Annotated in this window: 92 protein-coding genes and 2 tRNA genes (2 of these 94 running past the window's edge); 49 read left to right on the top strand and 45 right to left on the bottom strand. The window is 41.9% G+C overall.

The genetic code is table 11. The features are described 5' to 3' along the window. Positions 1 to 1,434: the 3' portion of a M56 family metallopeptidase gene (locus tag WFY05_RS02565; RefSeq protein WP_340111155.1), read on the top strand. Its footprint begins 855 nt before the window's first position; only the last 1,434 of its 2,289 coding nucleotides appear in the window; its start codon lies off the left edge, out of view; the stop codon is at positions 1,432 to 1,434. Between the two features lie 104 nt (positions 1,435 to 1,538). On the opposite strand, the gene WFY05_RS02560 is transcribed toward WFY05_RS02565, so the two are convergent. The 6 genes from WFY05_RS02560 to gdhA form a co-directional block, all read right to left on the bottom strand. Beyond that, positions 1,539 to 4,154 carry a TonB-dependent receptor gene (locus tag WFY05_RS02560; RefSeq protein ID WP_340111154.1) on the bottom strand — a complete coding sequence of 872 codons (2,616 nt, stop codon included), beginning with the start codon at positions 4,152 to 4,154 and terminating at the stop codon, positions 1,539 to 1,541. A 79-nt stretch (positions 4,155 to 4,233) separates the two neighbouring features. Further along, entirely contained in the window at positions 4,234 to 4,713 is a 480-nt protein-coding gene (locus WFY05_RS02555) for a hypothetical protein (protein ID WP_340111153.1), read from the bottom strand. Beyond that, complete coding sequence (locus WFY05_RS02550; RefSeq protein WP_340111152.1) at positions 4,710 to 5,531, bottom strand: peptidylprolyl isomerase; 822 nt, start codon at positions 5,529 to 5,531, stop codon at positions 4,710 to 4,712. Before WFY05_RS02550 ends, WFY05_RS02555 begins: the two co-directional genes overlap by 4 nt. Before the next feature lie 54 nt (positions 5,532 to 5,585). Further along, positions 5,586 to 6,221 carry a DNA-3-methyladenine glycosylase family protein gene (locus tag WFY05_RS02545; RefSeq protein WP_340111151.1) on the bottom strand — a complete coding sequence of 212 codons (636 nt, stop codon included), beginning with the start codon at positions 6,219 to 6,221 and terminating at the stop codon, positions 5,586 to 5,588. Between the two features lie 422 nt (positions 6,222 to 6,643). Next, complete coding sequence (locus WFY05_RS02540; protein WP_340111150.1) at positions 6,644 to 9,043, bottom strand: TonB-dependent receptor; 2,400 nt, start codon at positions 9,041 to 9,043, stop codon at positions 6,644 to 6,646. Between the two features lie 137 nt (positions 9,044 to 9,180). Continuing rightward, positions 9,181 to 10,536 carry an NADP-specific glutamate dehydrogenase gene (gene gdhA / locus WFY05_RS02535; protein ID WP_340111149.1) on the bottom strand — a complete coding sequence of 452 codons (1,356 nt, stop codon included), beginning with the start codon at positions 10,534 to 10,536 and terminating at the stop codon, positions 9,181 to 9,183. Between the two features lie 234 nt (positions 10,537 to 10,770). Here gdhA and leuS point away from each other — a divergent pair, with 234 nt between their 5' ends. Continuing rightward, a complete protein-coding gene (gene leuS / locus WFY05_RS02530; RefSeq protein WP_340111148.1) occupies positions 10,771 to 13,422 on the top strand; it encodes a leucine--tRNA ligase in 2,652 nt (883 codons plus the stop codon). Positions 13,423 to 13,494: 72 nt separating this feature from the next. Here the strand turns inward: leuS and WFY05_RS02525 are convergent, their stop codons facing one another. The 3 genes from WFY05_RS02525 to WFY05_RS02515 all read right to left on the bottom strand — a co-directional run bounded on the left by WFY05_RS02525 (position 13,495) and on the right by WFY05_RS02515 (position 15,516). Continuing rightward, positions 13,495 to 13,863 carry a DsrE family protein gene (locus WFY05_RS02525; RefSeq protein WP_340111147.1) on the bottom strand — a complete coding sequence of 123 codons (369 nt, stop codon included), beginning with the start codon at positions 13,861 to 13,863 and terminating at the stop codon, positions 13,495 to 13,497. Between the two features lie 36 nt (positions 13,864 to 13,899). Continuing rightward, a complete protein-coding gene (locus tag WFY05_RS02520) occupies positions 13,900 to 14,553 on the bottom strand; it encodes a cysteine dioxygenase (RefSeq protein WP_340111146.1) in 654 nt (217 codons plus the stop codon). A 102-nt stretch (positions 14,554 to 14,655) separates the two neighbouring features. Continuing rightward, on the bottom strand, positions 14,656 to 15,516 hold the full coding sequence (locus WFY05_RS02515) for a helix-turn-helix domain-containing protein (protein WP_340111145.1): 861 nt from the start codon (positions 15,514 to 15,516) through the stop codon (positions 14,656 to 14,658). 274 nt (positions 15,517 to 15,790) lie between these two features. Between WFY05_RS02515 and WFY05_RS02510 the strand changes: the two genes are divergently transcribed. The 10 genes from WFY05_RS02510 (at position 15,791) to WFY05_RS02465 (ending at position 30,988) form a co-directional block, all read left to right on the top strand. Further along, entirely contained in the window at positions 15,791 to 16,669 is an 879-nt protein-coding gene (locus tag WFY05_RS02510) for a YitT family protein (protein WP_340111144.1), read from the top strand. Positions 16,670 to 16,774: 105 nt separating this feature from the next. Next, positions 16,775 to 18,049 (top strand): peptidoglycan DD-metalloendopeptidase family protein, encoded by a 1,275-nt coding sequence (locus tag WFY05_RS02505; RefSeq protein WP_340111143.1) that lies wholly within the window; start codon positions 16,775 to 16,777, stop codon positions 18,047 to 18,049. 245 nt (positions 18,050 to 18,294) lie between these two features. After that, a complete protein-coding gene (locus WFY05_RS02500; protein WP_340111142.1) occupies positions 18,295 to 19,164 on the top strand; it encodes a hypothetical protein in 870 nt (289 codons plus the stop codon). 2 nt (positions 19,165 to 19,166) lie between these two features. Further along, positions 19,167 to 20,504: an NAD(P)-binding domain-containing protein gene (locus WFY05_RS02495; RefSeq protein WP_340111141.1), complete on the top strand. Its 1,338-nt coding sequence runs from the start codon at positions 19,167 to 19,169 to the stop codon at positions 20,502 to 20,504. Continuing rightward, positions 20,505 to 22,097 (top strand): cytochrome c3 family protein, encoded by a 1,593-nt coding sequence (locus WFY05_RS02490; RefSeq protein WP_340111140.1) that lies wholly within the window; start codon positions 20,505 to 20,507, stop codon positions 22,095 to 22,097. It begins immediately after the preceding gene. Then, the gene (locus WFY05_RS02485) at positions 22,079 to 26,356 is read left to right on the top strand and encodes a multiheme c-type cytochrome (protein WP_340111139.1); all 4,278 of its coding nucleotides are present in this window, start codon (positions 22,079 to 22,081) and stop codon (positions 26,354 to 26,356) included. The genes WFY05_RS02490 and WFY05_RS02485 overlap by 19 nt, the downstream gene beginning before the upstream one ends. 121 nt (positions 26,357 to 26,477) lie before the next feature. Continuing rightward, complete coding sequence (locus tag WFY05_RS02480) at positions 26,478 to 27,962, top strand: TonB-dependent receptor (RefSeq protein WP_340111138.1); 1,485 nt, start codon at positions 26,478 to 26,480, stop codon at positions 27,960 to 27,962. 33 nt (positions 27,963 to 27,995) lie between these two features. After that, positions 27,996 to 28,730 carry a hypothetical protein gene (locus WFY05_RS02475; protein WP_340111137.1) on the top strand — a complete coding sequence of 245 codons (735 nt, stop codon included), beginning with the start codon at positions 27,996 to 27,998 and terminating at the stop codon, positions 28,728 to 28,730. Between the two features lie 67 nt (positions 28,731 to 28,797). After that, positions 28,798 to 29,046 carry a hypothetical protein gene (locus tag WFY05_RS02470; protein ID WP_340111136.1) on the top strand — a complete coding sequence of 83 codons (249 nt, stop codon included), beginning with the start codon at positions 28,798 to 28,800 and terminating at the stop codon, positions 29,044 to 29,046. 157 nt (positions 29,047 to 29,203) lie between these two features. Further along, entirely contained in the window at positions 29,204 to 30,988 is a 1,785-nt protein-coding gene (locus WFY05_RS02465) for an alpha-L-fucosidase (protein ID WP_340111135.1), read from the top strand. A 126-nt stretch (positions 30,989 to 31,114) separates the two neighbouring features. On the opposite strand, the gene WFY05_RS02460 is transcribed toward WFY05_RS02465, so the two are convergent. Then, entirely contained in the window at positions 31,115 to 32,536 is a 1,422-nt protein-coding gene (locus WFY05_RS02460) for a sulfatase (RefSeq protein WP_340111134.1), read from the bottom strand. A gap of 109 nt (positions 32,537 to 32,645) precedes the next feature. Further along, positions 32,646 to 34,016 (bottom strand): dipeptidase, encoded by a 1,371-nt coding sequence (locus WFY05_RS02455; protein WP_340111133.1) that lies wholly within the window; start codon positions 34,014 to 34,016, stop codon positions 32,646 to 32,648. Between the two features lie 274 nt (positions 34,017 to 34,290). On the opposite strand from WFY05_RS02455, the gene WFY05_RS02450 reads away from it, so the two are divergent. Continuing rightward, positions 34,291 to 35,943, top strand: coding sequence for a DUF885 domain-containing protein (locus tag WFY05_RS02450; RefSeq protein ID WP_340111132.1), 1,653 nt, complete (start codon positions 34,291 to 34,293; stop codon positions 35,941 to 35,943). Positions 35,944 to 35,992: 49 nt separating this feature from the next. On the opposite strand, the gene WFY05_RS02445 is transcribed toward WFY05_RS02450, so the two are convergent. The 7 genes from WFY05_RS02445 to WFY05_RS02415 form a co-directional block, all read right to left on the bottom strand. Further along, positions 35,993 to 37,744, bottom strand: coding sequence for a tetratricopeptide repeat protein (locus tag WFY05_RS02445; protein WP_340111131.1), 1,752 nt, complete (start codon positions 37,742 to 37,744; stop codon positions 35,993 to 35,995). A gap of 97 nt (positions 37,745 to 37,841) precedes the next feature. After that, positions 37,842 to 38,471 (bottom strand): deoxynucleoside kinase, encoded by a 630-nt coding sequence (locus WFY05_RS02440; protein ID WP_340111130.1) that lies wholly within the window; start codon positions 38,469 to 38,471, stop codon positions 37,842 to 37,844. Between the two features lie 294 nt (positions 38,472 to 38,765). Then, positions 38,766 to 39,248, bottom strand: coding sequence for a hypothetical protein (locus WFY05_RS02435; protein WP_340111129.1), 483 nt, complete (start codon positions 39,246 to 39,248; stop codon positions 38,766 to 38,768). A 250-nt stretch (positions 39,249 to 39,498) separates the two neighbouring features. Next, positions 39,499 to 41,793, bottom strand: a complete 2,295-nt coding sequence (pnp, locus tag WFY05_RS02430) for a polyribonucleotide nucleotidyltransferase (protein WP_340111128.1) — start codon at positions 41,791 to 41,793, stop codon at positions 39,499 to 39,501. Between the two features lie 100 nt (positions 41,794 to 41,893). Continuing rightward, the gene (gene rpsO, locus WFY05_RS02425) at positions 41,894 to 42,163 is read right to left on the bottom strand and encodes a 30S ribosomal protein S15 (RefSeq protein ID WP_340111127.1); all 270 of its coding nucleotides are present in this window, start codon (positions 42,161 to 42,163) and stop codon (positions 41,894 to 41,896) included. Between the two features lie 391 nt (positions 42,164 to 42,554). After that, positions 42,555 to 43,304, bottom strand: a complete 750-nt coding sequence (locus WFY05_RS02420) for a hypothetical protein (RefSeq protein ID WP_340111126.1) — start codon at positions 43,302 to 43,304, stop codon at positions 42,555 to 42,557. A gap of 86 nt (positions 43,305 to 43,390) precedes the next feature. Then, positions 43,391 to 44,668: a DUF4153 domain-containing protein gene (locus WFY05_RS02415; protein WP_340111125.1), complete on the bottom strand. Its 1,278-nt coding sequence runs from the start codon at positions 44,666 to 44,668 to the stop codon at positions 43,391 to 43,393. 60 nt (positions 44,669 to 44,728) lie between these two features. Between WFY05_RS02415 and WFY05_RS02410 the strand changes: the two genes are divergently transcribed. Beyond that, positions 44,729 to 45,340: a DUF5004 domain-containing protein gene (locus WFY05_RS02410; protein WP_340111124.1), complete on the top strand. Its 612-nt coding sequence runs from the start codon at positions 44,729 to 44,731 to the stop codon at positions 45,338 to 45,340. Here the strand turns inward: WFY05_RS02410 and kynU are convergent. The 8 genes from kynU to WFY05_RS02370 all read right to left on the bottom strand — a co-directional run bounded on the left by kynU (position 45,333) and on the right by WFY05_RS02370 (position 53,018). Continuing rightward, positions 45,333 to 46,613 carry a kynureninase gene (kynU, locus tag WFY05_RS02405; RefSeq protein ID WP_340111123.1) on the bottom strand — a complete coding sequence of 427 codons (1,281 nt, stop codon included), beginning with the start codon at positions 46,611 to 46,613 and terminating at the stop codon, positions 45,333 to 45,335. The two genes, WFY05_RS02410 and kynU, sit on opposite strands and share 8 nt — an antisense overlap. After that, on the bottom strand, positions 46,614 to 47,345 hold the full coding sequence (locus tag WFY05_RS02400) for an SGNH/GDSL hydrolase family protein (protein ID WP_340111122.1): 732 nt from the start codon (positions 47,343 to 47,345) through the stop codon (positions 46,614 to 46,616). Positions 47,346 to 47,565: 220 nt separating this feature from the next. Continuing rightward, positions 47,566 to 48,801, bottom strand: a complete 1,236-nt coding sequence (gene hydF / locus WFY05_RS02395) for a [FeFe] hydrogenase H-cluster maturation GTPase HydF (RefSeq protein WP_340111121.1) — start codon at positions 48,799 to 48,801, stop codon at positions 47,566 to 47,568. Positions 48,802 to 48,916: 115 nt separating this feature from the next. After that, positions 48,917 to 49,234, bottom strand: coding sequence for a hypothetical protein (locus WFY05_RS02390; protein WP_340111120.1), 318 nt, complete (start codon positions 49,232 to 49,234; stop codon positions 48,917 to 48,919). A gap of 188 nt (positions 49,235 to 49,422) precedes the next feature. Beyond that, positions 49,423 to 49,734, bottom strand: a complete 312-nt coding sequence (locus WFY05_RS02385; RefSeq protein ID WP_340111119.1) for a hypothetical protein — start codon at positions 49,732 to 49,734, stop codon at positions 49,423 to 49,425. A 190-nt stretch (positions 49,735 to 49,924) separates the two neighbouring features. Then, positions 49,925 to 51,316 carry an aspartate ammonia-lyase gene (locus WFY05_RS02380; protein ID WP_340111118.1) on the bottom strand — a complete coding sequence of 464 codons (1,392 nt, stop codon included), beginning with the start codon at positions 51,314 to 51,316 and terminating at the stop codon, positions 49,925 to 49,927. A gap of 35 nt (positions 51,317 to 51,351) precedes the next feature. Continuing rightward, positions 51,352 to 52,743 carry a [FeFe] hydrogenase H-cluster radical SAM maturase HydG gene (gene hydG, locus WFY05_RS02375; protein ID WP_340111117.1) on the bottom strand — a complete coding sequence of 464 codons (1,392 nt, stop codon included), beginning with the start codon at positions 52,741 to 52,743 and terminating at the stop codon, positions 51,352 to 51,354. Positions 52,744 to 52,772: 29 nt separating this feature from the next. Beyond that, entirely contained in the window at positions 52,773 to 53,018 is a 246-nt protein-coding gene (locus WFY05_RS02370) for a TM1266 family iron-only hydrogenase system putative regulator (protein ID WP_340111116.1), read from the bottom strand. 323 nt (positions 53,019 to 53,341) lie between these two features. Between WFY05_RS02370 and hydE the strand changes: the two genes are divergently transcribed. Beyond that, positions 53,342 to 54,415, top strand: a complete 1,074-nt coding sequence (gene hydE, locus WFY05_RS02365) for a [FeFe] hydrogenase H-cluster radical SAM maturase HydE (protein WP_340111115.1) — start codon at positions 53,342 to 53,344, stop codon at positions 54,413 to 54,415. 11 nt (positions 54,416 to 54,426) lie between these two features. Here the strand turns inward: hydE and WFY05_RS02360 are convergent, their stop codons facing one another. After that, positions 54,427 to 56,013: a SulP family inorganic anion transporter gene (locus tag WFY05_RS02360; protein ID WP_340111114.1), complete on the bottom strand. Its 1,587-nt coding sequence runs from the start codon at positions 56,011 to 56,013 to the stop codon at positions 54,427 to 54,429. Between the two features lie 294 nt (positions 56,014 to 56,307). On the opposite strand from WFY05_RS02360, the gene WFY05_RS02355 reads away from it, so the two are divergent. Beyond that, a complete protein-coding gene (locus tag WFY05_RS02355) occupies positions 56,308 to 58,269 on the top strand; it encodes a tetratricopeptide repeat-containing sensor histidine kinase (RefSeq protein WP_340111113.1) in 1,962 nt (653 codons plus the stop codon). A gap of 118 nt (positions 58,270 to 58,387) precedes the next feature. On the opposite strand, the gene WFY05_RS02350 is transcribed toward WFY05_RS02355, so the two are convergent. Both WFY05_RS02350 and WFY05_RS02345 read right to left on the bottom strand, forming a co-directional pair. Next, positions 58,388 to 59,869: an alpha-L-fucosidase gene (locus tag WFY05_RS02350; protein ID WP_340111112.1), complete on the bottom strand. Its 1,482-nt coding sequence runs from the start codon at positions 59,867 to 59,869 to the stop codon at positions 58,388 to 58,390. A gap of 27 nt (positions 59,870 to 59,896) precedes the next feature. Beyond that, a complete protein-coding gene (locus WFY05_RS02345; RefSeq protein WP_340111111.1) occupies positions 59,897 to 60,529 on the bottom strand; it encodes a copper homeostasis protein CutC in 633 nt (210 codons plus the stop codon). 167 nt (positions 60,530 to 60,696) lie between these two features. Here WFY05_RS02345 and miaA point away from each other — a divergent pair, with 167 nt between their 5' ends. Then, positions 60,697 to 61,614, top strand: a complete 918-nt coding sequence (gene miaA / locus WFY05_RS02340; RefSeq protein WP_340111110.1) for a tRNA (adenosine(37)-N6)-dimethylallyltransferase MiaA — start codon at positions 60,697 to 60,699, stop codon at positions 61,612 to 61,614. Between the two features lie 55 nt (positions 61,615 to 61,669). Here miaA and WFY05_RS02335 read toward each other — a convergent pair whose 3' ends face one another. Next, complete coding sequence (locus WFY05_RS02335; RefSeq protein ID WP_340111109.1) at positions 61,670 to 63,805, bottom strand: glycoside hydrolase family 97 protein; 2,136 nt, start codon at positions 63,803 to 63,805, stop codon at positions 61,670 to 61,672. A gap of 231 nt (positions 63,806 to 64,036) precedes the next feature. Further along, complete coding sequence (locus tag WFY05_RS02330) at positions 64,037 to 64,771, bottom strand: acyl-[acyl-carrier-protein] thioesterase (RefSeq protein WP_340111108.1); 735 nt, start codon at positions 64,769 to 64,771, stop codon at positions 64,037 to 64,039. Between the two features lie 83 nt (positions 64,772 to 64,854). On the opposite strand from WFY05_RS02330, the gene map reads away from it, so the two are divergent. Further along, positions 64,855 to 65,682, top strand: coding sequence for a type I methionyl aminopeptidase (map, locus tag WFY05_RS02325; protein WP_340111107.1), 828 nt, complete (start codon positions 64,855 to 64,857; stop codon positions 65,680 to 65,682). A gap of 62 nt (positions 65,683 to 65,744) precedes the next feature. Here the strand turns inward: map and WFY05_RS02320 are convergent, their stop codons facing one another. Then, a complete protein-coding gene (locus WFY05_RS02320; RefSeq protein WP_340111106.1) occupies positions 65,745 to 66,266 on the bottom strand; it encodes a hypothetical protein in 522 nt (173 codons plus the stop codon). 332 nt (positions 66,267 to 66,598) lie between these two features. Here WFY05_RS02320 and WFY05_RS02315 point away from each other — a divergent pair, with 332 nt between their 5' ends. Further along, positions 66,599 to 66,982 (top strand): co-chaperone GroES, encoded by a 384-nt coding sequence (locus WFY05_RS02315; RefSeq protein ID WP_340111105.1) that lies wholly within the window; start codon positions 66,599 to 66,601, stop codon positions 66,980 to 66,982. A gap of 30 nt (positions 66,983 to 67,012) precedes the next feature. Here WFY05_RS02315 and WFY05_RS02310 read toward each other — a convergent pair whose 3' ends face one another. Both WFY05_RS02310 and WFY05_RS02305 read right to left on the bottom strand, forming a co-directional pair. After that, positions 67,013 to 67,783, bottom strand: coding sequence for a patatin-like phospholipase family protein (locus WFY05_RS02310; RefSeq protein WP_340111104.1), 771 nt, complete (start codon positions 67,781 to 67,783; stop codon positions 67,013 to 67,015). 53 nt (positions 67,784 to 67,836) lie between these two features. After that, positions 67,837 to 69,306 (bottom strand): aminotransferase class V-fold PLP-dependent enzyme, encoded by a 1,470-nt coding sequence (locus tag WFY05_RS02305; protein ID WP_340111103.1) that lies wholly within the window; start codon positions 69,304 to 69,306, stop codon positions 67,837 to 67,839. Positions 69,307 to 69,752: 446 nt separating this feature from the next. Between WFY05_RS02305 and htpG the strand changes: the two genes are divergently transcribed. After that, positions 69,753 to 71,807 carry a molecular chaperone HtpG gene (htpG, locus tag WFY05_RS02300; protein ID WP_340111102.1) on the top strand — a complete coding sequence of 685 codons (2,055 nt, stop codon included), beginning with the start codon at positions 69,753 to 69,755 and terminating at the stop codon, positions 71,805 to 71,807. A gap of 230 nt (positions 71,808 to 72,037) precedes the next feature. On the opposite strand, the gene WFY05_RS02295 is transcribed toward htpG, so the two are convergent. After that, a complete protein-coding gene (locus WFY05_RS02295; protein ID WP_340111101.1) occupies positions 72,038 to 73,246 on the bottom strand; it encodes an NAD(P)-dependent oxidoreductase in 1,209 nt (402 codons plus the stop codon). Positions 73,247 to 73,444: 198 nt separating this feature from the next. Between WFY05_RS02295 and WFY05_RS02290 the strand changes: the two genes are divergently transcribed. From WFY05_RS02290 to yaaA, 7 genes are all read left to right on the top strand, one after another. Beyond that, positions 73,445 to 75,349, top strand: coding sequence for a sulfatase family protein (locus tag WFY05_RS02290; RefSeq protein ID WP_340111100.1), 1,905 nt, complete (start codon positions 73,445 to 73,447; stop codon positions 75,347 to 75,349). A gap of 82 nt (positions 75,350 to 75,431) precedes the next feature. Further along, entirely contained in the window at positions 75,432 to 76,658 is a 1,227-nt protein-coding gene (locus WFY05_RS02285; protein WP_340111099.1) for an alpha/beta hydrolase fold domain-containing protein, read from the top strand. A gap of 140 nt (positions 76,659 to 76,798) precedes the next feature. Beyond that, entirely contained in the window at positions 76,799 to 79,162 is a 2,364-nt protein-coding gene (locus WFY05_RS02280; protein ID WP_340111098.1) for an ammonia-forming cytochrome c nitrite reductase subunit c552, read from the top strand. 114 nt (positions 79,163 to 79,276) lie between these two features. Continuing rightward, entirely contained in the window at positions 79,277 to 81,472 is a 2,196-nt protein-coding gene (locus WFY05_RS02275) for an alpha-galactosidase (RefSeq protein WP_340111097.1), read from the top strand. Positions 81,473 to 81,568: 96 nt separating this feature from the next. After that, positions 81,569 to 82,384, top strand: coding sequence for a ZIP family metal transporter (locus tag WFY05_RS02270; protein ID WP_340111096.1), 816 nt, complete (start codon positions 81,569 to 81,571; stop codon positions 82,382 to 82,384). 90 nt (positions 82,385 to 82,474) lie between these two features. Continuing rightward, the gene (locus WFY05_RS02265) at positions 82,475 to 82,870 is read left to right on the top strand and encodes a DUF302 domain-containing protein (RefSeq protein ID WP_340111095.1); all 396 of its coding nucleotides are present in this window, start codon (positions 82,475 to 82,477) and stop codon (positions 82,868 to 82,870) included. Positions 82,871 to 82,891: 21 nt separating this feature from the next. Further along, the gene (gene yaaA / locus WFY05_RS02260; RefSeq protein WP_340111094.1) at positions 82,892 to 83,662 is read left to right on the top strand and encodes a peroxide stress protein YaaA; all 771 of its coding nucleotides are present in this window, start codon (positions 82,892 to 82,894) and stop codon (positions 83,660 to 83,662) included. Between the two features lie 72 nt (positions 83,663 to 83,734). Here yaaA and WFY05_RS02255 read toward each other — a convergent pair whose 3' ends face one another. The 3 genes from WFY05_RS02255 to bamJ (WFY05_RS02245) all read right to left on the bottom strand — a co-directional run bounded on the left by WFY05_RS02255 (position 83,735) and on the right by bamJ (WFY05_RS02245) (position 85,585). Then, positions 83,735 to 84,106, bottom strand: coding sequence for a DUF3127 domain-containing protein (locus WFY05_RS02255; RefSeq protein ID WP_340111093.1), 372 nt, complete (start codon positions 84,104 to 84,106; stop codon positions 83,735 to 83,737). Between the two features lie 109 nt (positions 84,107 to 84,215). After that, on the bottom strand, positions 84,216 to 84,929 hold the full coding sequence (bamJ, locus tag WFY05_RS02250) for a BamJ family beta-barrel-assembly machinery protein (protein WP_367575977.1): 714 nt from the start codon (positions 84,927 to 84,929) through the stop codon (positions 84,216 to 84,218). 44 nt (positions 84,930 to 84,973) lie between these two features. Continuing rightward, positions 84,974 to 85,585, bottom strand: coding sequence for a BamJ family beta-barrel-assembly machinery protein (bamJ, locus tag WFY05_RS02245; RefSeq protein ID WP_340111092.1), 612 nt, complete (start codon positions 85,583 to 85,585; stop codon positions 84,974 to 84,976). 251 nt (positions 85,586 to 85,836) lie between these two features. Between bamJ (WFY05_RS02245) and WFY05_RS02240 the strand changes: the two genes are divergently transcribed. Continuing rightward, a complete protein-coding gene (locus WFY05_RS02240; RefSeq protein ID WP_340111091.1) occupies positions 85,837 to 87,081 on the top strand; it encodes an ABC transporter permease in 1,245 nt (414 codons plus the stop codon). 126 nt (positions 87,082 to 87,207) lie between these two features. Here WFY05_RS02240 and gap read toward each other — a convergent pair whose 3' ends face one another. Both gap and WFY05_RS02230 read right to left on the bottom strand, forming a co-directional pair. Further along, positions 87,208 to 88,209: a type I glyceraldehyde-3-phosphate dehydrogenase gene (gap, locus tag WFY05_RS02235; protein ID WP_340111090.1), complete on the bottom strand. Its 1,002-nt coding sequence runs from the start codon at positions 88,207 to 88,209 to the stop codon at positions 87,208 to 87,210. Positions 88,210 to 88,575: 366 nt separating this feature from the next. Beyond that, on the bottom strand, positions 88,576 to 88,800 hold the full coding sequence (locus WFY05_RS02230) for a hypothetical protein (protein WP_340111089.1): 225 nt from the start codon (positions 88,798 to 88,800) through the stop codon (positions 88,576 to 88,578). Positions 88,801 to 89,292: 492 nt separating this feature from the next. On the opposite strand from WFY05_RS02230, the gene WFY05_RS02225 reads away from it, so the two are divergent. Both WFY05_RS02225 and WFY05_RS02220 read left to right on the top strand, forming a co-directional pair. After that, positions 89,293 to 94,662, top strand: coding sequence for a T9SS type A sorting domain-containing protein (locus WFY05_RS02225; protein WP_340112262.1), 5,370 nt, complete (start codon positions 89,293 to 89,295; stop codon positions 94,660 to 94,662). Positions 94,663 to 94,738: 76 nt separating this feature from the next. Then, positions 94,739 to 95,482, top strand: coding sequence for a nitroreductase family protein (locus WFY05_RS02220; protein WP_340111088.1), 744 nt, complete (start codon positions 94,739 to 94,741; stop codon positions 95,480 to 95,482). A gap of 5 nt (positions 95,483 to 95,487) precedes the next feature. On the opposite strand, the gene WFY05_RS02215 is transcribed toward WFY05_RS02220, so the two are convergent. Genes WFY05_RS02215 through WFY05_RS02200 form a run of 4 tightly spaced genes read right to left on the bottom strand, consistent with a single transcriptional unit; the run spans position 95,488 to position 98,781 of the window. Further along, a complete protein-coding gene (locus WFY05_RS02215; protein WP_340111087.1) occupies positions 95,488 to 96,210 on the bottom strand; it encodes a LytR/AlgR family response regulator transcription factor in 723 nt (240 codons plus the stop codon). An 18-nt stretch (positions 96,211 to 96,228) separates the two neighbouring features. Continuing rightward, entirely contained in the window at positions 96,229 to 97,281 is a 1,053-nt protein-coding gene (locus WFY05_RS02210) for a sensor histidine kinase (RefSeq protein WP_340111086.1), read from the bottom strand. Then, positions 97,282 to 97,992: a glycosyltransferase gene (locus WFY05_RS02205; protein ID WP_340111085.1), complete on the bottom strand. Its 711-nt coding sequence runs from the start codon at positions 97,990 to 97,992 to the stop codon at positions 97,282 to 97,284. 39 nt (positions 97,993 to 98,031) lie between these two features. Further along, on the bottom strand, positions 98,032 to 98,781 hold the full coding sequence (locus WFY05_RS02200; RefSeq protein WP_340111084.1) for an SDR family NAD(P)-dependent oxidoreductase: 750 nt from the start codon (positions 98,779 to 98,781) through the stop codon (positions 98,032 to 98,034). A gap of 111 nt (positions 98,782 to 98,892) precedes the next feature. Here WFY05_RS02200 and WFY05_RS02195 point away from each other — a divergent pair, with 111 nt between their 5' ends. The 3 genes from WFY05_RS02195 to porT all read left to right on the top strand — a co-directional run bounded on the left by WFY05_RS02195 (position 98,893) and on the right by porT (position 101,478). Next, positions 98,893 to 99,933, top strand: a complete 1,041-nt coding sequence (locus WFY05_RS02195; protein ID WP_340111083.1) for an AIR synthase-related protein — start codon at positions 98,893 to 98,895, stop codon at positions 99,931 to 99,933. Further along, positions 99,933 to 100,661 carry a bifunctional demethylmenaquinone methyltransferase/2-methoxy-6-polyprenyl-1,4-benzoquinol methylase UbiE gene (gene ubiE, locus WFY05_RS02190; RefSeq protein ID WP_340111082.1) on the top strand — a complete coding sequence of 243 codons (729 nt, stop codon included), beginning with the start codon at positions 99,933 to 99,935 and terminating at the stop codon, positions 100,659 to 100,661. The genes WFY05_RS02195 and ubiE overlap by 1 nt, the downstream gene beginning before the upstream one ends. Before the next feature lie 64 nt (positions 100,662 to 100,725). Continuing rightward, a complete protein-coding gene (gene porT / locus WFY05_RS02185; RefSeq protein WP_340111081.1) occupies positions 100,726 to 101,478 on the top strand; it encodes a type IX secretion/gliding motility protein PorT/SprT in 753 nt (250 codons plus the stop codon). Positions 101,479 to 101,482: 4 nt separating this feature from the next. Here porT and WFY05_RS02180 read toward each other — a convergent pair whose 3' ends face one another. Beyond that, positions 101,483 to 102,244, bottom strand: coding sequence for a TrmH family RNA methyltransferase (locus WFY05_RS02180; protein WP_340111080.1), 762 nt, complete (start codon positions 102,242 to 102,244; stop codon positions 101,483 to 101,485). A gap of 92 nt (positions 102,245 to 102,336) precedes the next feature. Here WFY05_RS02180 and tamL point away from each other — a divergent pair, with 92 nt between their 5' ends. The 16 genes from tamL to rpoB form a co-directional block, all read left to right on the top strand. Further along, the gene (tamL, locus tag WFY05_RS02175) at positions 102,337 to 104,682 is read left to right on the top strand and encodes a translocation and assembly module lipoprotein TamL (RefSeq protein WP_340111079.1); all 2,346 of its coding nucleotides are present in this window, start codon (positions 102,337 to 102,339) and stop codon (positions 104,680 to 104,682) included. Between the two features lie 116 nt (positions 104,683 to 104,798). Beyond that, positions 104,799 to 106,172: a sodium-dependent transporter gene (locus WFY05_RS02170; protein ID WP_340111078.1), complete on the top strand. Its 1,374-nt coding sequence runs from the start codon at positions 104,799 to 104,801 to the stop codon at positions 106,170 to 106,172. A gap of 122 nt (positions 106,173 to 106,294) precedes the next feature. After that, positions 106,295 to 107,395 (top strand): ComEA family DNA-binding protein, encoded by a 1,101-nt coding sequence (locus WFY05_RS02165; RefSeq protein ID WP_340111077.1) that lies wholly within the window; start codon positions 106,295 to 106,297, stop codon positions 107,393 to 107,395. A gap of 118 nt (positions 107,396 to 107,513) precedes the next feature. Further along, on the top strand, positions 107,514 to 107,705 hold the full coding sequence (rpsU, locus tag WFY05_RS02160) for a 30S ribosomal protein S21 (protein WP_340111076.1): 192 nt from the start codon (positions 107,514 to 107,516) through the stop codon (positions 107,703 to 107,705). 39 nt (positions 107,706 to 107,744) lie between these two features. Next, positions 107,745 to 108,635: a tyrosine-type recombinase/integrase gene (locus WFY05_RS02155; RefSeq protein ID WP_340111075.1), complete on the top strand. Its 891-nt coding sequence runs from the start codon at positions 107,745 to 107,747 to the stop codon at positions 108,633 to 108,635. 12 nt (positions 108,636 to 108,647) lie between these two features. Continuing rightward, positions 108,648 to 108,950 (top strand): ribosome hibernation-promoting factor, HPF/YfiA family, encoded by a 303-nt coding sequence (gene hpf, locus WFY05_RS02150; protein WP_340111074.1) that lies wholly within the window; start codon positions 108,648 to 108,650, stop codon positions 108,948 to 108,950. A gap of 258 nt (positions 108,951 to 109,208) precedes the next feature. Beyond that, a tRNA-Gly gene (locus WFY05_RS02145) sits at positions 109,209 to 109,281 on the top strand. A gap of 64 nt (positions 109,282 to 109,345) precedes the next feature. Continuing rightward, positions 109,346 to 109,417 (top strand) — tRNA-Thr (locus tag WFY05_RS02140). Positions 109,418 to 109,457: 40 nt separating this feature from the next. Next, a complete protein-coding gene (gene tuf, locus WFY05_RS02135) occupies positions 109,458 to 110,645 on the top strand; it encodes an elongation factor Tu (RefSeq protein WP_340111073.1) in 1,188 nt (395 codons plus the stop codon). Between the two features lie 138 nt (positions 110,646 to 110,783). Next, positions 110,784 to 110,975 carry a preprotein translocase subunit SecE gene (secE, locus tag WFY05_RS02130; protein ID WP_340111072.1) on the top strand — a complete coding sequence of 64 codons (192 nt, stop codon included), beginning with the start codon at positions 110,784 to 110,786 and terminating at the stop codon, positions 110,973 to 110,975. An 18-nt stretch (positions 110,976 to 110,993) separates the two neighbouring features. Then, on the top strand, positions 110,994 to 111,542 hold the full coding sequence (gene nusG / locus WFY05_RS02125) for a transcription termination/antitermination protein NusG (protein ID WP_340111071.1): 549 nt from the start codon (positions 110,994 to 110,996) through the stop codon (positions 111,540 to 111,542). Between the two features lie 20 nt (positions 111,543 to 111,562). Beyond that, positions 111,563 to 112,006, top strand: a complete 444-nt coding sequence (rplK, locus tag WFY05_RS02120; protein ID WP_340111070.1) for a 50S ribosomal protein L11 — start codon at positions 111,563 to 111,565, stop codon at positions 112,004 to 112,006. 14 nt (positions 112,007 to 112,020) lie between these two features. Next, positions 112,021 to 112,716: a 50S ribosomal protein L1 gene (gene rplA / locus WFY05_RS02115; protein WP_340111069.1), complete on the top strand. Its 696-nt coding sequence runs from the start codon at positions 112,021 to 112,023 to the stop codon at positions 112,714 to 112,716. 12 nt (positions 112,717 to 112,728) lie between these two features. Beyond that, positions 112,729 to 113,247, top strand: a complete 519-nt coding sequence (gene rplJ / locus WFY05_RS02110) for a 50S ribosomal protein L10 (RefSeq protein ID WP_340111068.1) — start codon at positions 112,729 to 112,731, stop codon at positions 113,245 to 113,247. A 33-nt stretch (positions 113,248 to 113,280) separates the two neighbouring features. Further along, positions 113,281 to 113,658, top strand: a complete 378-nt coding sequence (gene rplL / locus WFY05_RS02105) for a 50S ribosomal protein L7/L12 (RefSeq protein WP_340111067.1) — start codon at positions 113,281 to 113,283, stop codon at positions 113,656 to 113,658. A gap of 109 nt (positions 113,659 to 113,767) precedes the next feature. After that, positions 113,768 to 115,343: the 5' end (the start) of a DNA-directed RNA polymerase subunit beta gene (rpoB, locus tag WFY05_RS02100; protein ID WP_340111066.1), read on the top strand. 2,234 nt of this gene lie beyond the right edge of the window; 1,576 of the gene's 3,810 nt are visible here — the first part of the coding sequence; its start codon is at positions 113,768 to 113,770; the stop codon falls past the right edge of the window.

Genomic DNA, 115,343 nt, shown 5'->3' with positions numbered 1-115,343 from the left:
CTTTTACAGGCATTTGCACGACCCGAAATTCTTGTTGAAAAGGCCGGTGAACTTTTGCCGGCGATCAATCAACAAGACGATTCTAAAGCCTGGATTGACAGCTGGGTAAATAACAGTATGCAGCTTATTACGGATGAATCTTTCCTGAATACAGCAAGTAACAATAAAACAAAGCATGTAGTAAGTATTGTAGATTCAGATGTGTCTGTCAGCGAGGAGGGAACATTTACAAAGAGTAATGTTTTTATCATTCTCCAAAACAGCAAAGGTGAATTACTGGTCGAAGATGAACGGCTTCAGTTGAAAGATTTGAAACCGAATGTTGAAGCTTTTCTTAGAGGTAAAAATACTTTAACAGGTGAAGTGCCCGATTTTAAATTAGTAGATTTGCCGCATGTAGGGAAGGCGAAAATAAGTGAAGGAGTAATACTTTACCGGATGGATGTTGCAACTCCGCAAAACTCAACCAGGGCAGTTTTAACCGACATTGCAGAGGCTGTTTTAAAGGTGAGAAACGATGTAGCACATGAAAAGTTTGGAGAAGATTACTTTTCGCTGTCATCCAACGAGCAAGATGTAGTAGATAAGCTTGTTCCCGACAATATTTCGTTTGCCAGTCCGAAAAGAATGAAAGTTAAGCCACCACCACCTCCGCCTCCAGAAGCTGTAGAACTAAAAGTGGCAAAAGACGGCAGCATTTATGTCGGTAATTTCTATAAAGCACCAAAGGCAAAAGGTGGGAAATGGCAATTAATCGAAAATAAGAAAGTAACAAAAGAAAAACTCAGGAACTATTTAACCGAAAGAAATTCAATGGCGGCCGAAATGACTAAACAATACAATCGAAAGTATGAACAGCGTGTAAATGTTGCGATTGAAGTAGGGGCTACCGATAAGCAGGTGAATGAACTGAAAGAATTGTTGCGTAGTTTGAAGATTCAGCATATTAACTATACTTCTGAGCAGATCATTCCGAAAAGTGAATCAGGAACAGGTGGTGTTGAATATTTTAAAAGCAGCTATGTTAAAATTAATGATGCAACTTATCAGTTGCAAAGTGCGATCCTAGGGAATGAATCTTCAAACGAAAATGGCAAATTTGAGCTTGATTTATTTTCGGACCAGTTTGATAAGAAAATTGCTTTATACTTTTTAAGTTTAAAATCAACTACTAAAGAAGAAGTAGAAAAAGGATCTTACATCTATTCTTCAAATGGTTTTAATAGCAGAGGAAACAATACTTTTTGGGGGAAGGTTGCCATCCAGGGGAAAGAGTACGACATTACGAGAGGAACTGTTGAAATAGAAGATAATTCAACCAATAGAATTAAGGCCAACTTTAATATTGTTCTATCTGACGGAACCAAAATGTCAGGTCGTTACAATAATACGGTTACTTACAAAGATTGGAGAAAGTCTACTGCAAGTAACTGATGGATTATAGTTAAGTGATTCCCTGAAACCTGATTATTTTACTAAATATCTCATATTAGTTGCCTGAAAAGCCCGGAGCCGGGCTTTTTCTTTTTTTACAGTTCTCAGTTATATATCCTTGAACGACGTTTTTCCTTTTTACTAAAATTCCAGGTGAGTTTAGCACCAACCATTCTGGGTGGGCCAGGCACAAATGTGGGCGCACCGAACAAGCTTCCTGTATTTCCCGCGCTGGTAATAAATTGTTCGTCCAGCACATTGGTAGCCCAAACCGAAAAAATAATGTTGGGATCCGACATGGCAATTCCGCCGTTGATATTCAATGTGCCATAAGCATCCTGTTCCAGTCCCGGAGTGTTGGCATCTTCGAAAAAGATGTGCGATTTCCAGGCATACGAAGGAGTAACAAATAATTTTATGGTGGGCAGAATATTTATGCGTGCGCTAAAGCCGGCATTAAAGCTATGTTCGGGTGCCATCCGAAAAACATTGCCCGAATATTCCTGTGCCGATCCATTAACATCGGTGGAATCGAAAGCCGTTTTCAGCCAGGCATAGTTAGCAAAAAAGTCGAGTTGTTTTATGATGGCTACTCTCAGATTCGCTTCGGCACCATAAGATGTTGCTTGTCCGCTGTCCTTAAATTTCAGGTTGAATTCTCCGCTTTCAGGATCGGCTTCCCAGGCCTGTGTCTGGAAATTCTTGTACAGCTGATAGAATCCCGTAACATCAACGTAAACCCGGTCGAAATAAACGCCTTTCACACCCAATTCAAAATTATCCAGTATTTCGGCATCCAGTATTTCTTCCTCACCGCTTGAGGTGAACTGCAACACATTCGGCCGACGTCCGCGGGCATAGTTGGCAAATACATTACCGTATTCGTTAAAGCGGTATTTCAGACCTCCGCGCCAGGTAAACGAAATGGAACTTTTCTTGATCTCTTGCCGATCGTTTGGAAGAAACAGTACATTGGGGTAATTACCGGTAAAAGAGCCAAGAGTTGAAGCTTCGCCACCGGCAAAGCTAGCTTCGTTGGCCAGCTTGTATCGGTCGTACACACCGCGTATTCCTGCCGAAACAAAGATTTTGCGGGTGAGTTGATAAGTAATATCCAGAAATGCTTCGGCAGCCATGTTTTTAGCCTCGCTGTAATTTTCTTCCTGGTGAGAAGTTGGCAGCGGAATGTAAATGGTAGTATCCAGTTCCGGATCGTAACTCGGAATGGCTTGAATTGATAAAGGTTGTCCGCTATTATCGACCAGCGGCATTGGCGGACTGGCCAACAAGAGGTTGGCCAAATGCTGTTCGTTGGTAGAAAACCAGTAACGCTGATCCGCCTTTTCGCGCCAGTAACTTGCGCCAAGCACACCGTTCAAGCGGCTGTTCGAAAAATTACCCCTGATCTCCTGGTAAAACTGCGAAGCGCTGCTGGTTTCTGCCATGTCGATAGCAGCCGATGCTGTTCCGTCGCCATCCCATCGGGCATTGGCATCTAGTTTTCGATACGAGGTAATTGAAGTCCAGTAATTCTGCTCGTTAATGTAAAAGCGGTAATTCAGGGTAGCATCAAAAAGTTCTTTACCGGTTCCCAGGTTGTTACCTTGTTCGTGCGATGCTGCACCACTAAAAATACCAATGTCGCCATTTGTATTTGGAAGATCGCCCGGCATAAAGGCAATGCCCGGTGTATTATCTTTTTGATAGTTCAATACCAGGTTGGCCCGGTGGTTCCAAGCTGGTCTGAAACGTGTGGAGAACCTTCCGGCGAGTGTTTCTTTTCCCATCAGCTTTCCACCCAAAGTATTTTCAATATAACCATCGCGGGTGCTGTAAATTCCTGCTGCACGAACCATTAATACATCCTCAAAAATGGGAACATTTACAAAACCGCGAACTTCCTTTTGGCCGAATTCGCCAATGCCTGCTGTTAAACTTCCGTACAAATCGCTGGTTGGCATTTTACTGACGTAGTGTAGGGCACCTGCTTGTGCACCTCTTCCGAACAAGGTGTTTTGTGGTCCTTTCATTATTTCAACACGTTCCATGTCGTACAATTCGAGTGAGGCGCCACTGGCCCGGTTAATAGGTACGCCATTAAAATATACCGATACGCGTGGTTGTGCGCTGGGACTGACTTCATCGCTGGTTAATCCGCGAATGACAAAAGTCGGGCGGTTGGCACCCTGCTCGCGAATGTACAATCCTGGGACAAATTCGCTCAACTGGCTGAGTTCGGTAATGTTTGATTGTTCCAATGTATTGTCCGTTATCGATGAAATGGCTGTGGGAACATCCATGATTTGCTGTTCGCGTTTTTGAGCATTTACCAGAACCGGCTCGAGATGGACATTGTCGAGTTGCATCATTACATTCTTCTCGTTTTGTCCGGTCCGCAGAATTATATCTACGGTGTGCGTTTCGTACCCGATATAGGAAACCCTTACGCGGGCTCGCCCTGTAACAAGTCCTTGTATCAGGTATTCGCCATCTTCGTTTGTATTTACTCCTTTGCTTGTTCCGTCAACGGTAACATGGGCTCCCGGAAGCGGAACATAATTCTCGTCGTAAACAGCACCCCGAACAAAAACAGGTGGCAATTCGCGCGATACCGATTCTGTATTGCGGTATTTACGTTTTACCTGACCTCGTTTTTTGGCCTGGCCGTAGGTGGCCGACGAAAATATAAGTACGATTAATGCAGAAAGGAGAAATCTCATAAGTAAAGTTTTAATGCTACCATAAATAACGCAAAAGTTGGAGTATTAATATATGGAGAATTTTGTGCCCGGTGAAATATTACCTGTGAGGAACTGAAAAAACCGGCATTTTCAGCCAGATTGAAAATTCATCGAGGCTTTGTTGTCCCATTTCCGGAGTTTTGCAGGTTTTTATTTCAATGCCGGGTCGTTTGGCTTTGTTGACCAGGTAGATCCTGTATTCCATCTTGTCGGAAGTGTTAACACGATTCGAGCGGCTGTACATGGTATACACCTTTTTCATGGGTACCAGTGTAACTCCGAGGTAATCGTCCAGCTTTCGCCATCGTCCCGTTTTAATCAAACCGAAATGCTTGTTGTACGACCTGAATTTTCGGGTTTCGGTATCGATTTCAGCACCAGAAAAAGTGGCAAACAGATACCAGGCAATAAACAAGTTGAAGGATGCAAGTACCCACTGTGAAGCAATTAAACACAAGATGCCTGTAATGACAAATATCAACCCGAAGAAAATATAAGGGCCTGTGAGGAAAGGTGATGTTTTGTTATTGATCTTCATTCTTCGAGTATCCGGGCACTTATAATTCTAACATCATTCAGTGGGCGATCAAGCGAATCTACCGGCTGAGCTGCAATCGAATCCACAATGTTCATCCCCTGAATTACTTCCCCAAAAACGGTGTAATTCTGATCGAGGTGGGGAGCACCGCCATTGGTTTTATAAACTTCACGATGAGCTTCAGGATAGGAATACGGTTCGAAATTGGTGTAATTTTTTCCACCCGACTGAATGCTGTCGATCCATCTCATGTAAGCTTGTTCATTTTCGTTTCTCATGGCCATTTCAAAAGAATCGCGAAAGGCCTTGTTTGCCGGATCGTTAATGAAATAATGTTCCGCTAGCCAGTTATTGATCCTTTTTTCGGAGCGATCGAGCGTGTTGTCGTTCTGAACTTTTCCCTGAACGATAAAGAACTGAGAACCGGCCGATGCACGGTCAGGATTATTGTCGCGGGCAGCATTTAAAGCTCCGCGTTTATGGAAAAGTTGGGCGTTTATCTCGGCCGGAATGGTGTAATCTGGTCCTCCGTTTCCGAGGGCTTCTCTGGGTTTTGCATTTTTGCTGTTGGGATCGCCCGACTGAATTCCAAAACCCTCAATCACCCGGTGAAATAGCATGTCGTCGAAATAACCTTCTTTTACCAGCTTTACAAAATTATCGCGGTGCAGAGGAGTTTCATTCGATAATTCAAGAATAACATTTCCGTAAATGGTAGTCAGTTCAACTTTTACAGCTTGTTGTTCGCTGTGTTTTTTTGATGAAGAACACGAATAAATCAGGAACAGAAAAAGTGCAAGGAATTTGAGATAGGACATGGTTTTGTTGTTGTTGATTTTCAAAACTACAAAATTTGGGCCTTTCAATCGGATTTATTCCAGTGTTAATTTACGCTTTTCAATGTAGGCATGCCACAAAATATAAGTCGCCACAGAACGATAAGGAGAGAAACGCTGCATGTATTTCACGATTTCTTCTTTCGACGCCTTAGTCGGAACAAGCGTGAGTTCGTAAACCGCTTTAATGGTTGCCAGATCGCCCGGGGGGAAAATATCCGAAAAGTGAAGGCTCATTAGTACATACATATCTATGGTCCAGTGTCCGATCCCTTTCAGATGAATTAGTCTTTCACGAATTTGCTGCTCATTGAGTCGATTGATTTCATTCAGGTCGAGCCGACCTTCCGCAATTTCTTCAGCGAGTAAACGGGTATATTGAATTTTTTGCCGGCTGAAATAACATTCACGGAGTTCCTGGTCGCTAAGTTTAAGGAGGTTTTCGGGTGTTACTTCCTGGATGCGATCAAGCAGTTTCAGATAGGCGGCTTTTGCCGATGCCAGCGAAACCTGTTGCTCGAGGATCGTAAGTACCAGTGTCGGAAAATTTGGTTCGCGGTGCCAGAAAGGCGGGTAGTCGTGTTCAGCGATCACCGCTGCAAGCTTGGGCTCATTTTCGGTACACCAGTCGCAAAGCAGTTTAAACTCGGCTTCGTTTTTAATTTTCTTCATGCCCTAAAATAGAACTTTCATGTTTCAAAGGAATCAACAACAGAGATGAAAGTGAATTTTAATTGCAGCTTTTTTACCCTCTCTCCTGTCTCTCCCTTCGATAATGGAGAGACGATCCCTTCATACACAACAAAGGTTAAGCTGATTAATTGATCTGATTGAGGAAAGATACACTGGCCAATCGTCCTTACTTGCTTGCAGGGAAGGATTAGAGGATGGGTACAATTGAACTATGAATGGATAGACTTTGAAATCAAAAAAAGGGAGACAACACGTGTCTCCCTTCGAAGGCAATACCGAATTAAATAAATTAAATCTTTCTCTAAGATTTTCTGCCTTCTGCCTAAAAAAACGACAATAAGCGTTTTTTAGTATTGTTGAATTTGTCTTTGTTATTCTGTCCGGACGGATATCTCCGGAATTCAGAGCTTTATCATGGCCGAAAAAATAAAATTGATTCCCGGCGAAACAATCCCCGATGAATACGGACGGTATCTTTTGTCTAAAATATTTTCGACACCTCCGCTCAAAGTTATTTTCTGGTTGACTTTGTAATTTGTTTTCATATTCAGCGTCCACCACGACGGCGAATAAGGATTTCCGTTTTCATCGGGTACGTACAAATGCGATTTTGCCTGTTCGTCGGGTGCCAGTTCGTCAAAATCGAGTTTCCCGTTATAATTAGTGTACAAATCGATGTACCAAAGTTGATTTTCGTATATGAGGTGGGAACTGCCAAAAGTAGGCGGTACATGCCTGATCGGATAGCCTTCAGAATCTTCACCTTTTGTGAGGCTGATGTCGTGACGCGTTCTCCAGTGGTGATTGAATAAGAATTCCAGATTGATATTCAGACCATAAATCTTTGCTGATTCTGCATTTACCAGTGCTTCTACTTTGCTCATTTCGCCATCATAGAGAATTGAGTCGGTGCCCAATCCACTGTATGCTCTTCGAACCATGGCATCTTTCAGCCAGGTATAAAATCCGGTGAATTCAATTTTCATGCGGTTATTAATATTTCGCAGAACGTTCACTTCAAAATTACGGGCATATTCGGGTTTCAGATCGGGATTGGGAACGACAACATTCCCGGGTTCCGAGTCGAAAACTTTGGCTACATCGTCGATGTTAGGCGATCGGAATCCGGTGGAACCATGAAGGTTGATCTGCCAATTGGGCGTCGGATGCCAAACCAGTCCAAGGTTGCCGTTAAAAGCCGAGTTCTGCATGTCGAATCCGTCGAACGGAAAATTGTAAAACTTCGGATCAAAACTCCCTTCAAGCTGGGTCATGGTAAAGCGAGAACCCATGTGGAAAAGAACCTTTGGGCTGATATTATATTTAAACGAAGAATAAGCTGCAATGCTTTTATAATTTGATCCGTCGGGATAACGCGAAGCGATTTCTTCGCTTTCGTTGTTTAAAAGATTGTTGGAGATCCCGTTTGATCCTACTTCGTTCAGGTAGGCTTCAACGCCGTAAAACAAGTCGGCTTTCCTGTCAAATTCCTTTCCAAAATCAAGGTTAAATGAAAAAATATCGAGCTCTTCGGTTCTGCTTTGTAGCCATTCGTTATTCACTTTACGGTCGTGCCTACTTTCGACGTAATGCTGATAGCCCAGCAGTAAACTCATTTTGTCGAACAGCAGGTGCGACTGGCTGTAATTCATTCTGCCTGAAAACATCGACCATTTTTGAGGTCCGTAATACCAGTCAGCATATTTCAGTTGATTGTCACTGTACTGAATCAGTCGGTCGTAACGCGGTATGTCACTGGTTTGCGAGTGATGGCCACTCAGCATAAAATCCCACTTTTCGTTGGGGCGATACCTCAGTTTACCCATGGCATTGAACTGGCTGTATCCGGTGTATTTCTGAATTTTATTGTTATCGTTTTGAATAACTCGGTCGGTTCCCGTATACTTCTCATCCGAAACATATTCAGGCCGAAGGTATTCATCGCGGCCCGAACTGCCCATTCTTAGGTCGTCGAAATCGGTAAAACTCGAACTAAACACAGCTGCCCATTTTTGTCCACCAACATTATACGAACCATGAATTGTTTTCTCGAAGTTGGCACTCGAGTAACGCGAATACACCTTCCCAAATGATTCATTTTTTTCGCCTGTAGAAAGTTTTGGCAAGAGTGTATTAAAACTCATTACACCACCCAGGGCATCGCTTCCGTAAATCACAGAACCGGGGCCAAAAATTACTTCGGTATTTTCGAGGCTGTTAGCATCAACCGAAATTACGTTGTGCAGGTTTCCGCTTCGGTAAATGGCGTTATTCATTCGAATTCCGTCAACCACAATCAGAACGCGGTTGGCCGAAAATCCCCGTATCATCGGGCTTCCGCCACCCATCTGACTTTTCTGAATGAAAATTCCCACTTTCGTCCCGAGCAGATCGGCTGTTGTTTGGGGGGAGTAATTCACCAAATCTTCAGGACCGATTGTTTCGATTAACTGCGGTGTCTCTGATTTTGTTTCTGCCCAGCGATTAACGGAAACGACTACTTCGTCAATTTTAATGGGATTTTCGATCAGCATAATGACATTCTCATGTTTCCCAATTTTATCGCGAGTACTACTTGTTGTTAAGTAAGAGGAATGTTTGAATTTTATGGGTTCTCCAATGTTATAACCTTCCAGGCTGGCAATTCCTTTATCATCGGTTTGTGTGGTGAATTGCTGCGAGATCAAAAGTACACCTTCAACAGGTTCTCCTGTTTTTGCATCAACCACCTTAACGGTGGTTTGACTAAATACAAAATGGGAGAGGAAAAGAAATAAGAATGTTACGAATTGCTTCTGCATAAAAAAGAATAAAGGATTTGGTTCATCTTGGCGCCGAAATAACAAAAATCGTACCTTATTATCGAATAATTGGGGTAACTAACAAAAAAATCCGAACTGCCTTAACAGTCCGGATTCACTTAACAGGTTAGTCAGCTTTAAACCAATCCCTGAGCCATCATGGAATTGGCTACTTTCACAAATCCTCCAATGTTTGCGCCTTTCACATAATTTGTGAAGCCCGAGGATTCGCTACCATATTTTACACACATCTGGTGAATGTTGATCATGATGGAATGGAGTTTATTATCCACCTCTTCACGGCTCCAGGCTAAACGCATGCTGTTTTGTGTCATTTCAAGTCCCGATACGGCTACACCTCCTGCGTTAGCTGCTTTACCGGGGCCGTACAGTATTTTGGATTTCAGAAAATGGTGAACCGCATCTTCAGTACTTGGCATGTTGGCACCTTCTGCTACCACAAAACAGCCATTGCTTATCAATGATTCAGCATCTTTAAGATGAATTTCATTTTCGGTGGCACAAGGAAGTGCAACATCACATTTCACGCTCCACGGTCGTTTCCCATCGAGGTATTGCACCCCGTATTTATCGGCGTATTCCCTGATCCTTCCGCGATGAACATTTTTGAGTTCCATTACATAAGCCAGCTTTTCATTGTCAATTCCATCCGGATCATGGATCGAGCCGCTGGAATCGGATAAGGTAACAACTTTTCCACCCAGTTCAATCACTTTCTGGCAGGCAAACTGAGCCACATTTCCCGATCCGGAAATGGCAACGGTTTTACCCTTAAATGATTCGTTACGTGTTTTCATCATTTCTTCAGCAAAATATACCGTTCCGTAACCCGTAGCTTCAGGGCGTATCAGCGAACCTCCCCATTCCACACCTTTACCGGTAAGCACACCTGAAAATTCGTTTCTTATTCGTTTGTACTGTCCGAAAAGAAATCCGATCTCACGTCCTCCAACTCCAATATCACCGGCCGGAACATCGGTGTATGGGCCAATGTGCCGTGACAGTTCAGTCATAAAACTCTGGCAAAAGCGCATGACCTCGTTATCCGATTTGTTTTTCGGGTCGAAATCCGATCCGCCTTTACCGCCACCCATGGGTAAGGAGGTTAAACTGTTTTTCAGTACCTGTTCGAATGCTAAAAACTTAAGGATGCTCTGATTTACCGTGGGGTGAAAACGCAAACCACCTTTATAAGGACCAATGGCGCTGTTCATTTCAATACGAAATCCCCGGTTAACGTGAATGTTTCCCCGGTCGTCAGTCCAGGGCACTCGAAACTGAATGATACGCTCGGGCTCGGCCATTCGTTCAAGAATTTTAGCGTGCATATAACGAGGATTATCCAGTAAAAAATCGGCTAAAGATTCTACTACCTCGTGCACAGCCTGGTGAAATTCAGGTTGTCCCGGGTCTTTGCTTTTTACGTAGGCCATGAAGTCATCGACAAAAGACTTGCGGTTGTTCGTGTTCATTGTTCTTTGTTTAGTATTTATGTAGTGAATTTACGAAAAATATTGCTGGTACTATATTGTTATTCAGCATGTTATTGTTGAAGGAAAACGTTGATTTGAAATCTATTTTTAATTTGAATTTTTAATTTCAAACTAATGAGTTCAATTTAGGTTGAATGTGTAATAACGTCTGCTACATCCAACAAAATATTTATCTTTGCGGCTTTAAATCAGAATCCTGTTCAATAAATAACAATGGAATATAAGTTCGCAGAAATTGAGCCGAAATGGCAAAAATATTGGGAAGAAAACAAAACATTTAAAACCGGCGACGACTTTTCGAAGCCAAAATATTATATCCTCGATATGTTTCCGTATCCATCGGGAGCAGGATTGCATGTGGGGCACCCGGAAGGTTACACGGCCACCGATATTCTGAGCCGTTACAAGCGAATGAAAGGTTTTAATGTGTTACATCCGATGGGTTACGACGCTTTCGGATTGCCGGCCGAACAATATGCCATTCAAACCGGTACGCACCCGGCGATCACAACGCAAAAAAACTGCGATAATTTCCGCCGGCAGATCAAAGCCATTGGTTTGAGTTACGATTGGGACAGGGAGATCAACACAACTGATCCAAAATATTTTAAATGGACTCAGTGGATCTTTAAGAAATTATATGACACTTATTTTGACGAGGAGCAGCAAAAAGGACGCCCGATATCGGAGTTGTCAGTTCCTGAAGAAGTAAAAGCTGAAGGTGAAGAAGCTGTCAAAAACTACATCAGCGAAAAAAGACTGGCCTATTACGATAACGCACAGGTTTGGTGGTGTAATTCGTGTAAAACGGTTTGTGCCAACGAAGAAGTGCTGACCGACGGATCGCATGAAAAGTGTGGTCACCAGGTGATACGAAAAAACCTGAAACAGTGGTTGCTGCGAATTCCGCACTATGGCGAGCGTTTGTTAAACGGCCTTGAAGAACTCGACTGGCCCGAAGGTGTAAAAGACATGCAACGCAACTGGATTGGAAAATCGACCGGAGCCGAGGTGGATTTTGCCATCGACGGTCTGGATAAAGACCTGCGGGTGTACACAACGCGCCCCGATACTTTATTTGGTGCCACTTATATGGTAATTGCGCCCGAACACGAACTGGTGAACGAAATTATAACCGAGGATAAAAAAGAATCGGTTGAAGCATACATAAAAGCTGCAGCTTTAAAATCTGATCTCGATCGTACGGATCTGGCCAAAGAAAAAACCGGGGTGTTTACCGGTCGTTATGCTATTAATCCGGTGAACAACGAGAAAATTCCGATCTGGGTAGCCGATTATGTTCTGATGGGATACGGAACCGGAGCTATTATGGCCGTTCCGGCACACGATACGCGCGACTTTGAGTTTGCCAAAGAATTTAATATCCCGATCAATTGCATCCTCGATCCAAAAGATGCGGAGAACCGCGATGAAATTCTCACGGGAGATGCTTGCTGGACCGAAGACGGAGAATACATCAATTCGGCAAGTGACCAGACCGGTGTTGATATTAACGGATTGAACAAAGCCGCCGGAATTCAGAAAATAGTGGCCTGGCTCGAAGGAAAAGACCTGGGAAAAGCTACGGTGAATTTCAAATTACGCGACTGGTTGTTTAGCCGTCAGCGCTACTGGGGAGAACCTTTCCCGGTGATTCACTGGGAAGATGGCGAAGTAAGTCTGGTGGAGAATGAAAACCTGCCACTCGAATTGCCTGAATTGGAAGAATACAAACCGAGCGAAAGCGGTGAATCGCCACTCGCTAATGCCGGTGATTGGCTGACTGTTATCGATAAAAACGGAAGAAAAGGACGCCGCGAGACGAATACTATGCCGCAATGGGCGGGTTCGTGCTGGTACTACCTTCGCTACATCGATCCGCACAACGAGGACAGCATCTTTGATGTGAAAAAAGAACAGTACTGGATGCCGGTGGATTTGTATATTGGCGGTGCAGAACATGCTGTGCTTCACCTGCTATACGCTCGGTTCTGGCACAAAGTGTTGTTCGATCTGAGCGTGGTTTCAACCGACGAACCTTTTCAAAAACTATTTAACCAGGGAATGATCCTGGCTTTTGCTTACGAAACTTCGACCGGCGCCAAAGTCTCATCTGATTTGGTGGAAGAAAAAGACGGTAAATATTTCCACACCGAAACTGGTGAAGAGTTGAAGCAGATTGTTGCTAAAATGTCGAAATCTCTTAAAAATGTAGTGAATCCCGATGATGTGATAGAACGTTACGGTGCCGACTCGCTGCGTTTATACGAAATGTTTATGGGACCGCTCGACGAGCGCAAACCCTGGGCTGAAAATGGCGTGAAAGGAGTGTTCAACTTCCTGGCGCGTGCCTATCGTTTCTTTGCTGTTCCCGAAAATATTGTGGAAGGAGAGGAAGACAAGGAAGTGGCAAAATTGTTGCATCAAACCATTCAGAAAGTAGGATCAGACATTGAAAGCCTGAAGTTTAATACCGGTATTTCGGCCCTGATGGTTTTCAATAATCTCGCCATCAAAAAAGGGAAAGTCAGCAAAACAACGGCTGAAACTTTTGCAAAGATACTGGCACCTTATGCGCCACACATGGCAGAGGAATTGTGGTCGCTGTATGGAAACCAGGAAACACTTGCATATGAGCCCTGGCCAATGGTTGATGAAAGTTTGCTGCAGGAAGATGCACATGAATACCCGGTATCGTTTAATGGTAAGGTGCGCTTTAAAATGGAATTGCCACTGGATATGCCAAAAGACGAAATTGAAAAAACGGTTTTGGCCGACGAGCGTTCTGCGAAATGGATGGAAGGCAAAACCGTACGCAAATTTATTTTTGTGCCTAAGAAGATCATTAACATCGCGATTGGTTAGAATCGCGGACGAAATAAAGAAAAGGGATGGTAGTTTTGCCATCCCTTTTTTCATGAAAAAAGCTGTTTTGTTTTAGAAACTTAATAATGCCGCTCCTTCTTTTACTCTTTCGTGTATCGCTACCGATCCTACGATCTTTACTCCTTCAACCAGGTCTTCTTCGCTGTAACCGCGTACTTTGGCACATGGCGGGCAAACACTTACATTGCAACCTGCATTGAATACATTCTGGATCATTTCTTTTATTGTCGGATCTTCCGGATTCGGGCGTGCTTTTTCAGCTGCACCTTTACGCACCCAGTCGATGGCTGAGCTAACCAGAAAGATTGAAACTTCCAGTCCGTTGTTAATACCTCCGTTAGCAATGCTCCATGCTACTGATGAACGTTCGTCGTCGTGACCTCTCGAAATAACTACTACTAATTTTTGTTTTGCTTTCATGATGATAAATTTTAATGATGAATACTATTTAAATGATTAAAAAATGTTTTCGTTCAATGTTTTTGGACTACCGGGAGTGTAGGCGTGTAGGCTTACTGCTGAAGATCCGAAAGGATTGCCAACGGCATGGTATCCAAGGCGGTCGTCAATATAGGCTATGCTGCCGGCCCGGTAACCGTTGGAACAAAGAATCCGCTGTTTCTCGTCTGCAGAATACCTCAGTTCTTCCAGTTTTCCGTGCAGTACTTTAAAAGCACATCCTCCGCTGGGGTGACCGTGAATGTCACTTACTTTTCCGGGTTTCCAGTGAATCAGTACAACCTTCATCCAGCGGTTGTCAACCAGGACATGACGGGTTTCTTTATTTTTCAGGAATCGTTTTAGCTGATCCCGGTCAAATCCGGATACCTGCTGCATTACCGGAACAAACTGAAGTGCTGAATTTGGTGCCTGCCGGTTGTAAAAAGTATTGAATAACTCGCGGCAAACTGTTGTAAGATTTGGCAGACTGCCGGTACTCATTGCAAGCGATGCTTCAGGAGTTAAGAGTTGGCTCCCGTCTGAATTGTAATTATTTGCCTGAATATTGTTGGTGTTTTCATGGCTTTTGTTCTGTGTACTTTCGTTACTAAAGAAAGGCGAGAATCCGTTGGCGGATGTTTTTGCTGTGGTGTAAATCAAGTTTTTCATAGCTCTCTGTTTTTGTTGATACAAAGTTGAGAACTATCTGATCATCAGGCTTTGCTAAAAAGTCCGAAGTGTTGACTATTTAGTTCAGAGGCAGAAAAATGATCAAAAAACCATCGATTTTTTGTATTCGGAAGGACTTTTGCCGGTAATTTTTTTGAATACACGGCTAAAATGGGATACGTCTTCAAACCCGGTTTCGTAAGCAATTTGAGTGACGCTTTGGCTGGAGTTGGCAATTATATTTGCGGCATGTTCAACCCGTCGTTTCTGAATCCATTTGCCGGGAGATTCCTGAAACAGCTGGCTGAATTCGCGTTTAAATGAAGATAAACTACGGTGTGAAAGCTCGGCAAAGTCTTCCAGTTTCAGGTTAAAACAGAAATTCTTTTCCATGATTTGTTTGATGGAAGGTTTGTCGGTTTCAGCCAGACTCTTGAAGTAGGTGCACAGGCTGCCATCGCAATTTATCAGATTTATAAGCAGCTCTTTTAATTTAAGTACAAGTATTTGATCGGGAGGTCGATTGATACCGCGGAAATATGTAAGCATCGAATTGAAATAGCCTTCAAGGTAATCCGAAGTGTTTACCATTCGCGCTGTGAATTCATCGGAGTTCTCGCCGGATTTTAAAACTACTTTTCCCTGAAGTTCAGAAATGGTTTCGCGGATAAGTTCGTCGGAAATAAAGAAACCCAACATGCAATACTCATCATCGAAATACTGATGAATAACTTCAGCACCTTTTTTCAGATAGAGCGTTTGTCCCGGAAGCAAAGTCCATTCCCCGTTTATGGTTTTATAGGTTTTCTTTCCACTCAGTACATAAACAAGGTAGTCGTTCCTTGAAAATATCCCGATCTGTTCGGCATCAATCGGGCAGGTGTATTCCAGACATACCGTCTCTCGGTATTGAAAACGGTTAAAATTCAAATTCTCTTTTACTATTTTATAAAAGTTGAGCACGGTGTGTATACTTGATGAATTACAATTTAATACAATAATGTCTTAAAATCAAATTAAAAACATGTAAGACAGGACTTTATATGCGAAATGATCAGTAAAAACTGGCCGTTTAATTGAAGTTGCTGCGTTAACTTATTTTTTACTCACGGAACCCATTTAACAGAAGATCGTATCGCTTTTTATGAAATTTTAAAATCCCTGACAATCATCAACTTTTATTCACAATTAAGGTCGTTCATTTGCGCGCAAATTTTAACCTCAATTTTAGAGAGATATGTTTACAAAAATGGTGTCGGCAAACAGCAAGTTGGCAAGTGTTATACAGGACTACCTGATCATGACTCTGGGATTATTTCTGTTCGCAATGGGCTGGGTATTGTTCGTCATCCCTGCCGAATTAACAGGTGGCGGAATCAGTGGTGTAGCTGTTGTTGTTTATTACGCTACCAAAATTCCGGTGAGTGTTACTTACCTGGCTATCAACCTCTTTTTGGTGCTGATTGCCATAAAAATACTCGGAGCCAATTTTGGCGTAAAAACCATTTATAGTATTGGAGTGCTAACCGTATTTTTTGCCATTTTTCAGGACATTTTGAAAGAACCATTGGTGAACGACATGTTTTTATCGTCGGTGCTTGGCGGCATGGCCAGTGGTATAGGACTTGGCATTGTTTTTTCGCGTGGTGGTAGTACAGGTGGAACTGATATCATAGCTATGATTATTAACAAATACCGCAATGTAAGTCCCGGCCGGGTAATTATGCTGTGTGATGTAGCCATCATCGGATCGGTTTATTTTGTATTTCATTCGGTTGAAAAGCTCGTATATGGTTATGTGGTCATGTGGGTAGTTTCCTATGCACTCGATTCATTCCTGAGCGGAGCCAACCGTTCAGCCCAGATGTTTATCATATCGAAAAAACATGAACTGATTGCTGAGTTTATCAGCGAAAGAGCCACTCGCGGAGTCACCTTGCTCGAAGGATCAGGCTGGTATACCAAACAGGAAACCAAAGTGCTTATGTCGGTGGTGCGCAAAAAAGAAACCGGAGCCATTTTTCGTGAGATAAAACAAATCGATCCTGAAGCTTTTATTTCCATGGGTAGTGTTATGGGCGTATACGGACGCGGATTCGACAAAATTAAGCTGTAAGTAAATAAGAGTTTGCCACAACTACTCCCTAATTTTTAATTAGAAGACATACTAAATTTCATTTCTGCACAGTTTTTATATTTTTGCCTTATAAAGCGAAACAGGATGTGGAAAATTATCAGATTGGCATTAGTGGGGTTTGGACTGTTCATCGCAATTACCCAGTTCTCTTGCACTACAAAAGCAGAAAAGAAGGTTGAAGAGCTTCCTCAGGATACTATTGTTCCTATTGCGGAACCGGTTTTAAAATATGGTTTACCGATCGATTCTTTTGATGTTGAATACGGAAAGGTACGGAATAATCAGTACCTCAGCCAGATATTGAATGAGAAAGGGGTAAGCATGGTGACGATTGATAAAATCGCCCGAAAATCAAAGTCGATATTCGATGTACGCAAAATAAAAAGTGGCGAACCTTATGCCATTTTCTCGTCACGTGATTCGGTTCCTGAAGCCAAATATTTTGTTTATGAAAACTCGGCGGTCGATTATACGGTATTCGAACTGTTCGATACGCTGGGGATTACCCAGGGCAAAAAGGAAGTAATAACAGAACTGCGCATAGCACAGGGAGAGGTTGAATCATCACTTTGGAATGCAATGATTGATAATGGACAAGATCCGATATTGTCTCTTGAATTGTCTAAAATATTTGCATGGACCATTGACTTTTTTGGCATTCAAAAAGGCGATCGTTACCGCTTGATTTACGATCAAAAATATGTCGACTCGGTACCTGTCGGTATTGGTGAAATCTATGCTGTGGAATTTGATCATTACGGTGAACCCAACTATGCTTTTCGGTTTGAACAAGATAGTATTTGGGATTATTTTGATGATAAAGGACAAAGTCTTAGAAAAACCTTCCTAAAAGCTCCTTTGGAATATTATCGCATCAGTTCGCGTTTTTCAAACAGCCGCATGCATCCGGTTTTACGTATTCGACGTCCGCACCACGGTGTAGATTATGCTGCTCCAAAAGGAACGCCAGTTATGAGTATTGGCGATGGAACGGTGATTGCCAAAGCTTATCAAAAAGGCGGCGGTGGAAATTACCTAAAAATCAAACACAACTCTGCTTATACCACAACTTACATGCATTTATCGGGTTATGCCAAAGGAATAAGTACCGGAGTTCGGGTTCGGCAAGGCGATGTAATTGGATATGTTGGAGCTACGGGATTGGCTACCGGGCCACATCTTGATTTCAGGGTACACATGTATGGGAAAGCGATTGATCCTTTAAAAATGAAAGCTGATCCGGTTGCTCCGGTTAAAGAAGAAAACATGGATCGCTATGTCGTATTGAAAGATTCCATGATGAACGAACTTCAAAAGATTAAGTGGGCTGAGGACCTTGATGTTCTGGTGAGTAAATAAAATACTTCACTTCCAGAGTTTGAGATACCAATCATCTCAATATTTCGTGTAAACCTCTTACTGCTTAGGTTAGAAGAATTTCTCATGAACATTGGTTTACTTAAGTGTTCGCATTCCCATCAAACACTTCTCCCACCCGTGGTTTAGAATGATTTTAAAATACTAAAGTTCATAGCTTTAACGTATATGTAAATAATTATATACGTAAATTTAAAGATCGATAAACTAAATTAAACCAGGAACAGATGGGGAGATTGGCACACAATATTTATCTGGCTGTATTAACCGGAATTGTTGTATTTGTATTTTTTGCCCTGGCATTTTATGGCCGATCATACTATATCGCACCAATAAATGAACGTCACTTTCATCAACAACACGAGTTGTTAAAACCAACCGGATTAATTGGACATGGCATTGGTATTGCCGGGTCAGCCTTTATGATTATCGGTGTATTTGGTTACATGGCTCGAAAAAGGTTTCGACGATTATCGCGGTTGGGCGTGCTCAAACATTGGCTCGAATTTCATATTTTTCTTTGCACGCTGGGCCCCATTCTCGTGCTTTACCATACTTCTTTTAAAATTGGCGGAATTGTAGCCATAAGTTTCTGGAGCATGATCGCAGTAGTAATGAGCGGTGTGATCGGTCGTTTTATTTACCTGCAGATACCGCGCACAATACAAGGCCGCGAATTGAGCATGAACGATTTAAATTCTATGGAGACCGACCTGTACGATCGTCTGAAGGAACAATTTCAGGTGAAGCCTGAAACACTGGTAAAAATGAACAGTGCGCTGTTGCAAGCAACTTCGTCTGAAGGAAGCAATTACCTGGTTCGGATAGTCAATCGATTTGTTTTCGAACACAAACTGGTCAGCCAAATCAAGAAGGAGCTCAGAGAACAGGGGCTGAAGGGAAGAAACTTTAGAAAAGTCATTCGCATTTTGAAATCAAAAATAATCTTGAACAGAAGGATTGCATGGCTCTCATCAATGCAGAATTTTCTGCGTTACTGGCATGTTGCACATTTACCGTTTGCACTGATCATGCTGGTTATTATGATCGTGCACATCGTTATTGCCATGCTGTTTGGATATACATGGGTATTCTGATCATGGAAAGTTTTTTAGAAAAAATATTGATTTATGGTGCCGTCAGCATTTTCCTTGTTGGCGTCATCTATATCTACATCAGGAAGTTGCGTCGGGAGTCGCGGATTGTCGGTGAAAAGATCCGTATTGCCAAAGAAGAAGGGCTTCACGAGCCGGTTTCGCTGCATCCGGTTGTTGATGTGAACTCGTGTATTCAGAGCGGCGCCTGCATTCGTGCTTGTCCCGAACATGATATTCTGGGCATTCAAAACGGAAAAGCCACAGTAATAAATGCCAGCCGTTGCGTGGGGCACGGCGCCTGTTTTCATGCCTGTCCAACTCAAGCCATCTCTCTTTTTATAGGAACCGAAAAACGTGGAGTCGATCTGCCACATGTCAATCAATTCTTCGAATCGAATGTCAGGGGAATTTTTATAGCCGGAGAAATGGGCGGCATGGGCTTGATAAAAAACGCAGTGGAACAGGGACGACAAGCTGTGAATAATCTTGCACGGGGAATCGAACGGAACAGTGAGATGGAGTACGACCTGATTGTCGTTGGAGCCGGGCCGGCAGGTATTGGATCGACACTCGAAGCCAGGCGTTTGAAACTAAAAACCATTACTTTGGAACAGGATACATTGGGAGGAACCGTTTTTACATTTCCACGTGCGAAAATCGTAATGACTTCTCCCATGGATTTGCCTTTATACGGAAAAGTTAAGCTTTACGAAACCGGCAAAACGGAACTGCTGGAACTTTGGAACGAAGTGCTGTCGAAAAACGATATTCAAATTGCGGAGAAAAAGAAGGTCAGTAAAATTGAGCAACAGGATGGTGGTTTCGAAATACACTGCAACGATGGAAGCAGTTATACGACGCAACGCGTGTTACTGGCCATCGGAAGACGTGGAACTCCCCGTAAATTAAATGTCCCGGGCGAGGATCTGCCTAAAGTATTTTACCGGCTACTCGAACCCGAACTGATCACCGGGAAAAATGTATTGGTGGTTGGTGGTGGCGATTCAGCCATTGAATCTGCTTTGTTGCTGGCGCCTCAAAACAAGGTGACTTTGTCGTATAGGAAAGACACTTTTTCGCGCTTAAAACCCAGGAACAAGAAAAGCCTTGATGAAGCAGTCAAGGCAAAGAAACTTGATCTGGTACTGAATTCCAATGTGGCTAGCATCGAAGAAACCGAGGTGCAACTACAGGTGAACGATATCGATGAATTGACATTGGCAAACGATTTAGTCTACATTTTTGCGGGCGGTGAATTACCCACCGAATTCCTAAAAAATGCCGGAATTGTAATTACCCGAAAGTTTGGAGAAGCAATATTAAAACACGAAAAAAGATAGATGGGCAATGGATTAAAATATGGTTTCTTGCTTCTGCTCATGCTGGTGAATGTTGCAGTATTTGCACAGATATCGCCGGGTGATCTCTCGAAGGTTCATGCGCATCTCGAGGGACTGACCAACTGCACAAAATGCCATGTTCTGGGTGAACAGGAGACGACTTCGAAATGCCTCGATTGTCATAAGGAGATCAAAGCTTTGATCGATAAGAACAAAGGTTACCATGCTTCATTCGAGGTAAAAGGGAAAAAATGTGCGCAATGCCACGGCGAACACTTTGGGCGCGACTTTAAAATTGTACGTTTCAATGAGGAACAATTCGACCACAACCTTGCAGGTTTTAAACTGGAAGGGAAACACGCAAGTATTAAATGTGCCGATTGCCATAAAGCACAACTGATTGCGGAAAACATCTCGCAAAAAAAACAGCCGGGAACATTTCTGGGAATGGGAACCGATTGCTTGTCGTGCCATGAAGATGTGCACCAAAATACGCTTTCAAAAAATTGTACACAGTGTCATAATCAGGATGCCTTTAACCCGGCCTCCGGCTTCGATCATTCGAACACTGATTTTGCCCTGATCGGAAAACATAAGGAGGTGGAATGTGTGAAATGCCACGCCATTACCGTTCAAAACGGGAAGGAAGTTCAGCAGTTTACGGGCGTGAAATTTGCCAGTTGTACCAGTTGTCACGAGGATGTGCATCAGAATAAATTTGGAAACGACTGCACAAAATGCCACAACGAGTTTTCATTTAAACAGATAAATACAGCCACTACTTTCAACCACAATCAAACCGATTATCCTTTACTGGGTAAACACCAAAACATTGATTGCGTAAAATGCCACAAAAGTGGTAATTATACGCGGGCATTGCAGTTTCAGCGCTGCACCGATTGCCACAGCGATTATCACGAAGGGCAGTTAACGAAGAACGATGTTTCACCCGATTGTAAATCCTGTCATTCGGTAAATGGATTTTCACCTTCTTCTTATTCCATTGAGCGGCATAACGAGAGCCGGTTTTCCCTGCAGGGATCGCACATGGCAACACCTTGTTTCGCCTGCCACAAAAAAGGTGATAAATGGAATTTTAGTATCCCTGAAACGCGCTGTGTGGATTGTCACGAAAACATCCATAAAAATGTGTTGGATCAAAAATACATGCCTGAATCGGATTGCAAAGTTTGCCACCATGTTGAAGCATGGAAACAAATTGAATTCGATCATAAGATCACCGCTTTTAAACTTCTTGGAAAACATGCTGAGCAAACCTGCCGGGACTGCCATTTCAGGAAGACAAACGGAATTGTAAAACAGCAGTTTTCGGCGCTGGGAGAAAGTTGCGAGAACTGTCACAAGGATATTCATTTCAATCAATTTGAAGTACTGGGAAAAAATGATTGTGCACGCTGCCATACCTTTAATAACTGGAGGCCCGACAAGTTCAATCATGATGATGCACGTTTTAAACTCGATGGAAAACACGAAGGCCTGCAGTGTGTGGTCTGCCACAAATCCTCCGATGATTTGATCCGGAATTATGTCGTTTACAAATTTGAGGATATATCATGCAAAAGTTGTCATTAGTAATTTTCATGCTGTTCTGGGCTTTGTTGATAAAGGCGCAGGATAATCCGCATGGCGATGATCTGACATTTGACTGTTTGGATTGCCACACTACCGAAAGCTGGACGTTTTCGGCAGCCACCGCTAAATTCGATCACAATGAAACCCGTTTTAAACTCGAAGGCCAGCATGTAGTTACCGATTGCAAAGCCTGCCACACGAGCCTTGTTTTTTCGGCAGCCAAAACCTCTTGCATCGATTGTCACACCGACATGCACAACAACACCGTTGGAATGGACTGCGCACGATGTCACGATCCGAAATCGTGGCTGGTTTCAAACATCACCGAGATCCATCAAATGAGCAGATTCCCTTTGTTGGGCACTCATAATACTGCGGCTTGTGCCGACTGTCACAACTCGGCGTCAAATCTCGAGTTTCAACCTCTTGGAGTTGAGTGTATCGATTGTCATAGGCAGGATTACGATGCGACTACCAATCCAAATCACGCTCAGGCCGGATTATCAACCGATTGCATCGAGTGTCACAAAATCGATGCATTTTCCTGGAGTTCGCAAGGCTTTAATCACGACTTTTTTCCTCTGAGAAAAGGCCACGAAATTAATGACTGTTCAGCTTGTCATACATCCGGTGTTTTTGAGCCCATTTCAGCCGACTGTTACTCTTGTCATCAAAATGATTTCTTAACGGCAGCCAATCCGTCACACCAGAGTTCTGGATTCACAACCAACTGTTCGGATTGCCACACGACCAATCCCGGCTGGCAACCGGCTAAATTTGATATCCACGACGATTTTTATTTCCCTGTTTATTCGGGGGAACATCGTGGCGAGTGGGAGAGCTGTGCTGATTGTCATACTCAACCCGAGAGTTATGCCATTTTTAGTTGCACCAATTGTCATGAGCACAACCAGGGGGAAATGGATGATGAACACAGCGATATTAATGGGTATTCCTACAATAGTTTAGCCTGCTATGCCTGTCATCCCATGGGAAGAAAAGAAGAAGCTTTTAATCACGATAATACAGGGTTCTCATTGAAAGGAGTTCATGCCCAAACAGATTGTCTCGATTGTCACGCCAATGGTTTTGCAGGTACATCAAGCGAATGTGCCAGCTGCCACATCAATAATTATAATGAAGCAGCAAATCCGGTGCATGTTACTGCAGGAATTTCATCCGAGTGTCAAATCTGCCATACTGAAGAAGGGTGGGAACCGTCGTTATTCGATCATGTAGCTACATCAGGATTTGAACTTACAGGAGGCCATTCAGGCAAACAGTGTGCTGATTGCCACATCGGAACAACAACCGCGGCAAGTCCGGAATGCATCACATGCCACCAGGCTAATTACAATAGCGCACCAAATCATCTGGCACAGAATTATCCAACCGAATGTTTGCAGTGCCACACTGTTAACAGTTGGGAGGCAGAGAACTTCGATCATAACCTGACGAACTTCCCGTTGACCGGAGCACACTTCGCCACCGAATGCTCGGCTTGCCACACCGATGGATACGCCGGTACTTCGATGCAATGCAATTCGTGTCACGCTGAAAATTACAGCGGGGCGCAAAATCCGATTCATAGCACCGCCGGTTTATCCACCGAATGTGAAAACTGTCATACCACGATGGCCTGGATTCCTTCGGAGTTCGATCACACTGTAACCACAGGTTTTGAACTCACGGGAGGCCATTCAGGAAGACAATGTGCTGATTGCCACATCGGAACAACGACCGCTGCAAGTCCGGAATGCATCACTTGTCACCAGGCCAATTACAACAGCGCGCCAAATCATCTTGCACAGAATTACCCAACCGAATGTTTGCAGTGCCACACAGTTAACAGCTGGGAAGCTGAGAACTTCGATCATAGTTTGACGAACTTCCCGTTGACCGGGGCGCATATCGCCACCGAATGCTCGGCTTGCCACACCGATGGATACGCCGGTACTTCGATGCAATGCAATTCGTGTCACGCTGAAAATTACAGCGGGGCGCAAAATCCGATTCATAGCACCGCCGGTTTATCCACCGAATGTGAAAACTGCCATACCACGACGGCCTGGATTCCTTCGGAGTTCGATCACACTGTAACCACAGGTTTTGAACTCACGGGAGGCCATTCAGGAAGACAATGTGCTGATTGCCACATCGGAACAACGACCGCTGCAAGTCCGGAATGCATCACTTGTCACCAGGCCAATTACAACAGCGCGCCAAATCATCTTGTACAGAATTACCCAACCGAATGTTTGCAGTGCCACACAGTTAACAGCTGGGAAGCTGAGAACTTCGATCATAGTTTGACGAACTTCCCGTTGACCGGGGCGCATATCGCCACCGAATGCTCGGCTTGCCACACCGATGGATACGCCGGTACTTCGATGCAATGCAATTCGTGTCACGCTGAAAATTACAGCGGGGCGCAAAATCCGATACACACAACTGCCGGTTTATCCACCGAATGTGAAAACTGCCATACCACAACGGCCTGGATTCCTTCGGAGTTCGATCACACGGCAACAAGTGGTTTCGAACTAACAGGTGGCCACGCGGAAAGACAATGCGCTGATTGCCACATCGGAACAACAACCGCTGCAAGTCCGGAATGCATCACTTGTCACCAGGCCAATTACAACAGCGCGCCAAATCATCTTGCACAGAATTACCCAACCGAATGTTTGCAGTGCCACACAGTTAACAGCTGGGAAGCTGAGAACTTCGATCATAGTTTGACGAACTTCCCGTTGACCGGGGCGCATATCGCCACCGAATGCTCGGCTTGCCACACCGATGGATACGCCGGTACTTCGATGCAATGCAATTCGTGTCACGCTGAAAATTACAGCGGGGCGCAAAATCCGATACACACAACTGCCGGTTTATCCACCGAATGTGAAAACTGCCATACCACAACGGCCTGGATTCCTTCGGAGTTCGATCACACGGCAACAAGTGGTTTCGAACTAACAGGTGGCCACGCGGAAAGACAATGCGCTGACTGCCACCTTGGAACAACGACCGCTGCAAGTCCGGAATGCATCACTTGTCACCAGGCCAATTACAACAGCGCGCCAAATCATCTTGCACAGAATTATCCAACAGAATGTTTGCAGTGCCACACGGTTAACAGCTGGGAGTCTGAGAATTTCGATCATAGTTTGACGAATTTCCCGTTGACCGGAGCACACATCGCTACCGAATGCTCGGCTTGCCACACCGATGGTTATGCAGGTACTTCAATGCTGTGCAATTCGTGCCACGCTGAAAATTACAGTCAGGCGCAAAATCCGATCCATAGCACTGCCGGTTTATCCACCGAATGTGAAAACTGTCATACTACAACGGCCTGGATTCCTTCGGAGTTCGATCACACGGCAACAAGTGGTTTCGAACTAACAGGTGGCCACGCGGAAAGACAATGCGCTGACTGCCACATCGGAACAACGACCGCTGCAAGTCCGGAATGTATTAGTTGTCACCAGGCCAATTACAACAGTGCGCCAAATCATCTTGCACAGAATTACCCAACCGAATGTTTGCAGTGCCACACGGTTAACAGCTGGGAGGCTGAGAATTTCGATCATAGTTTGACGAACTTCCCGTTGACCGGAGCGCACATCGCCACCGAATGTTCGGCTTGCCACACCGATGGTTATGCCAGTACTTCGATGCTGTGCAATTCGTGCCATACCGACGATTACAATGCGAGTGTGAATCCGAGTCATAGTGCGCTTGGGCTTTCAGCATCCTGCGATGAGTGCCACACTACGAATCCTGGATGGGAGCCGGCACAATTTCCAAATCACAACGATTATTATGCGCTAAACGGCGCTCATGCTGCTGTTTCAGGTAACTGCTTTTTATGTCACAAGGGAAATTATACAAATACTCCGAATACTTGTTACGAGTGTCATGCTTCCGATTACAATACCACCACTGATCCGTCGCATCTTGCGGCAAACTTTCCAACGGAATGTCAAACCTGTCATACGGAAACAGCCTGGGAACCTTCGACTTTCGATCACGACGGACAATATTTTCCAATATACAGCGGGCGTCACAATGGACAGTGGAACTCTTGTGCCGATTGCCATACAGAGCCAACAAATTTCGCCGTCTTTTCGTGTATTACCTGTCACGAGCATAATCAAACTGAAACCGACAGCCACCACAATGATGTGAGTGGATATGCTTATACGGCTACCAGTTGTTTCGAGTGTCACCCCAATGGATTTGCCGGAGATGATTAGCCGATTAGCACATAGAAGCCTTATCATTCTTCTGCTTTTCTTTTGCGGAATATTTGTTGTTATTTCACAGGAAACATTTCGACAGGGAACTGTGTCGTATATCAGTGGTGAAAACATATATGTGAAATTTGAAACCACTGCAGGAATTGAAAATGGGGATACACTTTTCATTTTAAATGACGAGGAATATTTGCCGGCCTTGATCGTGCGGCATCAATCTTCCATTTCGTGTTTGTGCATTGCCATTGGAGGCCTCAGTTTTAAAACTTCGGATGTGATTTTTAGCCTCGAAAAGTCTTTAAATAAAGAAGTTATTCCCGTTATTGCGGAACAGGAATTACCTGAAGAGGATGTGAGTCAGCAAGTAATTACATCGACGGAACAAGCGGTATCCCAAAAAAATACCCCGGACTTTTCAGGGAAAATAAGGTTGTCATCCAACTCCAACTTCTCGAATCAAACCGATGATATTTATCGGTTTCGCTATACCTTGTCGGCAAAAGCAACAAATATTTCCGGTTCCAGGCTAACGGCTGAAACTTACCTCTCGTTTACTCATAAACTGAATGAGTGGGACGTGGTTAAAGATAACCTGAATAAGGCGCTCAAAGTATATAATTTGGCCTTGCAATACGAGTTCACCGAATCGGCAACACTGTGGGTGGGACGCAAAATAAATCCACACGTTGCCAATGTTGGAGCCGTAGACGGCATTCAGTTCGAATATGGTTTTAAAAACCTGTATGCCGGTGTTATTGCCGGTTCGAGGCCGGATTATTACGATTACAGTTTTAACTTCGATCTGTTTGAATACGGAGCTTATTTGGGACAGGCACAGAAAGTAACGAACGGTTATGTGCAATCGTCACTGGCTTTTTTCGAGCAGCGGAACAAAGGTAATATCGATCGCAGGTTTGTGTATTTCCAGCATTCCAACTCGGCCATTAAAAACCTGAATCTTTTTGCCTCTTTCGAACTTGATTTGTATAAACTCGAGAACGATGAACCTAAAAATACGCTGAGTCTTACCAGTCTCTATCTCTCGGCCCGATATCGGTTTTCACGACGATTTTCGGTATTTGGTTCTTACGATAACCGAAAAAATGTGATCTATTACGAGACTTTCAGGAATTTTGCTGATGAAATTTTGCAGCAGGCAAGCCGGCAGGGTGGGCGTTTACGTTTTAATTACCGGCCCGTAAACTACCTTATCGTTAGTGCCAGCGCGGGTACACGATTTCGTAAAGAAGATCCTCGCCCTACAAAAACGCTCAATGGCTTTGTTACTTACACGAATTTGCCGGGTATTCATGCATCTTTGAGTTTAACAGGTAACCTGTTGCAAACCAGTTATCTGGATGGACAGATATACGGGGCGCGCCTCTCAAAAGACTTTTTAGACGGTAAACTGTATTCTCTGTTGCATTATCGCTGGGTGGATTATAAATATGTAAATACTGTTACTGAACTGAAACAACACATTGGGGAGATTGATTTTTCTTATCGTTTCAACAAAAATATTTACATGTCTGTTAATTTTGAAACGACTTTTCAGGCAAAAGAAAATTATAATCGTTTATATTTAAGCCTTCGAAAAAAATGGTAATATAGAGTAGTTAATTTATTTAAATATTTGAAGATGTATAAAGAAAGATTTTTCATATTGGTGATTTTAGTTATTATATTTTCATCGTGTGTCCGAAATAAGAATCCACAACAAATGCAGCAGAGTGTGATCCAAACCAAGCAAAATGTTTTCGAGGTCACCGACGTTATTCAGGGAAGTACTTACACCTATCTTCAGGTGAAGGAGAACATGCAGGACCGGTGGGTTGCAATTGCTAAAAAGGAAGTAAATAAAGGAGATGTATTGTATTACGACGAGGCTTTGCAAATGACCGATTTTCATAGCAAAGAGATTGATCGTACGTTCGATGTGATCTACTTTATAAATACGGTAAGTAAAACGCCGCTCAATCAACAACCGGCTACAATGGAAGGCGGAATGCCTGCAGCACACTCAGGTAAAGTGGCGGCTAAAGATGCCGAGGTTGAAATTACCAAACCTGAAGGTGAAGTTTCTATAGCCGATGTGTTTACCAACAAAGCAGATTACAGCAGCAAAGAATTCGAAATCCGAGGTGTGGTAGTTAAAGTGAACGAGCAGGTAATGGGCAAAAACTGGGTTCATATCCAGGATGGAACCGGCACCGGTGGTAATTTCGACCTGACGATTACAACACAAGCCAAGGTGCAGGTGGGCGACGAAGTTGTTTTTAAAGGCAAAATCACGCTCGAAAAGGATTTTGGTGCAGGTTATTTCTACGATGTTATCATGGAAGATGCCTCGCTGATCAGTAAGAAAGTTTCATAAATAGTTTTTATCAGCTCTGTAGAATTAAAATATTGTATATTTGTATTTAGATATATAGATATTTTAAATGGAATTCAAGAAGCTGGAGATTAAAGAAGAAGGGAACTGGTTGCAACGCCAGATCCGAAAACCACATACAAAGAAAACCCTGTTGTATATCCTTTTAGGAGCTGTAGCAGGGTTTTTGTTTTTTTATTTTTCTGAAGGAATACATATGGATGCTATGCCTCGCAGCGAAATAGTTCAGAGTATTTTGATTGGTGCATTCTTCGGATTTTTTATTACAAACAGTCCCTGTTCAAGGGGAAGATGCTAGTTTAATAGCAGTTTAAATTCACCAATAAGCACTATTTCCGGGAATTTTCGGCAATTTAGAAATTAGTAGAGCTCTGTTTTCTTCATGATGCACATTGATTTTTGTAATTTTATTCTGAAATCAATACAAGTAAGATAGCAAGCTTAAACATCACGAAATGAAGAAAATTGCCATAATCGCCGGAGTGTTTTTATTTCTGTTGTCGTGTTCCAATCCCAACGACCAGGCAAAAAAGAAAAAGAACCTTACGCCACAGGAAGAAAAAATGGAGTGGTGGACCGATGCCCGATTTGGGATGTTTATTCACTGGGGTTTGTATGCTGAGCCGGCCGGAGAATGGAAAGGTGAACGTATTCCGGGAATTAGTGAATGGATTATGTGCAATGCAAAAATCCCGGTAAAAGAATACGAAAAACTGGCCGATACATTTAATCCGGTGAATTTCGATGCCGATGAATGGGTGAAGCTGGCCAAGTTTGCCGGAATGAAATACATTGTCATAACCTCGAAACACCACGATGGTTTTGCCATGTTTCATTCTTTAGCCAGCAAGTACAATATTGTTGATGCCACGCCATTCGACCGCGATCCTTTAAAAGAACTGGCGGATGCCTGTAAAAAATACGATATGCGACTTGGCTTTTACTATTCGCAGGCACAAGACTGGCACGAACCCGGCGGGACCTATCGTGGCTACGAAGAGGGTAAACCTCACTGGGATCCGGACCTGAAACGCGAACCTTTAATGAATTATATTGAGGGGAAAGCCGTTCCGCAGGTAAAAGAAATATTAGAAAATTATGGTGGCCTCGATATTTTGTGGTGGGATACACCATTCGGAATGACGGAAGAAGCTGCACAAGCATTACAGAATGTAGCCGATGATTATCCCGATCTGATTACCAACAACCGGCTGTACCGACCCTGGCCGGGCGATTTTTCAACACCTGAGCAGCATGTGCCGCCAACCGGTCTCGATTACAACTGGGAAGTTTGTATGACCATGAATACCAGTTGGGGCTATAAATGGTACGACGACAATTGGAAATCGAGCGAAGAACTGATTCGTATGTTGGTGGATATTGCCAGCAAAGGAGGAAATCTTATACTGAATGTAGGGCCAACAGCCGAAGGTGAGTTTCCGGAGCCAAGTGTAGAGCGTTTAAGGCAAATTGGAGACTGGATGCAACGAAACGGAGAGTCGATTTATGGTACCTCTGCAAGTCCATTTTTTAAACTGCCATGGGGACGTTGTACCGTAAAAAAGGTGAAAGGTGGCACTAATCTTTACCTGCACGTGTTCGATTGGCCAAAAAACGGATTGCTGACTGTGCCCGGATTCAAGGCGAATATTAAAGACATTTACCTGCTTTCGAATCCAAACCAGCACTTTGCGTGGAAATTTGATGGTGGCGGTAATCTGGATATCCATGCTCCATCGGTGATTTTTGATGAGATTAACACTGTAGTGGTGTTAAAAGTGAAAGGACAATACGTAGTTACCAGCAACAAACCCAGCCTGTTTAACGGTACCATTTTATTGCCGGCCGATTTAGCCGATATATACAATCCCGGCTATGGGCAACATGCAGTAATCGGGCAGGAGATAATATCGGAAGTGACCGAAAAAAAGGTGATTCCGATAATCACCAATTGGGTGGATGGTCGCACAAAGTTGGAGTGGACTTTTACTACTTCCGAACCCGGGAAATATCGCGTGGAAGCTCAGGTAAAGGCAGAAAATGCAACGACTTTGAATCTTGTTGTTGATTCGGAAAAGCAAGCCAGCAAAATAGAATCGACAGAGGGGGATTATAAAGTGCTCAAACTTGGTGAAATTGAGATTAATGAAGCTGGCGACCATACTATTTCCCTGGTTCCGGATCGCGAAAACTGGAACGGTGCCGAGCTAATGTTTGTTGAGTTGATCAAACTTCAGTGACGTATCATTTCTGAAATTTCAGAGCGTCATGCTGAACTTGTTTCAGCATCCCTTTATTTCCGTCAGATTCCGAATTCGTCAGCTGAAGGACGGAATGACAACTCGAAATTATAACCTTGATTGACACTAATCTCTCGGTGCATAATCGTGGTTTGGCACCGGAAACTGTGCATTGGTTTCGTTTAAATGCACTTCCAGTAGTTTTTGCAGTTCGCTTACTTTTTCCGGATTTTGTTCAGTAATATTAGTCGACTCTCCAGGATCATTGGCAAGGTTGTACAATTCCACATGATCATCTTCGTAAAAAAGCACCAGTTTCCAGTCTCCTTTTCTGATGGCCGAACCGGGTGTCCAGGCGCTACCATGGTAATGCGGGTAATGCCAGAATAATTCATCACGATCAAGACTTCCCTCATTGGTAAGAATTGGTAAGAGATTTTGTCCGTCATTATCCTTATGATCTATTTCTGCCAGATTTAAAATGGTGGTAAAATAATCCATGCTGATGGCAGGAGTTTCAGTAGTTCTTCCCGGATCAGCTACATCAGGACCGGCAATGATCAGCGGCACCCGGATTCCACCTTCGTAACACCAGCCTTTTCCTGCGCGCAGCGGGCCATTGCTTGTTGGAGCATTTGGGCGATATAGTGTCGATAAACCGCCATTGTCGCTGGTGAAAATAATCCAGGTATTTTCGTCGAGGCCGTGTTCTTTCAAAGCTGCCAGTATTCTGCCGACGTTTTCATCCATGGCATTTACCATCGAAGCATAAGGCGCATCTTCCTGTAGCATTTTGGTCCAGCCTTCACCTTCCTCGCGGAATGGTACCTCTTCGATATTCAGTGTTTCACGTTTTGCTTTGTATTTTTCAATGCTCGATTTGGCTGCCTGAATAGGAGTATGAACAGTATAAAAAGCCAGGTACAGGAAAAATGGATTTTCTTTATTTTCTTTTATGAATTTGATTCCTTCATTAGCCAGACGGTCGGTCAGGTATTCACCTTCGGGACCATCGGGAAGTTTCGGATTATTGTAGGGCGAATAATAGCCACCCGGAGGATGCCCCATGTGATAACCGCCAATATTTGAATCGAAACCCTGATCTTCGGGATAAAAGCCTTTTTTACCTAAATGCCATTTCCCGATAAAACCGGTTTTATAGCCTTTTTCTTTGAGCTTTTCGGCAATTGTAACTTCATCCAGTGCCAGCTCGTCAGCATCTTGAGGGCCAAGTAACGGACGTTTTTTGGGATCGTTACCCGGAATCCAGTCGGTTATATTTACCCGGTTCGGATGTTTGCCGGTCATAATTGCGGCACGTGTGGGGCTGCAAACCGGATTGGCAGCGTAAGCCTGTGTAAACCGCACGCCGCTTTCTGCCAGTTTATCGATGTTGGGTGTGTCGTAAAAACTTTCGGGATAGTTGCATTTTACATCGGCCCATCCCAGGTCGTCAACCAGAATGAACACAAAGTTCGGATCCTTCTTTTTTGAGCACGACAGAATGCTGATGGCGATGATAAAAAGTAGAAAAGCTTTACGAAACATGGCGATTTATTTTAGGATGAAACTACCATTTTATACGCGAATAAAAAAGAACCGTTCTCGCTTAAAAGAACGGTTCTCTATCTCATTACTATAATCTAGGTACTCAATACTACTCACTCATCTCCACAAAATACTTGTAGAAAAGCGGAATGGTTCTGATGCCGTTATAGAATTGCTCCAGCGGATAATTTTCGTTGGGCGAGTGAATGGCATCGGATTCGAGGCCAAAACCCATTAAAACGCTTTTGATACCCAGCACTTCCTCGAAAGTTGAAATGATGGGGATACTGCCACCTGAACGCACCGGTACCGGACGTTTCCCGTAGGTTTCCTGGTACGCTTTTTCGGCTGCCTGGTAGGCCGGAATATCAATCGGGCAAACATAACCCTGTCCGCCATGCAGCGAAGTTACTTCTACTTTTACCGATTTTGGTGCGATGCTCTCGAAGTGGTTTTTGAACAGCTCTGCGATCTTTTCATGGTCCTGGTTTGGAACCAACCGCGATGATATTTTTGCAAACGCTTTTGAAGGCAATACGGTTTTTGCGCCTTCACCGGTGTAACCTCCCCAGATCCCACAAACATCAAACGACGGGCGGATTCCGGTACGTTCACCCGGGGTAAATCCTTCTTCTCCGGCCAGTTCTTCCACGTCGATGGCTTTTTTGTAAGCATCTTCATTGAACGGAGCACGTCCAAGCAGTTCGCGTTCTTCGGCTGAAACTTCCAATACATCATCATAGAAACCGGGGATGGTAACTTTCCCTTTTTCGTCAACCATTTGAGTGATCATTTTCGACAGCACATTAATCGGGTTGGCCACTGCACCTCCAAACAAACCCGAGTGCAGGTCTTTGTTTGGGCCGGTAACTTCTACCTGCCAGTAGGCCAAACCGCGCAATCCGGTAGTGATCGACGGTGTGTCGCGGGCAATCATCGAGGTGTCGGAAACCAGGATCACATCGGCTTTTAGCATGTCTTTGTTTTCGGCACACCAAGGTCCCAGATTTGGCGATCCCACTTCTTCTTCGCCTTCGATCATGAACTTTACGTTGCAGGGCAGCGTATTGGTTTTTACCATCAACTCAAAAGCTTTGGCGTGCATCATGCCCTGTCCTTTGTCGTCGTCGGCTCCGCGGGCGAAAATTTTTCCGTCGCGGATCTCCGGTTGAAATGGATCGGAGTCCCACTTTTCAATCGGATCAACCGGCATAACATCCATGTGCGAATAAACCAGTACGGTCGGCAGGGCAGGATCGATGATCTTTTCGGCATAAGTAACAGGATTGCCGGCGGTTTCAAAAACTTCGGCTTTGTCGGCACCCGATTTCAGCAGGAGTTCTTTTAAATACTCTGCAGCCTTGTACATATCGGGCTTGTGACTCTTTATCGAACTGATCGAAGGAATGCGGATCAGCCCAAAAAGTTCTTCCAGAAAACGCTCTTTGTTTTCTTCAATGTAATTATTGATGTGTTCCATAATTGTGCATGTTTTAATGTTCTGAAAATAGGGGTTTTCGAAGGATTAAAAAAGTGCTTTTGTCATATAGATAAGGAAAGGAGGAGGCTAAGGCAGAGGCGAAGAAAAATCACTGGGTGACTCTTTAATACATCTTAAAGTCACCTGGTGAATAAGAAGTGAAGATTTGTATCGCTTGGATTATTTAATAATTATTAAATTTATACAACTTTGATTCTACTCCTTGAAAAAGTTTATTACATACATTTTGTTCTTGTTACTGCTATCATGTTCGGTGGATAACACTGAGGATGAAAAAGTCATTCAATTAGCCGACTCATATTACGCCCACTATATAAATACACACCCAGAATATGCGGTAATTCATGATTTATTTCCCGAACAGAAATTTTGTTTCAACTCAAATAAGTTAGAAGATATAAAAGAGAAGGAACTATTTGAAGACAGCCTGTACAATGAACTTCTTTCTGTGAATATGAAACGAATAGAAGAGAAGACAGATGTAATTACATATTCTATTCTAAAAGAGCAACTTGCAAGGGCTGGAGAGCTTCGGATATGCAAAACGTATCTATGGGATGTGAGTTATAAAGATGGATTCCATATCAGGTTATTAAGACTAGCTGAGCAGCAGCCGCTTGAAACCCGTTTGCAGCGGCAGGCAGCATTAAAACGATGGAGAACTTTTCCAGATTATGTACAAACTGAAATTATGAACCTGAAAGTTGGGATTTTGGAAGGTTATACAATGCCTAAAGAAATAGTCAGGGCCGTAATCGTGCAGATTAACAGAATTCTTGACTACAAGCTTAAAGATTCCCCATTTGTAAAACCGGTCTTAAAAAACGGGGATAAGACTTTTATTCAGGATTGGAAAGAGTTGATAGATCAAGAAGTATTGCCGGCATTGAGATTATATCAGGATTTTCTAAAAAATACTTACCTAAATGAAGCCAGAACAAATGTTTCCCTGTTGGAATTACCAAATGGAGAAGAATGCTATAATGCATATTTGAGGTTATATATCGGTCCGAATGTAACCGGAACCGAAATCTATGAGCTTGGACAGAAACTGGTCTCGGAAAACATTGCAGCGATCGAAACACTGGGTAGTGAACTTTATGGAACAAATCAATTTTCGGAAATTATCAAACACACACTTAATGACTCTGTAAACTTATTTCAGAATAAGAAGGAATTGATGAACGATGTGGATTCTGTTCTTTTTAAGGCAAAGGAAAAGTGCCAATTATATTTTGCCGATGTTCCGAACGAAGACATTTTGATAGATGAATATGAAAACTATGAAAATGGTGCAGGTGAAATGGATCCTGCGACAAATGACCGTCCGGCATATTTTAGAATCAACAACGATTATCAGCTAGAATCAACCAAAGCTGATTGTGAAAGGATGATTTTTCATGAAGCTTATCCAGGTCATCATTTGCAAAGTGAAATTGAGAGAGGATTAAACAAAATGCACTCTATATCAAAAATCATCTCTTTCGACAGCTACTCCGAGGGTTGGGCGATCTATGCTGAACAGTTGGCGGAGGAAATGGGACTCTATTCCAGTAATGCAGCTACAATTGAGCGACGAAGTGACATTGGAAGATTCATGGTAATTGATGTGGGGATTCATTTATTTGGCTGGACCAAAGAACAGGTAATCGAATATTGTTCAGAGATTGGTCTGGATAGGAAAGTTGGCCTGGGAATGTATTACAGAAGTGCCGTTTGGCCGGCTCAATTCATTGCATACAATTATGGCGGGGAGGAGATAAAATCGCTAAGAAAAATGGCTGAGGAAAAATTAGGGGATAAGTTTAACATTATAGCGTTTCATACTGCAGTGCTGGAAAACGGTTCTATTCCTTTAAATGTTCTGCGAAATAATATTGAAGAATGGATTATCCAGTGCAAATAAAAAAGGCAGCCCGAAGACTGCCTTTCCATTTCAGTTTATCACAACTTACTTAGTCAACGATTGCCGTGAATTTCGGATCGTTGAAATATTTTGCAAATTCCATGTCAACTTTAGCTTCTGCTTTCATTTTAGGATTGATATCGCAGGCCGCTTTCAGGCTGTCGAACAACAAACTTTCTTTAGCAGTGCGGGCACCGATAACGGCTTTCAGGTATTCTTTCATGAAGCAGTTTTCCATTTGGAAAGCTTCCAGATCTCTTAAGGCACCGTTGTTGTCGCCGGCCATCATTTTGGCAATGGCAGTGTTTACATCTTCGTATTGGCTGAAATAGCGAACAGCTTTGTCATATTCCGCTTTTTTCACGCTAACAATTCCAAGGTTATAATTTACTTCTTCGCCCGAACCTGAAGCTGCACCGAACAAGGTTTCGGCTTTAGCCACATCACCTTCGGTAAGTGCAATGGCACCCAGGTTGTTTTTAATTACAGGCTCATCATTTTTTAGGGTTTCAGCTTTTTCGAAATGAGGTTTTGCGTCGGCATATTTCATCTGGCTGGCCAGTACGTAACCAACGTTATTTGGTCCGCGCCAGTCGTTCGGGTAAGCTTTTACAAACGATTCGTAAACTTGCTGCTGATCCGCCAGGTCTTCGAATAAGGTAGCAGCGTAAAGCAATTCTGCAGGATTCAGTGAAGCAGGATCAGCCTTGGCAGCCGCTTTCAATTCATCGTCGGTTTTACCAATCATGTCAACGCTGGTTACCAATTTAGCACGACGCAACTGAGGAAGGATCTCGTCAGCTACTTCGGTAAAAGTTTCGCTCAGATTACGGATCTCGCGCTCGCGAACTTCAGGATCGTTGTACATCGAAAGTACGCGCAGGATCAGTTCTTTATCTTGGATGTTTGATTCTTCCATTTTTTGTTTGAATCCATCCCAGTCTTCCGGCGTATATTTTGTTTTCAATTCCACATCAATTCCGGCTTCTTTCAATTTTTTGGCCAAAAATTCTGAGGAAGTGTTTTTACGCTGAGCGGCCAGTTCTGTGTTAAAATCGATGGTTCCGTCGGGTGAAGCATAAGCTGAAACTTCAACATCTTTCAGGTCGATTCTTTCGTCTTCGTTGGCTTTTTTGGTATAATCTTCCAGCGCTTTTACTTCGCTTTTTTCAATTTCGTCTCTTCTCAGGTTCGAGCGGTTGATCAGGTATTTAATGTCAGCCATTTGTTCATCGGGAACAACACGCTGGAATGCGTCAATATTCGGATCGTATTTACCCGAGTTGTTGGCTTCGCGGGTTACACCCAGAATTGCTTTTGGGATCACAACCACTCTTTCGCTGGTTGCCAGCACACCGTCGGCAATTTTAATAGGAGCAAAATCAACCGATTTTTTACCTTGCGACGCTGTAATGTTCACATACAGTTCCGATTTGGCCATTGCTTTGTCGTAGTCAACAGCATCTTTGTAAGTTACGCTACCACCACTGTTGGCAATTACTTTGTTGTTGGCTTCAACGCTTTCACCCTGAACAGTTACAGGCTCGAATTCAGTCTGGCCTTCGCTGTACTTTAAAACGGGAGTTGCCGTTAAAGTAACTTTTTTGTGAAAATATTTTGAGGGAAATCTTCCGGTTACTGCCAAATCAACTTCGCTTGCATGCGCTTCAAGTACTTCCGGAGTAACTTTGAAATTAATTTGATCGGCATTCTTCTTCATTTTATTAAGCCCTGAACAGCTCGACAACACCACAGCCACAGCAACGATCAGTGCAAAAGGTTTAAAGTTGATCCTTTTCATAACAGACTAAAATTAAATTGAGTTTTAAAATTCTTCGAAATCAGTCCACAAAAATATAAAGCTTTTTAAGAAATAAAAGCCGCTAAGCAGGTTTTTATCACAATATTAGACGGTTTATCCCCAATTCATATTTATGGTCGAAAATGGCGGATTTAAGGAGCTGATAATCGTCAGGTTTTTGGACAAAATCGATGTTGTTGATGTCGATGACCAGCACCGGAAATGTGAGCTTTTGTTTCAGAAAGCCAAAGTAGCCTTTTTCAATTTTTGAAAGGTATTCTGCTTTAATGTGTTTTTCGTAATCGCGCCCGCGGTGAGCAATGTTTTTCAACAGCTGCGGAACATCGGCATGCAGGTAAACGTACAAATCGGGTTTGGGCATCGATTCGGAAACCATATCGAAGATCTGGCGGAACAAATGGTATTCGTCGCCCTGCAAGGTATTTTGCGCAAAAATGGCAGTTTTCGAAAAATAGTAATCCGAAATCAGAAAGGAGTAGAAAAGATCGAGGTTCAGGATCTCCTTTTTAATTTGCTTGTACCGATCGGCTAAAAACGACAACTCGAGTGGAAAGGAATAACGCTCCTGATCTTCATAGAATTTAGGAAGAAAAGGATTGTCGGCAAATTGTTCCAACACCAATTTGGCATTGAAATCATTGGCGATCATACCCGAGAGTGTAGTTTTGCCGGCTCCGATATTTCCTTCGATAACAAGAAACTGCATGGATTATTTGCGTTATTTTTTAGAATTAAGGTTTTTCAAATTTAATGCATTACCTGCGGTTTTAATAAAGAATAAGAGTGTACAACTAAATGAAAATGTGTGTCATTTTTCTTTGAATACTCACCCTGATAGTGTCTTCGACACAATCGTCCCTCTCTATGCATAGAGAGGGAGTAGAGGGAGAGTTAAAGAATTCACTCGTTATAAATAATTTAAATTTTTAGTTTAGCTTTTGTCAGCTTGAATTTCAAAAATAATGGCTTTTATCGATTCCGATCGGTAATGTTGATAATTCTACATGAGTTTTTTGTCGCTTCGTATTTTTTTATCTCGCGTACTGCCGGCAATGTACGAAATGATCAAGCCGGCAGAAATACCGATGCCAAACATTTCGAGTTTGTAGCTGGGTTGAAGCCAAAGTAAAAGCAAACCCAGGGCGGTGCCGCCAATTACCCCATACAAGGCATACAGGTAACTGTAGTAATACGGCGCGTAAAAACCGTGTACTTTTCGCATATGGTTTGAAAGGCGACTGATCAGCCGGTCGTACTCGCGGCGTTTTCGGCCCGGAACATCAACGGCAACATCAATGCTCTCCACGACTTCTGCAATATCGATCATTCTTCTTTTGCAATCGGGGCAAGAGATTGAAAACTCGTCAACACGCTCTATGTTTCGTTTAAATTCCTTAATTCTGAAAAACAGAATGTCTTTGTCGCGTGCGCTTTCCAGTTTGCTGTCAATTTTTGCAGTAATTCCTTCCGACCAGTTTCCCATGCTCGTTATTTTAATGCGAAGTTAGAAAAAGGAGAGGAAAGAGTTTAAAGTTTAAGGTTTAAAGTTCAGAGTTGTCTCAGTTTTAAGTTGGCAATTGGCAATGTACAGTTGGCAATCTCAGAACTCAGTTTTCTTTTTGGGAGTTAGCATTTTGACAATTTTTCAATTTAACCGTTTTCCAATTCTTTCCATAAAAAAACGCCCCACCAAACTGGCGGAGCGTTTATATCTATTTTGAAAATGTATTCAATTAATCGTTATCGCGGCGCGGGCGGAAGTCCCTGCGGTCGCCACCACGTCGGTCGTCGCGTCTGCGATCGTTACCACGTCGGTCGCCACCACGGAAATCCCTGCGGTCACCACCTCTTCGGTCACCACCACGGTTTTCTCTTGGCGGGCGCTCCACATAACCTTCAGGTTTTGGCAGCAGCACCTTGCGCGAAAGTTTCAGTTTACCGGTTTTTTCATCAACACCAATTAACTTCACTTCCATTTCTTCGCCTTCCTTGGTAAAGCTCTCCGGCGATTCTACGCGTTTCCAATCCATTTCAGAAACGTGAAGCAGGCCTTCTTTGCCTGGCAGGATTTCGATGAAAGCACCAAAAGACACAACCGATTTTACTTTACCCTGGTACACTTCACCTACTTCGGGAAGTGCGGTAATAGCTTTAATTTTTGCTTTAGCCGCTTCAATTGGCTCGAGTCCGGCTCCTGAAATCTGAACGATACCGGCATCGTCAACTTCTTCAATTACGATCACGGTTTCGGTTTCTTCCTGAATAGCCTGAATCACTTTTCCTCCGGGACCAATAATTGCACCGATCATATCTTTAGGAACCTGCACGGTTTCGATACGTGGTACATTTGGTTTGAAGTCCTCGCGAGGCTCGGGAATCACTTTCAGCATTTCGCCCAGTATGTGCAAACGGCCTTCTTTTGCCTGTTGCAATGCTTCGGCAAGTACTTCGTACGGAAGTCCGTCAACTTTAATATCCATCTGTGTTGCGGTAATACCGTCGGCAGTACCGGTTACTTTAAAGTCCATGTCGCCAAGGTGGTCTTCGTCACCCAGAATGTCAGAAAGGACGGCGTATTTTTCAGCTCCTTTATCGGTGATCAGTCCCATAGCGATACCTGATACCGGTTTTTTAATTTTCAAACCGCAGTCCATCAGTCCCATTGTTCCGGCACAAACAGTGGCCATCGACGATGAACCGTTTGATTCCAGAATGTCGGAAACTACACGAACAACATACGGAGTATCTTCAGGCAGCATTTTTTTCAAGGCACGGTGGGCGAGGTTACCGTGACCAATCTCGCGACGGCTGGTTCCGCGTGGCGTTTTAGGATCGCCTACACAGAATGGAGGGAAATTGTAATGTAAGAGAAATTTCTCTTTTCCCTGAACCGTTACCTGGTCGATAATTTTCTCATCCATTTTGGTACCCAAAGTAATCGACGTTAACGATTGAGTTTCTCCACGGGTAAAAATTGATGATCCGTGTGCTCCCGGAAGATAGTCAACTTCTCCCCAGATCGGACGGATCTGGTTGGTTGCTCGGCCATCCAGACGAATTGAATCGTCAAGGATCATGCGGCGCATAGCCTCTTTCTCTACATCGTGGTAGTAACGGCGAATGAGTTTTTCGTTGGCTTCAAGATCCAACTCCTCATTTCCGGCATTGGCCTCGAGGTAAGCTTCCACATATTCGTCAACAACAGCAGCAAACGAATCCATGCGTTCGCTTTTATTGGTGAGCTGTTTTTTTGCAATAGCGTATGCTTTTTCGTAAAGATCGGCTTTTACCTGTGCACGCAAGTCTTCGTCGTTGTTCTCGTGACTATATTCACGTTTAACAACACCCAGTTCTGCGGCCAGTTCTTCCTGAACCTTACAGTGCTTTTTAATTTCTTCGTGCGCTACTTTAATCGCTTCCAGCATTACTTCTTCCGAAACTTCATCCATTTCGCCTTCCACCATCATGATGTTGTCGAACGATGCTCCAACCATGATATCAAGGTCGGCTTTTTCGAGTTGCGAGTAAGTTGGGTTGATAATAAATTCGCCGCCAACGCGGCCTACGCGAACTTCTGAAATTGGTGTTTCAAAAGGAACGTCGGAAACCGAGATGGCTGCTGATGCTGCCAGTCCGGCTAAACAATCCGGCATTTCATCTTTTCCTGATGAGATGAGGGAGATCATTACTGCTGTTTCTGCATGATAGTCGTCCGGGAAAAGTGGACGCAGTGCACGGTCTACTAAACGTGCAACCAGAATTTCATCGTCACTCGGACGTGCTTCCCGTTTTAAGAAACCGCCCGGAAAGCGACCTGCGGCGGCGAATTTTTCGCGGTAATCAACTGATACCGGCATAAAATCTACATCTTCTTTGGCTTCTTTAGCTGATACAACCGTAGCCAGCAACATGGTGTCACCCATACGTACCACTACCGAGCCATCAGCCTGTTTGGCTAATTTGCCGGTTTCAATGGTAATCGACCTGCCATCTGCAAGTTCGATAGTCTTAACTGTTGCGTTTACCATAATTTCTAATAAATCTTTAAAGTTTAAATTACAATGGGTGGTGAGGATTTGCAATTTAAAAAAAGAAAGGCAATACCACTGCATTGCCTTTCAATATTATTTACTTACGTAAGTTCAATTCCTTGATAATCGCGCGATAACGTTCGATATCTTTTTTGATGAGGTAGTCGAGCAAACTTCTGCGCTTTCCTACCAACTTAATCAATGCACGACGAGTGCTGTGGTCTTTCTTGTTTTGTTTCAGGTGTTCTGTCAGGTGATTGATCCTGTGTGTGAACAATGCGATCTGACCTTCTGCACTCCCTGTGTCTGTAGCTGATTTGCCGTGTTTGGCAAACAACTCTTGTTTTTTCTCAGTTGTTAAATACATTTTTTAAAGAACTTAAGGTTATACAATGTTTAAGCCGCAGCATCGCTTTCAATAACAACAGCTTAAAATTAATTCGCCGCAAAAATAGATAAAAGTTTTTGATTTACAAACAGATACTTAAAAGATATCAACATCGATTTTATCTCGTCGAACAACACCAAAATAAGCCGTATTGTTGTTGATAAGTGTCAGATTTGCAGGTGATAATCTTCGGAAATTACGCTATTCACGATAACATGTTAATAACTAAGGGTTTAAATGACCAAAATTTTTCCGTTGTAATTTGTAATATTGTTGTACCCTTATTTTTTATCATTAATTACAGTTGAGGGGGTGGTCAGAGGGCTACCCTTTTCTTTTTGCCTAAACTGAACTTCGCACATTTTTTCCGTCATAATTCCAGCGTAGAATTAAAACTCACCATTGCACCCTGGTACTCAAAAAGTGCTGTCCACAATTGTTCCGACAAATTTATCTTTTCATCATTTCCGGGAGTGCGTGTATTTATTACATAAATTTCAAATTCACTCAAATCGGGCAGGGCAGGTCCTTTTTGCGCCAGTTCATCCAGTGTTTTTTCCGGATCGGCTATCAGGTTACCGATTTGGGTTTTCCAGTTCGCGCCGTAAAAAGTAAATAGTTTACTATTTTCCAGCATGTCGGAATAAATGATCAGGTAATAGCGGTCGGCTTCTTTCCTTTTCATTTTCAGCAGCTCGCGGGTTACCTTCTGATATATCTTTGATGCATCGGTACCCCAATCGGCTTCCTCCAAAACCGTGGCGAACGAATTTTTAAGGTCCTGGCTGAAACGTTGTACTTCATCACGGCGATTTAATGGATTTTCTCCCTGCATTCCGGTTTCAGCAGGAGCAATTTTTACGGTTTTCGATTTCGAATCGGATACTTCATTGATCAGCGAAAGCTTGATCTCAGCCCCCGAATACCCACCATCTTCTGCATCAAGCTTCATCAACCTGAGAAATTTGGGCAGGTTATCTTCCACAAAAGTGTCATCCTTAAATTTTTCGTCGGTAACATCTATAAGCACACAGATCTGCGTGTTTTGGACTTCCTCATTCTGACAGGAAATACCGATCAAAACAAGTACTAAAGCGTATATATAACTTTTGATTTTCATGGTGGCTTCTGTTTTTTAGTAAGACTCTGAAAATTGATCAGATAGATTTAATTCCTGTACTATTTTTCTGAGATTTTATTTTCAGCTTACATCGATTCGACCGGGTTTGCAAAATGACCATTCAGGTCGGGCAACATGTCTCCCCACGACTTTGGTTGTTTGTGGTTATTTCTGAATGTCAGGTTGGTGTCGCGATAATTAAAAATTGCCTCCTTATAATGCGAATTGATTTTGCGTTCCATTCCCTGGCAAAAGGCGAAGATCTTATTGTAATCGCCCTGTATTTCAGTTCTTTGAGATTTTAGATACTGAAGCCTGTTTTTCAGCTTTTCCACTTTTTCTGAAAATTCTTTTTGAATGCGTTTTCGTTCTACATCGAAATGTTCTTTTTCGACTGCCCGTTTATCGCTCACTTCTTTTTGAAGTTGCATAAACTGTTCTTCCTCGCTGTGGTATTTCCTGTAAACGGTTGCAAATTCATGGCTGCTGTCGTGCGCAAAAAATGAAGCCATGGTACCTACCATAAACAAAATGACTCCAATGGTAAAAAAGGTCCACTGATCGAGGAACAATTGCGATTCCTGAACGCCCAGTTCAGACAGGTAGTTTGTGCGAAGGAGTGCCGTAAAGTAGCTGATCGTCCCTACGGTTAAAAACAAGGCTACAAACACAAAAGGATAAATGCTGCGTTCTTTTGATTGTTTCAAAACTTTGCCCGAGGCATGCGCCAGAAAGGGCAGGGTGATAACCAGAACGCCGGCCATAATAAGTGTTAGAAGTGGCGTCTCGCGGAATGAAATGAAAACCTGGTTGTTCAAGGGGAACTCGGCAATTCCGATACCGAACAGCAATAAAATATAGGCCCAGTAAGGCTTAAACTGTATGTTCAGTTCATGGCGATTGTGTTTCACGGTGACCTGTTCCCAGCGGGTTCTGATCTTTTCGAATCGTTTTTTACCGGTTTGATAGTGTGGCGAATTCTCAATGTCTTTCACCATGTCGAGGTGGTTGATGTTGAGTTCGTTAATTTGATGGTTCTTGGCTGTTTCTACTTCCGACAAAAGTTGTTCGATCTTTTGCTGATCAAGTTCTGTGAGTTCCTGTTCAACGGTTTTTAGTCGTTTTTCACTTAAATCGTTCAAGGCTTGCTGTCCCGTTTGATACAAGGCTTCCACTTCGGCTTGGTATTTATTACGTATTTCATGCTCCACAGGAGTGGTAAAATCATCGTCTACGGCAGGCAGGTTTCGTTTGCCATCCTCTTCACCTTTTTCTTTGCTTTTACTAAGTTGCAAGCGATGATTTTCGGACAAATTACTTTCGAGGGTCGACTGGTATTTGCTGAAAAAATTGTCTGTTTCCATGGCTTTATGGTTTTAAATCAGTACTGTATAAAACGATTAACCCAAGTTTAAAGTATTCAAATGCAGTTTAATACACGAGTAATTTCGTTTATCCGATTCAAAATGTCGGTGAAACGTTACAGAGCTTCGACAAAATATTTGAATGTAGATAATGACTCTGAGCTTTTTGTGTTTATAAAAGCGGGCGGTATTAAACTTTTACCCGGCATATACGTCAAAAGAAAATACACGTGTATTATGGTACCTGCTTCACTATTTTCGAAATTTGTAAATTGGCTAAAGTCGCCCGAGGGTTTTGGCTCCGTTTCCAAAAGCATTCCGGGTGAGTGGCAACTTTACGAGTATTACGTCGATTTAAAGGAAGATCTGATCAATTTGAAGGAGGCGGACTTGAAGAATAACAAAGAGTCGTTGAAAATTGAGTTTAGCGATGACGAGCAATTTGAAGTTGAAGCGCAATTGCCATTATCTGTTTTCAAGGAAGTCGAAAAAGGGACCTGGAGCATTCATCGTAATTTTATTACATTCATTCACCCTTCAGATTTCCGAAAAAACATTGAATTCCAGTTTGCATTTTATAAAGGTGATCTGAAATTGCTGAAAAAGGATGAAGCCGGAAAGATTGATTTCTTTGGCTTTTTCCGACAGCCTGAAAAGGAGAAGCTTAAGTAACTTCCGATCTTTCGTCTCCGTAATTTTCGTATTCCTTAGTTTTCACGATCTCTTGCAGCCGCCTAACAGTTTGCCAAACTTCTGTAAATGTGGTGTAAAGTGGTGTAAATCCAAAACGTATATTATCGGGCTCGCGAAAATCAGGTATAATTTTTATGGCTGAAGTTTTTGGCTGGATAAGTGCCTGACAAATGCGATAGGCTTCCCTGTGCTTTAGGGAAACATGCGATCCTCTTTGGTTTGCATCGTCCGGCGATCCTAATGTAAAGCCAGGTTCAACGAGTTCCGAAACAACCAACGAAATAAAGAATTCCGAAAGTTTGATGCTTTTATCATGAATATTTCCGATTCCTGCATCGTTGATCATATCAACCCCGGGTTCGATGGCCATCAGGTTCAGAACAGGTGGGGTACCGGTAAGGAATTTTCGAATACCCTTTGCCGGCCGATAGTTCAGGTCGAACTCAAAAGGCCTTGCATCTCCAAACCATCCCTGAACCGGGGAATTAAGTTTCTCCTGCAGCTCTTTTCGAACGTATAAAAAAGCTGGCGATCCCGGACCTCCGTTCAGGTATTTGTAGGTGCAACCAACTGCCATATCGGCCCCTGACTGATTGAGTTCGATCTCTACCGCACCCGCTACATGACTTAAGTCCCAAAGTACCAATGCGCCCATATCATGTGCATATTGAGTAATTTCGTCGAGCGGATACATAAATGCACTTTTAAACGCAACCAGGGAAAGCACTACCAGCGCTGTTTTTTTGGTGATCTTCGATTTTATTTCTTCTGTTTTGATGCTGATCCCATCGTGTGTTCGGGCAAGTTCAAGTGTATAATCAGAGTCAAATTCTTTGATCAAACCCTGTAAGATGTAAAGATCGGTCGGGAAATTGAGTTCATCGCTTACAATGTTGGTTTTTCCCTTTTGGTATTTTAACGCTGCGTGCGCCAGTTTGTAAAGATTCAGCGATGTGCTGTCGGAAACAATAACTTCTCCCGGAGAAGCGCCAATGATGGGTGCGATCTTATCGCCAAGTTGAGCCGGCTTTTGGTACCAGTTACGGTTCCAGCTTTCAATCAGTTTGGTGCCCCACTGCTTTTCAACTACTTCAGAAAGTAATGTTTTAGTCGTGTTGGGAAGACGACCCAATGAATTTCCATCGAGGTAAATCGTATCGTCCGATTCAATGAAAAATTGTTTTCTGAAGTGTTTTAAAAGGTCCTGCTGGTCCATTTCTTCAGCGATTTGTCTGCTCCGGTTTACGTTCATTTATTTTTGACTTTCGAGTATTTCTGTGGCTTCGGGAAGTATTTTATCAACCCATCGCCGGTACATTTCTCCCGATGGATGCAAGCCATCGCCTGCCACAAGCTTTTCATCGTTCAACGCTTCGCGCGAAATAGCTGTTATATCTACATATCGTGCATTGGCCTGCTGTGTTTCCTCTGAATTGATGGTATTAAACGCATCGATCTCTTTCGCAATTTTTTCAGGATCGCGACTTTTCCCAAAAGGTGTCACGCCATAATCGGGGATTGAAATTACAATAACATTTTGTGTTTGGGAACCGGCAAAATCAATGGTAGTTTGCAGCAACTCTTTAAATTCGCTCCGGTATTCATCCGCACTTCTGCCCCGGTACTGGTTATTTACCCCAATCAACAGTGTTACGAGATTATATGATTCATCCAGGTTTTCGTTTTTAATGGCAGCAGCCAGTTCATCGGTAGTCCAACCGGTTCGGGCAACAATTTTTGCAGGCTTCACATCAAAACCTTCATTCCTAAGTCCCTGAACCAGTTGCACGGGAAATCGCTGGTCTTCGCTCACGCTTTCACCAATGGTATAAGAATCGCCCAGCGCAAGGTAGCTAAAGGCTGACTCGTCATTTTCTGCTTGATCTGTATCTCTTTCCGGCTGATCATTCATAATTTCAGATGCTGTCTTATCTGTACAGGCCAGTCCAATGAAAACAAAAAGTATAAATAATAATCGATTCATTTTTAAGTTTCTTTTTGTCTTTCAACAACTCAGAATGGTTTTAGGTTTGAAAACTCGTACAATGCTTTTTCGTCTCTTACTTCCAACGTCATTCGGACTACGCGTTTTGGTAAAAGTAGTAAACCTGGCAACACTTGTCTTAATTTTGATATTTAAATCGTAAGTATTGAAGAGTAAAATTCAATGGTTGATCGGAATCGATTAGAATGTAGGTGAGTGTTTAGTTTTCTTTCGAAGTTACTGTGTTATATACTTCAAGTGCCGCCGGAAAGGGTTGCAATGCCCGTTCGAAAATGCCAAGCGAATAGGCAATGGTCAGACCGTAATTGGTAATGGGAACTTCTGCTGCACGGGCTTTCATAATGCGGCTCAACATGGCACGTCGGTTCCAGGTGCAGGCGCCACAGTGAATGATCAGTTTGTATTCGGAAATGTTCGCCGGGAAATCATGGCCGCGGATGTTGTCGATTTGAAGTTTACCGCCAACATATTGGGTTAACCATCGTGGAATTTTTACCGTTCCAATGTCTTCGCCAATAGGATGATGTGAGCAGGCTTCGGCAATCAGCACTTTGTCGCCGGTTTGAAGTTTGTCGATGGCCATCGCTCCTTTTACCATTTCGAGCAAGTCGCCCTGAAAACGTGCAAACAGGATGGAAAATGAAGTCATCGGTATTTCGGGAGGTGTATCGGCGGCAACTTTCAAAAAAGCTTGCGAGTCGATAACCACCAGTTTGGGCGGTTTTTTGAAACGTGACAGTGCCTCGCGTAATTCCCGCTCTTTTACCACCAACGAAAAAGCATCGTTATCCAGTAAATCCCGAATACTTTGTACCTGCGGAAGAATCAAACGTCCTTTCGGAGCTTCCTTGTCGATGGGAACGACCAGGACTGCCATCTCACCGGCTCCAACAAGATCAGCAAGAATGGTTGGCCGCTCGATAAAATCGGCAGGTGCCGATCGAAGCAATAACTGACGCAGATCGGCGATTCCCAGTTCGCTTAATACTGAGGTTTGAACGTATTTGATTTTTACTGAATCGAGCGTTGAACTTATCGAAATATCTTCAGGGTGAACATCGATTTTATTGAATACAACAATGAAAGGAATATCGCGGCTTTTAAACTCGCCCATGAGCATTTCTTCGTATTTGCCCCACTCCTTAAAATTCGAGACGATAACACCCAGATCTGTGCGGTCGAAGACAGCCAGAGTTTTGGCTACCCTTTTTTCGCCCAAAGCCCCAACATCGTCAATTCCAGCTGTATCGATAAACAGCACCGGGCCAAGCGGCAGCAGTTCCATAGGTTTTTCCACCGGATCGGTAGTGGTTCCGGCAACTTCGGAAACAATGGAAACATCCTGATGCGTAAGTGCATTTAAAATGCTCGATTTACCGGCATTTCTACGACCGAATATCCCAATGTGTAAACGAAATGTTTTTGGTGCCCTCATTATTTCTTGATTTCGCTGGTGAAATTAAGCATTCGAAATCGATCCCGCAACGATCCACGAAAAAAGGTGTCCGTCAGTCGACAAACACCTTTTAAGTATTTTTAGTTGGTGGAAATTATTTACCTCCGCCGCAACATTTTTTCGCGGTTGATTCTTTCTCACCACATGTTTTTCCGCTGGCTGCACAGCTTTTCTTTTGTGCTTCGGTGCATCCGGTTGATTTTTTAGCATCTGCCGATTTTTTTGCAGCAGTAGCTTTCTTTTCAGTTTTTTTCTTTTTCTCTTTTTCTTCATCAGAAATTGAGATATTACTGTTGTCGTCAGCAACGATGCTAACTTTTGATTTTTCGCTAACAATTGTCTTTGCAGTTGTGTTAGCCATTGATACTCCGTACACTGCAACCAATGCCAGTACTAACAGGATTTTTTTCATTGAAATAAATGTTAAAGGTTAATATAAAAATAAATAACTAATGTTCAGTATTCGTAAATAATTGATTCATAAACGTTTGTAAGATAGTGTTTTTTGTGAAATAATAACAAATCAGCGATCGGGAAATAAAAAAACCGTCTGTCATATCTGACAAACGGTCTTCTATATATTACTGAGGTTAATTTGTCTTATTTACCTCCGCATCCGCCGCTTTTAGCTTCAGCTGTTTTTTTAGTGTCGCATCCGTCACCTTTTTTTGCCGACTTCTCACCAGCACATCCTTCTGATTTTGCTGATTTTTCGCCGCTGCATCCTTTAGCTTCAGATTTAGCTTCACTCTTTGTAGCTTTTTTCTCTTTTTCTTTTTCTACTTCTGAATTGTTAGTAACATCAGCAACAACGGTTACGTCGTCAGTAACAGATACAACAGTCGCTTGTGTTGTTGCCATCGATATTCCATATACTGCAACCAGTGCTAAAACCAATAATACTTTTTTCATGATTTACTTTTTTAAAGTTATAAAATAATAAAATAGCTTTTTGTCTCAATGTTGCAGCAATATAAAGAATATCGACAAATAAAACCAAATAAAATATTAAGATATTTAAGTATAATTTAAACTGAAATATATAAAACCCAGTAAATGAGTGGTTTGCGTGATTGTTAATGAGCTGTTAATGACGGCTGTATTAGTCTCCTAATCGACAGACCTGTTCCGGTGTGATAAGCTGGTTGTATTCCGCTACTGTCAGCACTTGTAGTGATAAAATGGCTTCCCAGATGCTTATCTTTTTTTCTTGTGCCAAAGCTGTTATTTCGCTGGCTTTGCTGTAACCTATTTTTGGAATCAAAGCTGTTACTGTAGCTGTTGAATTTTCGATGTGTCGTTTGCACTCTTCTTCATTTGCACGAATCCCTGCAATGCACTTTTCGCTGAAAATCCTGCCGGCATTAGCCAGTAAGGAAATCGATTCAAGCAGAGCGTTTGCAATTAATGGCATAAACTGGTTGAGTTCGAGGTTGCCGGAACTGCAGGCCTGAGCAATGATTTGATCGTTACTCATTACTTTCATTGCAGCCTGCGCGACCGCCTCAGGAATTACCGGATTTATTTTTCCGGGCATGATTGAAGATCCTGCCTGAAGTTCGGGCAGTGAAATTTCGCCAATTCCGGCATCCGGTCCGCTAGCCATTAAACGTAAATCGTTACTGATTTTAAGTAAGTTGCCGGCACAAGCTTTCAGGATTCCTGAAACCTCGATAAAGACATCCACATTTTGAGTGGTGTCGATCAGGTTTTCGCTCCGGGCCAATCCAATATTTGTGTTTTCACGCAATTGATCCACAACGCGAAAAATAAATTTTTTGGGTGCCCCAAGTCCTGTACCGATGGCTGTTCCGCCGAGGTTGACTACCCGCAGGCGTTCTTCGCATTTATAGATTCGCCAACGATCGCGGTTAAAAGCCTCGGCGTATGCACTCATTTCGCGCCCAAGTGTGGTGAGCACAGCATCCTGTAGTTGTGTGCGTCCAATTTTTACGATGTGGGCAAATTCTTTTTCTTTTTGTTGAAAAGCTTCCTGCAAAGCGAGGATATTTTGTTCCAGTTCGCGAAGCAAAAGAATTGCTGCCAGCTTCAGGGCAGTAGGATAGGTATCGTTGGTGCTTTGATGAAGATTGATATCATCTAGTGGGGAGACAAGCGAATATTCTCCGGCTTTTTTGCCCAAAAGTTGTAATGCCCGGTTGGCAATTACCTCATTAATATTCATGTTTGTTGAGGTACCTGCACCTCCTTGCAAAGCATCAACAACAACATATTCCATCAGAAGTCCCTGCGCCATTTCAGAACAAGCTTGCTCGATGGCTGAAGCTTTTTCCGCATCTTCCCAATAAGCAAGTTTATTGTTCACCTGGGCACAAGCCAGTTTTACTTCGCCATAAGCTTTTATCAGTTCCGAATGAACCACTTGCTTACTAATCGGAAAATTCTCAACGGCTCGTGCAGTATGAATTCCCCAAAGTGCATCTGCCGGAATTTGTTTGGTACCTAATTGGTCTGATTCAGTTCTGGTATTCATAGTTAATCTTGCCTAAGTTAATAAAAGATAGAGGTTTAGCAGTATACGTCATCTCTTCCGGCTTCTACGCGTTTTACCAGTTTTTCGGCGCGTTGACGGGCGATGCCATCCATTTCAGTAATGGATTTCTGAATGAGTTCGTTGCCGACCGTTACAGTTTCGGAACTGGCAAAATTTTGAAGGTACTCTTTAAATGAACTCAGCGCATTCGGAGCACAGTGCAATTTAATATCGCCGGGTTTTGCCAGGTCCATAAAATCCTGACCGGTTCGACCCAAACGGTAACATGCGGTACAAAACGAAGGAATGTAACCCATTGATGCTACATCGCGAATGACCTCGTCGAGTGAGCGATGATCGCCAAGACTAAACTGACCGGAAATTTCGTCATCTTCCTCGTAACCGCCCGGATTTGTTTTGCTGCCGGCTGAAATCTGGCTCACACCAAGTGCAAAGGTATCCTGTCGCATTTTGGCCGTTTCGCGGGTCGACATAATTATACCTGTATAGGGAACTGCCAAACGCAAAATGGCTACTATTTTTCTGAAATCGATATCGGAAACAGGGAACGGCGGATGCGAAGCCAGGTCACTGTTGGTAGCAGGCTCCATTCGTGGGACGCTGATGGTGTGCGGACCTACTCCAAACTTCTCTTCCAGTTCATTAATGTGCTGCATCATCGCCAGGATCTCGAAGCGGTAATCGAACAAACCAAAAAGCACGCCGATACCAACATCGTCGATTCCGGCTTCCATGGCGCGGTGCAGGGACCAAACCCTCCAGTTGTAGTCGCGCTTTTTCCCACCGACATGCACCTTTTTATAAGATTCACGGTGGTAAGTTTCCTGGAAGATCTGGTAGGTTCCGATGTTTGCGGCTTTTAAACGTTTAAACTCGTCGGTGGTTAATGGAGCAACATTAACATTCACTCGCCGAATCTCGCCATGTTCTGACTTAACATCGTAAATTGTTTTCACCGAATCAAGGACATATTGAAGCCCTTCTTTGGGGTAAGACTCACCGGCAACCAGCAAAATACGTTTGTGCCCCTGCCTGATCAATACATCTACTTCGCGGGCAATGTGCGCCTGTGAAAGGGCATGTCGGTCGATGGCTTTATTGGTGGCACGAAATGCACAGTACAGGCATTCGTTGGCGCAAAGGTTCGAAATATAAAGCGGAGCGAACAACACCAGACGCTTTCCATAAATGGTTTCCTTAACACGATTGGCCGTGTCGAACAATTCGGCCAGCATTTCAGGACTGCTGATCGAAGTCAGTATAGCTACATCGTTAAGGTCGAGGCCCTTCATTTCGGCGGCTTTGGCCAATACTTCTTTAACCTGCTTAGGTTCGGTATTTTTACTGTTTTCCAGTGCTTCCCATACTTTTTTTTCGTTGATAAAATCGGCTTCTACTTGGTACATGGTTGTTGTTTATGGTTGATTGAAAGCTTTTATTTTTTTGCAAGTCCTGATTTTACTGAAACTCCCGTAATCGATCCCAATTTTCCGGTGAGTTTTCCGAGTTCGTCGGTAGTAGCATCAATCACAAGCGTGATCACTGAAGTTTTTTCTTTGATGTGGGGCAGCCCGGTGCGTGTCAGGATCAGGTCAGAAAAATCGCTCAAAATAGTATTTACAATGCCCGCGCACTTTTCGCGATCCTCGATGATAATTCCCACAAAACCCAGTCGTTTCATTTTTTTAAAGTACTGAGATTAATAGTACTGAGTATTGAGTACAAAGTAATTCGTAATCAGACTAAAAATCGGTTAGACAAATAAATTCTGCAGGAAAAGTTGAGATACGGGAATAAAAAGACTTTTGCCTTTTTACTTTACACGTTTGTCTTGTTTTCCCTAAAGTCAGCTTTTGCCTTCCCGCAGGATCGTTACAAAATTAGCTTATTTTTCACTTTAGTTCATGATTTTTATCGTCATGCAGTTATGTTTTTAAGCTTACTTAAAAGAAAGTTGAGGAACTACACATTTGCCGTCAGAATTTGCTTCTAAAAATCTTATTTTTGAACAAATTTTTTGAATTGAATAAAGAAGAAATCATAAAATTTCTAAAGAGTAAGGATGAAGATCGCACTCAACTTTTAAAACGATCGCAAGAGGTTAAGATTCGGGAAGTGGGTAATAAAGTTTATTTCCGCGGACTAATCGAGTTCTCGAATATTTGTTCGAAAGATTGCCTGTATTGTGGCATCCGAAAAGGGAATGCGAAGGTGTTGCGTTATAATGCCACTGATGAGCAGATTTTGGAAGCCTGCCGTTTTGCCTGGGAAAACGATTTTGCTTCGGTGGTGTTGCAATCGGGAGAATTGTCTTCGCCGGCTTTTGTTGAAAGAGTAGATTCCTTGCTGAAAAAGATCAAACAGTTATCGAATGACGAGCTCGGTATCACATTGAGTTGCGGCGAGCAAAGTATGGAAACGTACCGGCGCTGGTTCAAAAGCGGGGCACACCGGTATTTGCTGCGTATAGAATCGAGCAAACGTGAATTGTATTACAAGATTCATCCTAAAAATGAAATTCATTCTTTTGAAAAGCGTGTGGAAGCACTTGGATTTCTGAAAGAAGCCGGCTACCAGGTGGGTACCGGTGTAATGATCGGCCTGCCTTTTCAAAGCTACGAAGACCTGGCGGATGATCTCTTGTTCATGAAAAAACTGGACATTGATATGTGTGGAATGGGACCATACATTGAACATGAAGACACTCCGTTATACAAGTACCGGAATTTGCTGAAAAGCAAGCAGGAGCGTTTCGATCTGGCACTGAACATGATCGCAGTTTTGCGTTTGTTAATGCCAGATATCAATATAGCCGCAGCGACAGCTTTACAGGCTATCGATCCTGCAGGGCGTGAAAAGGCACTGGCGGTTGGTGCCAATGTGATCATGCCTAACCTGACTCCCTGCAAATACCGCGAAGAATACAAGTTGTACGAGAATAAACCTTGTTTGGATGAAGACGCCGAGTTGTGCCGCAATTGTTTGGAAGCCCGGATTGAACTGGCCGGAGCCGAGATCGGTTTTAAAGAATGGGGTGACTCCAGGCATTTTTTCAATCGGACAAAATCCAACTTATAATCTGTTCTGAATTATCCGGCTTTTTGTTTGGTTAAGCGATTGTAATGGTCGATAGCCACAAAATAGTTTGGATCTTCCACTACGTTTACATCGCAAATCTTTTCGGCCTTTTTTACCAGTTTAATACAGTCTTTACTAAGATGACGCAGGTGAATGGTTTTTCCGACTTTCTGGTAGCGCTCGGCAAGTTTGTTTACCGCTTCAATAGCCGACTGGTCCATGATGCGCGATTCCTTAAAATCAACGATGACTTCATACGGATCATTTTGAACATCGAATTTGGTTTGGAACAGCGTGGTTGATCCAAAAAACAGCGGGCCAAAGATCTCGTAATGTTTTATGCCATGCTCGTCGATGCTTTTACGGGCACGGATACGTTTGGCGTTTTCCCATGAGAAAACCAGTGCCGACACGATTACTCCGGCCAAAACAGCGATGGCCAGGTCGAAAATCACCGTAAGTCCGGTTACCAGAACGATAACAATTAAATCGGATACCGGAATTTTATTGATGATATTAAAGGTGCTCCAGGCAAAAGTCCCGATCACTACCATAAACATTACACCAACAAGTGCGGCAATCGGTATCATTTCAATGTAGGTTGATGCAAAAAGAATAAACATCAGCAGCATGATGGCAGCAACAATACCTGAAAGCCGTCCGCGTCCGCCCGATTTGATGTTGATGATGCTTTGTCCGATCATCGCACAGCCGCCCATTCCGCCAAAAAATCCGTTCACAATGTTAGCGGTTCCCTGTGCCACACATTCGCGGTTACCACTACCTCGGGTTTCGGTGAGTTCGTCAACCAGGTTAAGGGTCATCAACGACTCGATCAAACCTACGGCAGCCAGAATCAGCGAATACGGAAGGATCAGTTTCAGTGTTTCGATATTGAAGGGGATAACCGGTACATTGAACGTTGGAAGTCCGGCTTTGATGCCCCGGCCACCACCGGCCTGAATAAATGATTTTACAGTCTCGGTTTCAATGTTTCCAAAGATCACTATGGCTGAAACCACAAGAATTCCAACCAATGCAGCCGGAATGGCTTTGCTTAATTTGGGCAGGAAATACATGATCGCCATAGTCAGGGCAACCAACCCGAGCATAATATACAGCGATGTTCCGTGTAGCCACTCGCCGCCCGATTTAAACATATTTAACTGTGAAAGAAAAATGACAATCGCGAGTCCGTTCACAAAACCCATCATTACCGAATGTGGTACCAGACGGATAAATTTTCCGAGTTTAAAAACACCAAACAGACTTTGTATGATCCCTGCAAGTATTAAAGCTGCAAAAAGGTGCTGAAGTCCCTGCATATCGCCCAAAGCATTTCCTTTCTGAACGAGACTTACCATGACTACTGCCATTGCTCCTGTGGCTCCAGAAATCATTCCCGACCGACCCCCAAATATCGAGGTTACAAGGCCCATCATAAAGGCACCGTATAATCCAACAATTGGCGAAACGCCTGCAACGAAGGCAAAAGCTACTGCTTCAGGTACCAAAGCGAGCGAAACGGTTAATCCCGAAAGGATGTCGTCTTTGATGGTTCCCTGTTTTTTATCGATAAATTGAAATTGAAACTTCATGCTCGTTTACTTTTCAGAACACCTGTGTCTATCTTGTGCGAGCAGGTGACATTCCTGTCGGTTGGTGTTCTTCTATTCTATTTTTACTTGTTCTAAATAATTCTTTAAACCAGCGCGTGAAAATAGAGCTAAATATGTGAAATATGTTCTACAGCATAATATTTTCGGTAATGTTAATATTGAGGTAAACTGATCAATAGTGCGTTTATCTGCTTCAATAGTAGGTGAGTAATTCTTCTGATCATTTCACCTGCTCGTATTTTTTCTATCTTTGGCGCAAATCGACAATAGGAAATGGCCCGATTAAAGTTGTACATTCTATCGTTTGTAATGTGTCTGCTCACGCTGGTTGTCGAGGGACAAAATGACCTGTCAAACAGCGATCCGGAACTGGAATCACTGTCGAATGCAGAACAGGTGCATGCGCTGTCGGAGTGGTGCTGGCAAAATCGTGAAAAACAATCGGATAAAGCCATTAAGTACGGATTGAAAGCCATAGAACTGGCGAAAAGTGAAGGGATGAGTAAAGAGCTGGGTGTGCTCTATAATTATGTTGGCGCTATTCATCAGCACTACAAAGACGATATTCACACGGCCATTGATTATTACAATTTAGGCCTACCCATTATTCTTCAGCACGACGATTCGGTTGAGCTGGCTTACGTTTATAACAACCTGGGAGATGCATTTTATCGCATCGGTAACGTATCGCTGGCTCAGGATTATGCGCAACGCTCGAACGAAATTTTTAATCAAATTCAGAACAAAAGAGGAATAGCGTACAGCTACGTGAATATGGGTTATTTTAATCGTTTGCAACAGGATTACACCACTGCGATGGATTATTTTAAAAAGGCCATCCAGTTGAGGGAATCGATTAACGATACGGTTGGTATTGCTTCAGCGAACCTGGAAGTAGCGCGAACTTTATTCTTGATGGAGAAAACAGATTCGGCAATGCATTATTTCAGGAACTCGCTTGAAGACCACCGTAAACTTGGGAATAAAAGTTACATGGCTTATTCCCTGGTAGGAATGGGAGACGTGTTCTTAAGAAAAAATCAGAACGATTCGGCTTATATATATTTCACTGAAGGATTAAGGCTCGCTCGGGAACGAAAAAACAGGTCGGCGCAAATCGACTGTCAGTTGGGGATTGCAAATGTACTGGTAAACAAAGGAATGCTGGACGAATATGAAGCCATGTTAACCGATGCCATGGACGTGGCACGGGAGTCGGAGATCACCGCTAATATTCTAAAAGTCTATAAGGCCAGGGGCGAGTTTTACTACCATCATAACGATTATAAAAAAGCTTCCGAATTTTATCGCAATTACCTGGCTGCCTATGATTCGTTGTATCAGGCATCGCAATTTCAAACCTTAACCGAAATTAAAGATCGTTTTCATATTGCCGAGCAATTAAATGAACTGAATGAAGACCTCGAGGACCGGCAAAAAACACAGATTTTCGCGATTGTGTTTATCGTGGTTCTTTTCGTGTTTTCGGTTATTCTGATCTATCGGAATAAAAAAATTGCCAATTTGAGCAATGAGTTGGCGGAATCAAATCGGGCAAAGGATAAGATCTTTTCGATTATTTCGCACGATCTTGTCAGTCCGTTTCATGTATTGCTTGGCGGCAGTGAATTGCTGGCCGAAAGTTTGGAAGAGGAGGACCTTGAAGGTGCCCGGAGCAGCGCCGCTTTGATTCAGCAGACCTCGGAAGAAGCCTATCGTTTTATTTCGAACCTGCTGGCGTGGTCTCGTTCTCAAAGAAAAAGCCTCAAACTCAACCGCGAAGAGTTTGAAATATCGCCACTGATAGAAAGCGTTAAAAATATGTTCCTGAACCAGGCAAAACTGAAGAACATAAAAATCAATTTTAAGGCAGCCAAAGAGTTGAAGGTTTCTGCCGATAGAAACCTGCTGCAGATTGTATTGGTAAACCTCGTGAACAACGCCATTAAATTTACAGGAGATAACGGAAACATAGTTTTATCGGTATCGGAAAATAAAAAACGGATCAAGGTTTCGGTTAAAGATGATGGCATTGGAATAGCTCCCGATCGTCTCAATCAGCTTTTTGCCGGCGATAACAACAACAGTACACCGGGTACAAACCTGGAAAAAGGTACAGGATTGGGATTAATGTTGTGCAAAGAATTTGTGGAGTTGCATGGAGGCGAAATTAATGTGAACAGCACCGAAGGAAAAGGATCTGAATTTTGGTTTACCATTCCGGTGAACCGTTAAGTTGCTGATCGAAATTTTTAAGAAAACCGTTTCTCCGGCAAAGTCTTGTTCCGACTAACAAAAAAGAACCACCCGTACGGAACGAGTGGCCCTTCAGATTTCAAACTAATCTATGATATTATTCTGTAACTTCTGAAATTTTAACTACCCAGGCCAAATCACAAGGCAGGTTAGTTCTTAATTTTTCAGGAACCGAAACTTCTATTCCTTCATCGGTGTTTTTCCATTTCAGGTTTCCTTCGCTGCCAAGCATTGTAAGTTTTGCATTTTTTGCCGCCTTAACTTCTTTAACAGTAAAAGATTTTGGCAGTCCCGAACCGTCTTCCTGTTCGAGGTAAATGGCGTATACTGCCTTGGTATCTTTTTGCTGAGTGAGGCAAACATTCTCGCTTTTGAAAGGTGCAATCGCACGGGTTGAATAAATGGCTTCACCGTTAACATCAATCCATTTTCCCATGGCTTCAAGCAGTTTATAAGCATCTTCGGGCCAGGTTCCATCGGGAGCAGGGCCAATGTTGTACAGTAAATTTCCTCCTTTAGCCACAATGTCAACCAACATGTGGATGGCTTGTTTTGGGCTCATGTATTGCGGATTGGGAACCCATGCCCAGCCACCTCCGGCAATAATACACGATTCCCAGGGGTAAGGCAATTGTGCTTCAGGCACTTTATTCTCGGGTGTGAGGTAATTTTGGTTCGGTCCCCGAACGGCACGGTCAACCACAATTAGCCCGGGTTGTTTTTCACGCGCTTTGGCTGCCAATTCATCCATTCTAATGTCCTGATTGACAATACGGTTTTTGATAAATCCGGATTCTGTTTCTCTCAGTTTACGCGGATATGCTTCGGGAAATATTTCAGGATCTTTTTTAGACACCCAGCCACCATCGAGCCACAGAATATCAATTTTACCGTAATCAGTCATCAGTTCCATGATCTGGTTGTGTGTGAATTCGACAAATTTTTCCCATTTTTCAGGATAAAGTGACGGATCGTAATTTACATTACGATCGAACGGAGGAAATTTAGGATCCCAATAGTAAGGACTGTTCCAGTCGGGTTTTGAAAAATAAGCACCTGCCCAAAGTCCTTCTTCTCTAAAAGCGTCAAAAATTTCTTTGGTTACGTTGGCTTTCGGATTTACACTAAACGGACAATCCTCAGAAGTAATCTTATAATCGGTGTATTTACTGTCCCACATGCAAAAACCGTCATGGTGTTTGGTGGTAAAAACCACGTATTTCATTCCTGCGTTTTTAGCGGCTGTTGCCCATTTGTCAGGATTGAAATTCACCGGATTAAAAGAAAGTTTCAGGTTTTCATATTCTTTTTTATACGTGAAATAATCGTCTGGATTACTGCCTTTTTTGCGTTCACACCAGCCGTAATCTTCGGGGCAAATCGACCACGATTCAACAATTCCCCACTGGCTGTAAGCACCCCAGTGCATCAGCAATCCGAACTTTAGATCCTGCCAGTCTTCCAGTTTTTGTAACACTTTTTCATCTGTAGGCCACACGTAATCTGTAATTTCGTGTTCCAGCTGTGCTTTAGCTATAAAAGCAAAAAGAATGGGTAAAATAAATATCAGTTTTCTCATTTTAACTATGTTTATTGATGTATTATTCTATTGGTTTTCAGTTAAGTCTCCAACAATTCTGCGTCCGTGTAATTCTTTGGCACCGGTTTTTTGCTGAATGTCGATGATGTTCGAATCCAATACATTTCCCGCCACCAGAATAATGATTTGTTCTCCTGCTTCCCGGATCATTTGTTTTATCGTCTCCTGTCCCTCGAGTGCGGTTGCCTGCCCGCCCGAAGTAAGTATTCGTTTTATTCCCGGAATTTGTTTCAATGCGCGCACTCCTTCCACCGGATCTTCGAGTTCATCGATGGCTTTGTGGAAAGTTACGGGCAAGGGATGTGCATATTCGGCCAGTAAACGGGTGTTGGACTCGTCGATGCGCTTGTCGGCAGTTAGCAGACCTAAAACAACACCTGCAGCGTTTGTTGCCTTGGCTTTATCGATCGCTGTTTTCATGGCTTCTATTTCATCGGTTGTATGCACAAAATTTCCTGCACGCGGCCTGATCATCACCATCACCGGAATTTTCAACTCTGCACAAGCTTTTTGAAGCAAGTCATCCGATGGTGTTAAACCGTCGTTAGCCAGATCAGAACATAATTCGATGCGGTTGGCACCCAATTCCTGTGCTCTTTTGGCTTCTTCAATCGATTCTACACAAGCTTCTTTGATCATTTGTTTTTCGTTTAAAACTGAATTTCAAAGATAATTCATTTTGTATTTATTTTATAAAATATTGATAAATTATCAAATATTTTAAAAAGTATTACGGCCAATATTAATCCCCGAAATCCGTGAAGAAGCCATATTTTATTTATTATTTTGTAAAAAAATAGATGGCTTTGAAATACAATCTGCTTACTATACTCGGACCGACGGCAACAGGTAAAACAGGACTGGCTGCTCATGTAGCCTCAAAAATAGATGGTGAAATTATTTCGGCTGATTCACGTCAGGTGTATCGCGGAATGGATTTGGGAACCGGAAAAGATTACGAGGATTATTTTGTAAATGGCGTTGAGGTCCCATCGCATTTGGTTGATATTGAAGATGCTGGTGTTCATTACAATGTTTACAGGTTCCAAACCGATTTTATATATGTGTTTCAGCAGATTCAGCATCGTAAAAATTTTCCTGTATTGTGTGGTGGAAGCGGTTTGTACCTTGAAGCAGTTCTGAGAAATTACCGACTGATAGAAGTTCCGCCCAACAAGGAGTTGCGCAATGAATTGAAAGGAAAATCGCTGGAAGAACTTACCGAAATTCTGAAAGCAATGAAACCGAAACTTCATAATCATTCCGATGTGGAAACTTACCGTCGCGCTATTCGGGCCATCGAGATTGAGAAATATTATGCTGAGCATCAGCAGGAAGATTCCGAAATGCCGGAAATAGAAAGTCTGAATATTGGAATTGATTTCGACCGGGAGATGCGACGTCAACGAATTACAAAGCGCCTGAAACAACGTTTGGAAGAAGGCATGCTTGATGAGGTTCAGCGCTTGCTCGATTCGGGTTTGACACCGGAGCAATTGATTTATTACGGGCTGGAATACAAATTCCTGACGCTTCATCTGATTGGGGAATTGAGTTATGACGAAATGTTTTCAAAGCTAGAAATTGCAATTCATCAGTTTGCCAAGCGCCAGATGACCTGGTTTCGGGGTATGGAAAAGCGGGGGACTAAAATTCACTGGGTGAACGGACATCTGCCCATGGAAGAAAAAGTGGATGAGATCATTTGTTTGCTGAACGAATAGAGATCCGGTCATTATCAGATTACCCAAATAAAAACCGGATCTTTATTTTTTTTGCCTAAAGCTTTTTCAAGCCTTTTAATTCTTCTTTATTCTTTGCTTTTATAATACTGATGGCATAACCACCACCCGGAGCACAAGTCTGTTTTAATTTCGATTTGCTGTTCACTACAACTTTTCTGATTTCGTAAGCTTTGGGATTTGTTTTGTAGTGAGCGTCTTTCGCATCAGCATAAATAGTCGCAATGTAGTTGGCTTCCGAATCCAGAAAGTAAAAACTGATCTCCGAAGTTCTTTTTTCTTCGTCGTTTGTTCGGCCAACAAACCAGTTATCGCTTCCCTTCTCTTTTCGTGCAAAAGTAATGTAGTCGCCGGGTTCAGCCTCTAGTACCAGTGTTTCTTCCCAATCCATAGCTACGTCTTTTATAAATTGAAAAGCGTCGAGGTGTTTGCCGTAGGTTTCGGGCAGATCGGCAGCCATTTGTAATGGGCTGTACATGGTTACATACAAAGCGAGCTGGCGTGCAATGGTAGTATTTACGTGCGAATTGTTGTCGGGATTGTATTGACTCACATCCGGCTCAAAAATACCCGGTGTGTAATCCATTGGTCCGCCAAGCAAACGGGTAAATGGCAGGATGGTAGTATGGTCGGGATTGTTACCACCAAAAGCTTCGTATTCCGTTCCGCGAGCCGATTCATTACCGATCAGATTTGGGTAGGTGCGGCAAAGTCCTGTTGGTCGGACAGCTTCGTGTGCATTCACCATTATTTTGTTTTCGGCAGCTTTTTTTACAGCGTACAAATAGTGGTTCACCATCCACTGTCCGTAATGGTACTCGCCCCGTGGAATAATGTCGCCTACATAACCGCTTTTTACTGAATTATAGCCGTTATCCACCATAAACTGGTACGCTGTATCCAGGTGACGTTCGTAATTTCTCACCGATCCTGAAGTCTCGTGATGCATCATCAGTTTTATATTCTTGCTTTTGGCGTAAGCGTGCAATTCTTTCACATCGAAATCGGGGTAGGGTGTTACAAAATCAAAAACATAGTCTTTCGATTTATCGAACCAGTCTTCCCAGCCTTCATTCCAACCTTCCACTAAGACGGCATCGAAACCGTGTTTGGAAGCAAAATCGATGTAATCTTTTACATGCTGCGTATTGGCAGCGTGGGTACCGTTGGGAGTGGTTTCTGAATAATCGGTTTCACCAAGTTTTACGCTTGGGAGGTTGGTATACGACCAGCTGCTTTTTCCCGTAATCATTTCCCACCAAACACCAATATATTTTATCGGTTTAATCCAGTCGGTGGTTTCGTAAACACATGGTTCGTTCAAATTTAAAGTGATGTGGGAAAGTAAGATTTCGCCTGCATTTTTACTTGCAATAACCGTTCTCCAGGGCGTTATGCAGGGTGCCTGCATGTATGCCATGTTTCCCACTGCATCGGGTGTTAAAACCGATTCAAAGACCATATTTTCGTCATCCAGCTCAAGATGCAAGCAGGAGTACTCCTGGAGTGCTGCTTCATGAAGATTGATGTAATAACCATCGTCGGTTTTCATCATTAGCGCTGTCTGAACTGCCGTACCCGAAATTGGTGTTTGCGACGCATTTGGAGTAACGGCACTTTCCATTAAGCCTTGTATTTCCGAAAGTTTGGAAGTGGTATAATTGTACTCTTGTGTATCGTAGTCGCCGGGGATCCAAAAAGCAGTGTGATCGCCGGCCATGGCAAATTGGGTGTGTTCGTTTTTCACTACAAAATAGATCAGATTATCTTGTTCGGGAAACTCATAACGGAACCCAAGTCCGTCATCAAAAACTCGAAAACGCAGGATCATTTTCCGTTGTGTGCTTGCCTGGTTTAAGGTGACTTCGAGTTCGTTGTAATGATTTCGAATGGTGCTGCTTTCGCCCCAAACAGGTGTCCAGGTTTCATCGAAAGAAGTGAAATTGGTCGTTTCAAGCGAAAAACCGTCCATTAATTCTTCAGCGTCCTTTAACTCCAATCCCAGCTTACTGGGTTTTATGATTGGATGACCTTCAAGGTTGAGCTGGTAAACAGGTATTCCGTTTTCAACATTAAATTGTAAGGTCATTTTGCCGTTGGGAGAACTAAGTTCTTCGGCATAAGCGGTTGGAAATAAAAGAACCGCCAATAGAATTGATATTATTTGTTTCATCTGAAAAAGTTTTATTGGCCTGAATGTGATATGCTACTCAGAAAAAGCTACAGTTAAATCTGAATTACTTTACGAGAAGTTGCAGGCAAATGTTTGTGTAAATAATTTAAGATAAGACATTTGAAAAAATGCAAACGTTTGTGATCGCGTCATTTTTTTTAATGTTCTTTAATTATTTGTAAGAAGAGATGCAGTACAAATAATTTTTGTTGACCGGAAACGGTATGGAATTCAGTTGCGTGTCTCCCAAATCAGGCGGGCTCTGATAAGATCGGCCCCATCGCTTTTGCGAACAACACTGCAAATATGGTTATTTTTATCGAGAAACTGTTTTTTTACCCAAAGATTGTCGGCAGGTACACCTTCTTTTACAAAATTGATCTCCAGTTCCTTCAATTCAAAATCTTCATGAAATCCGAAGTCGTAACTGTCGATAATCCGCTCGAGGTATCGGCCTGAATTAAAATGCTGGTTGACATCAATCTCGTTAAAAAGAACTGGAGAAAACGCAGCTGTTTCATCCGATTTTGGTGGCTTAACTTTTCCTGCAAAATCTTCAAAAACGCGTTCATCGTGAAACGGAAAATCCCTGAAATCTTCGAAGCGAAGGATCCGTTTGGTTTTAGCATCAAGGATCAACCAACTGGTTGTAGCTTTAATAATGTGCTTGCCATTTTCATCGATAAAACGAATATCGCGGTGTGCCAGGAACCCGTCCGATCCGGTTGGCCAGGTTTCTATCGTAAATTTCTCACCCCAGGTTGGACGCCGGTCAATTTTTATCAGCATGCGCGATAACACCCAGAATTGCTCTTCTTCTTGCAGGTTGTCGAAGCCAACTCCCAGCATTTCGGCATGTTCCCATGCAATGTCCTGAATCTGCCAGAACAGATAGGAGGTGGAGAGCTTTCCAAAACGATTTACAAAATATGATTTTGTCGAAATTTCCTGACGATGTACATTCATAAAACCAACGGTACATTATTAAAAAAACGGCAGAGCATATTCGATCCGTCTGCTAAACATTTCTGCAAATTTATTGTTCGGTTTTGAAAATCGCTCACAAATGTTCAATTTTGCGCGAAGAATTAAAGTATATGGGAAAGATAGTAATAAAAACACCGGAACAAATCGAAGGAATTCGCAAGAGTGCTAAACTGGCAGCTCAAACGCTCGATTACGCTGAACAGTTTGTTAAAGCCGGTGTGAATACTGAATTTATCGACGACAAGATTGATGAGTTTATTCTTTCTCATGGAGCGGTGGCAGCAACAAAAGGTTACAACGGCTATCCCAAATCGAGTTGTATTTCGCTCAATGAAGTGATTTGTCACGGAATACCTTCGAAATCAACAGTTTTAAAAGAAGGCGATATTTTGAATATTGACATTACTACCATTCTTGATGGATATTATGGCGATACTTCACGTATGTTTACGGTGGGAGAGATCTCAGATGAAGCCGACATGTTGATCGAGACGACTCTGCATTGCCTTGATCTGGGGATTGAACAGGTAAAACCGGGTAATCGTTTTGGAAACATTGGTTTTGTAATTAATCGTTATGCCAAGGCCAAAGGATACAGTGTCGTTTACGAATTTTGCGGTCATGGTGTAGGCATCGAATTTCACGAAGAACCACAGGTTGATCATGCTTCACGACGTAACTCGGGACCGGAAATGCGACCGGGAATGATCTTTACCATCGAACCCATGATCAACCAGGGAAAATCCAAAGCTGTAATCGATAAGCACGACGGTTGGACAGCCCGTACGATCGATAAACGACTTTCGGCGCAATTCGAACATACCATTTTGGTTACTGAAACAGGTTACGAAGTACTTACTGATATTCACGACGAATACGAGATTACTTAAAACGAAAAACCGCCACCCATCAATTGACGAGTAGCGGTTGCAACATTGACTATTATTCGTAATCAGATATTCCAGGTTTTTGCGCTGGTCATCCAGGGCTCCAGCTGAAGTTCAGCGTCTTTTTCGATTTCTACTTCAACCGTGCGAACTCCAAAGTAATTGGTGTCAGTCATCCAGTCTTCAAGTTCCAGTGTTTCGTCAGCTTCAATGCTGAACCATGCTGCAACACCTGTGAAAAGATTTTCATTCATCATCCAATCTTCCAACTCAAGGTTGCTTTCCATTTCTGTTTCATAGTTTAAACCCATTCCGAAGTAACTTTCGTTTACCATCCAATCTTCTAAATTCAGGTCTGCATCGCTTTCTTCTTCGTAATAGAATGTAGCGTCAGTAGTCCCGGTTGTTGCTGCTGTAACAGTGCTTGCATCGTCAACCATTACCATTGCTATTTGGTGGAAGCTGCTGTTGCTTAAAACACTTTTCCAGAATTCCTGAGCCTGAACTGTGATGCTGATAAGAACGAAACTGAAAATTACTGCCAGGGTTTTTGTGATTGCTTTCTGAACATTGTTTGTTGTTTTCATGACTTTTTGCCTCCGTTTTTTGTTTTGCTTGTTTTCTTGCTTTTTTGTTTTTGTTTTCTTGTTTCTGTTATTAAGACGATTCGTTTTTTAATTCGTTACAGATTTTTAGAACTTTTTTTTGGCTTGTACTTTTTTTTGCCTTGAACATTGTATTGCAAATATATAAATAAAAACTAATACTATGCAATGCAAAGTAGTATATATTTTTAAAATAATTTTGCAATAAATCATAAATAGCAGAAAAAGAGGTGTTTAGATGACTTAAGGGTTTTATTTCTTTTTGAATATTTTTTTCTAAAATTCTATATTTGCAGAAAAATGAAGTAAAAAATATGTCGTTAATTATTGAAGAAAAAGATTTGGAGAAGTTTATTATGGTTGGCGATCGTGTTCTTGTAAAACCAAAAAATCCGTCGGGGAAGACAAAATCGGGACTTTTTTTGCCACCAACTGTTCAGGAAAAAGAATCCATACAAAGCGGCTACATTGTTAAAGTGGGGCCCGGGTACCCAATTCCGGCAGTAAGCGAAGAAGACGAGGTGTGGAAAGACAAGAAGGAAGAAGTGAAATATGTACCGCTGCAAACGCACATTGGCGATCTGGCCATCTACCTGAATAAGAGTGGCCATGAAATCGAATTCAATAACGAAAAATACATCATCCTGCCGCACTCAGCAATTTTGATGATCATTCGCGACGAAAACCTGTTCGAATAAATATTCACTATAGATTATAGAGAAGCTGTTTCAGGTATTTGGAATGGCTTTCTTTTTTATCACTTCCATTGTTGTTTTGTAGCCCAATTCATAGAGTTCATCGGCGTGCTTTCGCATTAAAATGTCGTATTTGTCAATGCCTTTTGGTTCAATGTAAAAGGTAGCCTTCTCTTCCACCTGTTTGCTTTTCACATTCACACTCATATAAAGGGTTCGTGCTGCAATCTGCACCAGGTTTTTAAGGTTGGCTCTCGGATTTATCGGGCTGATGTTCGAAACGATCACGTTCTCACAATCATTTGCGATAGGCTCTACCGGGATATTATCCATAAGGCCGCCATCGACATACAAATACCCATCCATCGAAACCGGTGCAAATAAAATGGGAATGGATGAAGAAGCCAGAACCGTTTTTCCCAGTGGACCTTTGTTTTTATATTCAACCGTTCCCTTATTAAGGTTTGAAACACAAATGTGGAAGGGGATATCAAGGTCTTCAATTTTTGTAACGCCAATTTCTTTCTCGATGATTTCTTTTACACCGTCTAACTTGAGTAAGCCATCAACGGGTAAATGAATTTTTGTGTACTGAAAAAACCAACCTTTTTTAAAGGTTTGCAATACATCGTGAGGTGAAATACCCGCGGCGATAAAGGCACCAACGATGGCGCCGGCACTTACGCCCGAAATTACATCGGGCCGGATGCCCAGCTCTTGCAAGGCCGAAATCACACCCAAATGGGCAAAACCGCGCGTTCCGCCACCACTTAGTACGAGTCCGTTTTTGTATTTATAAGCCATATAAACAAAGTTAATGTTATAAGGGGAATAGAGAGGTGCAGTACCGCAAGAAATTATTCCAGGCTAAACCACTGATTCAGTAGCTCCGTATCTTCCTTTTGATCTTTGTGCCTGAATTCGTTTTTACGAGTTACGTACACATATTCTTGTTGGTAAACGCCAATGTTTGAAACAAGGTCGTTCAAGGCTTCAATCATCAGGTCAACTTCGGCATCCGTCATTGTTGGATGCAGCGACCAACGCACCCAGCCCGGTTTTTCCGACAGATCGCCATGATTTATTTTATTGGTAATCTCTTCCGACTGCTCGTGTGATACCTCCAGTAAGAAGTGTCCGTAGGTTCCTGCACAGGCACAACCTCCACGTGTCTGGATCCCGTATTTGTCGTTCAGTAAACGAACAAGCAAGTTGTAATGAATTCCTTCGACATAAAAAGAGATAACCCCCAAACGATCGCGAACATTGTCGGCCAGAATATTTAGACCCGGGATTTTATCGAGGCCGGCAAAAGCCCGTTCCAGCATTTCTTCTTCACGCCGGCGAATGTTCTCTACACCCATCTGGTCCTTGAGCTCGAAACAAAGCGCAGTTCTTATTGATTGTAAGAATCCGGGAGTTCCGCCATCTTCGCGCACTTCAATATCATCAACATATTTATACTTTCCCCAGGGATTGGTCCAGTCAACCGTACCTCCACCGGGATTATCCGGCACCTCGTTTTTATACATCGAGGCATCGAATACTATTACGCCCGATGAGCCTGGTCCGCCGAGAAATTTATGTGGTGAAAACATGACTGCATCCAGTTTTTCCATCGGATTTTCAGGATGCATGTTAATATCGTCGTAAGGTGCAGAGGCCGCAAAATCGATAAAACAAACGCCACCATACTCGTGCATTATTTTTGCCATTTCGTAATAGGGTGTGCGCACACCGGTTACGTTCGAACAGGCAGTGAATGAACCAATTTTAAAAGTACGGTCCTTGTATTTTTCAAGTGCTTCTCTGAGTTTATCTGTATCAATAAGCAATCCTTCTCCGGGTTCTACTACCACAACATCGGCACTGGTTTCGTACCACGATGTCTGGTTCGAATGATGCTCCATGTGGGTCAAAAAAACCACAGGACGCTCGCGTTCAGCAATACAGTTTTTCCCCGAGACTTTTCCACAGTATTTTAATCCGAGAATACGTTGAAATTTGTTGATCACTGCAGTCATACCAAATCCTGCAGTGATGATCACATCTTCGGGTCCGGCGTTTACATGCTGTTTTATGAGTTGGTGCGACCGGTGATAGGCATGTGTCATACGAATACCCGTTTCGCTGGTTTCGGTATGGGTATTTCCAACAAAAGGTCCAATCTCGTTGCTGATCCGATTTTCAATAGGACCATATAAGCGACCACTGGCAATCCAGTCTCCATATACAATCTTTTTAGTTCCGAATGGGGTGTCAAATTGTTGGTCGATGCCAACAATATTTTTCCTGAATTTTTCGAAGTACTTTTCCAGACTGCTCATTTGCTTTTTTCTTAAAGACGCAAAATAAGCGACTTTGGGTGAAATAAATATAGGGTAAAAGTCATAAAATTCGTGTGACGTAGATTACATTTTTTATGATCGAACTGATTTTCTTTCTTTTAACCGGTCATCGAAATTCATTAATTCAGGTCATTCATTTTCAAACTGATCGCCATTTTACGCAGAAAAATAATTGGTAGCATTTTCATATTTAGCATAGGATGCTCGGTTTCCCATTATCCTCCCCGACGCAGACAGATGTGGTTTTAACAAGTATAATGATAAAACCAAATCCATTTTAAAAACCACTTGGATCAAAAAAACAAAAAAACAATTTGTCGGAATTAGAAGGTCAACTGCTGTCAAATCGTCATAAAAATTGAATGGCACAAGGTTTGATTTTATGGCGGCATAAAATTGAATTGAAATAATTAAAATCATACAAAATGCAGACAGGAAAAATTGGAGTAACCAGTGAGAATCTTTTTCCGATTATTAAAAAGTTTCTCTATTCTGACCACGACATTTTTTTAAGAGAGATTGTATCAAACGCTGTTGATGCGACACAAAAACTAAAAACGCTGGCCTCAAAAGGGGAATACAAAGGCGAAGTGAATGATGCCAAAGTTACTGTAAAACTCGACAAAGACGCGGGTACAATTACAGTATCTGATAGTGGTATTGGTATGACCGGCGACGAGGTGGAAAAATACATTAACCAGATCGCTTTTTCTGGTGCCAACGAATTCCTCGATAAATACAAGGACGATGCGAATGCCATTATAGGTCATTTTGGGCTTGGTTTTTACAGTTCGTTCATGGTTTCCGAGAAGGTGGAAGTGATCACCAAATCGTACAAAGAAGATGCTCAGGCTGTAAAATGGAGTTGTAACGGCTCACCTGAATATTCACTCGATGAAGTGGAAAAAGAGGATGTGGGAACTGATATTGTAATGTACATCAGCGACGAGGAAAAAGGATTTTTGGAAGATTCAAAAATTTCAGAGATCCTCGATAAATATTGTAAGTTCCTGCCTATTCCGGTGATTTACGGAAAGAAAAAAGACTGGAAAGACGGCCAGCAGGTAGATACCGAAGAGGACAACCAGGTGAATGATGTTGCTCCGGCATGGACCAAAACTCCGGCTGATTTGAAAGATGAGGACTACAAGAATTTCTATCGTCAGTTGTACCCGATGTCGGATGATCCTTTGTTCAACATTCACCTGAATGTGGATTACCCGTTCAACCTGACCGGAATTTTATACTTCCCAAAAATCAAAAACAACTTCGAAGTTCAAAAGAACAAGATTCAATTGTACAGTAACCAGGTTTTTGTTACCGATTCAGTTGAAGGTATCGTTCCCGAGTTTTTGACTTTGTTGCACGGTGTTATCGATTCGCCCGATATTCCGCTGAACGTATCACGTTCGTACCTGCAAAGCGATTCGAATGTGAAGAAGATCAGCAGCCATATTAATAAAAAAGTGGCCGACCGTTTGAGTCAGATCTACAAGGACAATCGTGAAGATTTTGAAAGTAAATGGGACGATCTGAAGATTTTTATCGAGTACGGTATGCTTACCGAAGATAAATTTTATGACCGGGCCATGAATTTCTTCCTGCTGAAAAATACAGAAAGCAATTATTTCACCTGGGAAGAATACGAAAAGCTGGTGAAAGAAAATCAGACAGACAAAGAAAACAACACCATATACCTGTACACCACTAACGTTGAAGAGCAGTTCACTTTTGTGGAAGAAGCTAAAAACAAAGGCTACGATGTATTGATTTTGGACGATGTTCTGGCTCCGCACCTCATTAACAAATTCGAGCAAAAATATACCGACAAACGCTTTGTACGAGTCGATTCGGATGTGGTGGAGAACCTGATCAAAAAGGAAGACGATAAAAAAGAAGAATGGAGTTGGGAGCAAAAACAAGAGCTCTCTCCGGTATTCCAGGCCGTTTGCCCGGAGAATAAAGACTTCCAGTTTATTGTCGATTTTCAGGATCTGGGAGAAAATGGTTCGCCAATGGTTATTACCCGTAATGAATTTATGCGCCGCATGAAAGATATGAGTGCCGCACAGGGTGGTATGAACATGTATGGCGATATGCCTGAATCGCTAAGTATGGTGGTTAATACCTCGCATCCTTTGGTGAAGAAAGTGGTAGATGCACGCGATAAAAAACTGGGTAAAAAACTTGAAGATTTTGGCGGCCAGATAAAAGCTAAAAAAGAAGAAATTGCCGGATTGGAGAAAGCTAAGGAAGGTAAAAAAGAAGAGGAAGTTCCACAAGCCGACAAGGAAAAGCTGGACGGTTTAAACTCGGAATTGGCCAAGTTGGAAGAGCAAAAAAGAGAGAAATTGACCGACTTTGGTAAAAAGAATAAGTTGGCTAAACAAATGGTCGATCTTGCATTGCTGGCCAACGGAATGCTGAAAGGAGCCGATCTCGATAAATTTGTTAAACGAAGTGTAGAACTGATAAAATAAATCGTGTAAAACGATTATTGGTCAAGGGAGAGTAAGTAGCGCCTGTTTATCCGTCATTTGACGGATGGATCGGCGTTTGTTTTTTTAGGATTTTTAGGTTTGAAGAATGAATAAATATCTACATGTAAGATAGAAAAATTGCTAAATTGAAAAATTGTCAAAGTGAATATTCCTCGGGAGAAGCTGTACTGAGATTGCCACTATATAATGGTCAACAACAAATCACTTCATCACTTCCCGTTTGCAAAATCCTGTAAATACAAAAAGGGTTCAGTAAGTTTGCCGTCCTTTGTAATGCTGGCGCCTTCAATAATTGCATCTTTATCCTTAATAAACAAGCTCGGGAATACCTTATCAATAAGGTTTCGCCCAAAATCAAGCGAGGCATCTTTTGGAAGTTCGCAGGGTAAATTGTCAACTGCCTGAACAGAAACATTTTTCGGATTCGAAAATGCGTCTTCCAGATCACCACTTTGCGGATTGTAATCATAAAATGGATCATCGATAGTCGAGGCCTTTTTTGTCGATGGAATCGAGCCTTCAATATCGCAGGTGATATCCGAAATAACACTTATCCTAAAATCAGGATCTTTCATTTCTTCGGAAGTGAAAAGTACCGGTGCTTTCGGGTCCCAGTACGCGGAGGCAATGAGTAAGTCGGTAGCTTCTGCAAACGGATGAAACGAATTCTCGTACATTTCAGGATGATTGAAAAAGTGCATCAGATCGAATGCTTCGCCATCAGTTCTTTTAGCGTAATTATTTGGAAGCAATTGTACATAAATCGCTGATTCCGGCTCTGTTTCATTCAGGAAACCTTCGGGCGTAACCCGCATGACTTTTAAATGTTCGAGTACTTCAAGCACTCCGCCTGCCACCCGGCCATCGCCTGTAACAGCAATTTTTACCGGTGGGAGATTTACATTCTCCAGGTGGTGGAGCATTTCGGCCAGATCGGCACATTGGTGTGCCGGTTTCAATTCGTAAAGCACGTTCTTCAATCCAAAAGCCCGTAGTCCGTTATATGCACCCACTAAACCGGCAAAACGCCCAAATCCTATAATTCGAAATCCGTCCTTGTTTGTCAAAACCTCATAGTCGACCAGTTGAATTTTCTTCTCCAAAACCGTTTGTAACAACTTGCGGTTGTATTCCTGTTTCTTGATGGTATGCGAAAAGAAGAAGTAGATTTTCCCGGGAATAAAGTCTTCAATCCGAACTTCTTTAACGCCCAAAAGTACATCGCAGTCGCTAAGGTCTTCCTGAAGTGGAATATCCAGAGCCGCATATTCATCGTCTGTAAAACTTCTGATCGGACTGGGCTGAACAACAACTGTTACTTCTGGAAATGTGCGCATCACTTCTACACATTGTTCCGGTGTTAAAGGCACGCGTTTGTCGGGTGGCGTTTTCCCTTCTCTGAGAATTCCTACTTTCATCTGACTCAAATCGTAAATTTCTTAATGCGTTCTGATCTCATGCTTTTTTGATGAGCTCAAAAATTTGAGCTAATTTAAGCAATTCAAATTTATTACGAGACAGAAGAAACATTGGTTATGCTTTTTGTTTATCACCAAGTTTTTTTCAACTCGATTGCATAATATCTAAACCTGAAATTGACTAAAACTGAAGATAAAATGAAACTGAATCTAAACGGCGTAATCCAAAGATCGGGGATATACATTTTTACTTTTTTGTGGTTATTTGGCGTAGTTTCCTGTAATAATAATCCCGGAAAACCTGTTGATCTTCCGAACATTTTAATGATTACATCGGAAGACAACAGTGCTTATTTTCTGGGATGCTACGGCAACGAATTGGCCACAACACCCAACCTCGACAAACTGGCTGCCGAAGGTTTTATGTACACCCGCGCTTTTGCCAACTGTCCGGTTTGCGCTCCTGCCCGAAATACCATTTTAACGGGTGTATATGCTGCTTCCAACGGTAACGAACAAATGCGAAGTAAATATGCCAAATCTGATGTGGTAAAAACCTATCCCGAGTATTTTCGCGAAGCCGGTTATTATTGCACGAACAATGTAAAAACCGACTACAATTATGCGGGCGACTGGAATGCGATTTGGGACGATTGCAGCCGAAGCGCCACTTATAAAAACCGGCAGCCCGGGCAACCTTTTTTTGCGGTGTTCAGCAATTTTACCACACACGAAAGTCAAATTCATAAACAGATTCCAACAGCAGATCTGAAGCACGATCCTGATAAAATTGAGATTGCTCCGTACCATCCCGATTTGCCTGTTATTCGTCACGATTGGGCACAATATTACGACCTGAATGAAAAAATGGATGCAGAGGTTGGCGTGATATTAAAGGAACTGGAAGAAAGCGGTGACGCAGAAAATACCGTTGTTATCTATTATGGTGACCACGGTGGTGTTTTGGCACGCAGCAAACGATTTGTGTATGAAACCGGAACCCGTGTGCCTTTTATCATCCGGATTCCGGAAAAATTCAAGTATTTGTTTCCGGCCGAAAAACCCGGTGAACCTGTTGATCGCATCGTTAGTTTTGTCGATCTGCTGCCCACTTTTTTGAGTATGGCGGGGATAGAAATTCCAGATTATGTGCAAGGCAATGCTTTCCTGGGTGAACAAAAAACCGATGATCCCGAATGCGCTTTTCTCACCCGTCAAAGGATGGATGAGCGTTACGACATGGTGCGTGCGGTTCGCGATAAAAAACACCGTTACATCAGAAATTATATGCCTTTCAGAATAACCATGCAACATCTGGATTATCTTTTTAAAGCTCCGTCGGCACAGGCATGGGAAGATGCATTTAAAGCCGGCCTTACCAACAAAGTGCAAAGCAGGGCTTTTCTTGAAAAACCACTGGAAGAATTGTACGACGTAGAGAATGATCCCTGGGAAATCAATAACCTGGCCGGTGATTCTGAGTATGCTGAAGTTTTAGAACGAATGCGCACAGTAGAAACCGAATGGATGCGCGACGTGCGCGATGTGGGATTAATTCCCGAAACTGAATACGCCTATTTTGCAGGTGAGGGTTCACTCTATGATTACATGCGATCGGATGATTGTCCGTTTGAGGAAGTATTGGAAGCAGCTCAACGTGCGACAAGTCAGAAAGGAGATATTGATTATTTTGTGCAAAATCTTCAAAACGATAACCGGGCGATTCGTTACTGGGGTGCCGTTGGTTTATTGATCCATCGCGACGTGGCCGAACCGGCTCTTGATGCGCTAAAGGTGGCTGTGAATGATCCATCGGGCGCAGTGGCTACCCTGGCGGCTGAAACCTTGTTCAGATTAAATGAGAAGGATTTGGCTATTTCGTGTTACGAACGCATACTGGCCGATACATTAAATTATTCCCCGATGGATCGGTGTTTTGCGCTAAACAGTGTGGATGCTGTAAATGCTTCAACGCCGCATTTACAAAGTTTGACGATTCAGCTCTTTCAACAAAATAGCTTAAAAGAAAATGAATTTGTTAATGCTTACGATACCCGAATTTCAAAAGTATTGCTCAGAAAATGGGAAATTATTGATGAGTAAAAAAGTCTTAGTGTAGATGTAACACGAGATTAAAATCAATTGTTATTTTTGGAAGAATCAAAACCAATAGAAATTAATACTCATGAAATTTAGAAATATTGTTGGTTTACTTTTGCTGTTGCTCGCTACAGGAACTGCTTTTTCACAAACCATGTACACTGTAACACTTGACAAAGTAACTAACGGAAAAATAAAAGTTGAACCGGCCATTCCAGCTGATGGGAAGGTTGCAGAGGGTTCAGTGTTAACGGTAACTGCAACACCTGATAAAGGTTTTACCCTCGATGCCGGCTATTATTCGGTAAAAGGAATGTGGGGAGCCATGTATCACGAATCGATGAAATCGCCTTTCAAAGTTGTTGTCGATCAGGATAAGCATATTGGAGCTTCTTTTCTTGAAAAATCAGAGGTCGATCACATTAAAGTTACACAGAACATTGTATATGCTCAACCGGGAGTTAAACCTTTAAAATATGATGTTTTCTCGCCCAAAGGTGCGAAGAACCTGCCATGTATTGTAATTATTCATGGCGGAGGCTGGGCTTCCAATTCTGAAGACATTATGCGAGGTATGGCACGCGAACTCACCAAAGATGGTAAGTATGTCGTTTTTAGCATTGATTATCGTTGGTCGCGTAAACTGGATGGCGACGAGGTGGGAAACACCATGGCCGATTTGATTGAAGATGTGTTTGGTGCCATTGCGCACATTATGGAACATGCTGCTGAATACGGTGGCGATCCAACTCGAATTGCAGTTACCGGCGACAGTGCCGGTGGACATCTTTCTGCCGTGGCCGGTACAATGCCCAACAAAATTGGAGACGGTGGTTTTGGTAAAACTCCGGGAGTATTCGAATTTATGCCTTCTTACCTGCCCAAAGGCAAATCGGTGGAACAGGTACGAGAAGAAATGATGACGGCAATTCAAGCTGCTGCTCCGAGTTACGGCGTGTTTGGAGGCAATTTGCTAAATCATTATTCTGAAGACCCAAAAGCCGATGACACCTGGAAAGAAGGTATTGCTCCCTTGAGCAACATTCCTGAAGCCGAAGATCGGGAAATTCCGCATTACCTGACACGAGGTACGATGGACTTTCTTATTAAAGACGAGGCGGTAAAAGAATATGTTGATGCGCTTGTAGAAGCCGGGCAGCGGGTTGAATACGTGCAGGTTGGTGGTGCCGGTCATGCCTTTTTCGATTGGAAACCCGATGAAGCTACCAAGGCCACTTTTAAGAAATACGGCGTTTATTACATAAACGAAATGGAAGCCTTTTTTAATTCCATTTTTTATCCTGAAAATTAAGTAATTACCCTGAAATATAAGCCAGCTTATCCAAATAAGAGTAAGCTGTTTTGATTGGGTATAAATTGCTGGCACGCGTTGTGGTTCAAGATATAAATGCTAATTTGCATTCATTATTCAACGCGAAAATTGGCCGACACATGATGAATTTCAAATTCAGTCCGATATTTTTTCTTGCCCTTCTTCTGCTGACTTTTTCGTGCAAACAGCGGGGGAATAACTCCGGTGATGAGTCTGAATTTACAGGATCGAAAAGTTGTATGGAATGCCATCAGAAATTTTACGATCTGTGGTCGCCGTCGTATCACGCTCAGGCCATGATGCCCATAAATGCCGAGTTCATGAAAAAGCATCAGTTGCCCGACAGCAAACCGATCGATGTTGAAGGTAATCAGTTTCAGGTTGAGTTTAAAGATTCGAGCATGGTAATGTACGAGCGAAATGGAAATGAGCTGGTAGCAAAATACGATGTAATCTGGGCGATGGGCGGACACAATGTTTATTGCTTTTTAACGCCCTTCGAAAAAGGGAGGCTTCAGAACATTCCGCTGGCTTATGATGCCAACCGGGAAAGGTGGTTTAACTATCCCGAAGCCGGTATTCGTCATTTTGGCGATGATTATCCCGACGATGAAGCCCTGCCCTGGAAAGATGATCAGTTCGCGTTTAATACCGGATGTTACAGTTGCCATATCAGTCAGTTGAGTACCAATTTCGATTTAGAGACTGACACTTACCATACTACCTGGAAAGAACCCGGGATAAACTGCGAAACCTGTCACGGCCCTGCCGGGAAGCATGTTGAAATCTTTAAAAATCTCAAGGAAGGACAGAAAGCTAAAGAGCTTGGATTGATAAGTACTTCGGTATTTACACAGCAACAGCATACCGATGCCTGTAGTCCTTGTCATGCAAAAATGCAACCCATAACTCCGAGTTATATGCCGGGCGATAGTTTTTTTGATAATTACAACCTGACTACACTCGAAGATCGAGACTTTTATCCCGACGGGCGCGACCTGGGTGAAAACTATACACTCACAGATTGGATGTTAAATCCCTGTGTTGAAAACAGTGAATTGCATTGTGTTTCGTGTCATACTTCAAGTGGCCGCGATCGCTACAAAGACGATCCCAGTCAGGCGTGTTTGAAATGTCATGGCAAACGCAATGATGACCTGGCCGAACACACCGGACATCCGGCTTCAGCCGGACTTACATGTCTGAGTTGCCACATGCCCAAACGCGAATTTGTAGGGCATTTTCTGCGAAGCGATCATTCATTCCGTCCTCCAATGCCCGAGGCTACCATTAAATTTGGTTCGCCCAATGCCTGCAACCAGTGCCACAAAGATAAATCGCCGGAGTGGGCGAATAAAATCGTAAAAGCACGTCCGAATGGTGATTACCAGGAAGAAACTTTGAAATGGGCACAGCTCATTGAAGAGGCCCGTGAAGGGGAATGGAAAAATATCGATAAGATGTTTGCATTGATTCGCAATCCGAAAACCGATGATGTTGTAGCTAATTCAATAATTCGATTATTGAATAATTATCCCGATACATCAAAGACAGAAGTGCTGATTGATGCCCTGAACAATAAATCGGAACTGGTACGCTCGTCGGCAGCCTATGCTTTGGGTGGAATTCTTACAGTTAAGGTCAAAGACGCTCTTTTAACAGCTTGTCAGGATGACATTCGTTTGGTTCGAATACAGGCTGCAAATGCTATTTTAACCTTCCCTGAAGATGATTTTACTGCTGAGCAAAAAACGATTATAGCAGGTGCCGAAAAGGAATATGTAACCTCAATGACATCGCGGCCGGATAACTGGAGTAACCATTATAACCTGGGACTCTATCATCAAAATAAAGGTGACGCACAATCGGCGTTAAATGCCTACGAAACTGCGGCCAGGTTGTATCCCGAGTCAGTATTGCCGCTGATAAACAGTAGTGTGCTTTATTCGTACATTGGGAATCCGGGAAAAGCAGAGGAAAATCTAAAGAAAGTGTTGGATTACCAACCCGATAATGAAGCAGCTAACCTGAACCTTGGACTTCTATTGGCAGAACAGGGACGAATGGATGAGGCAGAAAAAGCTTTAAAGGCTGCCCTTGAGGCCAATCCCGAAGAGCAACCGGTTGCTGCGAAAAACTTAAGTGTGATTGTTGGCCAAAAAGGCGATTTTTACGGTGCCGTAAAGTATGCTGAGCTGGCCTTAAAATCTCGGCCCGACAATCCTGAATATGCTTACACTCTGGCTTTTTACCAGTTGCAGAACGGACAGAAATCTAAAGCTGTTGGTACTTTGAAAAAAGTTATTGAATCAAATCCTCTTTATCTCGATGCCCGACAATTTTTGGCAGATATCTATCTTCGCGACGGTAACACGAACATGGCCATTAAAGTGTATCAGGACGCATTAGAAATTGAAGGAATATCCGAACAGAATAAAGCGGCTTTGCAGCAGGTTATTGCAACGCTTCAACAAAATTTATAACGACAAGGGGCAATTCTAACTCATTTAGATTTCATTCTTTTTAGCTGTTTAAGTACTTTTTAACAGAAGTATTCTTTCCTATCTTTGTATAAACAAACTAACAAATCTAATACTATGAAAAGAATACTATTCATTCTGATCTGTTCAGTGATCGCTGCAGGTCTGCAGGCGCAGGATGTGATCATCCCGATCTTCACCAATGATAACCTGATGTTGCTCCAAACTTCGCGTGATGGACGCCTGAATACGGTGTATTTTGGCGAACCTCTAAAAAATGAATCTGAATACAAAGAGGTTGCGAGGCGATATAATTTTCGGGATAACAATGCCGGAATTTATAACGCGACATACACAACCGCGGGCACCTGGAATCTGGTTGAACCCGCCATTGAAGTTTTGCAATCCGACGGAAATACTTCGCTCGAATTAAAATATGTAAGTCATACGCAGGAAAAGACTGATGACAATGCAACACTAACTATTATAAAACTGGAAGATGCATTGTATCAATTCAGCGTAAAATTATTCTACAAAACCTGGACGGATTTGAACGTGATCGAGCAGTGGACCGAAATAGAACACAGTCAGAGTGAAGCGGTAGTTTTGAAAAAGTTCGCGTCGGCCAATCTGTTTTTTGCCGGTAACGATTTTTACCTTACCACTTACGGAAGTGCATGGGCCAGGGAGATGCAACGGAATGAGGAAAAACTTACCCGAGGCATCAAATCCATCGATACCAAACTCGGAACACGTGCTTACCTTTTGCAATCTCCTAATTTTATTATTTCGTTTGATAACAAAGCAGCCGAGAATACTGGATCTGTTGTTCTGGGACAGTTAGCCTGGAGTTCCAATTTCCGTTATGTTTTTGAGATCGATTCGTACGAAAACCTTCGTTTTATTGCCGGAATAAATCCTTTTGCTTCGGAATATACTTTGCAGCCCGGAGAAACATTTAAAACGCCATCGCTGGTGTATGTGGTTTCTCATAACGGTACAGGTGAAGCCAGTCGCAATCTGCATCGTTGGGCAAGAGATTATCGTGTATTGGATGGAAACGGCGAGCGTTTAACTTTGCTGAACAATTGGGAAGCTACCTATTTCGATTTCGACGAAGATAAAATCACTTCCCTTTTTAAAGATGCTAAAGAACTGGGAGTTGACTTGTTTTTGCTCGACGATGGCTGGTTTGCCAACAAATACCCCAGAAATAGCGACAATGCCGGATTGGGCGACTGGGAAGAGAACAAGAAAAAACTCCCGAACGGGATTGGTCATTTAGTTTCGGAAGCGACGAAAGAAGGAATCAAATTTGGCATTTGGATTGAGCCTGAAATGGTGAATCCAAAAAGTGAATTGTACGAAAATCATCTGGACTGGGTGATACGGCAGCCGGAGCGCCCCGAGAAGTATTTCAGAAATCAACTGGTACTCGATCTTTCAAATCCCGAAGTACAGGATTTTGTGTTTGGAATCGTTGATAAACTCTTCACCGACAGTCCGGAATTGGCCTTTATTAAATGGGATTGCAACTCGGTAATTTACAATGCGCATTCGGCCTATCTCGAGAGAGAGAACATACCGCAAACGCATTTGTACATTGAATATACAAAGGGTTTATACAATGTGATGGAACGCGTGAGGGAGAAATACCCTGATGTTCCGATCATGTTGTGTTCGGGTGGTGGTGGCCGTGGCGATTACGAGTTGTTTAAATACTTCACTGAATTTTGGCCCAGCGACGACACTGATCCGCTGGAACGTGTTTATATGCAGTGGAATTATTCTTATTTCTTCCCGTCGATTGTAACCGACTGTCATGTAACCGACTGGAGCGATCTGCCACTGAAATACCGTGTGGATGTGGCCAGTATGGGCAAGCTCGGATTCGATATTGTGGCGCATGAACTCAGTGAGAACGATATGCAGTTTGCCAAAGAAGCAGTTCAGAATTACGATGCGTTTAAAGATGTAGTATGGCATGGCGATATGTACAGGTTGGTAGATCCATATAAAAACGATTTTGCTGCGTTGATGTATGTGAATGATAATAAAAGTCGTGCTGTGGTTTTTAATTATTTGGTGAACTTCCGATACATGCTGACAGCATCCATACTACCGGTTAAGTTTGCCGGTCTCGACAGCGATAAAAAATATGCCTTAAAAGAGTTGAATGTGTATCCTGGACATCGATCGTGGATCGATTCGGAGAAGACCTATTCAGGCGATTTCCTGATGAATGTCGGGATTAATCCAAACATTAATCTGCGAAATATGAGTGTTATTTTAGAGGTTAATGAGGTAAAATAGAACATTGAAAAATTGAGTTGTAGTTGCAGAACAGAGAATATTACTGCTACTTTAGTAGAAATGGAACATGTTTCTGCAACATTTAAGTGAAACATTATGTGGATCGACAAATTTCTTGATTATAATCCGGTGCTACTGGCACTCTTTGCCACACTTTTTACCTGGTTTTTGACCGCCTTGGGTGCAGGCATGGTTTTCTTTTTTAAATCGATTAAGAAAACGGTGCTGAACTCAATGCTGGGTTTTGCTTCAGGAGTAATGATTGCTGCCAGTTTTTGGTCGTTATTGAATCCCGCAATAGAAATGGCAGAGGGCGGCCCTGTTCCTTCATGGGTGCCGGCTGTGGTTGGTTTTTTAGCGGGTGGCGCATTCTTGTTGCTGGTCGATAAAACGCTGCCTCACCTCCATTTAGGATTACCACGTGATAAAGCCGAAGGAATTTCAACTTCGTGGAAAAGAAGTGTGTTACTGGTCCTGGCCATTACCCTGCACAACATTCCTGAAGGTTTGGCAGTAGGGGTAGCTTTTGGAGCATTGGCCAATAATCCTGATCCGGCAATGTTAGCGGGTGCTGTTGCGTTGGCTATGGGTATTGGTTTACAGAACTTTCCTGAAGGAGCTGCTGTTTCTATTCCACTTCGAAGAGAAGGATTTTCAAGGTTAAAAGCTTTTAATTACGGGCAGCTTTCGGGAGTAGTGGAGCCCATTGCAGGTGTGCTGGGAGCATACCTCGTGTTGACCATGGAACCTTTGTTACCCTATGCCCTTTCGTTTGCTGCAGGAGCGATGATTTTTGTGGTCGTAGAAGAACTTATCCCGGAATCACAGACTGGCCTCGAAACCGACCTTTCGACTGTTGGAGCAATTCTTGGATTTGCTACCATGATGCTTCTCGATGTGGCATTGGGCTGATGTGTACAGTAAAATCAAAAAAAATCGGTGTTTTCGACAACCAATTTTAATGCTGAATGTTGTAGTCATAAACTAAAATTTCAAAGAATCATGAAATATTATATGAGTACAAAAGTTCAAAACAAGAACTTTGATGAAACGATTGAATTTGTGGCAGACGAATTGAAAAAAGAGGGATTTGGTGTCCTCACAGAAATCGACGTAAAGGCAACTTTAAAGAAAAAGCTCGATGTTGATTTCAAAAAGTACAAAATATTGGGAGCCTGCAATCCTCATTTTGCTTACAAAGCACTGTCGGCAGAAGATAAGCTTGGTATTTTACTGCCGTGCAATGTGGTAGTAGAAGAGCACGATAACGGCGATGTTGAAGTATCAGCAGTAGATCCAATTGTGTCGATGAGTGGTGTGGAGAACGATAATCTGGAAGAACTGGCCGGCGAGGTGAAAGACAAATTAACCAGAGTGATTAAAAACATCGGTGCCTAAAATCCTGAAAATTTTACTAGCATGTTAATTGTAATATCTCCGGCAAAATCGCTGGATTTTAATACGACTGCACCTACATCAGAATTTAGCATGCCCGAAATGCTTGATGATTCGGAGAAGTTGGTTTCCCGTTTGAAGAAAATGAATCCCAAAAAGTTATCCGTTCTGATGGGAATCTCGGCAAGTTTAGGGCAGTTGAATTATGAACGTTACCAAACCTGGCATCAGCCATTTACTCCTGAAAATGCGAAACAGGCTGTACTTGCTTTCAGTGGCGATGTTTACCAGGGATTGGATGCAAATTCACTCTCCGAAGAGCATTTGCTGAAGTTACAATCGAAATTGCGCATTCTGTCCGGTTTATACGGAGTGTTAAAGCCGCTTGATCTGATTCAACCGTATCGGTTGGAAATGGGGACAAAACTAAAATACCAGCGATCGGACGATTTGTATGCATTCTGGAAAAAGAAAATTACTCCGAAGGTGAAAGAAGCCATAGCTGAATCGGGGAGCAACGTTTTGGTTAACCTGGCCTCGAACGAATATTATAAAAGTATTGAAACTAAAAAACTGGGAGCCGAGATTGTTACTCCGGCGTTTAAGGATATGAAAAACGGTGAGTACAAGATGATATCCTTTTTCGCCAAAAAAGCCAGGGGATTGATGACTCGCTTTATTGTTGAAAACAACATTGAGAAGGTAGAAGATCTGCAGGCTTTTGATGCCGAAGGTTATGGATTTAACCCGCGTTTATCGAAACCTGGTTCACCGGTGTTCACCCGGGATAATTAAATCAACGATATAAAAGAAGCCGGATTTGCACTGCAAATCCGGCTTCTTTTATAGTATGTAACTCTCAATTCTTTAAAACGGCAGGTCGTTTGCTGCATTGTCATCGGGCTCCGGAGGAACATCCTCCATTCTGAATTCCGGTGGAGGTTCCGGGAGATTATTATCTTCACTTACCTGGTCAATCTTCCATGCAGTGGCATTGGTAAACCAGCGGCCGTTGTATTCTCGCGATTCGAGGTTAAAAGAAACTTCAACTTCTTGTCCCTGAGCAATGTCGCTGACCATGTCAACTTTATCGCCAAAAAGTGTAAAGCATACTTTTCGTGGAAATTGTTCATCGGTTTCTATTACAAAATCCTGTTTTTTCCACTCTTTCCCGGCGCGACTAACACCTGATTGTGGTTCTAAAATTTGGTCTATCTTTCCTTTTACACTTAAAGCCATTCCTGATATTCTGTTTTAGTTTCTGCCAAAAGTAAAAAAAAGAAACCCTTTGCCTGAATGAGACAAAGGGTTTTTTTCAACAAGTGATAAACTCTATGACTGAACTTGATTATTTGTTGTCGTCTTTTACGATTTCAAGCAATTCAACCTCAAAAATGAGCGTTGAATTCGGGCCGATGTCGCCACCGGCACCACGTGGTCCGTAAGCAAGATCAGAAGGAACGTAAATCTTCCATTTCGATCCAACGGGCATCAGTTGTAAGGCTTCTGACCAACCTTTAATTACACGGTTTACGCCGAAAACTGCAGGTTCGCCATCTTCAACTGAGCTGTCGAAGACGGTTCCGTCGATTAAAGTCCCGTGGTAATGAACACGAACCTGATCGGTAGCTTTTGGTTTCTCACCGTCGCCTTCAACGAGGATTTCGTATTGCAGGCCGCTTTCAGTAGTGTGCACACCTTCGCGAGCTTTATTTTCTTCCAGGAATTTATTGCCTTCCTCGAGGTTGGCTTGTGCTTCTCTTTCACTGGCTTCGGTAAAGAATTTTTGGATCATTGCGTTGGCTTCTTCCGGAGTCATTTTGGTTTCTTCTCCTAAAGAAGTTGAACGAAATGCATCTGCCATTACTTCAATGTTCATTTCGTCGTTTCCGGGTGCATTTTCAAGTTGCTGGTTGTTGTTTGTTCCAACCAAAACTCCAATGGCATAACTTACAGAATCGATTTCTGTTTCCATTTTTGCACTCGACGAACCGCCTTGCTGGCAAGAAGCTGCTGCGATTACTAAAGCAGCTACAAAAAGATAAAGAATACTGTTTTTCATCTCTTAAATTTTTTACAATACACTAAGTGTTGATTATTTTGTTTTTATAAAATGTCTAGAAGTTCAACTTCGAAAACAAGGGTAGAATTCGGACCAATTGCTCCGCCGGCTCCGCGGTTTCCGTAAGCAAGTTCTGATGGTACATAAAGTTTCCATTTCGATCCTACCGACATCAGTTGAAGCGCTTCAACCCAGCCCTGAATAACACCGTTTACCGGGAATGTTGCCGGCTCTCCACGTTGTACAGAACTATCAAAAACGGTACCGTTGATCAAGGTTCCGTGGTAGTGACATTTTACCTGATCGTTTACGGTTGGCATTTCGCCATCGCCTTCTTTTAAAATTTCATACTGTAATCCACTTGGCAATTCGGTTACTTCATCTTTTTTAGCGTTTTCTGCTAAAAATGCCAATCCCTCTTCCAGATTTTTAGCTGCATCACCATCCTGGCTTTGTGCCATAAAAGCTTCCAGGATTTGGTTAGCCTCTTCAGGTGAAACCTGTGGTTCAACGCCGGCAAACACATCTTTCAACGCCGAAATGAAGGCATCAGGATGTATTTGTTTTACTCCCGACTGAATGAGGTTGGCCGAAATACTAAGGCCGAGTGCATAACTAAATTTCTCTAAATCATTACTCAAATTAATCTTTGCCATATCTTTTTTTCAGATTAGGTGTGCGAAGATAAAGTAAATTTTTAGTAATTAAGAGATTAACACTTTTTAATTTGGACAGACTTCCGGAAATCCCGGCATACCTTATTTTGGGCGTAATATTTTGTGCACTTAACATACCAATGAAATGACGAACTATTCCAGGTAAAAACAGATCTTGGAAACATTTGGAAGAAATAGCTAGTCAGGCAACGAAAAGATTTATATTTTTAAACGAAAACTATCAACTGCCAATGCGTCAGACAACCTTATTTGCCGAAAATATCAGAATAGCTTTACTCTCGATAAGAAGTAATTTACTACGCACCATACTTACGGTTCTGATTATAGCCATTGGAATTACAGCTTTGGTAGGAATACTTACAGCTATCGATTCGATAAAAAATTCGATAACCAGCGAATTTGCTTTTATGGGTGCCAATACTTTTTCCATATCCAGTGGAGGATTAAAAGTGCAGGGCAACATTCGTTACCGCACAAAAAATTACGATTATATTTCGTACTACCAGGCAAAAGAATTTAAGGAAGAATATGGATTCCCGGGATTAACATCAATTTCGGTAAGTTGCACAGGTACTGCAACATTGAAATACGGTTCGGAGAAAACCAATCCAAACATTTCAGTAAATGGTATCGATGAGAATTATCTGTCAACTTCAGGCTACAAAATCGATAAGGGAAGAAGCATAAGCATTCATGATATTGAAGGGGGACGAAACGTTACTCTGCTGGGCAGTGCCATTGCAAAACGACTATTTAAGAACGGTGAAAATCCGCTTAACAAGGTCATTAGCATTGGTGGAGGGAAGTACAAAGTTATTGGTGTGCTGGCTTCGAAGGGGAGTGGATTTGGAATGAACAACGACATGATTTGTTTTATACCTTATTCCAATGCACGGACTTATTTTTCGCGACCCAATATGAATTTTGGAATCCAGGTGAAAGTCATCCAGCCCAAAATGATGGATGCGGCAACTGGTCAGGCCGAAGCAACTTTTAGGAATGTAAGAAACCTGGAACCGCTTGATGATTCCGATTTCAACATCGAAAAAAGCGATAACCTGGCGAATCTGTTAATTCAGAATATAAAAAATGTAACGATGGTAGCCACCATAATTGGATTGATCACTTTATTTGGTGCTGCGGTGGGATTAATGAATATTATGCTGGTTTCGGTGACCGAACGTACACGCGAAATTGGCGTGCGAAAAGCCATTGGTGCCAAAGGAAGAACTGTTCGTCAGCAATTTTTAGTTGAAGCAATTGTTGTTGGACAGATTGGTGGTTTTGTCGGAATTATTTTTGGAATACTGGTTGGCAACGTGGTTTCTTCCATTGTCGGATCATCATTTATCGTTCCCTGGACCTGGATCATGCTTGGTGTGTTCCTTTGTTTCATTGTTGGGATCATTTCGGGGTACTATCCGGCTCAGAAAGCCGCAAAACTCGATGCGATCGAGTCGCTACGTTATGAATAGAGGAGATTTCTGTGTTTAGAGTTCAGGGTTAATGTTCAAGTTTTAAGATTCATGAATCGAGTATTCGGAATTAAGCATAAAAAAAGGGAACCTTTCGATTCCCTTTCTATACATTATATACGTAAATTATTTTACTGATTCCATGTACATGATCAGTTCGCAAACTTTTGCTGAATAACCCATTTCGTTGTCGTACCATGATACAACTTTTACGAATTTGTCGGTTAATGCAATACCGGCTTTAGCATCGAAGATTGAGGTACGAGTGTCGCCAACGAAGTCGTTAGAAACAACCATATCTTCAGTGTAACCAAGTACACCGGCCAACTCACCTTCTGAAGCAGCTTTCATAGCAGCACAGATTTCATCGTAAGTAGCAGCTTTTGCCAGGTTCACTGTCAAGTCAACAACTGATACGTCAGGAGTTGGAACACGGAAAGCCATACCTGTCAATTTTCCGTTCAATTCAGGAATAACTTTACCTACGGCTTTAGCAGCACCGGTTGAAGATGGGATGATATTCTGACCAGCACCACGTCCACCACGCCAGTCTTTCATAGAAGGACCGTCAACAGTTTTCTGAGTAGCAGTAGTTGCGTGAACTGTAGTCATCAGACCTTCAGTAATACCAAAGTTGTCGTTTAATACTTTAGCTACAGGAGCCAGACAGTTGGTCGTACATGAAGCGTTTGAAACGAATGTCATGTCGTTGGTGTATTTGTCGTTGTTTACACCCATAACGAACATTGGAGTATCGTCTTTTGAAGGAGCAGACATTACAACTTTTTTCGCACCTGCGTCGATGTGACCCTGAGCTTTTTCTTTAGTTAAGAAAAGACCGGTTGATTCAACAACATAGTCGGCACCTACAGCACCCCAGTTGATGTCGGCTGGATTTCTTTCTGCAGTAACACGGATTTCGTCACCGTTAACAATAAGTTTACCGTCTTTAACTTCAACTGTTCCGTCGAATTGACCGTGAGTTGAATCGTACTTTAACATATAAGCCATGTAGTCAACGTCGATAAGGTCGTTGATAGCTACAACCTGAATGGTTCCTTTGGCAACTGCCTGACGGAAAACAAAACGTCCGATTCTTCCGAATCCGTTAATACCTATTTTAATCATAGTTGAGAAAGTTTTTAATTATTGTATAAAATTTATTTAAGTCGTGCTGATCAGGTTAAAACCCTGATTTCTAAAAGCCACACAAAGTAAGTACATTTTAAGTATTGAGTCAAGCGGCAAAAGTTTTTTCATTCTAACCTTAATAATTAATTAAAGTCTTTAGCTTGTCATATCTCGTTTAATCACGGGCTAATGCCGGTTTTTGCGAAAATATTCAATTCTCAAAGGGTGAAAATCGGTATAAAAAACAGAAAATGAATAAGATGATGTTAAATTCGGTGTTTGTAGTTTTGTGCCATCTGGGAGGAAATGCCTGTGTTGGCCGCTTTCCAGCACATATTTTCCAAAAAAAACAAATTGATAAGATTAGGGGGCGAGGAGTTTTGCCTCCGGACTATCGGTAAGAGTTTGTTCGTAATTGATGTTAGCAAGTGCTTCCGGTTCTGATTTCACATCCTTATTAATAATGGTATGATCTTCGCTGTAAGCCGGACATTTACAAGTTCGGCATGAAACACTTGACAAAACCGCAAGAGTGAGCGCCAGGTAACACATTACTTGTTTATTTCTTATTTTGTCCCAGTACATCATGGTTATTAACAGTTAACTTAATGTGACACGCATTTTGGGTTCTAAAGTGTTAATAAATACGGTGTTTTTAAGTATTCTAAATTAATCATTATTAATTCAAACGTGAAGCAATAAAAAAAAGTGTTAACATTCGTTATTATTTAAAAAAATAGTTTAAAATTGTAACTTGAATTGATAATTTACAGAACCGGAAGCTAAAAAACACGACGATATTTGGTAAAATGCTCCAAAGTGCAGGATTTATTAGAACACCGGACTGTTGAAAACATTAGATAAAACATTGCATTTTATGCAACATATATTTTGTACATTGATGCAAATTTTTATACGTTTGTACAGTTTACTGTAGGGATACAGGGACGATTAGACAAAATTAAATCTGGCGAATGATTAAAGAATTAAATAAATTAAAATCAATCAATCAATTAAGTTCAATTTAAAAGAAATGCTATGAGAAAAATGTTTACAAAGCTTTTCGGCTTAACGTTGCTCGTGTATTTGGTTAGTTCGTTTACTGTGGCTCAGGCCCAGTGCGATGTTACCTTATCAGCGGATGACGTTGTGCTGCTTACCGACATTAGCACAATTTGCGAAGGATCCGTTGTGCAATATGCGGTTATCGGACATGAATCCGACAGTACGTATTATTCGTTTAATGGTGTTGGTGACACAACCGCAGCAGGCTTCGATCCGGTGAATACCTTCACTACAATTGAAGGTCGACCTTTTGTTGTGCAGGTTAGACTGGGGATGGATTGTTATTCGAATGTTTTGAATTATACTCCGACTGACTCAGTTGTCTCTATGTCACTGGATACACTTTTGGTTACTCAACCCAGATGTTGGGATGACGATGGAGAAATCACTGTTGTAGTTAGCGGAACAGAGAATTTCGTAACACATGCTGTGCTTGACGGACCTAACTGGCACGGTATTAATTACGAGGGCTATCCGGAGTATGATGAAGTGCATTTCGTGGGTATTCCCGGTGAGAAATATTACATCGGTGTGAAATCGGAAAATTGTGACCATACATTATGGGACTCAGTTACCATGAATAATTCACCTGCCCCAGTCATTATTGACAGCATTTATGTAGCTGCAGATGATTCTATTGAATGTCCGGGAGGATTAGGAACAATTACTGTATTAGTAGATACTACTACAGGCATTCCTTACGCTGGAAACGAATATATGGTAACTATTGAAGATTCTTCAAAAATGACTGTTGATGGAGTAGCTACCTTTATGATGCCAGCTGGCGAATATTGGGCGACTGCTGCAGATAGCATGGGATGTGATGTTGTTTCAGACAGTTCGGCTGTTTTAGTTGATCCGGCCGAAATTACTTTTGATATTTCATTAGATGATATAGCTTGTGCAGATTCAACTGACGGTGCCATTTATGTGCATGATTTTGTAGGTGACGCTGATTCAGTATATCTTTCTTATTTTGGTGCTGATACAATGTTAGCAGTGGCTGAAATACCTGCCAATGATACGGTTGCCTTTATGGATCTTATGGTAGGTTATTACAGTGTTTGGGTTGGTTACGCAAATGGGTGTGATCCGGAAGCGTATGATAATCCCAATAGTACCGGTAACGTAATTAGCCTTCAGGCACCAACAGGTATCGATCTGGTTGTAGATGTTGATACAGCTGTATGCTTGGGTGATAGTTCTGTTATCACAGCAAGTGCAACTGGCGGTTCAGGGGACTACATGTTTAAAGTGGAAACTCTTGGGGGTACAGATATTTCAGGAGGTTATACTACTACTTCAAGCTGGACTGTAGGTGCCGATACTTTCCTTGTTTATGTACAAGATGACGGAGGTTGTGAAATTCAATATGAAACTCCTATTGCATTAGTAAATCCTGACTCGGTTTCAATTGATGATGTGGATACTATTTCGCCAACTTGCCCTGGTGGAAATGATGGTGTAATTAATATAACAGCATCTGGTGGTGTTGGAACATTATGGTATTCTTTGGACAGCGTTTCATGGAAACAAAATAACATCTTTGCTGTATTTGCCGGTGATTACACGGTTTACGTAAAAACCGATGAATGTGACAATGATGTAGAAATGATGGACGTTACTGTTCCAGCTCTCGATACAAATGTTATTGAAATTGTTGGGATCGACTCTATCGAATGTAATAATGCAGGCAATGGTGCTATCCGTGTTGAGGTAACATCATGGGCTCAACAAGCTGACGAAGATCGTGATGTAAAAGTATATTATTCTACTGATCCAGCAGATGTATATGTTTCTGGGACGGAAATGGATGAAGCAGGTTCAGGATTTGAGGCTGTTGATCTGGAAGCTGGAACATATTACATTTGGGCGCAAGACGCAATGGGATGTGTATTTGATGCATGTGCTTGTGGTACACCGGATACTCTGATGGCAGTTATCACTGAAGCCGATCCATTAACCGTTTCAGGTGCTGTTACAGGTGATGCAAGCTGCTATGGAAACTACGACGGTGTGATGACAATATACGGTACAGAAGGTATTACTCATTACGGTCATGCAAATACATTACAAGCTGCTACTAATCTTCCTGATGGTGCATTTACAGAATGGCCAATGGGTGCTGATTCAGTAAATATACAGGTTGGAAAAGGAACATATTACGTAGTTGTTAAAAATGAAGGTTGTGAAGAAAAAGCTATCGATGGACCTTTCGTTGTTGATGGTCTTGATCCTGTTGAAATTGCCGCTGAACCAGTTATGGTTACCGGAATTGACTGTTACGGTGATACAGCCGGCTATATTGAAGTAGCTGCTGCTACCGGAGGATCGGAAGATCTCGTTTATACTTTGCAACAAGTGGTTGATGGAATGTGGGCTGATGTTGACGGATACGTTGAAGTTCAGACAACCATGTTCGAAAATCTTCCTGCTGATACATTCAAAGTTGTTGTTTCTGACCTGGTAGGTGGATGCGACGGCGATGAAACTGATAGTATTTTCGTTGACGGACCTGCTATGGGTGTAAGCTTCACAGCGACTCCAACTGACATTACCTGTTTTGGTGCCAGTGATGGTACTATTACAGTGAAAGCTGAAGGTGGTGTTGGCGGTTACGAATTCAAAATAGGATCTACTAACTGGCGTAATTTCCCTGAAGGATCAGATACCAAAGTTATTGTTGTAACAGAGCCAGGAACTTACACCGTGTGGGTTAGAGATTCAATCGCATGTCCTACAGAAGGACAGGAATTCACAATTAACGAACCTTCAGAAATTATGCTTGCCGTTGAAACAACTGATGTTACAGCTGGTTCTTGTGCTGCTCCTGACGGTGTAATTGATGTGACCGTTTATGGTGGAAATACAGATACCTTTGATATTTATATCCCGGGATTAGATACTGCTTACATGGTAACAGATAGTGCCGAAACTTTCACCGGAGTTCCATCAGGTACATATAATGTGTACGCTGTTGAATATGGTGTAGCCGGAAATGGATGCTATAAAATGGAAGAAGTTACCATTGGAAATCCTGATTCATTAATGGCTGTTGCTACCGTTCTTGATTCTGTATCCTGCTTCGGTTCAGATGGCGGAGATATATTAGTAGAAGTAAGTGGCGGTAACCCTGATTATCTCGTTGAATTAGACAACGGAATGGCAAAAGATTCGTTAATGGGTGACAGTGTAGTATTTGAGAACTTATTAGCAGGTAGTTATACTATTACCGTTTTTGATGCGGATTCTTGTTACGTAGTTCTGGGTGAGGTAACTATTGCTCAGCCTGATTCTATTACACTTAACGCAACATTTATTTCAGATATTACTTGTGATACTGAAGGACAATTCTCCGTTCAGGCAGATGGAGGTTCAGGTGATTTCATCTACTATGCTGAATTATCTCAACTTCCGGAACATATCATTGTTCCTGATCCTGACTCATCAAGTTTATGGCAGGCAGACAGTATATTCTCTGTAACTGAAGCCGGTACATATATTGTTTGGGTATACGACCGTGTAAATGGTTGTCTGATTGGAGGTGAAGATTGGAATGGTGAGCCGGTTAATGAATGGCGCGTAAAAATTGCCGAACCAGATACTAAAGTTACTGTTAAAGCTGAGGTTGTTGGTAACACTGAATGTTACGGTGCAACTTTCGATATTATTGTACCGGCTGACAGTGTTGTGGTTGTAGTAGATGGAGATACTTTGCCAGATCCTGAATATACTGTTATGATTGATACTGTTGCAAACGATACATTATCAGGAGTTGGTCCTGGTACTTATGTTGTTGTAGTTACTTACGAAGGATGTGTAGGTACAGATACAGTAGTAATTGACGAACAGGAAGTATTCGAAGTAGTACTTGATAAAGGTGATGGTGAATTCTCTTGTCCTGATGTTGTGGAAGGTTATCTTGAAGCGACAGTTGTATCGGGTGGTGGAGATACACTCGAATACCAATTATGGCAAGATGGTGCTTTGAAAACTGACTATCAACCTGAGAACTCGTTCTTAGTAAAAATAAATCACGATTATGTAGTTGTCGTTAAGGATGAAAACGGATGTACTGATACTTCCAATGTAATGGTACTTGATCCGGTTGACGAAGCTGCATTCGCAATCAAAGATGTAACTTGTTACGATGACACGTTAGCTTCTGCTAAAGTTATGGTATCTGGTGAAGAAGGTCGTATGTTCAAACTGCACTGGAATGAAATGGAAACCAGTGATATGGGTGTAACTGAGTTCTTCATGGGTGACACTATTCTTTCTCAATTCTTCGAATTTGATGAAAAGGATGTCATTGACAGACACTATGAAATGTGGGTAGAAGACAGCGAAGGTTGTATGTCTGTTATGGATACACTTACATTCAAGCGTGTTGACGGACCATTACAGGTGGTTAACGTAACCGATACTGTAGGAGAATGTGCAACTACATTTACTTTCGAAATTGCAGGTGGTACCGCTCCTTACATGGTAATGGTAGATACTACTGTAATTGCTGATTCAATCGGTTTCTATGAACAGATTACTGTAAACCTTTCAGGAGGTATGCACGATGTATTTGTATTGGATGCTCAGGAATGTGAGTTAGAATACAACTTCGATCTTGAATACGGTACTGTTATGTACGATACTGTGAATATTTATGCTGGTGATACTGCTCACTACATGGAGAATGGTTTAGATACTATGTTAGTTGGAGGAGACTACGAATTCATAATCGATTCAGAAGGATGTACTTCTCAACTGTTCTTAACTGTTATAGAAAGAGAAAAAACAGCACCTGTACTTGACATGGTAAGTCCTACAGATACTATTGAAGATAACCATCCAACTCTTGTAATTACATTTACTGATGAAGTATGGTTCGGTGAAGAAGGATACATTACTATAACCGCAATGGGTGATACTGATCCATCACTTGAAATAATGGTTGACTCTAGTATGGTTATGGGTAATACCGTTACCATTACATACGACTCAACTACTGTTGGTGGATTAGATAAGAACACTGAATACATTGTACAGGTAGATAGTGGAGTGATCATGGGTGACGGTCTTGCATGGGGCGGAATCGCCGACAGCAGCTGGACATTCACAACTGGTCCTGACTTCGCAACTAGTATACCTGGAGAATTAGTAGACATTGACTTCAAAGTTTATCCTAATCCATTCAACAACTTTATCAGAATTGATAATGCTGAAAAACTGAATAGAGTAGTGGTTACTAACATTGCTGGTCAGCGTGTACTTGATGTTGAAAATCCAACTTACGAGATACGTACTGGAAATCTGGTTACCGGCGTTTACGTTGTTACTTTAATTGCTGACGACGAAATCGTTAAATCAGAAAGGATTATTAAAAGGTAATACCGAATTGATTGATTAAAAAGGGGAAGCTTTTAGCTTCCCTTTTTTATTGCTATTTTTCAGAAAATAAGAGAATATGGAACTTCTAAAAAAGCATATAAGCATTCGAAAATTTAAAGAAAAAGCTTTAAGTGAGGAATTATTACAAAGTATACTTTACTCCGGAACCAGAGCTTCTACAACGGGGAATATGCAACTCTACAGCGTTGTAATTAATCGGGAAAAGGATTTACGATCAAAGCTAGCTCCCCTGCATTTTAACCAACCGGTGGCCGTTAAAGCTCCTGTGCTTTTAACCTTTGTGGCAGATTTTAATCGGTTTACTAAATGGTGCCATCAGAATAACGCTGAAGCAGGATATGATAATTTCCTCTCATTTAACAACGCCTTAATTGATGCTACACTTGTTGCACAAAACGTTTGTGTAGCTGCTGAGAATCTTGGATTAGGAGTTTGCTACCTGGGAACAACACTGTATAATGCCGATAAAATTATAGAACTATTGAATTTACCCAAACTAACTTTTCCGGTCACTACTGTAGCGATTGGCTATCCCGATGAAAACCCTGAATTAACAGATCGTATTCCGTTGGAAGGTATTGTACATGAAGAGACCTATTCTGATTATAATTCAGGAACAATTGACCGGTTGTATCACTACAAAGAGACACTCACGTCATCAAAGCAATTCGTTAAAGAAAATTCAAAGGAACATCTTGCTCAGGTATTTACGGATGTAAGGTATAAAAAAGCCGACAATGAATTTTTTTCCAATAAAATGATGGAGGTACTTAAACAACAGGGATTCTTGAAAGAATAGTAGAATTAATCCGCGAGGAAACGATTTATAAATTCTGTAAACTCCGACCTGTAACTGTTTCCAATTGGTAATTTATTACCATTAACCGAAACCATATTTCCCTCAACCGCATCGATTTTATCCAGTGAAATGATGAAGGATTTATGTATACGATGAAAGTATTCGCCGGGTAAAAGATTAATCATTTTTTTCATCGACAGGTTGGTGACAAGTTTGCTATCTTTCAAATGAATCTTGATATAATCCCCAAGTCCTTCAATGTAAAAAATGTCTTCAAACTTTACTTTAAAAGTTTTTTTATTCGACTTAATGAAAAGAAAGTCGCTTGGAGCATTCTCAGGACCTTTAGACTGGCTAGCACTCTTTTGTAACAGCAGTTGTTCCTCAGCCCGGTAATAAGCCTTGCAGAATCGCTCAAACGAGAACGGTTTCTTCAGGTAGTCTATCGCATTAAGTTCAAAACCTTCAAGGGCATATTCCGAGTAGGCAGTAGTAAATATCACCAAAGGTGGATTGTTCAGATTTCTTAGGAAGGAAATACCCGACAACTTAGGCATATTGATGTCCAGAAAAATTAAGTCTATTGATTTTTCCTGCAGTATCTTATGCGCACAAATGGCCTCGTTGCATGTAGCTGCAATAGTGAGGTCAGGAAGCTTAAGCGCGTATTGTTTAATAACATCCTGGGCCAGTGGTTCGTCGTCGATGATTAATGCCTTAATTTCCATTTTGAGAACTTATAGTAGTTAGCGCAATTGCAGGTTTAGTTCAACACAATATACATGGTTATCTTTATTTATGAGCAGGTTGTACTCATTTTTCTTATACAGCAGCGAGAGACGTTGTTTCACATTCTGAATTCCAATTCCGGAATTCTTTTTATTCCACTTAACTTCATCACTAAAATTATTTTCAATTTTAAAATGAAGGTGGGTATCGGTAAATTCAAAACGTATTTTTATGAAATCGTTCTCGGAATTCCCCGGTACTCCGTGTTTAAATGCATTATCAATAAAAGGTTCGAATAAAAGCGGAACAATCTTAGCGTCGGGTACTCTGCCTTCTTTTACATAGACCAACTTTGTATTTTCTGAAATTCTGATTTGTTGTAAGGCAATAAAATTGTCGACAAATTCAATTTCCTTATCCAGCGATATAAAGTTTTCCTTTGATTCGTAAATGATGTGTCGCATAAGATCGGAAAGTTTAAGAATCAAATCAGGTACTTTTTTCGATTGAATAAGAGCCAGCGAATAAATATTATTCAGCGAATTAAAAAGAAAATGTGGATTTAACTGGCCTTTTAAAGTGTTCAATTCTGCCTGAAGTTTTTGCTTTTCAATTTTAGCCAGTTTGTAGTTGAGATCCTGCATGGCGATCCAGTCTTTCACAAACTTTAAAAACGACGAAACAGCCACATAAACCAGGGTCACAATAAAGAAGGCTGAATGAATATTGGCATTAAATGTACTTAGTTGCTCGGAAACATGAAGAACATTTCGGAACGGGTATAAAAGCCCAAACTGCACAAAAAGGCTGGAAGCTGAAATGGTAAGAACCAGCCAGAAAATGTAAAAAATGTAACTTTTCTTTTTCAGCAGTTTCGGGATCAAAACATACAAATTGATGTAAACGCTTATGGCCAATCCTATATTTGTTATAGCGGCTTTGGTAATCAATTCTGCATAGAATACTGTGCTGTACAGATAAAAGATGAACGTAAAAAAAGCAATACTGAATATCCACGAAAAGATATGGCCCAGTACATTGTTTCTTTTATTTAGTAACTTTTCAGGCATTTAAATGCGATCGCGTTTTAAAAATACTTTCTTTAAATAATACAATATCGGATTTTTGTATTTCAGATTTTTCCATGGACGGCTCGAATGAGGTAAGTGTAAAACTTCGACACCTTTTGCCAGGTAATTGTGATAGCCCATTTTTTTCGACTTGTGGCTGATAAAAACATCAAACCAGTCTTTCTTCGAATCCAGAGTTTTAAAACTGAATTCTTTCATAAAATCTTCCGTAATTAATGTACAGCAGAAACTCAGGCTGTGACTGGTATCGACAACTTCGGTACTTTTAATTTTTTCGAAGGTATAAGGGAAATTGTAATTCCCCGTTCGGTCAATTGTAATTGCGCCCACTACTCCTGGATTTGGTTTGTTTTTAGCTAATTTGAACAGCTGAGTAAGGGTATCTTTATTTACAACCACATCGGATTCTACAATAACCAACGGACATTTATTTTTAAGGGCGAGTTCCTGTGCCATTTGCAAAACCAGTTTGTAATTTGGCGAGGGAGTATCGGTAATCTCTTCAAGATGAATAACCTTAAAGTTGTGTTTTTTCGATTGCGTGTCGAGATAAGCTTTGGTTTCGGCCTGGCTAAAGTCGTTGAAAACGATATATTCAAAGTCACCATCGGCCATCATAATGGCTTCAACGGTCAACCTAAAGGTATCGAGCGAATCTTTAACCGGTGTAATAACAATTGCTTCTGGCATTGCTTAATAATTTGGCGATTCAAAGGTACACATTAAAGTTTATTCTTCACGGTTTATTACGCGCGACAACGCCTGTGCGGTTGGCATGATTAATACATCGTCGATATTAACGTGTGCCGGACGCGTAACTATGAAAAGGACAGTTTCTGCTATATCGTTTGCAAAAAGCGGTGTAAATCCCTTGTAAACATCGTCGGCTTTGGATTTATTGCCTTTGAAGCGAACCATCGAAAATTCAGTTTCAACAGCTCCGGGAGCCACAGAACTCACTTTAATTCCGTGCTTCACCAAATCAATGCGCATGCCTCGTGTCAGTCCTTCAACAGCATGCTTGGTGGCACAATAAACGTTACCCATAGCATAGGCTTCTTTTCCGGCAATCGACGATAAGTTGATGATGTGACCACTCCGGCGCTCAACCATAATTGGTGAGACCAGCCGCGTCATGTACAAAAGCCCTTTAATGTTGGTATCTATCATCCTTTCCCAGTCGTCAATATTGCCTTGGTCGATGGTTTCCATACCAACGGCCAGTCCAGCGTTATTGATCAACACATCAATATTTTTCCATTTTTCGGGCAAACTGATAAAGGCTGCTTCTGTGGCTTCTTTATCCTGAATGTCGAAAGCCAAAAGTATGGTCTCGCAATTCAGCTTTTTCTGAAGTTCTTCCAGTCGGTCCTTTCTTCTTCCGGTGAGGATTAAGTCGAAATCGTTTTTCGCCAGAACTTCAGCTGTAGCCTCCCCAATGCCTGAAGTGGCACCGGTTATTAATGCAATACGATTCATGGTGTAAATTTTGAGTATGTGCGAAATTAAAAAAAACATCTATTTTTATGGATAAATGACGTACTTAATTACCTTTGCTTGAACTTAATTATTACCGAAAGGAGGAGCCAGATGAGTGACACCATCCAGACTGAACAGGAATTTTCAATCGATAGTATTCCGGAACCGGAGAACGTAGAAGAGGTTATATTTTCATTAATGGTTAATCCGAATTTGTCAACCATTAATTATTTCAACGATTTTAACGAACTAAATATATCGCCCGAAGCTGTTGGCGCGAGTGATACTGATGAAACCGGGGTGTTCGATCTTGATGATCAGGGGACAAAAATGGCCATCAGTACACACGCATTTCACCATCACCTGGAAAGTGATCCCCAAAAAGCAACGGAAATTCTAATTTCGAGGGCAGCGCGAAAAATGCGTTGTTTTGGAGCTACTCCAACTGTAATAAGTGCGTTTTTATACCACATCAACATTGCCGATCCAAATGGTCAGTTTATTGCTTCCGGTGCAAAAAAGGGAATGGAAAATGCAGCGAAACGTTTTAACCTGAAAATCTCTGACAAGAAGATTCGTTTCGATCACTTTTCAGAACATGGTCCTGTGCCGCCTACCATTATCATAAGCATGATGGGAGTGATTGAAAAGAATACCGAGATCATTACCCATTCTTTTAAACGGAAAGGAAATCATATTTTTATGATCGGTAATATGACCGACGATATAAATTCATCAGAATACCTCGAGTTTTATCATGGTATTTCTGAATCACCGCTTCCGGCTTTCAATATTAATGATGAAGTAAAAATTCAAGCCTGCATTAAAGACCTTATTGCCGGGAAACTCATTGAAAGTGCCAGCCCGATAGGTAAAGGTGGACTGTTTTTTACCTTGCTCAGAGCAGCTATCCCGAACGAGCTGGGTTTTGATGTAACAAGCAGCGCTGAAACCAGGATTGATTCATTTATGTTTGGCGAGGCCATGGGCAGGATTCTAGTCGGTGTTCATCCGGATAAAGAAGATGATTTTGTGGATGCCATGACAGACATGAAAATCCCGTTTTTTACGCTTGGACACGTAACCAAAGGCGAAATCAGGGTTGATGACGAGTCACTGGGATTTATTGATAAAATGACCGCCGGAGTTTAATGGCTCTTCCGTACAACCATTCAAAACAAAATAAGAAGGGACAAGTAGAGGAGATGTTCGATAATATCTCCCCGAAGTATGACCTGTTAAACCACCTTTTATCGGTTAATATCGATAAATTGTGGCGAAAGTATACGATTAAAAAGTTAAAGCCCTACCGACCGGGTCGAATTCTTGATATTGCCACCGGGACCGGAGATTTTGCCATTGCTGCATCGAAACGTTTGAGTGGAGAAATTGTAGGAATTGATCTTTCGGAAGGCATGTTAAGTGTGGCCCGCGAAAAAATAAAAAGAAGAGAGCTGGCAAAGCAGATCTCTGTACTAAAAGCTGATTCGGAAAACTTACCTTTTAACGATGGTGAGTTTGACGCTGCCATTGTTGGATTTGGTGTGCGGAATTTCGAAAATCTTAAAATAGGATTACAGGAGATTCGGCGTGTGTTGAAACCCGGGGGCGTATTTTTTGTACTCGAATTTTCAAAACCTTCAAAAGCACCATTTAAGCAATTTTACCTGTTTTATTTTAAACATATTTTACCCTTAATTGGCCGGCTGATTTCGAAAGATCAGAGTGCCTATACATATTTACCCGAATCAGTGGAAGAATTTCCTGATGGTGACCAATTTTTAGCTATTTTAGCCGAGGCTGGTTTTTGTGAGAATAAGTGTTATCCGCAAACCTTTGGAATAGCATCAATTTACGAAGCACATAAACCGGAGAATTAGTGTGAACGGTAAACAATAAAATGAGCCTTTTCAGGTTTGAGAGATTAAGGAATTAAACAAAACAGTGAAGAAGTTACTAGTTGTAATAGTGTTATTATTTTGGGGATCTTCGTCTTTTGCACAAAAGCAAAAAGTGAACTTTCTGACTACCTTCGACGATAAACTGATCCATTTTGGATTTACAGTCGGATTAAACACCCTCGATTTTAATGTGGTGAATTATAATCCCATCTCTGAAAATCCAGATTTTGTTTTCAGTCCTACTGAACGCTGGCCAACAAACCAAACGAACATACGGTCGGATGTGGCCACAATTGTTCCAGGGTTTACGGTAGGTATTATTTCAAGTCTTCGCTTATCAGAAGATTTTAACCTGCGTTTTTTACCGGGTTTATCTTTTGGAGAGCGACAAATTACCTACAATGTCCCGGTAATTGATATTAATAATTATGAAGCAACACAGTATTATTCTGTCAAGTCAACTTTTCTCGATTTTCCACTGCTACTGAAATACAAGGCACGGAGAATTAATAATGATCGACCCTACGTTATTATCGGTAGTGCCTATCGTCAGGACATTTCGCGAACTGCTCAGGAAGACCTGGTCAAACTGAAGAAAGGTGGATTTTATGCTGAGTTTGGTGGCGGATGGGATCATTATTTCCCATTCTTCCGGTTTTCGGTAGAACTTAAATTTAGCTATGGTCTAAATAATCAGTTGGGAGACTTGCCGGCACCTGTGCAGAAACAGTATTATGCACAGTCGATTAAAGACCTGCGCTCGAAGATCTTTACCCTTTCATTTCATTTCGAATAAGAATTTACCGGCGCTTAAATTCAGAACAAAGAATAGCAGTAGCCATTGAAACATTTAACGACTCCGCTTTGCTGTTTCCTGCTGAAAAATTGGGAATACTGATTTTTTTATCAATCAATAGCTTTGATGCTTCGCGAATTCCGTTTCCTTCATTCCCTACAACAAGAATCGATTTACCGGCTAACGATTCAGTATAAATATTTGCTCCATCCATAAATGCACCATAGATAGTTGTGTCGCTCACTTCAGTCAGCTCTTTTAACGCTTTCAGATCAGTTTCATAAACATTCAACCGCATAAACGAACCCATGCTGGCCTGAATAACCTTTGGACTGTACAGATCGACCGTGTCTTTCGAACAAAATAACTGCTTGATTCCAAACCAGTCGCAAAGTCTTATAATGGTGCCTAAATTACCGGGATCCTGGATACCATCGGAATAAACCGATAGCGGCTCATCCAATTTGTCAGGCAATTCTTTTTGTGAAAGAATCTGGCAAACGGCCAGGCTGTTTTGCGGTGTTTTTAGTTGACTTATTTTTTTTAGATCCGACCTTTCAATGCTGTGAATTTGTTCGGCATGAAAATTGGATTTAGTATCTCGAAACTCAAAATCGGAAGTGATGTACAATTCTTTCACAACTATATCCGAGCCAGCAAGTTCCGATACCATTTTATCGCCTTCAACCAGAAACAAATTTTCTTTGGCTCGGTATTTTTTTTGCGATAAGGAATTCAGGCGTTTTATTGTATTTTTACTGATCATTCAGAAAACAGCGACTTAATTAAAATAAAGAAGTAAAGTTAATCTTTCTAAAAGAAACTCTTCTTTATTTTTGGGCAATAAAAGATTTGAAATTGATTACACCGCGCAAAAAAAATAGAACACTTATTGGAAGATGGTTGCTGATTTTAACCGTTCTGTTTTCGATATCCTGCTCGCAAACCAGGTTTGTTCCCGAGGACAGGTACCTGCTTAATAAGGTGGAGTTGGAAATTGATGACCAGAACATTAACAAGGTGGAAGCCAAATCGTTTTTGCGCCAAAATGAGAACTACAAAATACTGGGCTTTATAAAATTCTATTTGTTACTGTACAACATGTCGTCGAAAAAGAAAACCGACGACTGGTTAAAGCGCATTGGTGAAGCTCCTGAATTGTACGACGCCTTGTTGGCCGAACGCTCAAACGAGCAGTTGGAGCAGTTCATGGATAATAAAGGTTATTATCGCGCCGATATTTCGAATGAAGTTACTTTTAACGAAAAAAAGGACAAGGCGGATCTAAAGTTCAAGATTGAAACAGGAGATCGTTACCGAATAAAGGGAGTGAATTATCATTTTGCAACACCCGAGCTGAGAGATATTTTTCTAAAAGATTCGCTCGACCTTCAGTTCAAGCCCGGCTCACCGTTCGATATTTACGAGTTGGAGAAAAAACAACAGCGCATTGTAACTCTCTACCGCAATAACGGCTACTTTTACTTTTCGAAAAACCAGGTGAGCTTTCTCGCTGATACACTTCAATTCGAAAAACAGGCCTTGCTCGATCTGTATATTGGCGAAACGAAAGAAGCGCAAATCGACTCGGCCAAAATTTTAAGACCTTATTACGTCAATAACTTTTCTTATTTTATCCTTCCCGGTAATTCGCCTGTTGGTTCTTATCAGTTTGGCGGAACAGTTTTTTCCGATACTGTGCGATGGGATAATTCACAACTGTATTTAACCAAACATTTCAGGTATCCTCCGGGGCTGTTTATCCGATCCACACAAATGAACAGTGGTGAGTTGTACAAAACCAGCGAGGTGGAACAAACCTTTAATGCGTTTAATCGCTTGCGCCAGTTTCGATATGTCGACATTCAATTTGATGAAACTTACCCCGAACAGGACAGTAATTTGCTGGACTGCCGCATTCGTTTGGCACCGCTGAACAAACAATCTGTTTCGCTCGATCTGGAAGGAACAAATACATCCGGTAACTTTGGAATTGCCGGGAACATCTATTACCAGCACCGAAACGTGTTTAAAGGGGCCGAAGTTTTGAAATTGCGCTTAAAAGGAGCCACAGAACGGATGAAACGTACCGTAAATAATAAATCGGAATATTTTAACACACGCGAACTGGGAGCAGAAGCCAACCTCACAATTCCGAAATTGCTCGGTCCCGGGAAATACATCCGAAGTTTTGAGCGAAACCTCCCAAAAACGATTGTTAGTGTTGGATACAACTATCAGCGACGTCCGGAGTATACACGAACCATATCAAATATAAAACTTGGTTACGACTGGAAAACATCGCAGAATTACAGCCACATCTGGAATTTTCTGGATATGAACCTGGTGCAGCTTTCTGAATTTGACGAGGACTTTATTAATTCCATAAAGGATCTCTTCATTAAAAGTAGTTTTATCGACCATTTCATTTTTGCAATGAACTATTCACTGATTTTCAATAATCAGCGTTTAAACCTTAAGGATAATTACACTTACGCCAGGTTTAATGTCGAATCTTCAGGTAATACCTTGTGGCTTTTATCGACGCTCACTGGACAGGATAAACATTTGAGGGTGCTTGAAGGTGACACTTTAGTGTACTATCAGTTTTTGAATACACAGTATGCGCAGTATTTAAAAGCGGACATCGAACTGCGTCGGGCGATTACTCTTGATAAATTCAACCGCATTGTAGGTCGTGTATTTTTAGGTGTTGGTGTTCCGTACGGTAATTCAAAAGTACTGCCTTTCGAAAAGCAATATTTTACAGGAGGCGCAAACGGCATCAGAGCCTGGCAGGTCCGATCGCTGGGACCGGGAACATACCGGGCCCCGGAAGGAGACTATCCCAATCAGTCGTCGGATATCAAACTGGAAGGAAATGTGGAGTACAGATTTAAATTGCTGGGGAAACTCGAAGGAGCTTTGTTTGTTGATGCCGGGAACATTTGGGCCATAAATAAAAACGATAACCGCGAGGGTGCACTTTTTAAATTTAATAGTTTCTACAAACAAATTGCAGTTGGAACCGGAACCGGATTACGACTTGATATGAATTACTTTATCCTTCGGGTAGATTTGGGAATGAAGTTGCGTGATCCATCAGAGCCACAAGGTGAGCGGTGGGTTATCGGAAACGGAAGACTGTGGGATGATGATTATAATCCCTTTAACCTGACATTCGCAATCGGATATCCTTTTTAAATTTTTTGTTTTTTCCTGCCTAACTTTTTCCTGAAGTGTTATTTTTTTGCATTTTTGGTGGCACATTCCCAAAAATTGTAAGAAACAGTTGGAATTAATTTAATAATTAAAACTTTATGGCAAATCTTCCGTCAGGAAACCGTGATTCGTTTGGTTCAAAATTTGGTGTGATTGCAGCAGCTGCCGGGTCAGCGGTCGGATTGGGAAACATCTGGAGGTTTCCGTTGGTTACTGCCCAAAACGGAGGAGGAGCGTTCCTCCTTTTATATATCGGTTTTATTGTGGGTATTGGTATTCCGGTTATGCTTTCCGAATTTACGATTGGACGAAGGGCACAATTAAATGCGATGGGATCGTTTAAAAAACTGGCACCCAAAACACCCTGGTTTCTTGTTGGGTCGTTAGGCATTGTAACGGCATTTGCAATTCTGGCCTTTTACAGCACTGTTGCTGGTTGGACCATTGAGTATCTGATTGAAGCACTGTCAGGGAAACTAATACACATTGAAGATACCTCACAAAATTTTGCTGAATTTAGTACCGATCCGGTACGTCCTGTGATCTGGCAACTGCTGATTATGTTTGTTACAGGAGGTGTTGTTTATGCCGGTATTCAAAAAGGAATTGAGAAGTTCACAAAGATATTGATGCCTGTGTTGGTTGTTTTGATCGGCCTGGTGGTTGTACGTGCTGTTTCGCTGCCGGGGGCAGGCGAAGGAGTGAAATACCTGTTTTTCCCCGACTGGTCGGCAGTTAATTTTAAAACCGTGCTGATGGCACTTGGACAAGCTGCCTTTTCACTTAGTATCGGTATGGGAACGCTGATCACATACGGTTCATATATTCAAAAAGATAATCATTTGTTGAGCACTGCCTCAACAGTGGCTCTGGCTGATACCTTTATTGCCATCATGTCGAGTTTGATGGTAATTCCGGCAATTTTCGCTTTTACTACAGGGGGAATTGATAATATGTCGCCCGGTCCGGGATTGGTATTTGAGGTTTTACCAAATGTATTTAAAGCCATGCCCGGCGGTGTTATCTTTGCTGCTGTGTTCTTCTTTCTTTTAACAGTGGCTGCGCTCACATCTACAATTTCTGTATTGGAAGTAGTAGTAGCATACCTGAAAGAAGAAATGAATATGACAAGAGCGAAGGCAACAGTAATTGCATCCGTTTCAATCACAGTTTTGGGTATTCTTGCAACGCTTTCGTTTGGCGTTCTTGGGGATGTACAATTGTTTGGAAAGACAATCTTCGGTATCCTGGATTATGCTTCTGCCAATGTAATGCTAACATTCGGAGCACTATTCATTGTTCTTTTTGTAGGTTGGAAATTAGGAAAATCAAGTTTCCTCGACGAAATTAGCAACGAAGGAACTATAAAATCCGGTTTGTTTAAAGTGGTATTCTTCATTATTCGTTACATCGCACCTGTAGCGATTGGGATAATTGCCATTGCAGCATTCTTTATCAAAGGAATTACTTAATATCAGAAATATTAGTAGTATGGATCCGGTTTAACACCGGCTTTTTTTGTGGCTCATTTTGTGTGACTTAGAGTTTTTTTATAACTTCGGATTAATTTTAACCCGGCTCAGTTCCAGGCACAATGATAAAACTCTGGCGACAATTTAAAAGGCAATTTCTGACCTACAGCAGATCCGATCGTAATGCGGTAATTATTCTCGCAGCTATTTTGCTTTTACTTGTTGCCGCCAATATGGTGGTTCCCTTGTTCGAAACAAATTCGCAAAACGACTTTTCAGAACTTGAAGCTGAAATTGAGAAATGGGAACGATCAAAAATACCCGAAACATCAGACGAAAAGTTGAGACTTTTTAAGTTCGACCCAAACCATATTAGTAAGGCAGAGATTGATTCGCTGGATCTGCCGGGATTTGTAAAACAAAATATCATAAAGTATAAAGAAGCGGGCGGAGAGTTTAAGAACCTTGAGGATTTTCGAAAAATCTATGGCATAACTGATTCAATATTCAATGCGGTCAAGGATTTCGTTTTGATAAACGAACCGGTGGTTGAGAAAGAAACGCCCGGGATTGAAAAAACAAGGACAGTGCCTGGCAAAACTTTTGATCCCAACCTTATTGGATATGATAGTTTACTCCTTTATGGTTTTTCGGAATATCAGGCCGGCAACCTGGTAAAGTACCGCGATAACGGCGGTGAGTTCAAAATACCTGAAGATGTGATAAAAATTTATGGAATCGATTCGTCTTTTTATCAGCAGGTACTACGTTATATCAATATTGAACCTCGCGAGGAAGTGACTGTTTACAAACCAAAAGAAATCACCAAAGTTGAGCTAAACAGTGCCGATACTTCCGACTTGATGGCTCTTCCAGGAATTGGACCTGTTTATGCGGCCCGGATCATAAAGTATCGCGATTTGCTGGGCGGATATTATTCAAGTCGGCAGCTGCTTGAAGTATATAACTTTCCTGAGGAAACTTATAATGGCATAACTGACTATGTTTTTACGGATACTGTAAAATTACAAAAGTTGCGTTTAAATTTTCTCGACTACCCGGAGCTGATACGACATCCTTATTTTAATAAGAAGCAGGTGAATGAACTTTTGGAATATCGCGATAAGCATGGAGCCTTTAAATCCCCCAACGATATTAAAGATTTGAAATCTTTTGACTATGAGATGTTTAGCCGAATTCGGCCATATGTAACATGTCGTTAAATAGTTTTTTAAGCAAAATATTCTGATAGGAAATATTAAATTTTTGCTTTAAATTTGATATACAATGAATAATTTCTAAATTTGCGCCTCAATTTTAAAAAAAGTAAAACCGTTTGATATGATAATTATTCCGGTAAAAGAGGGCGAAAACATTGAAAGAGCTCTCAAGAGGTTCAAAAGAAAATTTGAAAAGACTGGTGTAATCAAGGAATTACGCGATCGTCAAAAGTTTACTAAGCCTTCAGTGAAGAGAAGGGAAGAGTTGAAGAAAGCCGCATACGTAGAAAGTTTGCAGCGTCAGGAGGACTAACCTGTTTAGTGGTTCCTGATTTAATTGTATCGATAGCCAATGAGTTATCAGGAATCGTTTATCAACTATTTAAAGTATGAGAAGAGGTATTCTTCTCATACGGTGGTGGCATATAAAAATGACCTCGATCAGTTTGCGGATTATTGCGCAGTAGTGGTCGGGGAATTTCATGTTAAAGAAGTTATAAACGATACGGTAAGGGGCTGGTTGTTGCATTTAATGGAACAGGGACTTACACCGCGCTCCATCCATCGGAAGATTACTTCGGTAAAATCGTTTTATAATTACCTGATGAAAGAGGGAGTGGTGGAAAAAAATCCGGCTGCCAATCTTACCTTACCCAAAGTACGCAAAAAGCTTCCGGGATTTGTCGATGAACAAAGCCTGGCCCATTTGCTCGATGACGGAGAAAATTTTACCACCGATTTTTCGGGTATTCGCGACAAATTAATCATATCTTTATTTTACGGGACAGGAATTCGCCTGTCGGAGTTGATCAATTTAAAAGAAGGTGATATTGATAAGCGTGCGAAGCTGATCCGTGTTTTGGGAAAAAGGAAAAAAGAAAGGATAATTCCTTATCCGGCAGAAATCAACAATTTACTCGAATCTTATGTTGTAGAAAGAAACAAAGAGATTGGACATAAAACCGAATTTTTGTTGGTAACAAATAAAGGAAAACAAGTTTACGAGAAATTGGTATACCGAGTGGTTAAAAAAAGCCTGGCAAGAATTACCTCCCTGGAGAAAAAAAGCCCACATGTGCTTCGACATACTTATGCCACCCACTTATTAAATAAAGGCGCCGATTTAAACGCCGTAAAAGAATTATTAGGACATGCAAATTTAGCAGCTACACAGGTTTATACGCATACAACCTTCGAGAAGCTGCGCGACAGTTATAAACAAGCCCACCCACGTGGAGGGTAAAAACTTTAGATTATGGAAGTAAAACTTAATTCAGTACATTTTAATGCCGATAAAAAGTTGGTAGACTTTGTGAACAAGAAAGTAAACAAACTCGATACTTTTTTCGATGGCATTATTAAAGCGGAAGTAACATTAAAAGTTGCAAAGCCCGAAGCAGCAAACAACAAAGTTGCTGAGTTAAAACTTTCGATTCCGGCAACGGAGAATTTATTTGCCAAAAAGCAAGCCGGCACCTTCGAAGAAGCCACTGATTTGGCAATTGATGCGATGAAAAGACAGCTCGATAAATACAAACAAAAGTTGAAGAAGAAATAATTCTTAAAAAAGACCTTCGATTTTTAGGTTTTTAAAATATAATTTTTACATTTGCAAACCCTTTTTGGGGGCGTTCTGAAAACAGTTGAAACAGTTGTACTTCCAATAAAAACGGGAAGTAATTTCACCGAGAATTTATTCTGTTTTTTATTGAACAGATTCAAAAAACGAAAGATTTTTTCGTTAACGAAAAATATTGTTTAACTGTTTGGAAAAAAATTGTAATTTTGCACGGCATTTTTGCCAAGGAAAATAGATGCGGGAATAGCTCAGTTGATAGAGCATTAGCCTTCCAAGCTAAGGGTCGCGGGTTTGAGTCCCGTTTCCCGCTCAAAAAGCAGAGATCGGAATTTTGAACAGAGATGTTCACTATTCCTGTCTCTTTATGTGTTTATGCCGGAGTAGCTCAGGGGTAGAGCGCATCCTTGGTAAGGATGAGGTCACGAGTTCAATTCTCGTCTTCGGCTCTGATGATTTAAAAGATAAATAAATTAAAAATTTGCAATTATGGCTAAAGAAACGTTTGTAAGGGATAAGGACCATGTGAATATTGGTACTATCGGCCATGTTGACCATGGTAAAACAACTTTAACAGCTGCTATTACTACAGTTTTAGCAAAAAAAGGATTGTCAGAAGTAAAAGCTTTTGATTCAATTGACAATGCTCCGGAAGAAAAAGAGAGAGGTATTACAATTAATACAGCTCACGTTGAGTACCAAACAGAAACACGTCACTACGCTCACGTTGACTGTCCCGGTCACGCTGACTACGTGAAAAACATGGTAACTGGTGCTGCCCAGATGGACGGTGCTATTATCGTTGTTGCTGCAACTGATGGTCCTATGCCACAAACACGTGAGCACATCCTGCTCGCACGTCAGGTAAACGTTCCTAAATTGGTTGTATTCATGAACAAAGTGGATATGGTTGATGACGAAGAGTTATTGGAACTTGTTGAAATGGAAATCCGCGAACTGCTTGATTTCTACGAATTCGACGGTGACAATACTCCGGTTATTCAAGGTTCAGCACTTGGTGCATTGAACGGCGAACCAGAGTGGGAAGAAAAGATTATGGAATTGATGGATGCATGTGACACCTGGATTCCACTTCCTCCACGTGACGTTGACAAGCCATTCCTGATGCCTGTTGAGGACGTATTCTCAATTACAGGTCGTGGTACCGTAGCCACAGGTCGTATCGAAACTGGTATTATTCACACAGGTGACGAAATGCAATTGATCGGTCTTGGAGCTGAAGGTCGTAAAACAGTTTGTACTGGTGTTGAGATGTTCCGTAAGATTTTGGACGAAGGTATGGCAGGTGACAACGTAGGTCTGTTGTTACGTGGTGTTGACAAGAAAGAAATCAAACGTGGACAGATTTTGGCAAAGCCTGGTTCAATCACTCCTCACAAAAAATTCAAAGCTGAGGTTTACGTATTGAAAAAAGAAGAAGGTGGACGTCACACTCCATTCCACAACAAATACCGTCCGCAGTTCTACTTGCGTACATTGGACGTAACTGGTGAAATTCACCTGGAAGCTGGCCGCGAAATGGTTATGCCTGGTGATAACGTAACCATCGAAGTAGAATTGATTTACCCGGTAGCATTGAACGTAGGTCTGCGTTTCGCAATTCGCGAAGGTGGTCGTACAGTAGGTGCCGGACAGGTTACTGAAATTATTGACTAATTCATTAGTAAAATAAAAGATAATATGTCCCGGGCTCTTGGGCCCGGGACTATTTTCGGATGATACTCACAGTTGGGAGTGGTTGACAAACAGTAAGTTCGAACCTTACCTTCCGGGCTAAACAACGAACATTTTAAAATGAAGTTAAAAGTATATATTCAGGAGGCCTACGATGAACTTGTACACAAAGTAACATGGCCAACCTGGAAAGAGCTACAAAGTAGCGCTTTGGTAGTAATGATTGCTTCCTTTATAATATCATTAGCAATTTTCGTAATGGATCTGTCATTCAGAAACATTATGGATTTTATTTATGGATTATTTTATTAATCAAAACCAGTAATCGAAATGAGCGAAAATAGTAAGAAATGGTATGTTCTTCGCGCGATAGGCGGTAAGGAGAAGAAGGTAAAAGAATATATCGACAACGAAATCGCAAACGGAGATTTAAAAGGTTTTGTTGAACAGGTTTTAATACCAACCGAAAAAGTTTATCAGATCCGAAATGGTAAAAAAATCAGTAAGGAACGGAACTTTTTCCCGGGGTATGTTTTAATCGAAGCTGCTTTAGTGGGTGAAGTTGCACACACACTAAGGAATTTTCCTAATGTAATCGGATTCTTAGGCGACACCAAAGGTGGAGATCCGGTACCGATGCGGCAAAGCGAGGTAAACAGGATTTTAGGTCGTGTGGACGAATTGGCGGAAACCGGCGAAGAAATCAATATCCCATATGTGGTAGGAGAAACTGTGAAAGTTATCGATGGACCATTCAACGGCTTTAACGGAACCATTGAAGATATCAATGAGGAGAAGAAGAAGCTGCAGGTGATGGTGAAGATTTTTGGACGTAAAACTCCTTTAGAACTTAGCTTCATGCAAGTTGAAAAGGAATAGTAACGCTTTAATCTATTATTATGGCGAAAGAAATTGCTGGATTAATTAAATTACAGATCAAAGGTGGTGCGGCTAACCCTTCACCACCGGTGGGACCAGCATTGGGTGCCAAAGGGGTAAACATTATGCAGTTCTGCAAACAGTTTAACGGGCGTACACAAGACCAGGCCGGTAAGGTGTTACCTGTTATTATTACTGTTTATGCCGACAAGTCATTCGACTTCATAATTAAACAACCTCCTGTGGCCGTTCAATTGTTAGAGGCTGCTAAATTGAAAAGCGGTTCTGCAGAACCTCACGTTAAAAAAGTGGGGGCTGTAACCTGGGATCAGGTAAAACAGATTGCCGAAGGCAAAATGTCTGACCTGAACTGCTTTACAGTAGAATCAGCAATGAAAATGGTAGCTGGAACTGCCAGAAGTATGGGGATCACTGTTAAAGGTGCTTCACCATTCAATAACTAAAAATATCTTTTACGATGGGCAGAATTACGAAAAATAAAAAAGCGTCTTTGGAAAAACTCGAAAAGGGAAAAGCATATTCAATTGAAGAAGCTGCACAACTGGTAAAGGAAATCACCTTTACTAAGTTCGATGCATCAGTTGATATTGATGTTCGCTTGGGAGTTGATCCAAGAAAAGCTAACCAGATGGTTAGAGGCGTAGTTTCGTTACCCCATGGAACCGGAAAAGAAGTACGTGTTTTGGCATTGGTTACTCCTGACAAAGAGCAGGAAGCCAAAGACGCCGGAGCAGATTATGTAGGTCTCGACGATTACGTTGAGAAAATTAAAGGCGGTTGGACCGACGTTGATGTAATCATCACGATGCCACCGGTTATGGGAAAAGTGGGGCAGTTAGGACGTGTTTTAGGTCCTCGTGGCTTAATGCCAAACCCTAAAAGTGGTACCGTAACCATGGAAGTTGGTAAAGCCATCGCCGAGGTAAAACAGGGAAAAATCGATTTTAAAGTGGATAAATTTGGTATTGTCCACACCACAATCGGTAAAGTTTCATTTACTTCTGAGAAAATCAAGGAGAATGCTGTTGAGTTTCTTAACACCATTAATAAACTGAAACCTGTTGCTGCTAAAGGAACCTACATTAGGAGTATCTATCTTTCCAGTACCATGAGCCCTGGTATTCAGGTAGAATCTAAGTCGTTTGCAGAATAAAAATGAGGAATTATGAAGAGTTCAGAGAAAGAAGTTATTATAAATAATTTAAAAGAACAGATAGATTCATACGACCATTTTTATCTGACTGACATTGCTGGATTAAACGCTGAAGATACCAGTGAGTTAAGGAGACTATGTTTTAAACAAGATGTAAAACTGGTTGTTGTTAAGAATACTCTATTACGTAAAGCACTTGAGAATTCTGAAAAGAATACTGAAGAAATTTACGATGCGCTTAAGGGAAACACTTCCGTAATGTTCACGACTAGCGGTAATGCTCCTGCAAAACTGATTAAAGAATTTACAAAACAACACAAGAAGCCTGTATTAAAGGCCGCTTATGTTGAAGAATCAGTTTACATGGGAGCCGATCAACTGGAAACTCTGGTTGCCGTTAAATCGAAAAATGAACTACTTGCAGATGTTGTTGCTCTGTTACAATCACCAATGAAAACAGTTCTCGGACAGTTGCAGTCTGGTGGTAATACAATTCACGGTGTTCTTGATACACTGAAAGCGAAAGAATAATTTTTTAGAATTAATATTTAAAAAGAAATAAAAATGGCAGATTTAAAACAGCTTGCAGAAGAGTTGGTAAACTTGACTGTTAAAGAGGTTAACGAATTAGCTGGCATCCTTAAAGATGAATATGGTATTGAACCAGCTGCTGCTGCAGTTGCAGTTGCAGGTCCAGCCGCAGGCGGTGGCGAAGAAGCTGCTGCTGAACAAAGTGAGTTTGACGTAGTATTAAAAGCAGCTGGTAGTTCAAAACTTGCAGTTGTTAAACTCGTTAAAGAATTAACTGGTCTTGGCTTGAAAGAAGCTAAAGCAGTTGTAGACGAAGCTCCTAAAGCACTTAAAGAAAAAGTGTCGAAGGATGAAGCTGAAGCACTGAAAGCACAGTTGGAAGAAGCTGGCGCTGAGGTAGAATTGAAATAACGCATTATTTCCTATTTTTATAGGTTATACGGTTTAGAATCCGTCGAGAGATGGGTTCTAAACCTTTTTGTGTATTTATATTTTATATTTCATTAACCTGTATAAATACATGTCAGTAAATACAAGACAAGAGAGGATTAATTTTTCCTCAACACAAACCAGGTTTGATTACCCTGACTTCTTAGAAGTACAAGTTAAATCATTTAAAGACTTTTTTCAGTTAAAAACCACTCCCGACGACAGGAGGGACGAAGGTTTACATCGGGTATTCGAAGAAAACTTCCCAATTTCTGACACAAGAAACAATTTTGTGCTGGAATTCCTCGATTACCAGGTGGACCCACCTAGGTATACCATCGACGAATGCATCGAGCGTGGTTTAACATTTAGTGTGCCGTTAAAGGCCAAACTCAAACTGTATTGTACCGATCCGGAACACGAAGATTTCGATACCGTGGTTCAGGACGTGTATCTGGGCACCGTTCCATACATGACCGAAAGAGGTACATTCATCATCAACGGAGCCGAGCGCGTTATCGTTTCACAGTTGCACCGTTCCCCCGGAGTATTCTTCGGACAGAGTTTGCACGCCAATGGTACCAAGCTGTATTCAGCACGTATTATTCCTTTTAAAGGTTCGTGGATCGAGTTCGCAACAGACATTAACAGTGTTATGTTTGCTTACATCGACAGGAAGAAAAAATTGCCTGTAACCACTTTATTACGTGCTATCGGTTTCGAGAGCGATAAAGACATTCTCGAAATCTTTAACCTGGCTGATGAAGTTAAAGTATCCAAAACTGGTCTTAAAAAAGTTATTGGCCGTAGGCTGGCCGCCCGTGTGCTTAAATCGTGGGTTGAAGACTTTGTAGATGAAGATACAGGTGAAGTGGTTTCCATCGAGCGTAACGAAGTTATCATCGATCGTGAAACCGACATTGAAGAGGAACATATTGAAGAGATCCTTGATTCAGGTGTAAAAACCATTCTTCTTCATAAGGAAGACCAGAATCAGCAGGATTTTGCCATTATTTACAATACCCTTCAAAAAGATCCTTGTAACTCTGAAAAGGAAGCAGTTCTTCACATTTATCGCCAGTTGCGTAATGCAGAGCCACCAGATGAGGCTACTGCCCGCGACGTTATCGATAAGCTGTTTTTCTCAGATAAACGTTACGATCTTGGAGAAGTAGGTCGATATCGAATCAACCGTAAACTCGGAATCGATGTGGACATGGAAAACCGGGTACTTACCAAAGAGGACATCATTGAGATCATCAAGAACCTCATTCAGTTGGTAAACTCGAAAACCGATGTCGATGATATTGACCACCTGAGTAACCGTAGGGTACGTACGGTTGGCGAGCAAATGTACAACCAGTTTGGTGTAGGTTTGGCTCGTATGGCTCGGACCATTCGCGAAAGAATGAATGTTCGTGATAACGAGGTATTTACTCCGATCGATCTGATCAACTCAAAAACACTTTCGTCAGTCATTAATTCATTCTTTGGAACTAACGCGCTTTCGCAGTTTATGGACCAGACCAATCCGTTGGCAGAAATGACGCACAAACGTCGTATGTCGGCTTTGGGACCTGGAGGTCTGTCGCGTGAAAGAGCAGGTTTCGAAGTACGTGACGTACACTTTACGCATTACGGACGTCTTTGTCCGATTGAAACACCTG

The sequence above is a fragment of the Maribellus mangrovi genome (assembly GCF_037646455.1).
In the GTDB taxonomy this organism is placed as follows: Bacteria; Bacteroidota; Bacteroidia; order Bacteroidales; family Prolixibacteraceae; genus Draconibacterium; species Draconibacterium mangrovi_A.
This window is presented reverse-complemented; position numbering and strand designations above follow the sequence as displayed.

Bases quoted from the DNA above. Each gene is read 5' to 3' on its own strand.
- WFY05_RS02560 (WP_340111154.1), bottom strand. From the start codon at position 4,154: ATGAGATTTCTCCTTTCTGCATTAATCGTACTTATATTTTCGTCGGCC.
- WFY05_RS02555 (WP_340111153.1), bottom strand. From the start codon at position 4,713: ATGAAGATCAATAACAAAACATCACCTTTCCTCACAGGCCCTTATATT.
- WFY05_RS02550 (WP_340111152.1), bottom strand. From the start codon at position 5,531: ATGTCCTATCTCAAATTCCTTGCACTTTTTCTGTTCCTGATTTATTCG.
- WFY05_RS02545 (WP_340111151.1), bottom strand. From the start codon at position 6,221: ATGAAGAAAATTAAAAACGAAGCCGAGTTTAAACTGCTTTGCGACTGG.
- WFY05_RS02540 (WP_340111150.1), bottom strand. From the start codon at position 9,043: ATGCAGAAGCAATTCGTAACATTCTTATTTCTTTTCCTCTCCCATTTT.
- gdhA (WP_340111149.1), bottom strand. From the start codon at position 10,536: ATGAACACGAACAACCGCAAGTCTTTTGTCGATGACTTCATGGCCTAC.
- leuS (WP_340111148.1), top strand. From the start codon at position 10,771: ATGGAATATAAGTTCGCAGAAATTGAGCCGAAATGGCAAAAATATTGG.
- WFY05_RS02525 (WP_340111147.1), bottom strand. From the start codon at position 13,863: ATGAAAGCAAAACAAAAATTAGTAGTAGTTATTTCGAGAGGTCACGAC.
- WFY05_RS02520 (WP_340111146.1), bottom strand. From the start codon at position 14,553: ATGAAAAACTTGATTTACACCACAGCAAAAACATCCGCCAACGGATTC.
- WFY05_RS02510 (WP_340111144.1), top strand. From the start codon at position 15,791: ATGTTTACAAAAATGGTGTCGGCAAACAGCAAGTTGGCAAGTGTTATA.
- WFY05_RS02505 (WP_340111143.1), top strand. From the start codon at position 16,775: ATGTGGAAAATTATCAGATTGGCATTAGTGGGGTTTGGACTGTTCATC.
- WFY05_RS02500 (WP_340111142.1), top strand. From the start codon at position 18,295: ATGGGGAGATTGGCACACAATATTTATCTGGCTGTATTAACCGGAATT.
- WFY05_RS02495 (WP_340111141.1), top strand. From the start codon at position 19,167: ATGGAAAGTTTTTTAGAAAAAATATTGATTTATGGTGCCGTCAGCATT.
- WFY05_RS02490 (WP_340111140.1), top strand. From the start codon at position 20,505: ATGGGCAATGGATTAAAATATGGTTTCTTGCTTCTGCTCATGCTGGTG.
- WFY05_RS02485 (WP_340111139.1), top strand. From the start codon at position 22,079: ATGCAAAAGTTGTCATTAGTAATTTTCATGCTGTTCTGGGCTTTGTTG.
- WFY05_RS02475 (WP_340111137.1), top strand. From the start codon at position 27,996: ATGTATAAAGAAAGATTTTTCATATTGGTGATTTTAGTTATTATATTT.
- WFY05_RS02470 (WP_340111136.1), top strand. From the start codon at position 28,798: ATGGAATTCAAGAAGCTGGAGATTAAAGAAGAAGGGAACTGGTTGCAA.
- WFY05_RS02465 (WP_340111135.1), top strand. From the start codon at position 29,204: ATGAAGAAAATTGCCATAATCGCCGGAGTGTTTTTATTTCTGTTGTCG.
- WFY05_RS02460 (WP_340111134.1), bottom strand. From the start codon at position 32,536: ATGTTTCGTAAAGCTTTTCTACTTTTTATCATCGCCATCAGCATTCTG.
- WFY05_RS02455 (WP_340111133.1), bottom strand. From the start codon at position 34,016: ATGGAACACATCAATAATTACATTGAAGAAAACAAAGAGCGTTTTCTG.
- WFY05_RS02445 (WP_340111131.1), bottom strand. From the start codon at position 37,744: ATGAAAAGGATCAACTTTAAACCTTTTGCACTGATCGTTGCTGTGGCT.
- WFY05_RS02440 (WP_340111130.1), bottom strand. From the start codon at position 38,471: ATGCAGTTTCTTGTTATCGAAGGAAATATCGGAGCCGGCAAAACTACA.
- WFY05_RS02435 (WP_340111129.1), bottom strand. From the start codon at position 39,248: ATGGGAAACTGGTCGGAAGGAATTACTGCAAAAATTGACAGCAAACTG.
- pnp (WP_340111128.1), bottom strand. From the start codon at position 41,793: ATGGTAAACGCAACAGTTAAGACTATCGAACTTGCAGATGGCAGGTCG.
- rpsO (WP_340111127.1), bottom strand. From the start codon at position 42,163: ATGTATTTAACAACTGAGAAAAAACAAGAGTTGTTTGCCAAACACGGC.
- WFY05_RS02420 (WP_340111126.1), bottom strand. From the start codon at position 43,304: ATGAAAATCAAAAGTTATATATACGCTTTAGTACTTGTTTTGATCGGT.
- WFY05_RS02415 (WP_340111125.1), bottom strand. From the start codon at position 44,668: ATGGAAACAGACAATTTTTTCAGCAAATACCAGTCGACCCTCGAAAGT.
- WFY05_RS02410 (WP_340111124.1), top strand. From the start codon at position 44,729: ATGCAGTTTAATACACGAGTAATTTCGTTTATCCGATTCAAAATGTCG.
- kynU (WP_340111123.1), bottom strand. From the start codon at position 46,613: ATGAACGTAAACCGGAGCAGACAAATCGCTGAAGAAATGGACCAGCAG.
- WFY05_RS02400 (WP_340111122.1), bottom strand. From the start codon at position 47,345: ATGAATCGATTATTATTTATACTTTTTGTTTTCATTGGACTGGCCTGT.
- hydF (WP_340111121.1), bottom strand. From the start codon at position 48,801: ATGAGGGCACCAAAAACATTTCGTTTACACATTGGGATATTCGGTCGT.
- WFY05_RS02390 (WP_340111120.1), bottom strand. From the start codon at position 49,234: ATGAAAAAAATCCTGTTAGTACTGGCATTGGTTGCAGTGTACGGAGTA.
- WFY05_RS02385 (WP_340111119.1), bottom strand. From the start codon at position 49,734: ATGAAAAAAGTATTATTGGTTTTAGCACTGGTTGCAGTATATGGAATA.
- WFY05_RS02380 (WP_340111118.1), bottom strand. From the start codon at position 51,316: ATGAATACCAGAACTGAATCAGACCAATTAGGTACCAAACAAATTCCG.
- hydG (WP_340111117.1), bottom strand. From the start codon at position 52,743: ATGTACCAAGTAGAAGCCGATTTTATCAACGAAAAAAAAGTATGGGAA.
- WFY05_RS02370 (WP_340111116.1), bottom strand. From the start codon at position 53,018: ATGAAACGACTGGGTTTTGTGGGAATTATCATCGAGGATCGCGAAAAG.
- WFY05_RS02360 (WP_340111114.1), bottom strand. From the start codon at position 56,013: ATGAAGTTTCAATTTCAATTTATCGATAAAAAACAGGGAACCATCAAA.
- WFY05_RS02355 (WP_340111113.1), top strand. From the start codon at position 56,308: ATGGCCCGATTAAAGTTGTACATTCTATCGTTTGTAATGTGTCTGCTC.
- WFY05_RS02350 (WP_340111112.1), bottom strand. From the start codon at position 59,869: ATGAGAAAACTGATATTTATTTTACCCATTCTTTTTGCTTTTATAGCT.
- WFY05_RS02345 (WP_340111111.1), bottom strand. From the start codon at position 60,529: ATGATCAAAGAAGCTTGTGTAGAATCGATTGAAGAAGCCAAAAGAGCA.
- WFY05_RS02335 (WP_340111109.1), bottom strand. From the start codon at position 63,805: ATGAAACAAATAATATCAATTCTATTGGCGGTTCTTTTATTTCCAACC.
- WFY05_RS02330 (WP_340111108.1), bottom strand. From the start codon at position 64,771: ATGAATGTACATCGTCAGGAAATTTCGACAAAATCATATTTTGTAAAT.
- WFY05_RS02320 (WP_340111106.1), bottom strand. From the start codon at position 66,266: ATGAAAACAACAAACAATGTTCAGAAAGCAATCACAAAAACCCTGGCA.
- WFY05_RS02315 (WP_340111105.1), top strand. From the start codon at position 66,599: ATGTCGTTAATTATTGAAGAAAAAGATTTGGAGAAGTTTATTATGGTT.
- WFY05_RS02310 (WP_340111104.1), bottom strand. From the start codon at position 67,783: ATGGCTTATAAATACAAAAACGGACTCGTACTAAGTGGTGGCGGAACG.
- WFY05_RS02305 (WP_340111103.1), bottom strand. From the start codon at position 69,306: ATGAGCAGTCTGGAAAAGTACTTCGAAAAATTCAGGAAAAATATTGTT.
- htpG (WP_340111102.1), top strand. From the start codon at position 69,753: ATGCAGACAGGAAAAATTGGAGTAACCAGTGAGAATCTTTTTCCGATT.
- WFY05_RS02295 (WP_340111101.1), bottom strand. From the start codon at position 73,246: ATGAAAGTAGGAATTCTCAGAGAAGGGAAAACGCCACCCGACAAACGC.
- WFY05_RS02290 (WP_340111100.1), top strand. From the start codon at position 73,445: ATGAAACTGAATCTAAACGGCGTAATCCAAAGATCGGGGATATACATT.
- WFY05_RS02285 (WP_340111099.1), top strand. From the start codon at position 75,432: ATGAAATTTAGAAATATTGTTGGTTTACTTTTGCTGTTGCTCGCTACA.
- WFY05_RS02280 (WP_340111098.1), top strand. From the start codon at position 76,799: ATGATGAATTTCAAATTCAGTCCGATATTTTTTCTTGCCCTTCTTCTG.
- WFY05_RS02275 (WP_340111097.1), top strand. From the start codon at position 79,277: ATGAAAAGAATACTATTCATTCTGATCTGTTCAGTGATCGCTGCAGGT.
- WFY05_RS02270 (WP_340111096.1), top strand. From the start codon at position 81,569: ATGTGGATCGACAAATTTCTTGATTATAATCCGGTGCTACTGGCACTC.
- WFY05_RS02265 (WP_340111095.1), top strand. From the start codon at position 82,475: ATGAAATATTATATGAGTACAAAAGTTCAAAACAAGAACTTTGATGAA.
- yaaA (WP_340111094.1), top strand. From the start codon at position 82,892: ATGTTAATTGTAATATCTCCGGCAAAATCGCTGGATTTTAATACGACT.
- WFY05_RS02255 (WP_340111093.1), bottom strand. From the start codon at position 84,106: ATGGCTTTAAGTGTAAAAGGAAAGATAGACCAAATTTTAGAACCACAA.
- bamJ (WP_367575977.1), bottom strand. From the start codon at position 84,929: ATGAAAAACAGTATTCTTTATCTTTTTGTAGCTGCTTTAGTAATCGCA.
- bamJ (WP_340111092.1), bottom strand. From the start codon at position 85,585: ATGGCAAAGATTAATTTGAGTAATGATTTAGAGAAATTTAGTTATGCA.
- WFY05_RS02240 (WP_340111091.1), top strand. From the start codon at position 85,837: ATGCGTCAGACAACCTTATTTGCCGAAAATATCAGAATAGCTTTACTC.
- gap (WP_340111090.1), bottom strand. From the start codon at position 88,209: ATGATTAAAATAGGTATTAACGGATTCGGAAGAATCGGACGTTTTGTT.
- WFY05_RS02230 (WP_340111089.1), bottom strand. From the start codon at position 88,800: ATGATGTACTGGGACAAAATAAGAAATAAACAAGTAATGTGTTACCTG.
- WFY05_RS02220 (WP_340111088.1), top strand. From the start codon at position 94,739: ATGGAACTTCTAAAAAAGCATATAAGCATTCGAAAATTTAAAGAAAAA.
- WFY05_RS02215 (WP_340111087.1), bottom strand. From the start codon at position 96,210: ATGGAAATTAAGGCATTAATCATCGACGACGAACCACTGGCCCAGGAT.
- WFY05_RS02210 (WP_340111086.1), bottom strand. From the start codon at position 97,281: ATGCCTGAAAAGTTACTAAATAAAAGAAACAATGTACTGGGCCATATC.
- WFY05_RS02205 (WP_340111085.1), bottom strand. From the start codon at position 97,992: ATGCCAGAAGCAATTGTTATTACACCGGTTAAAGATTCGCTCGATACC.
- WFY05_RS02200 (WP_340111084.1), bottom strand. From the start codon at position 98,781: ATGAATCGTATTGCATTAATAACCGGTGCCACTTCAGGCATTGGGGAG.
- WFY05_RS02195 (WP_340111083.1), top strand. From the start codon at position 98,893: ATGAGTGACACCATCCAGACTGAACAGGAATTTTCAATCGATAGTATT.
- ubiE (WP_340111082.1), top strand. From the start codon at position 99,933: ATGGCTCTTCCGTACAACCATTCAAAACAAAATAAGAAGGGACAAGTA.
- WFY05_RS02180 (WP_340111080.1), bottom strand. From the start codon at position 102,244: ATGATCAGTAAAAATACAATAAAACGCCTGAATTCCTTATCGCAAAAA.
- WFY05_RS02170 (WP_340111078.1), top strand. From the start codon at position 104,799: ATGGCAAATCTTCCGTCAGGAAACCGTGATTCGTTTGGTTCAAAATTT.
- WFY05_RS02165 (WP_340111077.1), top strand. From the start codon at position 106,295: ATGATAAAACTCTGGCGACAATTTAAAAGGCAATTTCTGACCTACAGC.
- rpsU (WP_340111076.1), top strand. From the start codon at position 107,514: ATGATAATTATTCCGGTAAAAGAGGGCGAAAACATTGAAAGAGCTCTC.
- WFY05_RS02155 (WP_340111075.1), top strand. From the start codon at position 107,745: ATGAGTTATCAGGAATCGTTTATCAACTATTTAAAGTATGAGAAGAGG.
- hpf (WP_340111074.1), top strand. From the start codon at position 108,648: ATGGAAGTAAAACTTAATTCAGTACATTTTAATGCCGATAAAAAGTTG.
- tuf (WP_340111073.1), top strand. From the start codon at position 109,458: ATGGCTAAAGAAACGTTTGTAAGGGATAAGGACCATGTGAATATTGGT.
- secE (WP_340111072.1), top strand. From the start codon at position 110,784: ATGAAGTTAAAAGTATATATTCAGGAGGCCTACGATGAACTTGTACAC.
- nusG (WP_340111071.1), top strand. From the start codon at position 110,994: ATGAGCGAAAATAGTAAGAAATGGTATGTTCTTCGCGCGATAGGCGGT.
- rplK (WP_340111070.1), top strand. From the start codon at position 111,563: ATGGCGAAAGAAATTGCTGGATTAATTAAATTACAGATCAAAGGTGGT.
- rplA (WP_340111069.1), top strand. From the start codon at position 112,021: ATGGGCAGAATTACGAAAAATAAAAAAGCGTCTTTGGAAAAACTCGAA.
- rplJ (WP_340111068.1), top strand. From the start codon at position 112,729: ATGAAGAGTTCAGAGAAAGAAGTTATTATAAATAATTTAAAAGAACAG.
- rplL (WP_340111067.1), top strand. From the start codon at position 113,281: ATGGCAGATTTAAAACAGCTTGCAGAAGAGTTGGTAAACTTGACTGTT.